Below are 114,557 nucleotides of genomic sequence, written 5' to 3'. Positions count from 1 at the left end.
CCGACGAACCCTCGCCCAAGCTCAATTTTCTGATGGAGCGGCTGCAGGTCTTGCTGGACGAGGCCCACAGCGCGCTCGTGTTTTCACAGTTCACCGGCTTTCTCGATCTCGTACAGGAAGCCTGCGTCCGGCACGAACTGCCGTACCACCGGCTCGATGGGTCCACCGCGGCAGCCGCACGCAAGGGCCGCGTGAAGGCCTTTCAAACCGGCGAGCGGCCGGGGGTGTTTCTGCTCAGCCTCAAGGCGGGAGGACAGGGCTTGAACCTGACCAAAGCGACCTACGTCTTTCATCTGGACCCCTGGTGGAATCCGGCGGTCGAGAACCAAGCCTCGGACCGCGCGCACCGGATCGGGCAACAGCGCGCCGTGTCAGTCGTGCGGATTCTGATGCGCCACAGCATCGAGGAAAAGATGATGGCGCTCAAACAACGCAAGCTGGAGCTCTACGACGCGGTCATGGGCGGCGCGGTCCGCCGCGCCGGGCAGGGCGTGCTGACGAAGGCCGACTTCGACTATCTTCTCGCGCCAAGCGGCTGGTGAGGGGAACCACAGATGGAGCCAGGCGCGAAGCCCCGTAGTTGAGAAGGAAGCTGATATCGGAGAGCCAGGGGTCAGAATATCGAGGTGGAGAATGACCTGTGGACGGCGTTCGCTTCCTCGAAGTGTGCTTGCAAGACCAGACCCCTAGTTACTAACCTCTAGTTACACGGTGGTCGTCAAGGCTTCGTCGCACGATGCCGTTGGCGAGCAGATCGTATAGTCCGGCCAGGGCACGACGGCCGGTCGCGGGGCCGGCCCGTCGAGCCACCTGACGACCATCAGGCTGCCCCGTTCTGCCCGTCAACCGCCTTCCTGCTCCGATTGTTGGCCGTCGGTGGATACGTCGTGTAGAGGACGCTGCGACTCTACGGCAACCGACCTGGCGATTCGGCTGGTGCGTCGAGGAGGAATCTTCTGGCGCTGCTCGGGCTCGCGCAAGCGCGCCAGGATGGCTCCGTCTTCCATCGCCAGTCGCAACGTTTGGTTGACGCCCCATCCCCTGGCGAGGTAGCCGTCGTCGCGCGCATTGAACTTGAGAATGTCGCGGCTGTCGCTGAGATACGCGAACACGTGTGGAAAGACGTTCACGTTCGTTCGGATGTCGATGGCATGCTGCGGCGAGCCATTATCCGGCCACCGGATCGCCAGCAGCGCCCCGAGATGGTCCAGAGTCAGCAGTTCATCGGGGACATCATCGAGGATGTCCTCCTTCGTGTAATTGAAGTTGCCGTAGCCCCACCCGCCATGGTCGGCATTCACGATAATCAGCGAGTTCGGATCATGCGTCAGGATCTGCTCAACAAAGTTCACGATTTCGTCATTGGCGAGTCGGACCCGTTCGGGAAACTCGTCGCGGAAACCCGCCAACTGCTCCGCCGTTTGTTCGCCCGCGACGCTGTGGCCCGGCCTGCTCCCGTGAATATAGGTGAAGTGAGGCGTCTCCTCCCGTGACATTGCCTCGATGTGCGCTCGAACCCTGTCTAGAAAGGCCGGGCGCGTCTGCTTGAGATCCTCGAGACTCTCTCCGATCCGGCCTGTTCCGGCTGATGGCGCCGCACCCCCAAACACCGGCAAGAGATTCAGGCTGGGTGCGAGCAGAATATCCCTGAACTCCCCCCAGCCCCCGCTGGGAACGCACGAGTCGACCAAACACCCATTCCAAAACAGGTAGTCCGTCTCATGGACATAATGGACCTGGTATCCATTGTTCCGAAAGATCTTCACGACGGGATTCTGCTCGCTTACGATAAATTGCCTGGCGTTCAGGAACTCAAAGTTGCCGATGCCCCCGCGATAATAATGGTGGTCCATGCCCAAGATGGAACTCATCGAGGCGAGGGTCGACATATAGTTGCTCAAAGCAGAGGGATAGATCGCAAACCCTTGTGCCTTCAGCCGCTCGTAGAACTCGCCCGGGTCAAGGCCGAATACCGTTTTCAGCCCTTCGGCATTGGGATAGGCATCCGGCACGATGTAATACACATTGGGCGTCCGGGCGAACCTGACTTTGGCATACAGGGCCTGACGTTCCCCGCTGTCCTCTTGATCGAACAGCACCATCGGGCCGGATTTCGAGGCGATCACCGAGTTGACGCCCATCACGACGTGCACCAGAACCATGGCCGCCAGCATTACGTTCAAACGCGCAAGCTGCACCCTCGGAGCCAACCACCCCACGGCCGATGCCATGAAGAACACCCCAATAAGAAAAACGGCCGCATTGTTTCCCGCCATCGGCATGAGCGTTCGTCTGAGCAGGTACGCCATCATCACCACCGCCAGAAAGACCAGACTCCTCAGGGCCGTGTGCGGCCTTTCACGATCATCGCCGCTGCAAACGACACGGGCGACCACGAGGTACCACAGGCTCAACGACAGGCCGCAGAGCGCGGAGACCGCCATGACGATGAGCGGAATCTTCGACGTCTCGACCATGAACCAGTTGTTGCTCACATAGAACACGATCGGCCAGAGGCCGGCCAATAGGGCAAACAGGTAGGGGCTTTCCAAGATCGTTCGGCGGTCCGGGAGCCACGCTCTCGGCATCGGAGGGCGAAAGCCCTCCCCTACGGATCGGCCCGGCCAACGTTCCCGACCTTGCGCGGCCTCCGCGCACGCGGTCCCGACGAGCCCTGAGAATCTCCCTTCGCTTGGCATGTAGGCGACGATCCTCAGCAGGGAGAAGAGGCTGTTGAAGGTCCAATACAGAAGAAGACCGGACGGGGCGGGGTACAGCAAGACGAGAAACACTGCCGCGAGCACCAGCGGCTGGATTTGTTCCACACGGTTGAGGGTTTTAGTATAGGCGAACGCGGCCGCCACATTCAGCCCCGTCATGACGAAGGGAAGCAGGTTCGCGCCCCACAGCAGACGGTCCGGCTCGCCCAGATCGTCCAGGATCAGGAAGGAGGCGCCCTGCAGCGGCTCATACCGACTCAGGAGTTGATAGGCGGCGATCCAGAAGGGCAACTGAAGGAAGAGGCCGATGCTGCTGCGCATCGCATAGATGGGGTGATAGTCCATCTGCCGATACAACGTCTGGATCATCGCGTGCCGTTCCGCGCCCGAAAAAGCCTGGCGAAACTCCTTCAATTTTGGCTTGAGAACCCTCTGGGCCTGGCGTTCAGCCTCCTGCCAGCGTTCGGCTAGCTGAAACAGCGGGAGAAGACTCACGTTGATGAGCAGACTGAGAAGGAAAATCGCAAGGCCATAGCTGCCGGTCGCGGCATAGAGCCATGACAGAATGACCTCCATGGCGCTTTCAATGGGGAGGATGAGTAGGTGGTACAGGACGTCCATGCCGCTTTCAAGTTGCGTCGGTTGCTCCAGGGGGAGGGACCGCGGGTGCCCGTAATCTTTCCATCTTGTCAAGACCGAATCATCCAGAGTCCGCCGTTGGGCTTCCGGCTCACCCCGGGGAAATCACACTCGTGTAACTGCGCCAGAGCAGGTGGTAGATGCTCACCCCTTCCGAACGTGGCGCTCTCAGAACGCAAGCTGCGGCTGTCCAGCGCAAAGCGCTGAACCTCGTCTTCCCCCCTACCAGGCGGGGACCTCTCACTGGAGTAGAATCACCACGCGCACGGGGCAATTCTTGCGTGTCGATCTGACCCGGAATATCTTCCTGGGTTCGGCAAGAATATCACTCTCGACGAATACGCAGGCTGGGGAAATCCCTGGTTGAATGAGACCGAGGTGCTCAGCGCGTTCGACATCGGGCGAGTGGACGCGCGCATCCAGGACCAGCTCGCTGGGTCAACCGAGAGCGGAGAATATGGCGGCTGAAGGGGGGAACTGAAGGTGCGGCGGTCCTGGCCGTCTCAACTTCCACAAGGAAACGGACACGCGGCTCTGTGGCGGCAGTGACTGCTGTTGACGACCTGAGGAAACGGGAACAGGTCAGACGGCCGATTGGGTAGGTTTGATTGGCCGTCAGGCCCTGTCACCTGCCGAGGCTCGGGAGGTGATCGAGGCATCGGAAGCGGACTATCCCCGCCGCCGGCCGATACCCGGTCACATGGCCCACTCGCTATTTGATCCTCGTCCAATTCTCCGGAGCAAAGATGCTATCCCGTACTTCAAAAATCGCCTTGATGTCATATTGTTTTTGTTTTCTGATAAACCCCCGGGGCCAACTCGCATAGGTGAAATAGAGCTTCCTCGGTCCCACGCTGTTGGCAATGGGATCGGGGCCTATGTCTCGGCATCCCTGTTCGGCGCCACAGACTATTGCTGGCACGTCGGCATTGGAAAGGAAGGTATCCGCCCGACGGAAATCCCCCTTCGCGTCAAAATCCTTCACGAGCAGGAGAGGCTGCACATGGCCGGGCACGTAGGCAAAGAATCCATCCAATTGCGGGAACACTTTCTCAAACCCAGGCGCAAACATGGGATTATCGATATGCCACCCGTGGTCGGACACCACCACAATCTTGGTCACGTCGTATATGCCGACTTCTCTCATCCAGGTTAAGAGCGCACCCACCGCTTTCAGAGCGCAGACCGATTCGGTGAGCATGGTGGCCGTTTCCGGCCTCAATTTACACTCGTGATTCAAGGCGTTCGGCCCATGAGGCAGATTCAACTGAATAAACTTAAAGGTTTTCGATGTGCTGTCGGCATGGCTCTCGCGGGCGAGCATGCGCAGAAAGCCCCAGCCCTCCATCACCTTGGTCGTATTCAAGATCGCACTCTTTTGTGCCAACGCATTGGCGCCAAGATAGTTCTCATTGTCGTAGATCCGGGATTTCAGAATAAACGGAGAAGCCTTGAGCAGGCTCACCATCGCGAGAAGAATCGGCACATGGGAGTCTCCTTGCAACAGAGGGGCCTCCGGCTCTTCCTTATCGCGGTAATAAACCCCGTAAGGCAGAGTCGAATCAATGCAATGGATCCGCTTGTCCGCTCCCTCACACTTATAAAAAGCCGGATTCACATAGGTGACCTGATAGCCCTTGGGGGCAAACGCGTCGACGTAGACGCCGTACGCCTCATTGATCGCGCTTCCCACGGTCTCATAATTCCGACTGTTTATTTCCTGGGCGCTATACTTCGGCCCTCCAGCCAAGACCGCGATCCCGGTCATGGTCTCAAAACCCGCTGACAACGTATTGGGATACCATGTGAATCCCTGAAACTCCCTCAATACATCCGGCACTTCGGCCATGATGGTCTTCAGCAGTCCGCCCGGAAATCCGTCGAGCATGAGAATTAAGACATTTCGCTCACGTGAAAACCCGATGATATCGGCGTGATCGGCGGGGAAGGCTTTGGCCGCGGCGGCGTTGTTCTCCGCGCCGTGCATATCCACCGCAGTGACTGCCAGGGAAGTCGCCAGCATCGCGCCGACCACATACGTCACTTCCTGTCGATATCGTATCGTCGCGTAGCTGGCCGCGCCAAACAGCACGAGCAAAGCGGCTATCTCGGCGACGATTTCATAGCTTGCCAGCACCAATCCTTCGGGGATATGCAGAATGAAATGGGTCATGAGTCCGGCACGCTTCAGCCCTATCGACGAGTAGACCATCACACTGACCGCTGAAAAGACGGACAACAGCGTCAGCCCGTTTCTCGCCGGCTTGTCCAGGAGCAGGTACAGAGCTGTGAGCGCGAGGAAGGCGGCCCCAAACAAGGCGAGCAAGGTACCGGCGACCTTGTAGACGCCGCCGACGAAATCCTCGTTTGACGACACGTAGAGACCTATCGGGTTGGCAATAAACACGACAAAGGCGCTCAGCGACGTACTGATGAGGTACAGCCAATGGCTTTCCGGCATGTTTCTCACGGCCGGCATGGCGCCACATAGCGGGGAAGCGAACAGCAAGAACGGGAGCAGCAGGAAAATGCCCCCGAGCGTCTTCGCCGGGTGCAAATTCGGATAGGCGTGGGAAAGCCACGCGCCATCAACAAGGACAATGGCTGCAAACGACAGCCAGACCAATGCCACGTTGAATGGTTGTCGCAAATCTCGCTTCGGCGCAGGACGGGTGTTCAGCGAGAATGCCAAGCAGAGATAGGCAAGAAGGACGATACTCGCGCCGATGCCCAGGATGATGGCCGGCCGGGTTCCATCATCGGACGCGAACCAGCCTGACAGCATGCCCGCATGAAGAGCGACGATAACAAGAAAGAGCACGAGGCTGTGCCCCAATGGGAGGTCAAGAAAGTGGATCCCCTTTCGACCGTGGTCGTCTGCTATTCGTCCGAGGCCGGATTGGCTCGTACTGTCGAGTTGATCCGTTCCGCCAACCTGGTTCACAACGAAGCCTGCTTGTGCTGAGGATAGCTTCCGTGATGGTGGGATAATCGGATCTGCTGGCGGGCGATCCTTTGTTGCGCGCGGCTGAGCCACGCAATACGGAGGAGAGAGAACAAACTATTGAACGTCCAATAGAGGAGAAGGCCGGCGGGGGAGCCATACAACAACACGAGAAACAGCACGGCGAGCAGCACGGGCTGGATCTGATCGGCTCGACTGAGGCTCTTCGTGTACACGAAAGCGGCAGCCAGGTTCAGCGCGGTCATGATGAACGGAAGCACATTCTCGCCCCAGAGCAGACCATCCGGTTTGCCGAGGTTGTCGAAGGCCAGGAAAGAGGCGCCATTCAATGGTTGATAGTGTGAAAGCAGTTGATACGCGGCGATCCAAAAGGGCAGTTGCAGGAACAGCCCGACGCTGCTTCGCATCGCATACATCGGGTGATAGCCCACCTGCCGGTACAGCGTCTGAACCATCGCGTGCCGCTCGGCCCCCGAAAAGGCCTCCCGAAACTCCCTCAGCTTGGGCTTGAGAAACTTCTGGACCTGGCGTTCGGCTTCCTGCCAACGTTCAGCCAGATGGAACAAGGGAAGCAGGCTTGCGTTGATGAGCAGACTGAGCAGAAAGATCGAAAGGCCGTAGCTGCCGGTCGCCGCATAGCTCGACGACAGGATCATGTGCATCACGGCTTCGATCGGGAGGATGAAAATCTGATACAGAATGTCCATGCCGCTACTGAATCGCTTCGGGCAAGAGAGCGCCCGCCATGCTGCGCCTAGCCTTTTGCCTTTGTCAACGACAGCATCGTCCAAAGCCCGTCGTTGGCCACGCCGCCCTTTTGGAGTTTGTACAGCCAGCGTCCCATCAGCGATGGTTCGTGGTCGAGACAGATGGAGGATTCAATGCCGTGGGCGAGCAAGGCGGCGGATGCCAGGTCGAACTGAGGCGCGGCCGCCGCCAGACAGTCGAGGAAGGAGTCAAACGCCGCGAGCGGAGTCCGCAGCCAGATCACGAGCTGCCCGCCCGGCTTCAGCACGCGGCCGGAATCGGCCAAGATCTTCATGTAGAGATTCGCCGGTCTCATAATCCCCGACTCAAACGTGTCGCTGGCAATCTGACGGTCCTCTTGAACGACCATCCATGGAGGCAGGACGAGCACGAGATCGTAACTCGTATCCGGCACCTTGGCCAACACATCCTGCACCTGCCATTCATCGCATTTCCGATACAACGGATGCCGTTGAATGCCGTCGATATGGGAATTGATGTCGGTAAAGAGGACCTTCTTGGCCTTCCTGGTAATGGCGCACAGACCGATCACGCCGCTGCCGCAGCCGAGATCAACGACGCTCTTGCCGGCCACGTCGATCGTTTCGGACAGCACCAGGTCCACGAGCTTATGCCCGACGATGCTCCCGATCGGATTGAAGACATGCTCATTGACCGTAAACGCGAACTGTTTCTTGCCTCGCCACAACAGGTCGAGCACGACCGTCTTGGAACTCATCACCTTATGTTTCTGGACGTAGTCCGACAGCACAGGCGCATGATCTTGATTTCTGCTGATCATTGAGACCGGCGGCTTGGACCAGGCCATGACTGAGTCCTCTTCCATGCTGAGGGGCCGACCACATCGAGAAGCGGATCATGCCCCGATGACGATCAGACTAGGCGACCGCTCGACTTCTGAAGTCGCTTCGAATACGCAGCAATTCGTTGACCGCGTCTTTGGCCGCGGAGCCGAAGTTGACCACCGACTCCTCGCGCAGGCGACGAATGGCCGGGCCTCGTTCCTTGTTCCCTACCTCCTGTTCGATGAGCGCCGGCAATCGCTGTACGTCGTCCGCGTCGATCCGCACCCCGACCCGATCGAGCACCGTCAGTTCCCAGGAGTCCCAGGGGAAATCGGAGGCCTCCTGCCCGACCTTGTTCACCTCGTACTTCAGCGTGATCACCGGTTTTTCGAACAGGAAGGCGAAATCGAACACGATTCCGGAGAGATCCGAGATCAGCACGTCGGCGGCGGCCATGGACTGGGTAGGGTCGGGATCGTCATCCCAGAGCAGGTTGGGACGATTCCTCACTTCCTCCCGGATGCTGTCGAGCAGGTCTTTTTCAGAAAGAAAGGTTTGTGGGTGAGGCCGCAGAATAATGGTCCATTGTTTGTCCAGGAGAGGCGCAAGGACCCGCGTTCCCAACCTTTTCAGGAGCCCGTTCTGCCCCCACGTCGGCGCCACGAGCACGGTGGTCCGGGTTTCGCTCCGTGGGACCGGGTCGAGCTCCCGCAACTGTCGTTGCATGTCGTCATAATAGAGACAGCCGACTTTACGGAGATCCTTCCGCGGGGTCCCTCGCAATTCTTCCAGTTTCCTGAGCGACCGGATCTGATGCTCTCCGCTCACGAACACCGAGTCGAAGTAGTCGAACGAATATTGTTTGTAGGTGCCGACATCGGTGGGCGCATGAATGAGATATACATAGTGCTTCACGCCCTTGGACCGCTTGATCTGCAAGACGTCGAGGCCCGGGGTGGTCATGGCGCAGACAGCGGCTTCCAGCATCGCCAGGTGTGCGTAGGCCTTGGTGCCGGCGCCGATATATTTGGCATGAACCAGTTCCGACGAGTACAAGAGTCCCGGATCTTGTTCATCGGAAGTCAAATACAAGCAGGATTCATTTCGCCCGACAAGTTCGTCGATGAGCGGGCGGAACGTGTTCCAGTACTGTCGCCCTTCCGAGTAGAACACGAGCCCCTGCCCGGCGGTCGCCTCTTGAACCGGCTTGCCGACCTTGTGAAAGAAACCTCGCAGGCCCTTGTAATACAGACCCTTCAAGAAAAACAGCAGGCTCGACAACAAGCCCACCAATCCCGCCACCAGCATGCTGCCGGATCCGGGATCCAGATAGGCCAGGACCGGAGTTGAAAGCACCGTGAGCAGAAACAGACCGGCCAGCATGATGACTCGCATGGACCAGCTCCTTGCGCTGTTATGAAGATGAACGGGATCAACGGCGTCCGGGAATCTGTAAGGAACCTGAATGAGTTTGTCAATCGCCCCTACGCGGGGGGAAGCCCTGAACAATTGGAGTATTTACCCCGTTGCGGGCCGCATGAGGTGCCTGCGCTGATCGAATTGAACCGCTTTTTTAGTCAACCGAGGAGTCTGAGAATTGCTGCGGATAGCGGGGTTTTCAGAAAAACCTCGGGCGGTCGAACCGGAGCACTTGATTAAGGAAAGCCGAGGCTTCCCAAGTAAAGAACCCCGCCCTTCCGGGCGGGGCTTTTCAGAAGAGGTCCAATTGCTCAACGCGGTGTCGTTTCGCCTCATGAAACCGAATGTACTTCTTGATCACCTCCGCCGTCACCTTATCCCCCACCGTCCGGACGAAATAGCCATCTTCCCAAAACTCCCCCCCCCACAGCTGCTTGCGCGCCTCAGGATATTCCCCCCGAATCTCCTTCGCACTGACCGCCTTGAACAGCCCTCCACTTTCCCAATCGAGTACCTCGGAGGGAAACTCAGAAACAGATGCACATGATCTTTGTCTACCTCGTCTACCTCCAATTCCTCAATCTCAAAACCATGATGCGCAGCGATCTCCTGAAACAAGTCTTTCACCCGTTGCCGAATCGCCCCCTGCAGGACCCACTTGCGATACTTCGGTGCCCATACCAGATGGTATCGGGTATCATACACACAGTGGCTGGCTCGCTTGACCGCCATGCCCTCCTGTAGCGAATCGGTGCTGCCTCCGGCAGCACGCATTTTTCATCCCCGCCCTACCGGGCGGGGCACTCAAATGCGATTTTTCGTAGACCAGCGCCTCGTTTACCACAACATTGGGCATCTGCACTCCGAAGACAGCCGGGCGGTGGCGCAAGCCTGGCAACAATTGGCGGCCAGCATCGTGACCGAACTACGCGAGAAGGATGAAGAACGGTTTCACCATGGATGACGTGATTTTCCTTTGGCCCCTGGGGCAAGATTTCCAATGAAGTTTGAGCCTTACACTGACGTGGCGCTGACGTGCGATTTGCCGAAGCATCGGCTCAAACGCGGCGATATCGTCAAACTGGTGGACCGTCACATTGCCGCGGATGGAACAGAAAGCTATTCTATCGAAGTCTTCAATGCTGTGGGCGACACCATCGCCGTCACCATCGTTCCAGCCTCCGCCCTCGAAGCCCTCCGCGAAGACGAAGTGTTCTGCGCCAGACCATTGAATCTGGCGTAATCTCCTTGCCTGCTCGCCGCCGCCTAGCGGCTGAAAAGATTCCCGGTTTCTTCTCTCCTATTCGAGCAACAGATGATAGGGATCGTTCATCAGACAATACCATGACAGAGCGAACCAATCCGTGTGATCGTGTGGCTCGGAATCGTCTCCCACGCCCCGCGATCTTGGTCGTCTCGCACGATGCGTTGTCGGACATTGCCTCAACTCGTGACAGGAGAGTGGCGCCGTGGATCTCGAGGCAGAGCGGACGGGCTATGGGGCAGGAATCTCGCCGGGCTAGTGTTTGATTGCAAGACCCGGCCCATAATCCGGAATCGCGATTGTTATGCCGCTCCGGATCTGGGCGACGACCCGTTGCGCACGAGCACGATCTTGCCTGTTATGCCTCCTATCCCGAGCAACTCGTGGGCCTGTCTCGCTTCGGCAAGAGGAAGTCGCTGCGCGATGAGCGGCTTGATCTTTCGCTGTTGAAGGAGATCGAACAGGGCGATCAAATCCTGTCGAAACAATGCCGGTCTGAGCCGTTTGAGCCACTGAATGCTGTAAGGCACCACCCGTTTCCGGCCCGGGAGAAGCCAGCCGCCCGCAATGTACAGCCCGAAGATGGCGATTGCACGAAATCGATGACGATGCCCGGAACGCCCTGAAGCCAAGCGGCCCCCACATAGCGAACCGGTCAGACCATAGGCCACGACCCTCCCGCCAGGGCGGAGAGCCTTGCGGGAACGCCAGATATGGGTGCCACCGATGCTATCAAAGACAACGTCCACGCCCTCGCTCGTGAGACGGTGAATTTCTTTCACGAAGTCGAGATGCTGGTAGTCAATCGGGATACCCCCGAGGTCGGAAACGACCGACCCTCCTTGCAATGAACAGGTCCCATATAGCTCCAGCCCGGCGAGGCGCCCAAGCTGCAAGAGTGCCGAGCCAACCCCGCCTGCCGCACCGTGAATCAACACGCGCTGGCCCGCTCTGACGCGAGCGGAACGATGTAGCATCTGGTAAGCCGTGACATAGTTCAATACGAGGCTGACAGCCTCGGCGGGTCCAACCCGGATGGTACTGGAACCAGTTCATGTAGCGGCAGGCAGACGAACTCCGCATACGCGCCGGTGATCGGCAGCGCGGCAACGATCTGGCCTGGTTCGATTCCAAAAACACCTCGGCCGAGCCGATCCACCACGCCGATCAGATCCCATCCTGGCGTGAAGGGCAGAGGAGGCGTCTCGGGGTGAACGCCCTCGCGCATCATGAGGTCGGGCAGGCAGACCCCCGCAGCCAGCACTCTCACCCGCACTTCCCCGTCCTTCGGCTCGGGACACTCTTCTTCAACCACCCGAAGTGCATCCGGCCCGCCGTAATGAGTGACGATGATGCGCGTATGTTTCAGGACCTATCCCTCGCTAGCCGGACGCTCGACGTTGGGCGGGGTAACGCGCCGGATCAATTGCCGGGCCGGCTGCAAAGACTTCAACCCACGCAAAGGCGGAACGCCGGTCCGGTCAATTACATCCGTTGTTCGGCCTTGAGAATTTACGATGTCCCCTTTTCTGGCCCCGCAGATCATGAGGATGATCGCCCGAGCCGCCGACAGCGCACCGCGCCCCCAGGTTGAGCTGGTCAGGCTGCCGATACCCCGGCGCGTGTACACGAACAGGCAGCTCACTTACGCGGCGGAATCCATTTTCGGCCTTCAACAGTGTACCGTTGGTCAGTAAGTCAATACTCATGCCTGACCCTGAATCCGGATGTGTGCTCACTGTGAAGTGTTCCGCCGCATCGCGTGGTTAGGTAGCGATCACCGCGACTGCTGCCTCTTGATAAGAGACTTGATTGGACGGCATGCGCCACCGCGGTGAATCATTACGTGGCAGTTCGCACAGACTATGGCTAGATCGCTTAGGGACCATCGAGATCCAGCTGATGCGGAAGCTGCAAGTGGTACCGTATGGTGAACGATGGCAAATCTGTGCCCGATCTCACCATAGGTCCGGAAGAAATCAAATCCGCAACCCGGAACTTGGCACTTGAGGCGCCCCTTCCCTTCGCGGAGTCCTTGCCGAATCTTAGCAGCTCGAAGTTTGGCTTCGCGGACGCGATGGAGGATAAAGAGGTGTCGTTGCCGTCCCTCGAACGCTATAAGCTCTGGATCAGAATCTATGGACTCCCTTCGGGAAGGGCGTTGAGGCCACCGCAGGGAGCGATAAATGGCCAAGAGTCCGGGATGCGTGCGCCCGGTGCTGAGCAACCGGCGAGCCCACCGACGCACACCTTGTCCGGAGGGCCAATTGGGAATCGTAGGGCGCTTGTTTACAGGGATGAGCCTCGCGAATCTTGTACGAACAGTTGTCCAGGGACTGGTTTCGGTTACTACAGCCTGCTTGTAGAGTCCGACCACTTTGTACGTATCACTCCCGTCATGGCGTGCCACGTACACGATGTCAGCCTGTCGCTCATGAAGTTCGCCGCTCCCAGCGGTGCAGTAATAATAGCCATCGTTGTGACGGACGAAGGCCTGGGCCTCTGAGTTGTCCTCTGGATGGTTTTTGAGATATGCGTGGTTTCCGGTTATTACTTCGGTTCCGTCGTATCGACGCGCCCATCCAACAAGAACGAATACTACTGGTCGAGGTGAGGAACTGGCGCTGGATTTCATAATGCGTCTCCGAACGGTGGTAGAAATCTACGGGCGGGTGCTCTCTCTGCCCAACTCTCTAGTGACCGGCTCGATCTCATACGATAAACGCGGATCTACTTCGGTCTGGATTATCTGCATCCCCGCTGGAAACGGCCACAATATCTGTCCCTTAATCGCTTTTGTCAAGATGCCACTTGTCGGGATAGATGGCGAAGCCGGGCGGTGTATCCAGAAATCGGCCCGCGGCCTATCCGGCCATGAACTCGCTACATACGGGGCCGGTTGGAAGTGGTTAGCGGGAAAGCGCCCGAAGGATCGAGGACCTGTGAAGATGCGGCGCGTAGGGTTGGTGAGAATTCCTGCGAGCAGGCTGCTGAAAATCCTTTCGAAAGCCGGAACAGCGAGCGCTCACGAACGATGCCAGAACTGCAGGCAGGATGTTCAAAAAGGCCGGTCTTCTCACCCGCCCAACCCCGGCGCGCCGAGACGCGCCCGTCCACGGGGCGGCCGCAGCAAGCGAAGGGCCGAGGCGCACTCTTTGCCGTACGTTCAGGTTCGGAGCGATGCGATCACCCGCCAGGCGGGTACCCGGCTGGCGGACTTTTTCAACATCCTGCTACACGTTGAAACGGAAGAAGACGATGTCGCCTTCCTTCATCACGTAGTCTTTCCCCTCCAGCCGGAAGAGGCCCTTCTCCTTGACCTTGGCCTCCGACCCGCAGGCGAGCAGATCATCGTAGTGGTAGACCTCGGCGCGGATGAAGCCTCGCTCCATGTCGGAGTGGATCTTACCCGCGGCCTGAGGAGCTTTGGTGCCTCGGAGAATCGGCCAGGCCCTGGATTCCTGTTCGCCGGCCGTGAAGAACGTGATCAGGTGCAGGAGGGTATAGGCTTCGCGCGTCAGGCGCACGAGGCCTGATTCCGCCAAGCCCATTTCTTTGAGGAAGTCGGCCCGCTCGCTTTCCGGCAGGGACGCCAGCTCCGCTTCCAGTTGGCCGCAGATCGTGACGACTCGCGCCCCCCGTTGGTCCGCGAACTCTCTCACCTTGGCGACCAACGCCTCGTCTGACCCAGTCCCTTCGGTCACGTTCGCGACGAACAGCACCGGCTTGGCCGCCAGCAGTTGGCACTCGGTCAGGATCGCCCGCTCATCCGCCGTGTAGGAGAGATTACCGAGCCACTCGCCCTTGGCCAGACGCTCCATCAACCGTCCCAGAAACTCCAGCTCCATGGCGGCCTTCTTGTCCCCGGACCGGACCTTCTTTTCAACCCGTTGTTTGCGCCGATCGAGCGTCTCCAGATCGGCCAGCATCAGTTCCGTTTCGATCGTCGCAATATCCCGCAACGGATCGACCTTGCCGCTGACGTGCACCACGTCCGTGCCTTGAAAGCAGCGGACGACATGGAGGAGCGCATCGACTTCGCGAATGTGTCCCAAAAATTGGTTGCCCAGGCCCTCCCCCTTGCTCGCCCCTTCGACCAGACCGGCGATGTCGCGGACCTCGAGGGTGCTGGGCGTAGTCTTTTTGGATTTGAAGATCTCGGTCAGCTTCACCAGGCGAGGATCGGGCACCGGCGCGATTCCGATATTCGGATCGACCGTGGCGAAGGGATAGTTGGCCGCCAGGGCCCCGCCTCCGACCAGCGCGTTGAAGACCGTGGTCTTGCCCACGTTCGGGAGTCCGATCATGCCGCAGCACAGTCCCATTGTTCAGGCCTCCGACGCTAACGGGTTGAACCGGTTCATGGCCGCCTCGATCCCTTCCGCCACCACACATTCCACCGCACGGATCGCGCGATCCAGGATGTCGGGCAACCGTTCGGTTTCTTCATCCGAAAACGGCTCCAGCACGTAGTCGGCCGAGTCCTGGCCCGGCGCCGGACGGCCGATGCCGATCTTGAGGCGGCAAAACTCCGGAGTGCCGAGCGATTGGAGAATCGACTTGAGTCCATTATGGCCTCCCGACCCGCCGGCGCGGCGGAGACGCAGCCGCCCGAACTCCATATCGAGGTCGTCATGGATCACAATCAGCCTGTCCGGAGAGATCTGGTAGTCGTTCAGCAAGGCACGGAGGGGCGGGCCGGACTCATTCATCCATCCCAGCGGACCGGCCAGCAGCACGCGGTTTGACCCGATCGACCCTTCGCCGACCATTCGGGCTCCCGCCTGCCGGAGCGGGATGCTCCAGGAAGCCGCGGCCCGCTTGAGGGCGAGCGCACCGACATTGTGCCGGGTCGTGGCATACCGGGTACCGGGGTTGCCAAGACCGACGACAATCCACAAGGCTATTTCTTGGCTTCTTTCTTTTCAGCCTTCGAGGCTTCCTTCTTCTCGGCCCCGGCTGCCGGAGCCGCGGCGGCGCCGGCCTTTTCACCGGCCGCCGGGGCGGCCCCTTCCTTTGCCGCCGCCGCTTCCTTGCCCTTGGCGATCACTTCCGGTTCCTTGCCTGGCTCTGCAGGCGGTCCGGTGGTGAGCAAGGCTTCGAGCTTGGCCTCGGAGATGGGCACCGCGACACTGACCACCATCTGATCCGGGTCATCCAAGAACCGCACGCCCTCGATTGCCTGCAGTTCCTTGACATGAATGCCTTGTCCGATATTCAACCCGGACGCATCGACCTGAATGGCATCCGGGATCTGCGAAGGCAAACATTCCACGTGGAGTTCGCGCAGATTATGGTGCAGCACGCCGCCTTCCTTCAATCCGGCCGGGGTCCCTCCGATGAGGCTCACCGGCACCTTGATCCGAATGGCCTTGTCCATGGACACCTCAAACAGGTCGGCGTGCAGGACTTCGCCGCTCACCGGATCGACCTGGAAATCGCGCAGCAGGGCCGTGCGCGTCTTGGCCCCGGAGACGCCCCCGTCGAGAGTCACGGAAATCAAGGCCGTGGTGGCTGCATGGGATTTCACGATCTTGACCAGCGAATCGGGCGACATGGTCAGCAGGAGACACTCGCCCTGCCCATAGAGGACGGCGGGGATCTTGCCGTTGCGCCGCAACTGTCTCGCCACCCCTTTTCCGCCCCGATCCCTGATACCTGCCGTCACCTCGAACTTCATGACCGTTCTCCTTTGCAACTTTTCGTACGATAATCCGTCGGTTTCTATGAGAACCGCCGCTCTCTGCGCGGCGCGCCCGTCGTTCTGCGGATGCTAGGCAAACAACGAACTGACCGACTCTTCCGAATGGATCCGCGCGATCGCTTCCCCAAGCAGGGGCGCAACCGACAATACGTGCAGCTTCGGGCAGGTCAGTTCCTTGCCCTTGAGCGGAATGGTGTTGGTCACCACCACCTCCGAGAGACAGGACTGTTGCAGCCGGTCGAGGGCCGGGCCGGACAGGACGGCGTGCGTACAGGCCGTCCACACCTGGCGCGCGCCCTTCTCCGCGCAGGCCTGCGCGCCCTGGACGATGGTGCCGGCGGTGTCGATCATGTCGTCGAGCAACAGCGCGCTGCGCCCTTCGACATCGCCGATGATGTTCATGATCTGGGCCTGGTTGGGCCCTTCCCGCCGCTTATCGATGATCGCCAAACTCGCCTGCATCCGCTTCGCGATGGCCCGGGCCCGCTCCACGCCGCCCGCGTCGGGCGACACGACCACAAGGTCCGCAATCTGTTTCTTCGTGATGTAATCCAGGAGGACCGGCGCCGCATACAAGTGATCCACGGGAATGTTGAAGAACCCTTGGATCTGTCCGGCATGCAGATCCATCGTCAGGACGCGATCGGTCCCGGCGGTCGTGATCAGATCGGCCACAAGCTTGGCGGAGATCGGAACGCGCGGCTGGTCCTTTCGATCCTGCCGGGCGTAGCCGAAATAGGGAATCACCGCGGTAATGCGCGAGGCCGAGGACCGCTTCAAGGCGTCGATCATGATCAACAGCTCCATGATGGAGTCGTTGACCGGCTGGCAGCAGGACTGGACGACAAACACGTCGGCGCCCCGTACGTTCTCCTCGATCTTGACCCGGATCTCCCCATCGCTGAACGAGGAGACGGTCGCCTCCCCCACAGGAATGCCCAAATATTGGCCCATCTCTTGGGCCAGTGCAGGGTTCGCCGTTCCGGAAAACAGTTTCAATTCACGGTGCATGGTGCCCTGGTAGCTCCTGGCCATGGCCCTGTCCTCCGTCAGTTCCGAATCAGTCCGGCGTTATCGTTGATCCGTAATCGTCAGAACCCGTCGGGTGGGACGCCTGGAAAACAGGCCACTCTAGCGAAGAGAAGGGAGGGCTGTCAATCTCCACGACCCGATCAAAATCACGGCCATGCTGTCAAGAAGGCCCGCGCGAAGGGGAGCCGACGGATACGGCCAGCGGCGTGGTTTCCGTCTCGGCCGCTACGGTCCGCCATCCCGGCTTCCCGGCAAACAGATTCCCGGCCCGAGTTGCCTCGGAGAAGGACTCAAAGATCCCGAAAACCGTTGCGCCGGTCCCGGACAGGAACGCCGATTCGGCTCCGTGGGAAAGCAACGTCTCTTTGATCTCTCGCAAAACCGGATGGTGAGGGAAGACCACGTCTTCAAAATCATTCCCCATCAGCGGTCGCAACGCATCCCAGGAGATCGACTGTCGCCGGTCCAACTCTGCCAAGTCCTTTCCCAGCGCCGGGGCCGACGCGCGGGCTGCGGCTAAGGTCTGATAGGCCCACTTGGTCTCGACGCCGAACCCGGGATTCACCAAGAGCACCGCCCGCCGGCCAGTCAGGTCCAGCGGACTGACCAGGTCACCCCGTCCGCCGACCTTGGCGCAGGGGGCGAAGAAAAAGAACGGGATGTCGCTGCCCAACGATGCGCCGACCTCGGCCATTTGCTGCGCGGACCATCCGAGATCAAGGAGGCGGTTCAGGCCCAAAATGGTCGCGGCCGCATCGCTACTCCCGCCGCCGAGCCCGGCTCCCATGGGTATTCGTTTGCGCAGATCGATGGTGAGACCGTGGTCAAGACGCGCGCGCTCCAGCACCAGCGCGGCCGCCCGGCAAACAAGATTGTCGGATCCCAAGGGCATGTCGGGCTGATCACAGGTCAACTCGATACGGCCAGGCTGCAATCCGACTCGCAGGACGACCTCGTCCTTCAGATCCACCGTCTGCATGACGGACCAGAGGTTGTGGTATCCGTCGGGGCGCCGGTCGAGGATTCTCAGGACCAGGTTGACCTTGGCCGGCGCCGCGACCGACACCTGGCGCGAGGAAGGTGGGAAGGTTTCCGAGGCTCCTGCGGAGATCGGCCCGAAGTCAGTCGCGCCCCCCTTTAATGGCATATTTCTCGAGCCGATACCGGAATGAGCGCGTGTTGAGCTGCAACAGGCGGGCGGCCTTTTTCTTGACCCAGCCCGATCGTTCCAGGGCCTTCATCAGCAAATCTTTTTCTATTTTACAGATGAGGCCTTCCAAATCCAACCCTTCGGGCGGAAGATCCGTGGGATAGGCCTGGGCCGCGGCCGGCTTGTGCAACCATGCCCGCACGTCGTCGGCCGTGATCGCCCCGCCGGTGGAGAAGGCCACGGCCCGTTCGATGAGATTCTCCAACTCCCGCACGTTGCCCCTGAATTCGTGCGAAACCAGCGCCTGCACGGCCTCAGGGGTGATCGCCGGACTCGGCTTGCCCGACTCCTTGGAGAACCTCTCCAGAAAATGCTGCACGAGCAGCGGAATGTCGCCGGTGCGCAGCCGCAAGGGCGGCAGGCGGATCGGAATCACGTCGAGCCGGTAATAGAGATCCTCGCGGAAACCTCCTTCGGCCACCGCCCGCTCCAGGTCGCGGTTGGTCGCCGCCACGATGCGCACGTCCACCTTGACATCCTGGGTTCCGCCGACCCGGCGGAACTCCCGTTCCTGGATCACGCGCAGGAGCTTGACCTGGGTCGCCATGGTCATGTCGCCGATCTCGTCCAGGAAGATCGTGCCTCCGTTGGCGATTTCGAAGAGGCCGGCCTTGTTCGCCATGGCGCCGGTGAACGACCCCTTCATGTGGCCGAACAACTCGCTTTCCAGCAGGGTTTCGGGCATGGCGCTGCAGTTCACGGCCACGAACGGCATCTGGCTTCTGGCGCTGTTGTAGTGGATCGCCCGGGCCACCAGTTCCTTCCCGGTCCCGCTCTCCCCGCAGATCAACACATTGCTCCGCGTGTCCGCCACCTTGCGGATGACATCGAACACCTGTTGCATCGCCTCGCTTTGTCCGATGATGCTGGAGAGCGAGGAATGGCTCGCCATTTCCCGTTTGAGCAACATGTTCTCGGCCGAGAGCCGCCGCTTTTCGAGCGCGTTCCGGATGATGAGTTGGACTTCATCGACCTGAAAGGGCTTCGTCAGATAGTCATAGGCGCCGAGTTTCATCGCCTCGACGGCCGTGTCGGGAGAGCCGAACGCGGTGACGACCAACACCACCGTGTCCGGAGAGGCGGACTTCACGGCCTTAAGGACTTCCATCCCGCCGACTCCGGGCATCTTGAGATCCGTAATGACCAGATCATAGATCTCCTTGTTGACCTGCGAGACGGCCTCTTCTCCGTCGGCCGCCAACGTGGTCGTATAGCCCGCCTTTTTCAGCATGATCCCCAACACGTCCCGCAAACTCGGCTCATCATCGACGACTAGGATTTTTTCCACGGTTCCCGTCCTTCGTGCCACAATCGCGGTCCGGCTCCCGCCGTCCGCGGTAAACAGACGACAAACTGCGAGCCTTGGCCCGCCTGACTTTCCACCCGGATCCACCCGCCGTGCTGGTCGACGATGCGATGCACCGCCGCCAGCCCCAACCCCGACCCGTGGCGCTTGGTCGTGAAGAACGGCAGAAAGATCTTGTCCAAATGCTCTTTCGCGATGCCGGCCCCCGTGTCCCGAAACGCGATCTCGACGACTTCTCCGCGTCGTTCTCCCGCGTCGATCCGCCGCCGTTCCGTCGTGATCCGCAAACGGCCCCCGCCCGGCATGGCGTCGAACGCGTTGACGGCCAGGTTCCAAAACACCTGCTTCATCTGATTGTGATCGACCTGCGCCATCGCCGGCCCCGACAGCAACCGCGTCTCGATGGACAGGTTGGGGCGCTTGTTGGCCTCGTGGCGGATCAGCTCCAGCGTATCCGTCAGGATCGCGTTGATGTCCTGCTCGGCCAGGTTCAGCGCGGGCGGCTTGGCATATTGCAGGAAGGCCGTGATGATGTCGTCCAACCGCCGCGCCTCGCGCACCGCGATGTCCATCAAATGCCGGTTGGCCTCATCGTGCGACTGCTCCCGGCTGAGCATTTGCATCGCGCCCGCCAGCGCGCCGAGCGGGTTCCGGATTTCATGGGCCATGCCGGCGGACATCTCTCCAAGCTTGGCGAGCCATTCCTTGCGCCGCATCTCTTCTTCAAGATCGCGGATCTCCGTCAGGTCTTTGAAGACGCCGACGAGACCCGTTTGCACTCCCCGTTCATGCAGCGGCGACACCGTCATGCCGAGCACCAGCCGGGCGCCGTTCGATCGCTTGCATTCCACCTCGAAACGCATCGGCTCCGCAAAGACGACCCCGTCGGCCTCATGATCCCCCGGCCGCCAGTTGAACACCTCCCGCCAGGATCGATGATGGATATCCGCCCACTCATAGCCGGTGATCTCGCGGGCCGCGCGATTGAAGGCTGTCAGACGGCCCTGCCCGTCCGTCGTGAACACCCCGCTGCTGATGCTCTGCACCACGCTTTCGTGGAACACCTGCAACCGGGCGAAGCCCTGCTCTTTCTCGTGCAGGGTTTCGTCGGCCCGGCGAAGCTGTTCCGCCAGCGCTCCGCTGAGCAGCCCGACGAGGAGCACGGCCAGGCCGTTGACGCCGAAGGTCCAAAGCGCTTCGTGCGCCGCCATCTTGGTGGGCCCCGTCCAATCCGATACCCTCCCGACCTCGCCCAACTGGCTGAACACCAAGACGGCGAAGAGCAGGACGGCGCTCGTCCCGGTGACTTGCGCCACCCGCTGGCCGGGTACGAGACTGGCCAAGCTGACGGTGATGACGTACAGGACCACGAACGGGCTCTCCACCCCGCCGGTTTTTGCGATCAACACCGTTTCAAGCAACAGATCGACGGCGATCTGGCTGTAGGACAGGCCGGCGATCCATCGCTCGCTCCGCAACCGGGGCAGGATCCAGAGATAGGGCACGGTGATCAGGTAGGAACAGCCGATGAGTCCGTAAGACATCCGGACGGGCTGCCCGCCGGACGTCTGCAGGCCAAGCGAAAACCCCAGGAGCAGCGTCACCACGATGACGCGAATTCCCATCAGCCACTGGAGTCGTGCGCGAAGGCTGTCCATGCACGGTGTCGGGACCGGTGCGCGAAGGCTCGGTCGGCCACCTATCCGATGGCCGACGCCATCTGGAAGATCGGCAAATACATGGCGATCACGATGAACCCGATGATGGTGCCGAGAAAGACCATCATGATGGGCTCCAGCAGCGAGGTGAGGGCCGCAACCGCCTGGTCCACTTCATCCTCGTAGAAATCGGCGATCTTGCCGAGCATGTTGTCGAGGGCGCCGGTGGATTCGCCGACCGCGATCATGTGCGTGACCATTTTCGGAAAGACATTGCTCTTGGACAGCGGCTCGGCGATGGTTTTCCCGCCGCTGATGCTGATCCGCGCGTCCATGATGGCGATTTCGATGATCTTGTTCCCGGCGGTCTTCGCGCAAATGGAGAGACCTTCCAACAGCGGCACCCCGCTCGTGATGAGGGTGCCCAGCGTCCGCGTGAACTTGGCGACGGCCGCCTTGCGAATCAGGTCGCCGAAAATCGGCGTCTTGAGCAACAGGCGGTCGATGGTCAACTTGCCGTTCGGCGTTTTGTAATAGCGTTTGAGCGCCACGATCGCCGCAATGGCTCCCGCGATCATGAAGAGAATGTAGCTTTTCATGAAGTTGCTGAGATCGATCACGATCTGGGTGGGCGCCGGCAGGCCCATCTTGCCGCCGGACATTTCCGCGAACATCTTGGCGAAGATCGGAATCACCCAGATCATCAGGATCGTGATGACGATGACCGCCACGCCGATGATGGCCGAAGGGTAGACCATGGCCGATTTGATCTGCCCCTTCAGCTTCATGGCCTTTTCGATGTGTTTGGCCAGACGGCCGAGGATCGTGTCGAGCAACCCGCCGACCTCTCCCGCATGGATCATGTTGACGTAGAGTTCGTCGAAGACTTTGGGATGCTTGCGGAGGGCGTCCGCCAACGTGCTGCCGCTTTCGACCGAGGTTTTCACCTCCGTCACGGCCTTGCCCAGCACCTTGTTTTCCGACTGCGTGCCGAGAATATCCAGGCATTGCACGAGGGGAAGGCCCGCGTTGATCATCGTGCCGAACTGCCGGGTGAACACGACGATGTCTTTGTCCTTGATGCCCGATCCGAAAGACAGCTTGCCGAGGCCTTCGCCGCCCTGCTTTTCTTCCAGACTGGTGACGATGACGTTCTGCTTGCGCAACTGGTCCACCGCCTCATCGCGGGTCTTTGCGGTGAGTTCCCCCTTTTTGACCGCTCCTTGCCGCGTCTTCCCGACATAGGCGAATGTAGCCATGGACGTCCTCGGGTGGGTGAACTGAACGATTCCGTCCTGCTCGCACAAGCGAGACGGACTCAGTAAAAACCTGGGTTGAGGTTCCTTCAGGCAGTCTAGTGGCGGGGCGAAACCCTGTCAAAGAAAACGCGTTTTTCGCCGCGTCGGAGGCGCGCGCCAACGGTCCGGCTCGGACCGGACGTCGCAGCTCCGCGCAGCGCCGCTTCAGATGTCTCGCGTGCTGACCCGCAGGAACCCGCGGTACAGGTAGTGGAGCCCGGACGCCAGCGTCACGGCGGCGGTCGCATAGAGCAGGGGGTCGAGCTGCGCCACGTCGCGGCTCGTGGCGCGAAACAGCAGGATCAGCACGAGGTAGGACAATTGAAACACCGTCGTGGCCTTGCCCAGCACGGTCGGCGTGATGTCGAGCGGCGACTCGGTCAACCGGGCGACCAAGGTTCCCACGATCAGAATAAAGTCGCGGCTGACCACCAGAATCACCACCCAGGATGGAATCAAGTGCAACGCCGACAGGGCGACAAAGCCGGACACCATGAGCAGCTTGTCCGCCAGCGGATCCAGAATCGCCCCGAGGCGAGTCCGTTGGTTGATGATCCGCGCCACCGTTCCATCCAACGCGTCCGTCAAGCCCGCTATTACCAGGACGAGCAGAGCCCGATCGACCTGTTCATAGACGAGAAAGCCGACAAAAACCGGAATGAGCAGGATTCGCAGCGTGGTCAGACTGTTGGGGATATTCATCCGCTTTCTACAAACCGGCGGGATGTGGCGCCTGCCGGTGTCCGCCGAAAACGCGGCATGATAGGAACGGCCTTCCGACCTTGTCAACCGCGGTTGCACGCCTCCCCACGCCCTCTTATAATGCACCGCGTTACAGAAGACCGCTGTGTCACACCGGAGGAGCACATGAGCACGCTTCCGCTCTCGTTGAAGAAGGAAGGCCTGGTCGAACGCCATCAGCTCGAAGGGACCGATCCGAGCGACCGCTACTTCAATCGTTCGATCGCCGTCAATCGGACCGGAGCCGGATACAAGGCCCAGGTCATGTATGAAGCGCTCGTCGTGGAGGGGCAAACCCACCGAACCGTGGCCGATGCCGTCAAGGACGTGGTTGACCGCTTGCGGAACCTGGGCTTTCGCCGGATGCGGACCCGCTTGAATTTCAGAGGCAAACGCTACCTGGCTGAAAAAGAAACCTGGATCGACTACGCAGACTGACTCACCAACCCGCGACGCACTCGTCCCAGATCACATCGTGAATCTTCGGCCGGAAGGTCTTGATGGCGTCGTTGTGTCTGGTCGGATGCACGCGATTCGACAACAGCACGACAACCAACTGCTCCACCGGATCGACCCAGATCGACGTTCCCGTGAAGCCCAAATGACCGAACGCCGCCTTCGAGAAATGACTGCCGGCGGACGACGCGCAGCCCGATGGCGTATCCCACCCCAGCGCCCAGGTTGAGGACGGGATCACCGTCTGCCGCGTGACGAAACGACGCACAAGCTCAGACGACCATCGGCTCGGCCGCCCGCTCCAGGCCTCCAACCAGGCCTGGGCCACGCAGGCCACAGCCTGGGCGGTGCCGAACAGCCCGGCGTGCCCTGCCACTCCGCCCAGCGCCGCCGCGTTCTCATCGTGCACCTCACCTTCGAGCAGCCGTCCTCGCCAGGGGTCTTCTTCGGTCGGCGCCGCCACGGACTCCGGTCCGAAGATCGTCGCGACGGTCTGCCCGCTTGGCACAAATGCGAGGGGCCAGGCTCCGATCGGACCATGCAACCGGTCTCGACACAATTCCGCCAGCGATTGTTGAGCGAGCCGTTCGACGATCCAGCCCAACAGCATGAACCCCAGGTCGCTGTAGAGGCTCCGCTCACCGGGAATACATTCCAACCGTTCGGATCGGATGAAACCCAAGACGCGTTCCTGCTTCGTGCGATCCCCGGCCACGGGTTCCAATGCCGCCGCGCCTTGACCCAACCATTGATAAAACGGCCGCCAGCCCGGCAGGCCGGAACTGTGCGTCAGCAAATGCCAGACCCTGGCCTCTCCGATCGCCGCACCGTGGAGTTCGGGAAGGTGCCGCGCGACCGGATCCTCCAGTTGCAGCATTTTGTCCTGAACCAGTTGCAGGATCGCGCTGGTCGTCGCGAGCGGTTTGGTGAGTGAGGCCAGGTCATACAGAGTGTGAGGAGTAACCGGCTTGCCGATTACAGAGGAGGCCGTGCGCCCGACCGCCGCTTCGCGCCAGACCTGCCCCCGGCGCCGCACATGGAGCACCGCGCCGGGAAACACTCCGACATCGATCGCGGCTAGCAGGGTCGCCCTGACCCGATCGAGAGATTCCATTTATCGTGACGGCCGATCGAACGTCATCACAGGGCAGGAAGCCGAGCAGTACCGCCCCAACCGGCCCCCCTACGGAATCGCCCCTTGAATGGATTGGGACGGTGCGGAAGGCTGGAAAACAGCCTGCACATCTTTACTTATTGGTGATACCGGGGGGACTCGCCGGTGAGCTTGTTGCTCGGCGCGGCCGGTTCGGAAGAATCCTCGTCTTCGTCTTCGATTTCCAGCATCCGCTCGAACGTGCGGATCGTCGCGCGCAACCGCTCGATCATCAGCAGTCGCTGCTTGCGGAGTTCCGAGATATCCCGCTGGGTTTCGGCGAGCTCGACCCGCGCTTCCCTCAGCAACTCGGAGGCTTTCAGTTCCGCCTCCTTCATGGCCAGTTCGGCGTCGCGCTGGGCCGCCCGCTTCACGTCATCCGCCAGCGATTGGGCGGAGAGCAGGGTGTTGGACAGGGTGGCCTCGTTCCGCTTCATATCGGCCAGTTGCTGCTCCATATAGGAGACCCGCTCCCGCAGCGTGGCATTTTCGCGATTGGCGGATTCGAGGGTTTGCGCCACCTCCTCCAGGAAGCGGTTGACCTCCTCCCTGTCGTATCCCCGCAGGCGCACCTGAAAGACCATCTGCTGAATTTCGAGCGGTGTCAGTTTCATGGATCTACCTCATACGCCGGTGATCAACGAAGTCGGACGGCCACATCATGCAGCGTGGCGACGAGTGCGTATTGTAGGAAGATAATCACGAAGATCGCAACCAGCGGAGAAATATCGATCCCCATGCGCCAGCCCAACAGGCGGCGAATGGGCGCCAGGACCGGCTCGGTGGCCCGTTCGAGAAACTGCACGATCGGATTCCAGGGATCGGGATTCACCCATGAGATCAAGGCGCGCGCGATGATGATCCACTGATACATCGTCAACACCCAGCTCAGAATCGTCGCGAGCCCCTGCAAGACGTTGCCGAGGACAAACATCAGGCCCCCAATTCCCGCGAACGGCGGGTCGCCGCCGAGACCGCATTGATCAACGCCGATCCGGCCTGCGCCCTGAGCAACGCATCGATCCCTCGCGCCGCAGGAGGGCAATCGGCGAGGACGGTTTCCTGCCAACGGGAAGGCGACGAACCGGACGCGAGCAGCAAAGAAGCTGCCCCAACGGCCGTCTGTGCGGCCAACCGCTGCGCCGACGCTCTCGGCAGCCCCATCTTGACCCCTCCGTCGGACAGCGCTTCCAGCGCCACACACACGTAGGCAGGCCCGCTGCCGCTCAATCCCGTCACCGCATCCAAGAGTTCTTCTTCAAGAACCACGGCGCGGCCCACCGATTCGAACAAACCGAGGGCCAGCCGTTCGTCATCCACCGTGGCGCTCTCGTGCGAGGCCAGTACGGACATGCCGGCTCCGACCAGGGCCGGCGCATTGGGCATCACGCGGATGAGCCGAACATCAGCCGGCACCCGTTCCCTGAGCCATGCGAGCCGGATGCCGGCCGCAATGGAGATCACCAAGTGGTGGTTCCAACAAGATCGAAGCTCCTCCAGCACGTCTGCCACAACTTGAGGCTTGACCGCCAGGATCACCGTTTCTGTGCCTGCGACCGCCTCCCGGTTGTCCGCCCCCACTCCCACGCCGAACCGGTCGTGGAGCACATCCCGGCGGCCTTGGCTGAGATCGGTCGCCGTGATCTGCTCCGGCGTCCACCTCCCGGCCGCCAGCAGCCCACCGATCAAGGCCTCGGCCATTTGGCCGCCGCCGATCACCGACAGGCGTCCGCTTCGGTTCGTGTTGCTCATGGGTGCTCCGATCTCGTCCCGAACAGGGCCGTGCCGATCCGCACAATCGTCGCCCCTTCTTCAATTGCCACGGCATAGTCATGGGACATGCCCATGGAAAGCTCCGCCATGCTCAGCCCGGGCAAGTCACGACGAGCCAGCGATTGAGCCAGTTCACGCAACCGTCGAAAATGAGGCCGGGCGCGTTCCGGATCATCCTCGGGCGGGGGAATCGTCATGAGTCCTTGAATACGCAGCCGCCGCATCGCCAGCAGCTCCGGCATGGCCCGCTCAAGCGCATGGGGCTCAAAACCTCCCTTGCTGGCTTCGCTCCCGATATTGACTTCGAGCAACACCGGCTGATCGATCCCGGCCTCCTCGCTCCGCCGCTGGATTTCTTCGGCCAGCTCCAAGTCTTCAACCGACTGGATCATCCTGAAGCGACCGACGACGGCCTTGACCTTTCGCCTTTGGAGCCGCCCGATGAAATGCCATTCAACAGGCAGGCCCTTGAGCGATTCGATTTTCGGCAGGGCCTCCTGGAGCCGATTTTCGCCGCAGAGGGCCAAGCCAGCCTGGATCGCCGTCCGGATTCTGGCTATGTCCACCGATTTCGTGGCGCCGAGCAGGCGGATCGTCGCAGGGGCTCGTCCGACCCGCAACGCCGCGGCTTCCATCGTCCGTCTGATCTGATGGAGATTGTCGGCGATGGATCGAGCACCAGATCCGGACTCAGCGGTGACCACGGCCTCTCTCTGGCGACTCCATCGGCCGGCTCTCGACCGCGGGACGCGCCCCTTTTCCGTCCCCCTCTTACCGTGCTGTGAGGGCGATTCCGCTGATCATCGTACCCCGGACGCTCCCTTCCCGTCGATACGAATAGAAGAGGTCCGGCTCGCAGATCGTGCAGTGGTCTGCGGCGGAAATCGATTCCACCCGCACGCCGGCCCCTTCGGCCTGGCGCCGGATCACCTGCCGCAAATCGAGTTTGGCTCGGTTGTCGCCGACCTCGCGCAGGACCAAGGACCAAGCGGGAAAAACCTCGCGAAGCCGGCTCAAGACCGGCTCATCGACTTCGTAGCAGCAGGAGGCGGCGGACGGTCCGATCGCTACCCTTATAACGTCAACTCGGCTTCCGTACTGCTCGCGCATGGCGCCGATCGTCTTGGGAACAATCTGCGCGAGGGTTCCGCGCCAGCCTGCATGGATGGCGGCGATGACGCGCCGGACCGGGTCGAACAGCAGCACCGGTACACAATCGGCCGTCTTGATCGTGAGACAGAGCCCCGGTTCGTCGGTGATCAGGGCATCCCACCCCTGCTCCAGCAGCTCGCGGCTCGGAACCAGTTCTCCGACCACCAGCACATCCGTCCCGTGAACCTGCCTGGCGGCCACGAACCGGCACTCGCCGGCGAGATCGGCCACAACACCGTCCGGCCTCGATTGAGCCTCCTGCGCCAAATACTGGCCCGTGCGCTCCACATCACGATTGCCGTGCTCTCCCGGAGGAAGCTGCGCGGCATGGCGCGTGCCGAAGAAATGATGCAGGCCGTCCCCGTTCGAGGCGAAGGAGGACAGGGTAATGATCGACGTGCGGTTCACCGCCTCATTGTGCCATGCCAGAGAACGCCCGCCAACCCAATCCCAATCCTAATCGGCCTGCTTCCGCAGGAACGTCGGCACATCCCACTCGTCATCCGGCAGCAACCCGACTCGCTCTTTAAGATCCCGCTGCTCGCTCAGCTTCCGGAGGAAGGCCGGGCGATCCAGATCCCGGGCCGGCTTCTCACTGACGCCGGCGGAGACCGCTGCCAGGATCTGCTGTCCCGCCCGGGCGGGACGCGCCGCCCGATCGGCCGCAACCGGATTCTTGGCTCCGTCCTCCCCATGCTCGAAGCCCGTCGCGATCACCGTCACCACCAGCTCATCTCCCATCTCCTGGTTGATGACCTGACCGACGATAATGTTGGCTTCCGCGTCGGCGGCCTCCTTGATGATCGAGGCGGCTTCGTCCACCTCGTGCAGAGAGAGATCGGCGCCGCCGGTGATATTCAGCAGCACGCCCCTGGCTCCCTCCACCGTCCCGTCTTCGAGCAGCGGGCTGTTGATCGCCTTATGGGCCGCTTCCACCGCACGATTAGCTCCGCGCGCCCGTCCCATCCCCATCACCGCCCGGCCTGTATGGGCCATGACGGTTCGCACGTCGGCAAAGTCCACGTTGACATGGCCGGTGGTCGTGATCACGTCGGCGATGCCTTGGATGGCCTGCCGCAGCACGTCGTCCGCCACCTTGAAGGCGTCCAAGAGCGGCGTCGCCTTGTCCACGATGGCCAGCAGCCGCTGATTCGGAATGATCAGCAGCGTATCCACGTGGCGGCGCAGGTCCCGCAGCCCTTCCTCCGCATGGCTCATCCGCCGATGCCCTTCGAACTGGAACGGTTTCGTGACGACGCCCACGGTCAGGATGCCCAGCTCGCGGGCGACGCTCGCCACGATGGGAGCCGCCCCGGTGCCGGTGCCGCCGCCCATGCCGGCCGTGACGAAGACCATGTCCGCGCCCTGCATGGCTTCGCGGATCTGGTCCTTGCTTTCCAATGCCGCGTCCTTGCCGATTTCCGGTCTCGCGCCGGCGCCCAGCCCGCGCGTCCGCTCCGGCCCCAACTGGATCTTGAAGGCCGCCTGCGACCGTTCCAGCGCCTGCACGTCCGTGTTGGCGGCGATGAACTCCACCCGGCTCAAGCCTGAGTGGATCATCGTGTTGACCGCATTGCAGCCGGCTCCGCCGACGCCGAAGACCTTGATGTGGACCGGGGACAGAAGATCTTCTTGAAATGAAAACATGTGGCTCCCTCCTCTCGGAAGCATCCCGGGCTTCCGCTCCCGCTGGTGGCTACGTTAAGAAGATGTCGGTCAGCTTCCCCACTAATCTGCTGAGCGCCCCCTTGATCGGCCCTCCGCTACCGATCCCGGCGAGTTCCTGCGCCTCCGCATGCTGGCGGGCATGCAGCAACAGTCCCACCCCGGTCGAATAGATTGGATTGCTGACGATGTCCCTGAGTCCCCCCACGCCGCCCGGTACCCCCCGCCGGGCCGGCAGGTTGAGCAATTTTTCCGCCGCGTCCAGCATGCCCTCCAGCAGGGACGTCCCGCCGGTCAACACGACGCCGGCGCCCAACATGCCTTCATAGCCCGCGCGCGCGATTTCGCGCCGGACCAGTTCGAACATCTCCTCGACCCGAGGCTCCAGGATGTCGGCGATGTCGCGCCGCGTGAACATGCGCGCCGGGCGCTCGCCGACCGACGGCACCTCGACCATCTGGTGTCCCTGGAGCAGATCCGCCCTGGCGATGCCGTATTGGAGCTTGATCTTTTCCGCTTCGCTCTGCGAGGTCAGCAGGCCGATCGCCAGATCCTTGGTGAGATTCTGGCCGCCGAGCGGCAGCACCGCCGTATGGCGGACGCTCCCGTCCAGGAAGATGGCCAGATCGGTCGTCCCGCCGCCGAAGTCCACCATGGCCACGCCCAGTTCCTTTTCCTCGGGACTCAACACCGCTTCGCTGGAGGCCAAGGGCTGAAGCACGATGTCCACGACATCGAGACCGGCTCGGTTGACTCCCTTGATGAGGTTCTGGGCGGACGTGACGGCGCCCGTGATGATGTGCACGTTGACTTCCAGCCTGGTCCCCAACAGTCCGACCGGATCGCGGATGCCGTCCTGATCGTCCACCATGAATTCACGCGGCAGGACATGGAGCACGCGCCGCTCTTGGGGGATCACCGCCATGGTCCTGGCGCTGTCCACCGCCCGCTGCACGTCCTCCCTTGTCACTTCCTGCTTCTTCAGCACGACCACGCCCTTACAGTTTTCGCCGGCGATATGGCCGCCCGCGATGCCGGTATAGACCGAATGGATCTCGACCCCCGCCATCAGCTCCGCGTCGTCCACGGCCTTCTTGATCGATTCCACCGTGCTCTCGATATTGACCACCACCCCTTTGCGGAGGCCGCGCGATGGGCTCGATCCCACCCCGATGATGTTCAGCGCGCCGGTTTCCGTAATCTCCGCCACAATCGCGCAGATCTTGGTGGTGCCGATATCAAGCCCCACTAGGATTTGTTCTCGTTTGGGCACGCCTTACCCCCTTTCTCGCACGATCACGCGCCCGGCGAACCGGAGATCCACATCGATCGGCGACGGATCGCCCACAAGGCGATGTTCGGTTGCCAGGTTCGGCCTGAGCCGAGCGTAGAGACCCCATTTTTCTTGGAAACCTGAATGGCCGAACGACAGGCGCGTCTCCTTCACCGTCGCAACCAGATTCGCCGGATTCGTCGCATCGATGACGATCCGCTCGCTTGTGGTCTCGGCGAGAATCCCGGCCAGCGTCACCGCCGCCTTGATCGTCCGGCGCTCGCGGCTCGCCCCCTGCGCAAGATGCCTCGGCTCGACCCCGACGCAGAGCGGCAGCGAAGGTTCATCGACACGGCCCAACCATTTGAGGATCTGTCCCTCTTCATCCACCAACACGTTGATGTCGGATCGTTGCACGACGGCGGCCGGCCGGCGTTCCATGATCGTCACCTGCAACTGATGAAAGGGCAGCCTGGTCAGTTCCGCATCCTTGATCCACGGATGCGTGCGCAGCCGTTCGACGAGTTTGTCCGGATCGATGTCATAGAGAACCGCCTGTTTGTCGAGCCGGAGTCTCGTCAGGACTTCGGCGCGCGTGACCTGTTGAAGACCGACAACCGTGACCTCCCGCACACGGAACAGCTCGGCCATCCAGGGGCCGGCATTGTGCCACAGGAGCGACCCGCCCCAGCCGGCCAGCACAAGAACCCCGAGCACCGCCGCCAACTTCGCCGTGCCAACGACGAACCGGACCAGCGAACGGGTTCCCGCCCTCAGCCGGCCCTCCTGACCGCGCAAGCCCCGCTTCAGGTTTTCCCGCGGGCCCGCCGGTCGTTTCTGTTTGCGCCTTCCAAACACAGGCTCTGCTCCGTTCCCGTCACGCCCGCTTGATGCGCGCGAGCGCCGACTCCAGAATCCGTTCCGTCAACCGGTCGTAGTCGATCCCCGCCTGCGCCGCCGCCATCGGCAACAGGCTCGTCTCGGTCATCCCCGGGACCGTGTTGACCTCCAGGACAGAGGGTTTTCCCTTGGGAGTGACGCGGAAGTCCACGCGCGCGGCCCCTTCGCAGCCGATCACCTCGTAGGATCGAACGGCCAGATCGCGCAGCAGGCGCGCGACCTTTCCTGAAAGTGGCGCCGGGCAGAGATATCGGGTCTGCCCCTTTTGGTACTTGGCTGAAAAATCATAGAACCCCTCCGGCGCGGCGATCTCCACGGCTGGCAAGGCTTGGAGGGTCGAGCCCGATCGAAGCACTCCGACCGTGATCTCATGGCCGGGGATGAAGGCTTCGACCACCGCCTCGTCGTCGTAGCGATGGGCCAGTTCCAACGCGTCCATCCATGCGGCCGGCTTGCGGACGATGCTGACCCCGATCGTGGACCCCTGAGTAGCCGGCTTCACGACCACGGGCCATTTCAACCCGCGCGGCAGCGGAGGCCGTTTCCCCTTGGCTTTGCCTTTGACGATTACCCCTCCCGGCGGAACAGGAATTCCCTGGGAAACCAATACGACCTTCGTCAATACCTTGTGCATGGCCACCGCGCTCGCGCGCACCCCGGAGCCCGTGTAGGGGATGCCCAAGGTTTCGAGCAGCCCCTGCATGGTGCCGTCTTCGCCGCCAGGTCCATGGAGGGCGATGAAGGCCAGCCCCACCTTCAACTCGTGCAAATCCCGCGCGATGTTCGGACCGACGTCGATGGCGACCGAATCGTAGCCGCGGCGGGCCAGCGCCTGGTGTACGGCCTGCCCGGTGCGCAGGGACACGTCCCGCTCGGCGGACCGGCCGCCCATGAGCACGCCGACTCGCGCGGTGGTCAACGGCATGAAGCCCTTCTCATATCAGACGATGGTTGAGGAAGCCTCATGAGGCTTCTCCCACGACCTTCAACTCGAGTTGCAGCTCCACTCCGCTGACTGCCTTGACGCGGTCCTGCACCAGCCGGATCAGCGCCAGCACATCCGATGCGGAGGCCCGGCCTGTGTTGACGATGAAGTTCGCATGTTTCGCGGAGACCTGCGCCCCTCCGACTTTTTCGCCCTTGAGGCCGGCCGCTTCGACCAATTGACCGGCCGTCCGAGGACCGGGGTTCTTGAACACGCAGCCGGCATTGGGCTCGGTCAGCGGCTGCGTGGCCTTCCGATAGCGCAGGTAGTCCTTCACCACACGTTCGATCTCCCCCTTCGAGGCCGGTTTCAACTGAAGCCTGGCTCCCACGACGATTCCCTCCGGCAAGAGCGCGCGCCGATACTCGAAGCCGATGTCCGCTCGGGCCAAATCGCGGAGGCTGCCGTCCGGGAACGCCATTCGCACGCCGGACAGCGCATCCTTCATCTCACCGAGCCTGGTGCCGGCATTCATCACGACACAGCCTCCGACGGTTCCGGGAATCCCCGCAGCCCACTCCAACCCGCTCAATCCCAGCGTGATGGCCCGCTTGATCAGAGTCGGCATGCCGACTCCAGCCTCCGCATAGAGCACATGGCCGGCTTCGACGCGAACGGCTTTGAGATGCGAGAGCCCGATCACGATGCCGCGAATCCCCCGGTCCTGAATCAGCACGTTGGTGCCGCCCAATACGAAGACCGGAATCCGCAACCGATGCGCCTGACGGAAGAGCCGCGCCGCGTCCTCCTCGTCCGCCGGCGTCACGAACACATCGGCCGGTCCTCCGATCTGGAACGACGTGAACGTGCTCAGCGGGAGATTGAACCGCGCCTCCCCTCGCACCCCGTCGAGCGCCTCTTTCAAAGCCGACCGCGACAGACCCTGCCCTGTCGACTTGCGTGAACGCGTCCTTCCAAAACCTTGTTTCATGAAAGTGTCTCACGACGGCAAACGATCCAAGATTCCCAGTCCGGCCTTCCAGATGTCGCCCGCCCCCAAAGTCAGCACCATATCGCCGGGTTGAAGGAGCGGCATGGTACGGTCCGGCAAGTCCTGCTTCACCGGCACATAGGTGACGTTCGGATGGCCGGCGGCCCGGATCGCCTCCGCCAACCGTTCGCCGCTGACTCCCTGGATCGGCTGTTCGCTCGCCGGATAGATGTCCGTGACCAGCAGCAGATCGGCATCGCCGAAGGCGCCCGCAAACTCGTTCAGCAAATCGCGCGTCCTCGTGTACCGATGCGGCTGGAACAGCACGACCAGGCGCCGGTTCCATCCCTGCTTGGCAGCCGCGAGCGTGGCCTTGATCTCGGTCGGGTGGTGCCCATAGTCGTCTACGACCATCACGCCCTGTTTTTCACCGCGCAGGTGGAAGCGCCGCTCGACGCCCGTGAAGGCGGCCAATCCCCGTCGGATCAAGTCCACCGGCACATCCAATTCGGCCCCGATCGCGATCGCTGCCAGCGCGTTCGACACGTTGTGAATCCCGGGGATGCACAACCGGAACGGCCCGAGATTCTTGGACCGGAAGTGGGCGCGAAATTCAGCCCCCCATTGTTTAAGCACGATATCGGTGGCCCGGTAATCGGGCGGGGCAAATCCCTCGTGCTCCTTGAGGCCGTAGGTTTGATAGCGCTTGACCACGCCGCCCAGCAGGCCGCGGAGCCGTTCGTCATCCAAACACAAGACCGCCAGTCCGTAGAACGGAATCCGGTTGATGAACTCCGAAAAGCTCCCGGTGAGCCGCTCCATCGATCCGTAGTGGTCAAGGTGCTCGCGATCGAGATTCGTCACGGCGACGATCGAGGGAGCGAGCCGCAGGAAGGACCCGTCGCTTTCGTCGGCCTCGGCCACCAGCAGCTCGCCGCGCCCGAGCCTCGCATGGCTGCCCAAGGCATTGACCTTGCCGCCGATCACCACCGTCGGATCGAGCCCGCCTTCGGCCAGCACGCTCGCCACCATCGAGGTCGTGGTGGTCTTGCCGTGCGCGCCCGCGATCGCGATGCCGTACTTGAGCCGCATCAATTCGGCCAGCATTTCGGCCCGCGGAATCACCGGAATCGGCTTGGCCTTAGCCGCCACGACCTCCGGATTGGACGGCGAGACCGCGGAAGAGACCACCACGACCTGCGCCTGGCCGATGTTCGATTCCTGGTGGCCGATGAAGATCCGCCCGCCGAGTTCCTCCAGCCGCCTGGTCGTGTCCGACGCGCTCAGGTCCGAACCGGTCACCTGGTACCCGAGCGTCAACAGGACTTCGGCGATCCCGCTCATCCCGGAGCCGCCGATCCCGACGAGGTGGATATGTTGGATTTTGCGAAACATTGACGTTCGGACTCCCCGTCTTACCTGCCGGCCGTTGCCCGGCTCGCGCGCCTCGACTCCATCACGATCCCGTGACTCCAACAGACTCATCGGCTTCATGAGACCTCCCTAGCAGCGACAGGCATTCCTCCACGATGCGCCCGGCGGCATCGACGCGCCGCAACGACAGGCTCCGGGCTCGCATGTCCTGCAGGCGCTGTGAATCGGTGAGGACGCTGCGAATGGTGGACGCCAACCGCTCTCCCGACAGTTCATACTGCGGCAGGACGATCGCGGCGCCTGCCGATTCCATCACCGCGGCGTTCTTCGCCTGATGGTTGTAGATGGCCTGGGGCAGCGGCACGAGAATGGCCGGACAGCCGCAGGCGGCCAATTCGGCGATCGTCATCGCGCCGGCCCGCGAGACGACCAAATCGGCCGACCGGAGCACCAACGGCATGTCGTAGAGAAACGGCCGGACGTCCGCGCGCACCTTGTGTTTTGCATAGCCCTGTGCGACGGATTCCCGGTCCTGCTCGCCGGTTTGGTGGGTGATCAACAGACGGTCCCGCAGGTCCGTCAGATAGGGGAGCGCATCGACCATCGCGCCGTTGATGGCCTTGGCGCCCTGACTGCCGCCGAAAATCACCAGATGCATACGCCCATCCTCACTTCCTTGTGTCCGCGCCTGAACCGGTTCCAGAAATTCCTGACGAAGGGGAGTCCCGACGACCCGCACCTTGACCCGTGGGAAAAATTCGGCCGCCGAGCCGAAGGCCAGAAACACCAACTGGACTAGCGGCCCCAACAGCTTGTTGGCCAATCCCGGATAGGAATTGGGCTCCAGGATCACCCGCGGCTTCCGCAAGAGCGCTGCCGCCAGCAGCACCGCCGGAGAGGTGTAGCCTCCCACCCCGATCACCAGATCGGCGCGCTGCGCTTTCAGCAACCGCATCGACTCCCAAATGCCCGCTGGAAGCGCCGCCAGCGCCTTCGCCGCGCCGAGTCGTCCCACGCCCATGAAGGGCTTGGCGGTGATCAATCGGAGCGGAAACCCTTCGCGCGGCACCACGCGGGATTCCAGTCCGCGGGTCGTCCCGACGAAGAGCGCGGAGGCGCCGGGCCTGACCCGCTGAAACTCCCTGGCAAGCGCGATCGCCGGATACAGATGCCCGCCGGTTCCCCCTGCCGCAATTACAATGTTCATTCACCGGCCCGTTCACCCGGTCGGTCACGTCACCCGTTGCGCTCCTGTCCCCCGTACCGGTCGCGCGAGATGCTCAATAGGATCCCGACTCCGATCAAACTGATGACCAACGACGATCCGCCGTAGCTCACGAAGGGCAGCGTCAATCCCTTGGTCGGCAACAACCCGGTGACGACGCCGGCATTGATGAGCGTTTGGGTCGCGATCAAGAGCGTAATCCCCATGCCCAGGAAATAGCCGAACGGCATGCGCGCACGCGCGGCGATCGAGAAGCCCCGGATCATGAAGGCCAGAAAGAGCATCATGAGGGCGGCGGTCCCGAAAAAGCCGAGTTCCTCACCTACCAGGGCCAGCACAAAATCCGTATGCGCTTCGGGTAGGAAGAACAGCTTCTGCTTGCCCTCCCCCAAGCCGACGCCGAACGGCCCTCCGCTGCCCAATGCGAGGAACGATTGCGTGACTTGAAACCCGGCGCCCGACGCGTCTTTTTCCGGGAAGAGAAAGGCCACCACTCGCTTCCACCGGTAGGGCGAGCTGACCACCAGCGCCAGGACCGCCGGGACGGCGCAGAGCACCAGCCCAAAGAGATGACTCAGCTTGGCCCCCGCCAGAAACAACAGGCTGAACATCACCAACCCGATGACGACCACGCTCCCCAAGTCAGGCTGGAGAAAGATGAGGCCGCAGACGGCGCCGACCAAAATGAGCGGCGGTAGGACCCCCTTCTGAAACGAGAGGAGCCGTTCTTGCTTGGCCGCCAGATAGGCCGCGAGGTAGATCACAGCCACCACCTTCGCGATTTCCGTCGGCTGAAGCAGGATGGGTCCGGCCCGCAACCAGCGCCGCGCGCCCTTGGCCAGCACCCCGATGGACGGGATCAGCACCAACAGCAACAGGCCGCCCGTGACCGCCAATAGGGGGACGGCGAGTTTCTTCCACACGGCATAGTCGATGCGCGAGGTGATATGCATGAGGGCCAATCCCAACACCAGCCACGCGAGCTGCCGCTTGAGGAAATACCAAGGGTCCTGAAACCGGTTGCCTGCCACCACAGCGCTCGCGCTGAAGACCATCACCAGCCCGACCAAGGAGAGGGCGAGCGTGATCACGACGAGCGTATGGTCCAACGCCACGAGCTTACGGGCCCGTTGGCTCGAACTCGGCCATGGAAGCACCAGGGTCCCCGCTGTTTTCCCGGCCATGAGTCTCCTGCCGATGGATCCGGCAACGTGCTACGGCAGCGCCGATACCGCCGCCTTGAATTGCCGTCCCCGATCCTGATAATCCGCGAACATGTCGAAACTGGCGCAGGCCGGAGACAGGAGCACGATGTCGCCCGCTTCCGCCTGTTCGGCCGCCAGCCGCACCGCCTCCTGCAACGACGCCGCCTGCTTGATTCGATCGTAGGGTTGAATGGCCGCCTTGATAAGCGGCGCCGCTTCCCCGATCAGCACGACACCCTTCACCTTGCGCGCAATCGGCTCTTTGAGCCGGGCGAGGTCTCCGCCCTTGTCCTTCCCTCCCGCGATCAACCAGATCGGCTGGTCCAGACTGTCCAGCGCCTTGACCGTGGCATCGACATTCGTGCCCTTGGAATCGTTCACGAACCGGACTCCGTTGCGCTCCCGGACGAGTTCCAGCGCATGTTCAAGTCCGGGAAAGGAGCGGAGGACCCGACGCATGGCGTCCAGATCACAGCTACACAACAGGCCGATCGTCGCGGCGGCCAGCACATTCTCCACGTTATGCGACCCCAAGAGCCGGATGTCCCGGCGGGACGCGATCGTCCGTCGCTGCCCGTCAAGCAGCACCACGAGGTCTTCGCCGTCGAGAAAGGCCCCGCCGGTTGAAGCCGGAGGTATGGTCTGGCGGCGGGTAAACCCCACGCAGCGGGCCCGAACGGTCCGGCCGATTGCCGCCACTCTGGGGTCGTCCAGGTTGATGACCGCATAGTCCGTCGCCGTCTGGTTCTCGAAGATCCGGCTCTTCGCCCGCACATAGTCGTTGATCGACTCGTACCGGTCCATGTGGTCGGTCGTGATATTCAGCAGCGCCGCGATCCAGGGTTGGAATCGCTCGATCGTTTCCAGTTGAAAGCTCGACACTTCCGCAACGATGACCTCGTAGGGCGATCGGCCGACGCCTCCCTGCTCCTCCGCGTCGAGGCTCGCCAGGGCCGCTTCGGAGACGGCCGTCCCCAGGTTGCCTCCCACGAACGCCTGTTTCCCGCTTTCCTGCAGAAACTTTCCGATCAGGGTCACGGTCGTGCTCTTGCCGTTGGTGCCGGTCACGGCAACGATGGGAGCCGACAAAAAGCGGGAGGCCAGCTCCAGCTCCCCGATCACCCGGATGCCGCGGCGGCGGACGGTGTCGAGCACGGGCGCGTGGGTCGGCACGCCGGGACTGATGACCACGAGATCGGCATGCTGAAAGGCGCGCTCGTACTGCGCCCCCAGGGCCAGCCCGACCCGTTCCACATCCAGCTTCCCCAGAACCCCTTGCAACTCCCGCTCATCCTTGCGATCCGCCACCGTGACGCGGGCCCCGATTCGCGCGAGCAACGTGGCCGCCGCCACCCCGCTCCTGGCCAATCCCACCACGATGACGGCCTTCCCGGCCAACTCCTCTCCCATGGGTGAATGGACCGGCATGGTCATCATCGCAGCTTCAATGTGCTGAGGCTCAGCAGCGCCAGGAGAATCGCGATGATCCACAGGCGGACCACCACCTTCGGTTCCTCCCAGCCCTTCATCTCGAAATGGTGATGGATCGGGGCCATGAGAAAGATCCGCTTGCCGCGCGACTTGAAGGACAGCACCTGAAAGATCACCGAAACGGCCTCGATCACGAACACGCCCCCAACCAGCAGGAGCAGCAACTCATGCTTGCTGATCACCGCCACGGTCCCGAGCGCGGCGCCCAAGGGCAGCGAGCCCACGTCGCCCATGAAGACCGTCGCCGGATAGGTGTTGAACCAGAGGAAGCCCAGGCTCGCCCCGAAGATCGCCGCGGTGAAGACCCCGACTTCCCCGGCCCCCTCGATATGGGGGATCAGCAGGTAGTCGGCGAACAGACGGTGCCCCGCTGCATAGGCCACGATCGTGTAGGCCATCGAGGCGATCATGACCGGCCCGACGGCCAACCCGTCCAGACCGTCCGTGAGATTGACCGCATTGGAACTGCCCACGATCACCAGCACGACGAACGGGATGTAGAGCCATCCCAGTTCCGGGGTGAAATTCTTGAAGAACGGCACGCTCAACTTGGTGGAGTACCCCGGGAGAAAGAAGTACAGAATCAGGCCGATCGCCAGCGCGATCGCCACCTGCCCCGCAAACTTTTGCGAGGCCGTTAAGCCCTTCGATTGAGCCTTGATGAACTTCAGATAGTCGTCCACAAATCCGATCAGTCCGAAGCCCAAGGTCGAGAGGATGACGAGCCAGACGTACTTGTTCGTGAGGTCGGCCCAGAGCAGGGTGGCCAGCACTACGGCAAAGATGATCAGCAGCCCGCCCATCGTCGGAGTGCCGCTCTTGGCCAGATGTCGCTTCGGCCCGTCGTCCCGCACCTGTTGCCCCAGCTTGATCTCCTGAAGTTTCTTGATCAGCCACGGGGCCAGGACGAAGGCGATCAGAAAGGCCGTGACCGAGGCGTAGATGATCCGAAAACTCAGGTATCGGAAGACATTGAGAATGGAGAACTCGGTGTGAAGAGGATACAACCAGTTGTAGAGCATACCGATTCAGCCCGCCCACTTCCGTGCGAGGAGGTTTGTTCAGCTAGGCGCCGGCGGCCATCCGGACCCGTCCCTGTAAGGCTTCCAGCACCCGTTCCAGTTTCATGCCGCGCGAGGCCTTGACCAGCACCGTATCACCAGGCTGGAGCAGATTCTTCAAGACCGCCGCCGCTTCCACCGCGTCATTGACCGCCAACACCTGATCCTGGGACATGCCGGCCCGTCTCGCGCCTGCGGCGATCCGCTGCCCCAGCAGTCCGCAGGTGATCAGCCGCTGAATGCCCAACTCGGCGGCCACGGCGCCCGCCTCCCGGTGCAACTCATCCGCGTTCGCGCCCAGCTCCAACATGTCGCCCACCACGGCGATCGTCCGCCCGCCTCGCCCCATCTCGGCCAGCAACCGCAGCGCCGCCTTCATCGAGGAGGGATTCGCGTTGTAACAGTCGTTGATCACCCGCGCGCCGCGCACCATCACGACTTGGGACCGCATCTGAGCCGGGCGAAATGCGGCTAAGCCTTTGCCGACCAACACCCCGCTCAGCCCCAGCGCATAGCCGACCGCCGCGGCGGCCAAGGCGTTCAGCACATTATGGTCGCCGTGGACCCGCAGCGCGATGACAGGAGCACGATGGCGTCCCGGCAAATGTAATTTGAATGTGGCGCCCAACTTGCCGTGGTGGTCGGCGTCCGTGGCCCGCACATCGGCCCGCTCGGAGAGTCCGAACGACACCACGCGGCAAGTCGCCCGCGCCGCCAGATAATCGAAATAGGGATCGTCGGCGTTCAGCACGACCACTCCATCGGCCGGCATCTGATCCAACAGCTCGGCCTTGGCTTGAGCCGACCCTTCCAGGTCGCCGAAGAATTCCAGATGGTCCGCGCCGATATTGGTGATGATCCCGACCGTGGGACGCACGATCTCGCACAGGCGCGTCGTCTGGCCGCGCGCATCCACCCCCATCTCGATCACCGCGGCCTTGTGCCGGGCGGTCAGTCGCAACAGGGTCTGCGGCACGCCGATTCGGTTGTTGAGGTTGCCTTCGGTCTTGAGGGTCGTCCAGCGCGCGGCCAGGACCGCGGCCACCATGTCCTTCGTGGTCGTTTTCCCGTTGCTCCCGGTCACCGCCACCACCGGAATGGCGAACCGGTTGCGATGGTGCGTGGCCAATTGCTGAAACGCGAGCAGCGAGTCCCGCACGCCTAAAATGATGGCCGGCCGACGCGCGGGGCCGCGCATGAGGGGATCGGCCGGCACTCGGTAGGAATCTTCGACCAACGCCGCCACCGCCCCCTTCCGGAAGGTCTCCGGAACGAAGGCATGGCCGTCGAACCGATCGCCCCGCAACGCGACAAAGCAGTCGCCGGGTCGCACGGTCCGGGAGTCGGTCCAGAGGCGCTTGATCGCTGCCTTCGGCGCCATTGACGGGTCACCAGCCAGAAGCCTGGCGCCGACAACCTCGAGCACTTCTTCTACGGTATAGAGGGACCCTGCCATCACCTGATCCATATCTGATACCCGCACCGTGCCGCGTACCGTCCAATGATGCCCACGCTCACACGGATTGCAGGCTGAGGATGGCCTCCCGGGCCACCTCGCGGTCGTCAAAGTGGTGCTTGGTCGTGCCGATGATCTGATAGTCTTCGTGCCCCTTGCCGGCGATCACCACCATGTCGCCCGGACGCGCCTCCCGCACCGCGGCCTTGATGGCTGCGCGACGGTCGGCGATCACGTGGCACCGCACCTGAGGCCGATGACGGAGCGCGTCCTTCACGCCGACCTCCACCTCCTGCAGGATGGCCTGCGGCTGTTCGGTTCGAGGGTTGTCGGAGGTCAGCACGACCACATCGCTGCGCTCCACCGCCGCCCGTCCCATCTTGGGGCGCTTCGTCCGATCCCGATCGCCCCCGCAGCCGAAGACCGTGATGATGCGTCCAGGCCTGAGCGCCTGCGCGGCGGACAACAGCCGCACCAACGCATCTTCGGTGTGGGCATAATCCACGACGACGGTAAACGGCTGGCCCGCCTCGACCCGCTCGAATCGCCCCGGCACGTTGCGGACGGAGGCGATCCCTTGGCAGACCAAATCCAGCGACAACCCTTCCTGCAAACCGACCCCCACTGCGGCCAGCGCGTTATACACATTGTGCTCGCCGACCAGCCGGCTTTCCACCTTGGCCCGCCCGTGCGGGGTCGCGACGGAAAAGGTCGTCCCCGATGCCGAGAGCCTCAGGTCCTCCGCGCGGAGATCGGCCGCCCCCTTGATCCCGTAGGTCCAGAGCGGGACGGCGGTTGCTTTCCGGATGCGCTCGCTCCAGGGATCGTCCAGGTTGACGATCGCCCGCTTGGACGGTTTTCGCTTCCCCTCGGCGAGTCCGGTAAAGAGCTTGAGCTTGGCCGAAAAGTAGTCGTCCATGTCCCGGTGAAAGTCGAGATGGTCCTGCGTGAGGTTGGTGAAGACCGCCACGTCATATTCGCAGCCGACCGTCCGATCCAGCGCCAGCGCATGCGAAGAGACTTCCATCACGGCTGTATCCATGCCGGCCGAGACCATCCGGCTCAACAACGCCTGGAACTCGAGGGCGCCCGGCGTCGTATGAGCGGCCGGCACCAGCTCCTCGCCGATCTGATAGGCCACGGTTCCGATCAATCCGACCTTTCGTTCGGCCGATTCGAGAACGGCTTTCGTCAAATAGGTAATCGTCGTCTTCCCGTTGGTGCCGGTCACGCCCACCATCCGAAGGCGTGACGAAGGATCGCCGTAGAAGCGGCTGCCGAGGAGCCCTAATGTCCTGCGCGAGTCCTTGACCAGGATGACTGGAACAGTCCCCTGCGCCTGCGGTTGTTGGACGACCAGGGCTGCGGCTCCCGCCTGAAGGACCTGCGGAAGGAACTGATGGCCGTCCACCCGCTCGCCTTTGACGGCGACGAATAGTGCCCCCGGCTTCACTTGGCGTGAATCGTCGGTAATCCCGGTCACGGACAGGGCAAGGTCGCCCCGCTGTTCTAGGATTTCCGATCGGATGACCGGCGAGTCGAGCATGTCGGCCAAGGTCACCTGCACACCATCGGCTTGGGTCGTTTCGATGTCCTACCCCACGGCCATCGCGAGATTGACCGCTGAATTCGGCGTCACGCCCAGGTACGGCAGCACCTGCTCGGCGATCCGGCGGAACGCCGGCGCCGCCACCGCGCCGCCCCAGGCATCCACTTGCGGTTCGTCCACCATGACGGCGATCACGATTTTCGGATCGTCGGCCGGGAGGTAGCCGACGAAGGACCCCACGACAAGCGTGGAAGAATAGGCTCCGGTCCGTGGGTCGATCTTCTGCGCGGTTCCGGTCTTGCCCGCGACGCGGATGCCCGAGAGCGCCGCCTTCGTCCCTGTACCGCTGGACACCACCTTCTCCAGCATCTCGCTCAAGGTCCTCGCCGTCTCCTGGGAGACGACCTGCCGACGTTGTTGGGGGCCCATCTCCGCCAACACCCGCCCCTTGGCGTCCCGCACCTCGGCGACGACATAGGGCTTCATCAGGACCCCGCCGTTCGCGATCGCCGAAACCGCGCTCGCCATTTGCAGCCCCGTCACCCCGATCTCCTGCCCCATGGCCATGGAGGCCAGGGTCCGCCTGCCCCACTCGCGGGGCGACTTCAGAAGGCCGGCGACTTCTCCCGGAAGATCCACGTCGGTGCGCTCGCCGAAGCCGAACCGCCTCAAATAGTCGTAGGTGCGGCGCTCGCCGAGCCGCATGGCTACTTTCGCCGCCCCGATATTGCTCGATTTCTGAATCACCTCTGAAAAGCTCATCCAGCCCATTTTCTCGTGGTCATGAATCACGGTGTTCGCCACCGTCATGTGACCGTTCTCGCCGTATAGCATGGTGGTCGGCGTGATCAACTGTTCCTCCAACGCCGCCGCCGCGATGAACATCTTCATGGTGCTGCCCGGCTCGAAGACGTCGGCGATCGCCCGGTTGCGCCATCGGTCCGGCGTCAGCGATTTCACGATATTGGGATCGAACCGCGGATTCACCGCCATGCCCAGGACGGCGCCGGTATGGGGATCCATAACGATGGCCATGCCGCCTTTGGCTCGCGTGCTGGTCACCGCTTCTTCGAGTTCCTTCTCCGCGATGTACTGCACGACCTCGTCGATCGTCAGGACCACGTGACGGCCGCCATCGGGACCCTGCTCCCGCAACCCCCGCGGGAACACCGTCCGCCCGAGCGCATCCCGCTCCAGCATCATGACCTGCTTGTCCCCGTGCAGATACCGGTCATAGCGACGCTCGATGCCCTCCAACCCTTCCCCGTCCATGCCGGCGAACCCGAGCACATGGGACAGCAACGGACCCTTGGGATAGAACCGCCGTCCCTCCATGACGACTCCGATTCCCTCAAGCGATAGGGCCTTCAATCGACGCCCCTGTTCCGGGTCCAATTTTCGGGCCAGCCAGACAAACGACCGGTCCTGACGCAGCTTCCTTTCCAACTCGGTCTGCCGCACATTCAATACCGGAGCGAGCCGCCTTGCCGCTCCCCGAAGATCTTCCAGCGCGGCGGGCACCCCGAATGCCGACGGCACTTCCACATTGATCGCCAGGACCTTTCCGTTCCGATCGTAAATCGTGCCCCGTGGCCCTTCCAGCGAAACCGATTTCCAATGTTGACGGTCCGCGCGCTGAGTCAGCTCCGCGGCCTGCAACACTTGGAGGTTGAGCAAGCGGATCAACACGACGGCAAAGCCAGCCAACAGCCCTACCAGGGTAGCCGTTCGACGGGCGGCGTAGGGAGGTCGCACTGGCTTCACCTAGCGCACCTCGCGCTTCGCGACGCGGACCTCTTGCACGGAAGGACCCTCAGGCTGCGGCTTGGGCTCCGCGCGATGCACGACGACGACCTGTCCGGGCTGGGCCGGCATCATCCCCAATTTCTCCTTCGCCAGTCGCGCGACGCGGTCCGGGGCGCTGAGCGAAGCCAGCTTCACGCTCAATTCGTCCCGTTCCCGCTCGAGCAGCACCTTCTGAGCCTTCAACTGCTCGACGCGGTAGCCGACCCGCACCACATCGACCCGTTCCCAGACATACCCAAGCAAGAAAAGGAGTACGCCGAGAATCAACAGGGGCCTCATATCATCCTCCATACCAAGCTTGCTAGACCCGGCGGCTCATCGGGCGACGCCCCTCTTCCTTGACGCCGCCGGAGAAACTCCTCCAGTGGTTTCATACCAAGCTTCGCTAGAACCGGCCGCCCCACTTGATTGCTCTTGGCGGCCCGAGAAAACACCTCCAAGGCTCTCCCCATCTTTTCCATACCAAGCTTGCTAGACCCGGCGGCTCATCGGGCGACGCCCTTCTTCCTTGACAGCCGCCGGAGAGATACCACCGGGAACCCTTTTTCTCTTTCTTTCCCTATGCGGCTCGCTCAAGGACGCGCAGCTTGGCGCTCCGCGCCCGCGGATTGCGTTCCAATTCCTGCGCCGTCGCGACTTGCGGCTTCTTGGTCAAAATTTTCACGTCCGGACTCGGGCCTGCCTCCCGCGCGCGAAAGGCCTGCTTGACGATTCGATCTTCCAGCGAATGAAACGAGATCACGCATAACCGCCCTCCGACGGTCAGGACATCGATCAATTGTGGAAGCGCCGCTTCGAGGACCTCAAGCTCGCGGTTCACTGCGATTCTGATCGCCTGAAACGTTCGCGTCGCAAAATGGATTCTCCCGTGCCGGGCGCGGACCGGAATCGCGCGCCGGATCACCTCGACAAGATCGAAGGTGGTGCGAAGTGGGGCTTCCTTTCTGGCGGCCACGAGAGCCCGCGCAATCCGCCTGGCATACCGTTCCTCGCCATAATGAAACATCACCCAGGCCAGATCGGACTCGCTCCAGCGGTTCACGATATCGGCCGCCGTCAGGGAACCGGTTTGATCCATCCTCATGTCGAGCGGCCCGTTCTCGGAGAAGCTGAAGCCCCGCTCCGGCCGAGACAGTTGCGGGGTCGAGACGCCCAAGTCCAGCACCGCTCCATCCACGTTCAAAATCCCTACTTGGGCAAGATGCTGCTTCACGTCGCGAAAATTTCCTTGGATCAATTGCACCCGGTTTCCGAAGGGACGGAGGCGATTCCGACTGGCCTCAAGGGCCAATGCATCTTGATCGATCCCAATCACCATAGAATCGCCAGGAGTCCGAGACAACAGCCGCTCTGCCAACCCGCCGTATCCCACCGTGCAATCGAGATAACGCCCGCCGCTCCTGGGTTGCAGCCATGTAATCACTTCATCCGCAAGGACCGGAGCATGCGATTCCTCTGCATTTACCAACTCACCATTTCCCACCACTTTCTCCCACTCGGTGGCGAAGTATACACCCATGGAATGGACAGTCAACAGATTTTTCAATGTTTCATCAAATTCTTACGATTGCCGCCCAGGCTGAGGATTCATAGGGCTAAAAGGCCCGAAATCGGACCATTACAGAGGATACTTTCGGCGACCGGAATGGAGGAAGTAGCAGGCCGGAGGGGGTCAATTTTAACGGGCTCGGAGTAGACCGAGCTGGTCCGGCTGGCAAGCTTCTCAACAGCCTGTCTAAGGATAGAGTTTGTAGAGCATGCGGGGGAACGGAATCGTCTCACGCACGTGCTCGAGCCCGCAGATCCAGGCCACGGCCCGTTCGATTCCCATCCCGAAGCCGGCGTGCGGCACGGAGCCGAAGCGGCGAAGGTCGAGGTACCAACGGAAAGCCTCTTCCGGCAGATGATGTTCCTTAATCCGATTCAGCAGCTTGTCATATTCATGGATGCGTTGTCCGCCGCCGATGATCTCGCCGTACCCTTCCGGCGCCAACACATCCATGCAGAGGGCCAGGTCCGAATGAGCCGGATCGCTTTGCATGTAAAAGGCCTTAAGTGCGGAGGGGTAGCGGTGCACGATCAGCGGCCGATCGGCCTCATTCGACAAGAGCGTTTCTTCGTCGCCCCCAAAGTCATCCCCCGGTTGAATGGGATTGCCTTTCTTCCGCAGCACCGCCACCGCCTCATGATAGGTCATGCGCGGGAAGGGCGGGCGAATCCGCTCCAGTTTGGCGATATCGCGCTCCAGCGCCTGAAGATCCGCACGCCGGTTTTCCAGCACCCGTTCGACGATGGCGCAGATGAACTCTTCGGCCAGATCCATGACGTCCGCCAGCTCTGCCCAGGCGACCTCCGGCTCCACCATCCAGAATTCCATCAAATGGCGGCGCGTCTTTGATTTCTCGGCGCGAAAGGTCGGACCAAAACAGTAGACCTTGCCGAAGGCCGCGGCCGTGGCCTCGCTGTAGAGTTGTCCGCTCTGAGTCAGATAGGCCGTCTCGTCGAAGTACTGGGTCTGGAACAGGGTGGTCGTGCCTTCGCAGGCGTTCGGGGTGAAGATCGGCGCATCCAGCAAGACGAATCCACGGTCGTCGAAAAAATTCCGGCAGGCACGAATGATTTCATGACGGATGCGCAGGATCGCATGTTGCCGATGGGAGCGCAGCCACAGGTGGCGATGCTCCATCAAGAATCCGGTCCCGTGTTCCTTGGGTTGAATCGGGAACGGCTCGGCCAGTTGCACCAATTCAATGGCGATCACTTCCAGCTCATATCCTCCCGGCGCCCGCTTTTCCGCGCGCACCTTACCCCGAACCTTCAGCGAGGACTCTTGCGTCAGCCGGGCCGACAGCGCGAACTGCTCATCCCCTACCGCCGCCTTGCTGACCACGGCTTGGAGATCGCCCGTTCCGTCCCGCAAGGTAAGAAAGTGGAGCTTGCCGCTGTCGCGGCGGCTCCGGAGCCAGCCTTGAACCGTCACCTCTTCTCCGGCATACCGGCCGATCTGTTCGATGTAGGCTGTCGTCATTCGCAGGCACTCCTCTGGTGATTGAGTTCGGTCCATCCTCGTTCCGTGGATTCTGCCACAGCCGACGTGGCGAACCGGACGGGATCCGTCGCCCGCCCTGATCGGCCTCTGCGGGAAATCTGATCAACCTTGACGGATCAGGGCTTCGACCGGACAATCATTCCATGATCGGTCAACGGCCAATTCGGTCCTTATGCTCAGCCGTCCAGGCGCCGATGATGGCTCGGCTGTTCGTCGGACCGACCATCCTCGTGATCATCGCGGCGCAGCCGGCGCACCCGGCGGGACAGAGCCAGCGTTCGACCGACAACCGGCCCACCGTGATCTACTGGTGCCCCGATAGACCGGAGGGCCAGCAAATCATCGCCAAACCCGAGACCGGATGCAATCCATTGGTTTCGCCGGATCGGAAGGCCGCCGGAACCTCAACACCGCCGGCCGCTCGCCCCGCGATCAAGATCGAGGACCTCGAAACAGTATCGTCCCGCTTCTTGAGCGACTACCGCGCCTTTCTCGCCTGCTGTGCCGGAGACGTGGGCCAACTGGGGCAGGTGATCGACTTGGAAGAGCGAGCGTCCCATCTGTTGAGCGAAATTCAGCGATCCGGGGCGCTCAATTTGACCACCTACACCACGCCTCAATTGATTAATGGGATGATCGTCCAAGTGGCGGCCGCGCGACGGAATCTACAGACGATCAAACAACGACTGGGCAAGATGGGAGATGCGCAGACCCAACTCGATCAACTCGACTACGAAGAAGCCGGAACCAGAGCCCGCGTCCTCGATCAGGAACGGGAAACCCTTCAACAAGAGTTCCGCCCCTCCGGCATACCGCCACGGGCCCGCACCGGCAACGAGATTTCCGACAGTTCCCTTCCCGCCCGCATCGGCCCCACGATCGAATCCTCCACCCTGCCGAACGCCTCCGGCTCCGAGATCGGCGGCGTCGTCTCTCCCTATAGCGATTCATCCGGCGTCCTTCGTCCCAAGGCCGGGCTCAACACGCAAGACAGCACACTCCCCATCAGACCTGGCCAGGACCTCCAAGACACCAGCCTCGACCCTCGCTACGGCAGTCAAATCGGCGGCGGCAACAGACCAGCTTCCTCATTGCCGTCCCGGGTGGGTGGAGAGATCGGCGACTCCGATCTTAATCGTTAACGGCACACCGCCCACCCTCTCATCATTCCCTCGCCACATTGCCGAAATCAGGTTTTGGATTTGACCGGCGGCATCGCATGCCAGCTTTCGCCCGCATCCTCGCTCCGATACATGCCGCTGCCATTCGTGCCGAGGTAAAACACCTTCGGATCGATCGGGCTCTGCACGAGCGAGCGCACATTCAACGTCGCCAGCCCCTGGTTCAACGTCTGCCAGGTGTCACCCCCATCCTCGCTGCGCAACACCCCAAATCGCCCGCCGATATAGAGGACGCCCTTCCTGGTCCGATCCAGCACCATCACGGGAATGATGGGATCGGCCAGCTTCTCGCCGATCCGTTTCCACGCCGCTCCCTTGTCCACCGATTTGTAGAGGCCGTTGAGCGTCGCGGCATAGACCGTGTCCGGCTCAAAACGATCCACCTCAATCATCGTCACTCCAAGCGCGCGGCTGGACTTCACCAGCTCCGGCGGCACAAGCCCCTCGTTGGCCTTTTCCCAAATCTCGGCCCCGGAAAAGCTGCGGTACACGCCGCCGCTCGTGCCCGCATACATGATGTTCGGCCTGGTGGGGTCCAAGCAGAGCGTGACGACCATCAGCACTTCCTTCATCCCCTCCATCCGTTTTCGCCAGGTCTCGCCGCCGTCCTTGGATTCGGAGACCCCCATCGTCGTCGCGACATAGAGGTGGTTGGCGTCCTGAGGGTCGAACACGAATTGGTTCACCACGGAGCTGATCGTCACGTCGTCCAGCCCGGCGCGTTTCGACACCCAGGTCTGCCCGCCGTTATGGCTCTTGAAGATCGCATCGCCCTTGGTGCCGGCATAGACCGTGGCCGAATAGGCGGGATCGATGGCCATCGCAATCACGCGCGAGTGCGTCATCCCTCGGGAGATGTTCTCCCAGGTCTGTCCGCCGTCGCGCGTCTTGTAGATGTAGTCGTTGGTGGCGACGTAGAGGATGTTCGGATTCTGGGGGTGGGCGGCGATGACGACAATGGCGTCGCTGCTTCCGCATCCCGCCAGCAGAAGCAGGAAGGTCAGCACAAGGCAGGAGGCGGCTGCCCAGGGCAGGCCGCGGGATAGGTCGCGCATCAGCGGTAGTTGGTAAACTGCAAATCGATGCCGAAATCTTTCTGCTTCAAGAACGCAATCGCCGCCTGCAGCTCGTCTTTGCTCTTGCTCACGATGCGGAGCTGTTCGCCTTGGATCTGAGCCTGCACCTTGAGCTTGGAGTCCTTCACGGATTTGGTGATCTCCTTGGCCTTGTCCGCGGCGATGCCGCTCTGAATCTTGACGACCTGGCGGACCGTCCCCCCCAATGCCTGCTCGATCGCGCCGTAGGTCAGAGCCTTGAGCGACACGCCCCGCTTCACGCACTTGGCCTTGATGATCTCGTTCACCGCGTTCAGCTTGTAGTCGTCGTCGGAGATCACCACCAATTCTTTTTCCTTTTCCTTGAGCGTGATCTCCGTTTTGGAGTCCTTGAAGTCGAACCGCTGTTTGATCTCCTTGGTCGCCTGATCGACGACGTTTTTCATCTCCTGCATGTTCACTTCCGATACGACATCGAATGAAAATTGATCCGCCATCGCCGCCCTCCATACCAAGCTTTGCTAGAACCGGCGCCTCTGTTTCGTCTTATCGAATATGACGGCGCCGGAGAGACTCCTCCCGTGCTTTTCTCTCGCCTTTCTCCTCCTGTAGTTCATCATTCGTCAATCGTCATTCGTCAAGCGTGACAAACCCGTATGCAATCGACCCATACCTTGTTCCGCGTGATTGACGTGTGTCGATTGACGCTTGACGATGCTGCTTCGCCCGCTCTAACAACAGCCCCCGCCACTCGGCAGTCGAAACCCGTTTCTCTCGTCCTGGTCGTGAATCGCCGTTTGCACGCGACCGGCCGATCCCGCACCGGCCGCGGCCGCCACCTCGCTGCTCGTGAAGGGCCGCTTCAAAATCACATAGCCGTACCACTGTCTCAAACTGTCGCCCAGGACAATCACGCCCAGGATCGCCACCGCCGCCACCAACACGGCATCCAGGTAGAGGGCAAAGGCCTGACTCCCGGCCCCCAGCGTCCCCGCCTTCGATAGGAACAGCCCAAACATCTCATAAGAGCCGGTTAATGTGATGGCCCCCACGAACAGCATCGGCGTCGCCGTCACCCAGAGGTAGCGCGACTTCCACATTTTGATCAAGACCGTGGTCCCAATGCAAAGGGCCAAGGTGCCGAGCAATTGATTGGCTGCGCCGAACATCGGCCAGATGGTGGAAATACTCCCGGTCCCGATCAGATAGCCCCAGCCCCCCACCACCAGACCGCTGCTCAGCCACACGCCGGGCCACCAGTTGATCCGCCGGAAGGGCTGGTAGAGCCGTCCGGCCATTTCCTGAATCAGGTAACGGGCCACGCGGGTGCCAGTATCGATCGTCGTCAGGATGAACAGGGCCTCGAATACCAACGCGAACTGATACCAATAGGCCATCAAGCCCGCCATGCCGGGGAGCGCCGCAAAGATCGAGGCCATCCCGACCGCCAGCGAAACGGCCCCGCCAGGCCGTCCGGTCACATCCACCTCCACCAACTGCGAGAGTTCCTGGACCCGCGACACGGGAAACCCCATCGCGGCCAATGATTCGGCCGGCAACATCGTGTTGATCGCAAGATAGTCGCCCGGAATCAGGACAGATGCGGCGATCAGCGCCATGACGCCGACGAAGCTTTCCAGCAACATCGCGCCGTAGCCGACCGTCGCCTGGGATTCCTGCTCGATCATCTTCGGCGTGGTGCCGGAGGAGACCAGCGCATGGAAACCGGAGACGGCCCCGCAGGCAATCGTAATAAAGAGGAATGGAAAGAGGGTTCCGGGGATGATCGGCCCGCCGCCGGAGGCAAAGGCCGTCACACGCGGCATCTCGATGGTCGGCGCCATCAGGATCACGCCAATGCCCAGGAGCAACACCACGCCCAGTTTCATAAATGTCGAGAGGTAGCCGCGCGGCACCAGCAACATCCAGCCCGGCAAGACCGAGGCCAAGAACCCATAGCCGGCCAGCAACCAGACGAGGCTCGGCCGCTCGAACTCAAACAGCCAGGCATAGGACGATTGCGCGACGACTCGGCCACACAGCACCGCCGTGATCAACAGCACTACGCCGAGCAGCGAGACTTCGGCGATCCGGCCGGGACGGAACCGCTGGAGATAAAACCCCATCAGGAAGCCGATGGGAATCGTCATCGCGATCGTGAAGGTGCCCCAGGCATTCCGATAGAGCGCATTGACGACCGCGAATCCCAGGCCGGCGAGCGCCACCACCACGATAAAGAGGACCGCGACCGCCGTGGCGGTCCCCGTGACCAGACCCAGTTCGTCGCGGGCGATTTCCGGAAGCGACCGGCCGTTGCGTCGCATCGATGCGACCAGGATGATGAAATCTTGCACAGCCCCCGCCAGCACCGCCCCGATGACCAACCAGAGAAAGCCCGGCAAGAAGCCGAACTGCGCCGCCAGGACCGGCCCGAGCAGCGGGCCGGCTCCGGCAATGGCCGCGAAGTGATGGCCAAACAGGACGGCCTTATTCGTGGGATGGTAATTGACCCCGTCGTTCAGGCGGATGGCAGGGGTGATCCGCCGATCGTCCAGCTCGACCACTCGCCGGGCGATCCACCGGCCGTAGAAGCGGAAGGCCAGCACATAGATGCAGGCCGCCGCGACAACGAGCCAGAGCCCGTTCACTTTTTCATGGGGATTGAGGAGGCCAGCCACATGGGCCAACGCAACAGCCCCAAGGATGCCGACCAGGCCCCAGATCAGGACCAGAAGGTGTTTCACGCGACGCATCCTAACAACCCGCCGGTTGCTTGTAAATCAAGCGTGGCCTCGCTATCCTGATCACCCATGACAACGGCAAACCACCGCTCATCACTTCCTCGCCTGACATCCTCTGTGGAACACCTGTTTTCGCAGGGACCCGCGTGCCAGTCCAAACGCTGATTGAATACTTGGAAGGAGGCGAAACAATCGACGACTTCCTGCAAGGGTTCCCGACAGTGACTCGTGACCAAGTGATTGCCTTCCTCGAAGAAGCCAAGGCATGCATGCTCGCCAAAGCCTCGTGAGAATCCTCTTCGACAAGTGCATCGACAGACGGCTCGCAAAAGACATAGAAGGCCATGAGGTGGTCACCGTTCCTGAGGCGGATGGGCGGGAATCAAGAATGGCGAGCTATTGGCACGAGCCCAAACGCAATTCGACGCCTTCGTAACGGTGGACCGCCATCTGGCCTTTCAGCAAAACATCCCGCGGTTCACCATCGCCGTCATCGTGCTGCAAGCTCCAACCAACCGATTAAAAGACCTTCGCCCACTTCTGCCGAGACTTCAGCAGGTACTTTTCACAACTCCGAAGGGTGAAGTCGCCTGGGTGAGTCTGTAACGGACAAGCTCACAGCACCGACTTGACACCTACATGAGCAGGTGGGCATCCCTCGCGTTCGCAGAGGCCATCACCGACTTTGGGCGCATACCGTTCGATGTCGCTAGAGTCGTCATTTGGCATGTCATTTGACGACAGAGGCGACGCATGCTAGCCTCCCCGCATGAATCCCCCGCCGGTTATCCCTCGCCTGTTGAGCCTGGAGCGCCTCCTGGAGAAGAAGTCTCACTTCCTCTTGGGTCCGCGCCAAACAGGAAAGAGCTTCCTGATCGCCCAGAGCTTCAAGGGGTCCCGGATCTACGACCTCCTGGATACGTCTGTCTACCTTGGGCTCAGTCAACGTCCGTAGCGCCTGGCCGAAGAGCTCACCCCGAAGGATCGCATCGTCGTCATCGACGAAATTCAACGGCTGCCGGCACTGCTCAACGAAGTCCATCGCCTCATTGAGCAACGGGGAATCCGATTTCTCCTTACCGGGTCGAGCGCCAGGAAGCTTCGCCAGGGCGGGGTGAACCTGCTGGGCGGGCGGGCCAGAACCAAATATTTACATCCCCTCACCTATCGAGAGTTGGGCGATCACTTCGACCTGGAGCAGTTTATTGCCCGCGGCGGGTTGCCCTCGATCTACTTTTCGGATGACCCTCCGGCGGATCTCGAAGCCTATGCCGGCTCCTACCTCCAGCAGGAGATCGTGGCGGAAGGGGCGACAAGAAACATTGCCGCCTTCAGCCGCCTCCTGAAGGTCGCGGCCTTTTGCAACGCCACGATCGTCAATTTCACGAATGTGGCCACGGATGCCCAAGTCCCTCGCACGACCGTGTACGAATACTTCGAAATCCTGAAAGACACCCTCGTCCTGTATGAACTCCCCGGGTGGCGCGAGACGAAAAAGCGCAAGCCCCTCGCCTCCTCGAAGTACTATTTCTTCGACATCGGCGTCGCGGCGGCCGTTCAAGGCCGCCGCTACCGACGCGGCACCCCGGAATTCGGCGAGGCGGTGGAAACGTATGTCATGCACGAACTGAAGAGTTACGCCGACTATGTCTCAGGGGAACCGTTGGCTTTCTGGAAGGCCAAATCGGGATTCGAGGTGGATTTCATCCTCGGCGACCACACGGCCATCGAGGTCAAGAGACGGGAGAATGTGTCGAGCAATGACCTGAAATCGCTTGTAGCCCTGGCGGAAGAACGGAAGCTGAAGCGCTACCTCTGCGTCAGTCTCGAAGCACGGAGGCGACAGGTCGGCGCGGTGACGATCCTGCCGGTGAAGGAATTTCTAAACAACTTATGGGACGGGGAATAGGGCTAAGCGTCCTTTGCTGCATCGGCAGCAAATCCGCCGAGGAAGGATGAGCAACCTGGGTATCCCTTGTGCTCGCAGAGGCCGTAGGATCAGAAGGGGTAGAAGGACACTTGTGCCAATCCCTTGCTCCCGGAGGCCGCACTTGAGAAAGCGCCGCCTCCACCGCCGCAGTTGGACCAACACAAGTGCCCTCCCAGGAGAAGAACAACCAGCGAGCTTGGAAGGAGCATCCTATTCCATTCGACGTCGCAGGTGGACCAACTCGGGTGTCAATTCAGGACGGAAACCAACGCCATCGAGGTTCCGCTTGGCGTTGCCGCTGCTCTACCAAAACCGACATCGGTTAGCCTGGGTTTTCTCTCGCCCTACTCCAAATGCCAATCTCTGAACTTGAGACTTTCATGGTCAAGGTCGACCCAATATTCCCGACAGAACCGGAAGATCCCCCGAGGGATTGGATTTTCGGCTAAAGGATTATGGAAGTAATACATCTCCGATCCTATTCGCTCAGGGACATTGCAGATATCCTTCGGTGAGTACAGAATGGCGCTCACCGGACGATACTCATCCTTCATGAAGAGGTCTGTCGATACTGATTGCTGGCTTTGCTTTCTGACTACTGCTCTCCGCTGATAACGGCTCCTCGAAGGCTGCACCCCAGTGGGATCAAACGAAACTTGCAGGTCCCCAAGAGCGATTGTTGCCTTAATGACATATGGAACTTGTGGCTCGCCACGATAATCCTTCGCCTCGCATCCATTGATTGCGATGATGAATCTGTCCTTGCTTTGGACAATCCCTTTAGACCGATACTCACCATACTTCCTCAACTTGTCTTGCAAGGCATTGGTGAAACGAAGGATGATCGCTTCTTCTGGAACATCCTGCGCAATCGGTGTCTCTCCAACTTCAAGCATCGGAACAGCATCTGGCCCAGTTCCCCTACTCGGTGCAACAGCTTCGACCCAGGTCCTCTGCCCTCCCGACATGAAGAATAGGTCTGGTCCTACCGGACCATCTTTCTGAGGAGAATGGCAACAAAAGTTCAACACATGCCACAAATACAACTCCCACGTACGCTGATGGAAATGTTTCTTGGCATCTTCCAGGAAGTGAGGATCAGCCGGGGGCCGATACTTGGCCCACAGTTGATCAATGAGTATCCTCACGTGAGCAAGATCACTAGCGTCTCGAACTGTTTCATAGGAGGCTGAGGCGGGACCTATTTGAAAAAATGAATCCATGCGGCACGCACCACATTTTTAGCAAACCGAGACTTTTCAGGGTCTTATTGAGATGACATGATTGCGTTCACTGCTCAGATCTCCAGACCTTCACAACTTGCCAGTGACTATACAACAAAATTGATTTTTGCCAATTTCCTCGTTCCCTTTCTCTAACAGCGACGCCCGTGATTGGTCCAACTGCGGCCGTCCCGACCCGTTGCACGTCGGACAACGCAACGGGTGCCCCGGCACCGCCCTTATGAATCTTCGAGTTATTTCTTTTCTCTGGCAAGGCAACTGGTAGGGGCTCTACTGCGCGCATGGAGCGAGCACATTCTGATCGTGCGGGCTCTGCGAGCACAGAGGCCCTGCCAGTTGCCTTGCCATCCTCCTTAGGTCTGCGCGTTCCGGGAGCACAGGACCAATACGGCCGCTGGTCCCCTCTTCATAATCCCCGTTTGATTCCCTTCTCACGCAAGTAGAAAATAGCCCCCATGCGCTGGCTGATTCGGCTCGCCGGTCTGGTCTTGCTGCTCGTCATGATCGGCGCAGGATATCAATCTGTCGGGACGGCGATCGACCAGGCGCGATATCCCCCTCCGGGCGATCTGATCAACGTCGGCGGACATCAGCTCCACCTCTACTGCCTCGGCGAGGGCAGTCCCACTGTCATCTTGGAGGCGGCGGGTCTCGGCTGGTCGCTCTATTGGAATCGCGTTCAACCGGATCTGGCGAAGGTCACGCGTGTCTGTTCCTATGATCGGGCCGGACTGGGCTGGAGCGAGTCCGGCCCCTCCCCGCGAACCGGGCAACGGATAGCCCGCGAACTCCATACGCTGCTCGCCCGCGCCGGCATCGCCGGTCCTTATGTCCTCGTCGGCCACTCGCTCGGCGGCTTCATCATCCGGCTCTATCGGCAGACTCATCCGGCGGATGTCGCAGGCATGGTGTTGGTCGATGCGGGCCACGAACGCCAATTCGAACAGGAGGAATTCCGCAAATTCGTCGCTCCCGGCAAGATCGCCTTCCCGATCGTCGGCGCGGTGACATCGCTGGGCGTCACCCGCCTCTTGATGGCATTCGACCTGTTGCCGCCGCTCTTCGCGCAGCAGGAAGATAAGATGGCGTCCGACATTCGGCCCATGCTGCGCGCCGGATGGGCGCAGACGCGCTACTTCGCGACGATGGCCGACGAGGCCGCGGCCTTGGAAGAGACCTGCCTCCAAGTCCGTCGTGCCGACCCGCTCGGCGATCTGCCGCTGACTATTCTGACCGCCACCGGACCGACCTGGTGGCCCGACATGCCGTCTGACCTCGACCAGGTCAAGTTCCGCCGCATGTGGCTCCAATGGCAGACCGATCTGACCAAGCTCTCGACCAACAGCCGGCACGTCTTCGCCGACCAGAGCAGCCACTTCATCAACTTCGACCAACCGGAGCTCGTCGTTGGCGCCGTCCGTGAGATGGTCGAGCGCCTTCCTCAAAAGCCTGCAGGGAATACGTGATCGCGGAAAAGGGCGCCGGAAACGGCAAGGGGGCGGGCCGCCTTCAGACGGCCCGCCCCCTTGCCCTGATCAGCCGATGAAACGGCCTCACGCCGCCTTGCGCACCGGGATGTCAGCCGGCGCTGACTGACGGTGGGATGACTCATGAGAGGTGGACACGGTGCTGGACCCGGAGACGGACTCCGAGGATAACAACCCCACTCCCGTCATCAGCACCGCCAGACACCCCATCAGGACAAGACCCGCATCAATGACCGAACTCATATCCATCATCGTGTTCACCTCCTTTCTCGAGAAACCCCAACGTCCCATGAAAGTCGCCGGCGCCTGCGCATAGACCGGCACATCGCAGCCTGTGCCGCGTGGGTGCCAACCCGACGACCGGAGGCGACCGGACATCGCGGCGGCCACGGAACAAGAAGGTTGCCCTGATGCCCTGCCTCGCTCGCCTCGCTGGGCCGACTTCAAAACAATCCGTGGGCCCACGGTCTAGCCGCTTGATCCAGTTCGTCGCGAACGTGCCCTTGGGCCGAAGGCCCCTCTGCTCCGGCCGGCCATAGTTTTTTCAGACAGGCCAATGACAGGGCTTCTTGCAACACCTTCGGATCTCCCTGCGCTTGGTTGCCGGCGCCAGTGGACCAGCTCTTCCACGTTTTGATCCGTTCTGTCCATTTCGCACCGTTCATCGTGCTCCCCTTCCCACTCGACTCAATACGGCTCCGGCCGCAATGCCGATGCCGGAGCGCGGCATAGGCGGACCCGTCGCGCCTTCCTCGTTCGGAAAGCGGAGCCGGTCGCCCCGACACGCCGAACCGCCGATCAGGCATATGGAGTTGATCGGCTTGTCTTGGTTGATCGGAAATCACCCTCTCGACTCGCCCCGCGGGTAAGAAGGCCTCACCGACGGTGGAAATCGATGAGGCCTCACGGAAGACCGGTCACCCAGAGGCGGGAGGGCGAGGGCGCATAAGAACCTGAGGTCACCCGTTCGGCACCTTGCGATCGAGTCACCGAACCGGGCGGCCCTTACTCGGCCGCGATCGCAATGCGCCTGGGCTTGGCCTCTTCCAGCTTGGGGAACGTGATCGTCAACAATCCGTTCTTATGAGAGGCTGACGCCTTGTTGTGATCGATAAAGGTCGGCAGCCGGAAACTCCGCACGAACTGATCGCCGGTGACTTCCCACACATGCACGGTCCGGCCCGGCGTCTCCTCGTCCTTCCGCTCGCCCTTCACGGTGAGCACCCGGTTTTCGACTTCGATCGACACGTCCTTGGCCTCCCACCCCGGCAGCGCCACCTGCACATAGAACCCGTGATCGTCCTCCCAGGCATTGCATGCCGGCGCCCAGGCAGTCCGTGCCATGCCGAAGGAGCGTACCGCTTCATCGAACATCCGGTCGATTTGCCGATCGAAGGATTCCTGACCGATCGACGACATCAATGCGGGCAGATACGTGGTCATAGCTCTCCTCCTCCTCTCACCAGAGAGGTCATCGATAGGTTAAGGTTGACGGTGATGGATTGGGGGCTAGGCCTGGGACGAGCCGGGGCCGCACCGGCCGCCGCTGCTCTTCCAGATTCCTACCCGGTCCCTCTCCATCTGGTCCAGCATCAGCATCGACCCGGTAAATAAATCGGTCCGCTTGGAAGTCAAGAGGGAGACCGCTCGTGGCCTGGTGAGCACTCTAAGATATTGAGAATTTGGCAATATTTCGCACATGGATTCCCACCGAACCTCAGACCACCGATTCTCCCAACCAGCATCAACGCGGCTGTTCACCTTGGGGGACAGCGGCCCGTCCATCCAACAGGGCCAGACAGAGGAGCCCGATGCCGATCCAGACGATCTCGCGGAACCGCCGCAACAACGCGAAGGTGATGCCGGCCACGTCGCTGTAGCCGAACGCAGTAACCAACAATAGGTTCCCGCCGTCCTGCGCTCCCAGGCTTCCGGGGATGAAGAAGGTGCCACCTTTGATAAAGGCCGACAGGGCGCCGATCGCCAACGAGGCGAGCGCCGTCACCGGCACCCCCAGGCAGACCAGCATCACGTACACCTCCAAGGCCTCGGCAAGCCAGCCGCCGAAATAGAGTCCGGTGGAGAGCAGAAAGTTCCGGCGGTCCTGACCATAGAAATTCAGGATCGTCCGGTCCAGCTCCTGGAGCTTGCTCTCCCGCGCTTCGAGATAGGCCACCCGAAGATTCGCGCGCCGCAGCAAGCCGAGCGCGCCGGTGAACAGGCCCCAGCGCTGCACCGCCACGAAGCCGGCGACGCCGAACGCCAGCACGCCGGCGCTGACGATGGACGCCATTACCATCTGCCCGGAGGACCCTTCCGATCCGAGTAACCAGAACGCAACCACCAACCCCAGCAGGATGAACAGCACCTGAGCAATCGTCATGAAGGTTTTGGCCAGCACGACCGACGCCAGGCCGTCGACGAGCGGCACCTGCGCACGTTTAAGCAGGTAGGCCTTGAGCGGCTCGCCGCCGATATAGGCGGTCGGGGTGGTCATGTTGACGACTTCGCCGGCCGTCCGGATGGCCAGCAGGCGCGGAAACGAGACGGCGCCGGCATAGGCCCCCATCGTCAGTTTCCAGCCGTAGGCCTCGAGCAGGTACATGACCAGTGACGGGATCAGCACCAGCAGAAGGCCGAACGGCCCGACCTGCGAAGCGGCATCCAGAATGCGAGCCGGCCCGATGTGCCAGACGAGGGCCGTCAGGGTGAGGGCCCCGACGGCGAGGAGGAGAATCTTAAGCCACACGAGGGGAGCGGGCCGAGAAGACCAGCCAGATGAGCACCAGACCGAAGAGGGTTGATCCGATCACCGCGAGGAGAAGGAACCAATCCAGCCGGCCGATCGCGGCAAAGAGCAGCACGACCATCGAAAAATCGCGCGTCGCGATGTTCTTGAGGAGAAAATCTGTCCATTTCCAACGGGCGGTCGAGGCCCCGGCCGGCGCCCCAGGATGCGCCGCCAGCCTCGTGACCAACCAGCAGGCCAGCGCGTTGAAGATCACCGCCACTGCGCCGAGCGCCAGGTACAGCCACGCCTGCTCGCTCGCGGCATGCGCTTGGTAGGCGCCGTAGGCGATGCCGGCAAAGACCGCCATGTGCACGACGTTGTCCAGCACGAGATCCAGCTTGGCGCCCAACGGCGACTCGGTGAAGGTCAGCCTCGCCACCTCGCCGTCGCAACAGTCGATCACGGCAGCCAACTGAAACAACAGCGCCCCCAGCAACCCGGCTGCGTATGTTCCCATCCCGAAGCAGGCCGCGCCGGCCAGCCCGATCAGGGTCGCCGCCACCGTGATGGCGTTGGGGCTCAGTTTCAGTTTCAAGAAGAGCTTGGTGAAGAACGGCGACAGTTTCCGGTTGAAGTATCGATCGACGATCCCTTCGAAATGACCCTTGAGGGAGCGATAGAGATCCCGCTCGACCGCCGAGGCGTCTCCGGCGTCATGAACGTCCCTGGCCCAGAGGTTCGCGTCCGGGGCCGCTTCAACGATCCGGATGCGCCGTTCCGCCGCAGCGAGCTCGACAAGCCGCGACAGGAGCGGGTCGCCCTCCGCCCGCTGCTCCTCTCCGGATTGCGCGAGCAGGGAATCCGCGAGCGGCTGGCCCTTGGAGAACAGGCCGGCCGGCAGGACCATCAACTCCGCCGCAAGGCGGCCGGTGAAACCCTCCTGCGCCCCCCGTTCCCCTCCCAACCCGATGGCCGCCAATCGAGCGAGCCGATCCCGCTTGGTCGGCACCGCGCGATCAACGCGACCGGCGCGATCCGATTGACCGGGCCCGATCCGACGACGGTCCTCCGGCTGCAACACGAGCGTGAGGTCCTCGATCGGCCCCTGGCCGCGCAACGTTTCGATGAGGTTTCGGGAGAATGCGGCTTGCGGCCCGATCACGAGACAGGCGCCCTTGGCGTCGGCCGCGAGCGTCTCCCACGTCCGCGGGTCGTCGAGGGGAAACTCCCTGACCGGAATCCAGCGGATTCCCGCCGTGATCGGCGGCCCGTCGCGCACGACGGCCTTGAGCGTCTCCGCTTCGTCTCCCGCCAACACGAAAATCTGGTTTACGCCGGCCCGCTGGAGGGTCAGGAGGCCGCGCTGAAAGATCGTCACGCCGGCGATCCTGGTGAGCGGGCTGATTCCGGTGTGCACCGAAACGGGCGTGGGCGTGAAGACGTTGCGCGCCGTCAGCAGGATCGCGGAGGTCAGCTCGCGGGTCTGGGCAAATCGTTGCAGCGCACTCTGACTCATCGTTCCGTACCCGAGGTCGGCCTGTCTGTCGGCACTCTAGCGCGACCGAATGGGTTAGTCCAGCTTCGGGAGGATTTCCCGTTCGGCGCGAGTTACGTCCTCCGGGAAATCGATCTCGGTCCAGGGCAACCCGCCTATTTTTTCATGGCCCACGCGGACCTGATCAAAAAATTCGAGCAGCCCGTCTTCATATTCCATGTCCCAGGCTCCCCGGTCAATATGAGCCCGCAGCGAGCCCACCAGGCGCTCCGCGTCCGGCCGGCCGACTTTGAGAAAGCCGACGCCTTCTCCGGCATAATCATAGACGGAGGGCATCCGTTTCGTCAGCGCGACCACCCGCCCGCCCCGCACCACCACCATGCACTCCTCCCCCCGCTGAACGACCGTCTCGTCCATCAGCAGGCAGTTCTGGTGGGGAGAGCGGATCAGCCGCTTCATGATCTCCCGATGATACAGCACGTCTGCATCCATCACCACCGCATCGTCGTCGAACTCCCCTCGCGCGAGCCACAGAGAGGAGATGCTCCCGCGGTGATACTGGTCGTTGACGAGGTAGGTCAGATCGACGCCGGCATAGGTCGTGCCGACCGCGTTTCGGATCATGTCCTGCTTGTAGCCGACCACCAGCGCGGCCCGCTGCACCCCCTGGGAAGCCAGGTGCTCCAGGTGCCGAACCAGGAGGCTTTTGCCGCCGAACTCGATCAGGCATTTGGGCCGGTGCTGCGTGAGGTCCCAGAGCCGCTTGCCGATGCCGGCGGCGAGGATGATGGCCTTCAACGAGACACCGCCGCCTGTTCCAGTACCTCTTGAAAGGCAGCCAAAAACCCTTCCAAATCCTGCGCCGACAAGGCCCCCATGTTGGCCACGCGGAAAATCTTGGACTCGAGCTGCCCCTGACCGGCATAGATCACGTAGCCCCGCTCTTTGAGGCGGTCGTGCAACAGCTCGTAGCTGAGGCCCTCCGGCAGGTAATAGGCGGTGAGCGTATTCGACTGAAACTCCGCCGGCACGACCGGCTTGAGGCCCAGCGTCTTCATCCGGTCGCGAATCAGTTTGGCGGCCCGCTTATACCGCTCGATCCGTTTTGCCACCCCTTCCTCCAACAGTTCGGATAAGGCCTCATCGAACGCGTAATAAACCTGCACGGCGGGGGTGAAGGGCACCGTCGCCCGCCCTTCCTCGTCCAAATAATGGGGCAGGTGCAGGTACCAGGATTTCCGGGGGTAGCTCCGCATCCGCTGCAAAAAGCCGCGCCGGATGAGAACGAACGACACGCCCGGGAACCCTTGGATGCACTTCCCCGAGGTCCCGGCCACCAGATAGATGTGGGAGCCGGCGATATCCAGCGGATCGCCGGCCAGGCTGCTGACGGCGTCCAGCATGAACACGCGGTTCTGGCTGTCCACCACGTCGGCGATTTCCTTCGCCGGATTGATCAGTCCCAGCGTCGTTTCATGATGCACCATCCCCACCAGGTGGACTTCCTGATGCTGGCGAAGGGCGAGCCGCACGACTTCAGGATCGGGGCGCTTCCCCCACTCGAGCTTCAAATCCGGGATGCCCATCCGGTGGGTGAGCGTCATCTGCGACATGCGCTCGCCGTAGACGCCGTTGTTGATGACCAGGGAGCGCTTCCCCTGCGGCAGGGACGACATCAACGCCGCCTCCACCGCCGAGGTCCCGGACCCCGTGATGACGGCCGCGGTGTAGTCCTGTTCCGCGCCGGGCACAAAGGCCTTCAACAGCTTGTCTTGAATGCGATGCAGCAGGTCGGCGAACTCGCGTTCGCGGTGGCAGATATCCGGCCGATGCAAGGCCTGCCGGACCCGTTCGGACACGTTGACTGGACCGGGATTGAGTAGAATCATTGGACCTCGTGAAGCGTTATTCGTGAATCGTGAACCGAATCAAGAACGGCCAACCCGTTCCGCCGCATTTTTTCCGCACAACGATTCACGTTTCACGAATAACGATGTACGTCGTACGTTACTCGATGGCTTTCTTGAACCGTTGCGTAATGACGGGCGGGTCGTGCATGACCCGCCCGACGTCCTCCACCCATTCGTTGACCTTCACCAACAAGAAGCTGGGCCCGTCCTTGGCGAGCATCTCCTTGAACTCGTACACCAGATCTTCGCGCTCGATCACCCGCTCGACGTTGACATAGCCCGCGGCCTTGGCCACCTGATCCAGCCGGACCACCCGCGAATAGGTCGGCTGGTTGCCCGTGCTGCCGTAGACTTCATTGTCGAACACGACATGGAGGAAATTCTTGGGCTTGGTCGCGCCCACCGTCGCGAGCGTCCCCATGCCCATCAGGACGTTGCCGTCGCCGTCGAACACAACGACCTTCTTCTGAGGCTTCGAGAGCGCCACGCCCAGCCCGATGGCCGCCGCCACGCCCATCGATCCGATCATATAGAAATGCGTGGGCCGGTCGGCGATCTTGAACGCCTCCCGCGAGGGGAAGCCGTTACAGATGATGACGGGCTGATCGGTCAGCAGCCCCAGCAAGGCCTCCATCGCCCGCGCCCGGCTCTGCATCGTCCCTTCTTCAGGTTTCATGTCACTGTCTCCCCATCAGTACTCGTCAAGCGTCAATCGCCATTCGCCAAACGTCAACCGTAGACCTTCTGCTTTTGTTACACTCCGATGCAATTGACGATTGACGGGTGACGAATGACGGTTTCACCCGCTCACGGATGCAAACTCTTGATCACGCCCTTCTTGATGATCAGGGCCAGGGGAATTCGCTGCTTCATGAACGTCTCGGCCGTCCAGCGGAGATCTTCTTTGATGGTGCCGGCCGACAGCGTGCGGTGGGGAATCTTCATCAAATCCAACAACTGCGGCATCGTTTGCCCCATCACGAGATGCTCCGGGGCATCCTTCCCCTGAAAGCCGCGCCACGACACGATCAACACGCAGGGCTGCTGATAAATAAGATTCAACGAGATCAGCGTATTGAGCGAGGTCCCGAGCCCGGAATTCTGCATCAGGACCGCCGGGACCTTCCCCGCCATATAGGCCCCCGCCGCCATCGCCAGGGCTTCGTCCTCCCGCGTGGCCGGCACGTACAGGCGCCGCTCCATCAAGGTTTCGATGATCCCGCCGAGAATGGAGTCCGGCACGCCGGTGAAAAAGTCGATCCCGATTTCTTGGAGCGCCTCGACGAAGACATCGCTCTCGATCATCTGATTGCCGTCGCTCATATCCCCTCGCCGTCGGTAAAGAAACCGGATTATAGCCAAGCCCTTTCACGATTCTCAATCGTTAAGCGCGCCGGCCCATCACAGACTTTCCATGCGCCATGGCGGTCCGTTGCGCCGATCGGGCCGACCGTGCTAGCGTTCGCCATGCCACAGGCTCCGCGCACATGGGTCCGGGGAACGGTGGCTCTCGCGGGCTTCATCCTGCTCGCCGGCCAGCCCGCCGCCGCCTCGGAGATGACCAACGACCCCGGCAGCTTTCTCGGCATCCGGTGGGGCGATTCGCTGGCCAGCCGATTGGATCTGCAACAGACCTATTCGGGCAAGGACGTCGCGGATTATCAACTCACGAACGGTCCCGCCAAGTTGGGAGCCATCCCGGTCGGCAGCATCACGTTGACCACCTGGCAAGATCAGTTCGCCCGTGCGACCATCCGCTACCGGGGAGACGACACTCATAAACAGGTGATGGCCTACCTGCAGGAGCAATATGGCGCCCTGGACAGGACTCCGGGGCAGATGATCCGCGGACTCAACCAGCAATTCAATTGGAGAGGGCCGCAGACGGAGATCAACGTCACCTACGAAGCGCAGAGCGGGCGCGGGTTCGTCTTCATCGAAAGCCGCGTCCTGTCTCCCCGATTCAACGATGCGTTGACCGATTCGGCCGAGTAACCCGCCTGTCGAAGGAGGTCGGCGTGCTGCACCGCAACGTCCATCCGCGATCGTCCCGCCTATGGTGCATGGGCGCGGGCGTGGGCGCGGCGCTGGCCGCCTGGCTTTCCTGCTCCACCGCGCATGCGGTCCCCATGACCAACGACCCTCGTGATTTCGAGGGCATCCCCTGGGGCGCCGAGTTGAAGGAATCGGACGATTTCCAAGCCGTCGATCGCTCGCCCCGCATGGTGACCTACGAAAGGAAACCCGGGCCGCCTCCGTTCGGCGGGCAAATCGTCGAGTCGATGAAGTTCGTCGCCATCGACGGAAAATTCGCCCGCGTCACCATCCGGTATCAGAGCCTGGAGGCGCACAGGGGCATCGTCGCCTATCTCGAAGCGCGGTTCGGCGCATTGGACCGGACGCCGGGACAGATCGCGAACATCTCGATCCAGACGCTCAACTGGAAGGGGCCGGAGACCGACATCATGCTGACCTATAACCCGCAGACCCAGCAGGGCATCATCTTTTACGAAAGCCAGAGCTTGGCCCAACGGTTCTATCCCGTCGAGCGGGGAAGCGACTCCGCGCCCCGCAATTGACGGCCTCGAGGTCGACCGGCTTGCGTCCCCGCGAGCTGTCATGGATATTGACAATGCCCCGCGTCTTCCGTAATAGTGCAGCTCCATGCACCCCGCAGCGAAACTACGCGCTCTGCTCAAACAACCCGGCATCATCAAGGCCGTCGGCGCTCAAGACGCGCTGAGCGCCAAATTGATCGAACGCGCCGGCTTCGACGCCATCTGGGCCAGCGGCTTCGCGATCTCCGCGTCCTTGAAATGCATTCCCGACGCGAGCTTCATCACGTCGAGCGAACAGCTTGAGGTGGAGCGCAACATCGCCGAGGCCGTCTCGATTCCGATCATCGCCGACTGCGACACGGGCTACGGCAACGCCTTGAACGTGATGCGCACGGTGAACGACCGGGAGCGGGCGGGCGTCGCCGCCATCTGCATCGAAGACAACGTCTATCCCAAACGTTGCAGTTTCTACGCGGGGGTCCGGCGGGAACTCATCCCGATCGAAGAACATTGCGGAAAGATTCAGGCCGCCAAGGCCGCCCAGACGGTCCCGGAATTCGTCGTCATTGCGAGAACCGAAGCGCTCATTGCGGGGTGGGGACAGGATGAGGCCTTGAAGCGCGCACAAGCCTACGCCGACGCCGGCGCCGACGCCGTGCTGATCCATTCCAAATCCCCCACGTTCGACGAGCTCCGGACGGTCGCGAAACGCTGGTCGGGGAAGGTCCCGCTCGTGGTGGTCCCGACGATCTTCGACGGCGTCACGGCGGCGGAGTTGGAAGAGGCGGGGTTCAAGATCGTGATCTATGCGAATCAGATGGTGCGGGCCAGCATCAGGGCCATGTGCGACGCGCTTGACGTGATCAAGCAGGACACGCGCCCGGGCTCGGTCAACGACCGAATCGTCAAGCTGAAGGAAGTCTACGAGATCGTCGGCGTCCCGCAAATGGAGGAAGACGAAAAGAAGTTCCTCCCGGTGGGCAGCGAAAAGATCACGGCGATCATCCCCGCGGCCGGGTTCGAGAAACACCTGCTGCCGCTGATCGAGGACCGGCCCAAGTGCCTGCTGGACATCAAGGGCAAGACGATCCTGGAGCGGCAGGTCGCAGCCTTGAACGACTGCGACATCAAGGAGATCGCGCTGATCCGGGGCTACAAAAAAGAAGCGATCGCGCTCCCGAACATCCGTTACTACGACAACGACCGTTACGAGGAAACGGGGGAGCTTTTCTCGCTCTTCTGCGCCGAGCACGAAATGCGCGGGCGGACCATCGTCCTGTACGGCGACATCATCTTCGACCGGGCGATCCTGGAAAAGTTGCTCAAGAGCCCCGCGGATATTTCGCTGGTGGTGGACTTGGCCTGGTACGATCACCAACAGCAGGGGGCCAGGGCGCCGCACCTCAATCCCGACCTCGTGACGTTCGAGCAGGCGCCAGGCCGCAGCTACCTGTCGCGCTTCGTGATGCCGGAAGAAGACCACCGGATCGTCAAAATCGGACAGCATGTGTCGCATGAACAGGCCCATGCGGAGTTTATCGGCATGGCGATGTTTTCGGAGAAGGGCGTTCAGGCGATGACCGGTTTGTACCGCGGCCTGTTGGCATCCCGCGCCGACCGGCCGTTCCATGAAGCGCCGAGTCTGGCCAAAGCCTCCTTCACGGATATGATTCAGGAACTCATCGACGCGGGCCACAGTGTCCAGGCCGTGCCGATCTTCAAAGGCTGGATGGAGGTCGATTCCTTCGAGGAGTACCAGAAGGCCTGGGCCAACCTGCGCCAGTAGCAACAGGCTGTTGAAAAGGCCCGCCCTCGCCGCTTATTTCCGATTCGCCAGCAGCATCCTCTTCACGCCGCGGCCAATTCTTCCTCCAGGCTATCGAGCATAGATCCCGGTCAGGGTCGCCTTGCCCAATCGGTTCGCGTTGATCATGAACCCGACCAGCGCCGCGGTGGCATCGGCCGGCACATCCAGCTTGTCGACCTTGAGCGCGTGGACCGTGAAGATGTACCGGTGCTTGCCATGCCCAACCGGCGGGCAGGGACCTCCGTATCCGACCGTCCCGAAATCCGTCCTGCCTTGGACGGCGCCGGGCGGGAGTTGCGGCGAGTCGGCGCTGCCCGCACCGGTCTTCAGCTCCGTGACATCGGCTGGAATGTTGTAGACCACCCAATGCCACCAGCCGCTCCCGGTCGGCGCGTCCGGATCATAGGCCGTGATCGCGAAACTCTTGGTCCCCTCCGGAGCCCCGGTCCAGCTTAAGGCGGGTGAAAGATTCCCTCCCTCGCAGCCGAATCCCCTGTAGACATGTTTCAGGCTGATCTTCGTGTTCGGCACGATGTCGAGGCTGGTCAGCGTGAACCCGCTTTTCTCTTTCTCTTTACCCTTCCCCTTCTCTTTGGCAAAAGCCGAAACCGGCAACAGAAGCACGCAGGCCAACAGACCGATGAGCATCCTGCTCGACATAGGCATCTCCTTGTGTGATCTTACGACCTGAAATGTGAACGGGATCGCTTGTGACGCTCCACATGATGGCCGACGTAAAACTACAGACTGTCTCCGCAACTGTCAATGCCGGTCTGACGATCACGGGGCCGGAGAAAGGGCTCCCGTCATCGGTGCATCCCGCAGTTTCGATGGCGCTCCCCCCTTTCCGCCAAATCTTGTCGCGGGACAGGACCGCGTGCTAGGCTTTCAGGTGAGTGAGCACTCACTTACCGTGACCAGGACCGCCACCAGACCTCGCAAGGCACCGGCTCGCGACAACGGCAACGGCCGTGCGTCGGCGCAAGACCGGCAGGCCAGTCTGATCGGCGCGGCAGCCTCCCTGTTCGCCGCCAAAGGCTTCAGCGGAACCACTACTAAGGATATTGCCAGGGCGGCGGGGGTCAGCGAAGCGCTCCTCTTCAAACATTTTCCCACCAAGCGGGCGCTCTACAGCGCGATCCTCGCCGAGAAGGCCCAGTATTCGGAATTGCGCGCCGCGCTGGAGCAGGCCGTGGCGGACCGGGACGACGAGCGCCTCTTCACCCTGCTGGCCGGTTTTCGCATCCGCAAGGGGGCGGACCCTACGATGTTGCGCCTGCTCCTGTTCAGCGCCCTGGAAGGCCACGAACTGTCTTCCATGTTTTTCCGGCAACAGTACCGCGTGTTCTACGATCTCCTCGCCGGATACATCAGCCGGCGGATTGCCGACGGCGCCTTCCGTGCCGTCGACCCCCAACTAACCGCCCGGGCCTTCTTCGGCATCATCGTGCATCACCGGTTCCTGCACGATATCCTCGGCATCCCGCTGCACCTGACGCATGAAGAGGTCGTGCGGGAATATGTCTTGTTGTTTCTGAGCGGTCTCGCGCGCGACAGGCCCGCGCGTGAAAAGAGCACCGCTGAAAGGAATGCCGTTCCCTCCCCATGAGCCGCCTCACGCGCCATCCCATCGTCGTGCTCGGGGTGATCATCTTCGTCACGGTCCTGGGCCTGGTCGTGTTCAGGCTCAGCACCGGGGCCAAGCCGGACCCGCGCAAGGGCCGGACCATCACGGTGGGGACGACCACCCCGACCAGAGGCGCCGTCGATCTCCGACTGAGTTATACCGCGGACATCACTCCGAACCAGACCGTACAGATCTTCTCCCGCGTCGACGGGTATATCGCCAAGCTGCATGTGGACAAGGGCGACTTCGTCAAAGCCAACCAGTTGCTGATCGAGATCGACCATACGGATTACGTCCATGCTGTCAACCAAGCCAAGGCCAACCTGGCCGCCGCGCGCGCCAAGGTGACCCAGCAGCGGGCTTCGGTGCACAATGCGAAGCTGACTCTGGACCGCATGAATGCGCTCATTAGGGATCAATTCGTGTCTCAGCAGGACTTGGACACGGCCCAGGTCAATTACGACGCCGCCATTGCGCTGATGGAATCGTTGGAGGCGCAGGTCAAACAGATGGAGGTGGCCTTGCAGCAGGCGGAGACCAACCTGGCCTATTCCTATATCCGCGCGCCCTTTGCCGGCTATGTGGCCGAACGGAACCTCGACCCGGGCGCCTACGTGACCGGCTCGACCGCCAGTACCTCGACCATGTCGCGGGGCATCCTCAGCCTGCATGAGATCGCCACGGTCCGCACGATGATCGAGGTCGTCGAGAAGGACGTGCCGTTGATCAAGATCGGCCAGCCGGCCGAAGTCAGGGCGGAGGCCTACCCCGACCGGGTCTTCCACGGCACCGTGACCCGCGTGGTCCAGGCGCTGAACCGCAACACCCGCACGATGACAGTGGAGGTGGACCTGCCCAACCCCGACCTCGCCCTCAAGGGCGGGATGTTCGCGCGGGTGGAGGTGATCGTGGGGCAGCATGCCGATGCGATCCAGATCCCGCTCGACGCGGTCACTAGGTTGGAGGAGTTGCAATATGTCTACGTCGTCCAGGGCAGCAAGGCCCATCGGATCACGGTCGAGTTGGGCGCCCGGAACGGCAACCGGATCGAAATTACCAAGGGCCTGGCCGGCGACGAAGAGGTCATCGTCTCGGGGAAGGATCTCGTCCACGAGGACACGCCGGTGCAGGCGCAACCGCTTGAGGACGTCAATCGTCAATCGCTAACTCGTCAATCGTGAACGCGCCCTCGAAACGGATTCGGCTGGATCAAAATCGCTTGACGCCTGACGCATGACGAATCACGACTTGCAGCTATGTGGCTGACCCTCCTCGCCCTCCGCAACCGCATCGGCTTCCTGATGCTCTCGCTGGCCATGGTCGTGCTCGGCGCCGTGTCGCTTCAGCGCCTCCCGGTCGATCTGTTCCCGAACATCCAGGTGCCGGTCGTGTTCGTGGGCGTGGTCTATAAAGGTGCGCCGCCGATCGACATCGAAAAGAGCGTCGTCTACCAGATTGAAAAGGCGGTCAGCTCCGCCTCCAACGTCGAGCACGTGGAGTCCTTCGCCAAGTATGGGATCGGCGCCGTGCAGGTCTGGTTCAACTGGGGCGCCGACATTAACGTCGGCCAGATGGAGGTCATGCAGCGGATCACCCAGATCCTGAACCAGTTGCCGCCTGGCGTGCTGCAACCCTTCGTCGTCAAGTTCGACGTCTCCAACATTCCCGTGGCGTTCGTGACGGTCTCCAGCGACAACCTCGACGAGCGCGCGCTCTACGACCTGGCGTTCAACACCATCGCGCCACAGATCGAGCAGATCAACAACGTCGCGGCGGCGACGGTCGAAGGGGGCAAGATCCGCCAGCTTAACATCAACCTCGACCCCGGCCTCCTCCACGCGCGCGGCCTCTCGATCTTGGACGTCGTCAACGCGGTCAAGGCGTCGAATTTGATCCTGCCCTCGGGCGATCTCAAAGCTGGCAACCTTGATTACAACGTCTTCACCAACAACCAGTTCAAGTCGGCGGAGCCGATCAACGACGTGATCGTCAAGCTCGATCCTCGCGGCAATCCCGTGCGGGTGCGGGACCTGGGGACCGTCACCGACTCTTCCGACATTCAAACCAATGTCGTCCGGACCGACGGGAACCGCGCCGTGTACCTCCGCGTCAACAAGCAGCCGATCGCCAACACGGTCGAGGTCGTGGACAGCCTCCGCGCCCAGTTGACCAAGATGATCGGCATTCCCCCCGGGGTGCAACTCGGGATCTCCTTCGACCAATCCGTCTACATCCGCCAATCCATCGCGAACCTGGCCGAGCAGGCGCTGCACGGCTCGGTCTTGGCGGCGGCCGTCATCCTGGTCTTCCTGCGCAACCTGACGGCGACCCTCATTGTGTCGGTGGCGATTCCCCTCTCGATCATGGTGACGTTCGTCGTCATGTACTTCTCGGGCCAGACCCTGAACATCTTCACGCTGGGCGGGTTGGCTCTGGGGATCGGCCGGCTGGTGGACGACTCGATCGTGGAGTTGGAAAACATCCAACGGCATTTGAACCAGACCCCGAACCGCTGGATGGCGATCCTCGAAGCCGCCCGCGAAGTGGCCATGCCGATCTTCGCCTCGACCGTCACGACCGTCGTGGTCTTCCTCCCGATCTTCTTCGTGGTCGGGATCGCCAAGCTGCTGCTCGTGCCCCTGACCGTCACCATTGCAATCTCGCTGTTCACCTCCTTCTTCGTCTCCCGGACCATCACGCCCGCCCTCTGCTACAAATTCCTGAAGCCTGAAGGCCCCGGAGCCGGAGGGCCCGCTGGCTCATGGGTACGCTTCAAGGACTGGTCCCGGCGCAAGTATGAGTCGCTGGACGCCGGTTACCAGGCCAGTCTGACGTGGGTCCTCCGCCACAGGACGCCGGTTCTGCTGGCGGTCGTCGCGTTCTTCTGCGCGTCCCTATTGTTGGTGCCCCTCATCGGCTCGGAATTCATCTCGGTGACGGATGAAAGCCAGTTCCGCATCGTCGTGCGCGCGCCGGTCGGCCAACGGGTGGAAAAGACGGAACAGCAGGTCGCGGAAATCGAGCGGGTCCTCCGCGAGCAGATCCGGCCCGGCGAACTGGAGACGATCGTATCGAGCACGGGCATCCTCCAACAGGGGCGCGCCTCCCTCTTCAACCCCAATACCGGCCCCCATACCTCCTTGATCCAGGTCTATCTCGTCCCGCCGGACCGCCGCGCCCGCTCGCAGGTCCAGATCATGAACGACGTCCGTCCGAAGGTGCTGAAGCTCTTTCCCGGCGTCGCGATGTTCTTCGACCCGGGCGGAATCGTCAAACGCGTGACCAGCTTCGGCTCGCAGAAGGCGGTGGATGTCGAGGTCTACGGCTACGAATTCGACAAGGCTCGAAAGGTCATCAAGCAGGTCGAGTCGATCATGCACGAGATCGGCGACGGGCGGTGGCTGGCGGACATCGAAGTCAGCCGGGAAGAGAACTACCCGGAACTGGATATCGACGTGGATCGGGAAAAGGCGGCGTTGCTCGGCATCAGCGAGGCCGACGTGGCCAATACCGTGCTCTATTCCTTGAACGGCAACGGCCAGACGGACCCGATCATCTTCACCGACCCGGAGACCGGCAACGAGTACTACATCAGCGCCTGGCTGGACGAGCGGTTCCGCGCAGACCTCGCCGATCTGGAGAACCTGCTGCTGACCACCAAGGCAGGGGAACCCGTGCTGCTCAAGAACCTTGCCTCGATCCGGTTCAACTCCGGCCCGGTGAAGATCGAGCGCAAGTACTTCCAGCGGGTCATCCACATCACCGCCAACCCGATCCATCAGGACCTGGGAGCCATCGCGCAGGCCTTGGAAGAGAAATTCGTCGAGCTGCAACTGCCGCCCGGCTTTACCGTGAGATTGGCGGGCCAGATTCAGCAGCAGCGCGAAACCTTCGCGGGCCTGTGGTTCGCGTCGATCCTGGCGCTCCTGCTCGTGTACATGGTCATGGCCGCGCAGTTCAAATCGCTGATCGACCCGTTCATCATCATGTTCTCGGTGCCGATGGGGTTTCCCGGCGTGATCCTCATGCTGTTCCTCACCAAGACCACGATCTCCACGACTTCGTTCATGGGCGTGATCATGATGCTTGGGATCGTGGTTTCCAACGGCGTCCTGCTGGTGGACTACACGAACGTGCTCCGCCGGCGAGGGACGGCCCTGCGCGAGGCCGTGGTCTGCGCCGCCCGCACCAGGCTGCGGCCGATCCTGATGACGTCGCTCGCCACGGTCTTCGGGCTGCTGCCGATGGCGCTCGTATGGGGCACGGGCGGCGAAACCAACGCGCCGCTGGCCCGTTCCGTGATCGGCGGCCTCAGCGTCTCGACGGTCCTGACGTTGTTCTTGATTCCGCTGCTTTATTTGATCTTGGAAGAACGGTTCCCCCGCCGGATGCGGGAAGAGCCCGGAGAGGAAACGGATGCCGGAGGAACAGCCAGGCGGCCGGATCAACAGCCGATTCCGCAGCCGTCGCCGGCCGGGGACATCCAGTGAATCAACGGCCGGAGACCGGCGGATATCCGATGGCTCACGATGTCTTGACGGAGGGGAACAGGGCTTTCAATTGAAGGGCCAATCCGATGTCGCCGCTGACGCTCAGCCGGCCGCTCATGGCCATCGCCTGGCCGGATAAGTTTCCGTTCAACAATCCCAGGGCATCGGCGCCGCTCATGGCCAAGGTCACGTGCGGATCCGGGTGGCTCCCTTCCGCCACGGAACAGGTCCCGTCGTCAATCATCAGATAATAGCGGCCGCCGCCCGGGTCGCTGAGATCAAATTGATAGACGGCCGTGACGCCTTCCGCCGCCTCGGCATCGAGCTTGCCGGGGAGTTGGTTCAGAATATCCCGGATGGTTTGCGGCACAATGGCTCGGCACTTTACGCGAGACCCGCCGCTCTGTCCAGCGCGATGTTGAACCGGCTTCGTTGACAAACTTCCGGACGCTCAGGGACAATACAGCCCATGTCGCAAGCCCCCACGCAACAGCCTCAAGCCTCCCCCTCCACCGACGCCTCGCTGCCCGACCGGCTCTGCACCTGGTGCAAGGTGCCGATGCGCAAGCGCCTGGTCGCGGGCGGCAAGTTCCTCCACTACACCTGCCCGAAATGCGTCTTCCAACATACCGTCGCGTGGTCGCAACCGGAACCTGGAAGCCATCCTCCCCAGACAGGAACAGGGCACTAACCCGCATCCGGCTCCCCGTCGTACCACTTCTCGCGGTAGATGGGGCATAGGCCCTTGGCGTTCAGCGCCGCCGTCACCTCCTTGATCATGCCCCCGTTGCCGCAGAGATATACGGCCAGGTTGGCCACCGACTGAATCTGCTCGGTGACGAGGCCGGTGACCCGCCCGACCGATCCGGTCCAGCCCGGTTCGGGCTTGGAGAGGGTCGTCACGAACCGGAAGTGGCTATAGGTCTTGGAGAGATCGGCCAACTCCTGCTGATAGTACAGATCCCGCTGGCTCCGCAATCCCCAGAAGAGCGTGATGGCGCGGGGGCTCCCCTGCTCCAACTTCGTCCAGATCATCGCGCGCAGCGGCGCGATGCCCGTGCCCGTGGCGACAAACAAGAGGTCGCGCGTGCCGTCGTCCTTCAGGCGGAAGGTGCCGGCCGGGCCCTTGAAATGCACCCGATCTCCTCCCTTCAACGAGAACAGATAGGTCGACCCTGGGCCATGGTCGACACGGTTGAACACCAAGGTGATGCGATCGGGCCGGCTGGGCGGAGACGCGATCGAATAGGCCCTCGTGACCGGCCTGGGCTTGCCCTCGACCGCGATATCAAAGGAGATGAACTGACCCGGCTGAAAGTCGATGGCGGTCGGTTCCAGCAACCGCAACTCGATCTCCCGCACGTCATGCGTGAGGTTGGTGATGCGATCCACTTCTGCGACAAACGTTTGCATATGCAACACACTCCATAAGATTCCTCACCGTACCATCGGCACCGCCTCCGACGCCACCGCCGCCGGCTCGCCCCATCGTCCGGCGAAGACCAGCCGGCTGAGCGGTTCGCGCTCGCGAGGCGCCAGCTCGCGCAGGCGCTGCCGGTCCGGCAACGTCGCAGGGTCCCCTTGATAGCCGATCGCGATGGCTGTCACCGGCTCGAAGCCGTCGGGAATGCCGAACTCGGTCCTCGCCTTGTCCGGGAAAAATCCCGCCATTTGATGGATCACGAGACCCAGCGCCGTGGCTTGGATCGCCATGCCGGCCACGGCCTGTCCGACGTCATAGAGGGCATGCCGGTTGGGCTCGCCGTCATCCGAGAAGGTCAGCCTCGCCACCGACAGCATGAGCACGGGAGCCCGTCTCGCCCACGCCTGGTTCGATTCCTTCAGACAACCCAGCAACCGCGCAAGGTCATCCGGGTGCTCACGGGTCGCCAGGATAAAGCGCCACGGCTGCTCGTTGTTCGAGGAGGCGGCCCAGCGCGCCGCTTCGAAAAGACTGCCGACTTTCTCTGGCTCCACGGGACGGTCGGCAAAGGCGCGGGGACTCCACCGTCTCCGAATCAGCTCATGAACGGGGAACGTGGTCTCCGCCGGTTTCGCCGGCAACATCGAAACTGTCTCCTCTCCGCCTACCATGGCTCATGCTCCCTATCGTGCAAAGACCTCCGCGAGGTCCCCGACCGTGCAAACGGTGCCCAGGAGGATCGGATGGCCGAACCGCCGGTTGTGCCGGTTCTCCTTGATCCGCTCCAGCGCCAGAATCAGATTGTGAAAGTCGTCCAGCCTTGCCGTCTCGAAATAGGTGATGAAGTCCAGATCGTCGAGCCCGCTCGCATGGTAGAGCTTCCGCTTCACGGTCTTGAGGTATGGCGTCGTGACCTGCGCATGTTCCTGCATCATCTCCAATCGCGCCGCCTGCGGCTGGTTCCACCAATCCGCGTCTTTTCTGATCGGCACCACGATTGCGTAGGGTTTCGGTCCCGGATCGGGGGGCGTCTTCATCGCCGCCTTGAGGTCGTCGGAGAAACCGGGCACATAGTTCGCCGGCTTGGTGATCCCGTGAAATGTGTAGACGTTATGGAGATACCGCCCGAGCGACGTGGCCAGGAAATCCAGCACCAGGTGTTGATGGCGGGCAAGATCGGTCGAGTGCAGGCGCAGCATCAGATCGGCCCGGTCGGACAGGCCCCGCAAAAGATACAGATCCGCGACCACCTGCTCGCCATGCTTGTCGAGCACCCCCTTGATCTCCTCGCCGACCTTCGCCCGCGCCTCACGGTCCAGCCGCCACCAGGCATCATCAACCGCAAAGACCGCGAAGGTGCCGAACACCCCCGGGTCTGACAGAAGCTTCTCCCGATCCGCCGCCTGCGCCGTGGCCGATAGACCGACGAGAAACACCAGCAGGAGCGAGAGCCCTGTCGCCTGAAGCATCCGCATACAATTCCCCCTTATCTCTTTCCGTTGAGCAGCCGCCGGATCTCCTCCATCCGGTTCCGGTTCACGCCGAAATCGCTGTAGCCGGTCCTGGAGGCCGAACGGAAGTGGATCGTTTTCGTTTCGTCGTCGAACAGGAACTCCACGTCGTCCACGAAACGAAAGATCCGACTCGTAAATTCCACGTGCAGATAGATCTCGTCTTCCTTGACGATCCGCGCCCCTCGTTGAGCGACAATCACCTCTTTCAGCCGGCGCCTGGCTTCATCGAGGCTGCCGCGGTAGCGATAGGGCTCGATCCGGTGGCGATCCGACGTGCTGAGTGTGCTGACGCAGTTGGGGCTGCTCGGACAGGGAGCTAGCCGTTGAAGCGCCCGGCTTGATTCATTCGTTCCGGCCATATTGTTGACCTCGTCCGACAGACCCGCTCCTATTCTTGGTTTAGCCATACGGCTGAACCGGCATCCGGCTTAGTTTCCTGTCATTCGATCTCCACATGCAAGCCAGAAAATCAGGCCGCGGCCACTATCGCGCACCCGATGCTTTGATTCATTCGCTGCAGAATCAGGCCACCGGAGGGACCACACAGGGACTATTTCATGGAGTAACCCTGGAGCGCACCGCCACCGGCGAGAAGAAAATAGCCTACATTATAGAAAACATGCAGCGCTATTGGAGGATACACGGAGTCATAGCGCTCTCGGAGAATACCAAAGGCCAGAGAAGGAGCAAGTACGAGGATGGACCAAACCAGTAAATGGCTCGCCATATGGGCCAATGAGAACGCCACGGACGTTACCAGATTGGCGAGGCTCAAATATCCCAACCTTTTCTGTCCCCACGCGGTATGAAGCAAGCAACCCTGGATGACACCACGGAACAGCAGTTCCTCAATCACAGGCTGCCAGAAGACGAGCGAGAGTAAGGCAGGTGACCATACTTGGAACCAAGGCAGAGGTTGAAGCTGGACGAATCCTGCCATGAGAGTCCATACGACCGGACCCAAGGCCAGGAATAACCAGAAGAGAGAGTCCCGGTAGAAGGTGGCGTTGGTGTGAAGACCTAGTAACGCAGACGCCTGCCTAGAGGGATGAATCATCAGATTGTCAAAAGACAGCGGGCTGCACCCCAACCGTTCGGGTTGAGGTACAGCCCACACTCTAGCACTTCTTGAGCCCCCGGTCAGTTCAGTTTCTCGTGCGCCTCGCTCTCCATAACCAGGCTGCCAAGGCCGCGATCAACAATGCTGGCAATAAGGCGTCTCCGGTCCCTCCTGGCATAAGCACGCAACCACCCCCGCCGCCATCGCTCGGCGGCGGAGCGATATTAAAGGTCGCGGTTACCGTCGAGTTCGTCGTGAGCGAACATGCTCCAGCTCCGCCGCAACTTCCGCTCCACCCCGCGAAGACAGACCCGGGACTGGGCGCCGCACTAAGTATCACCGTACCACCCTGGGGGAACTGCCCATTGCAGGTCACGCCACAATCGATTCCGGATGGATTCGAGGTCACCGTGCCGGTTCCGGTGCCCACCTTGTTGACCGTGACCGTGAAATTTGCCACAACGCTGGCCAAGGCAGCACGGGCGTTGATCCGCCCACCGGTTGAGACCTTTCCACTCAGTGCTGCCTTGCGATCCACTGTGTTGAGGATCGCATTCTTCAGTTGCGTCACGGTCAAATTCGGGTTGGCCGAGAGTAACAATCCGGCCAGTCCTGCCACGTGCGGGGTGGCCATCGAAGTACCCTGTAGGAACTGGTAGTCCGTTGAACCGGAAGGCGCTCCTGCAACACAGGCGATGCGGACATTGTCCACATACACGCCGTCAAAGACGACGCTCTCATCCGAGACGAATCGAAGGCGAAATCGTGAACTGACCACACCATCCGCGATATCACCCCAGGTGAATCCAACAAATTGGGCATTGGTACTTCCCGATACTGCATTGATGGTCTGCCAGGTCGTTCCGCTGTTTCGAGACGTCTCCACTAGAACACCGTCAAGGTCCGGCTCCGTTTGTAGGCGGACACGGCTATCAAACCGACACCCTCGCTGTCCCGCGGTGCTGAACACAGGCCCGATGACGAACGAATTGGTGTTGTTTAGATAGTTGCCCGCAGGACTGTCTGCCAAGCTGTTTGGGGAGCTGAACGAGGCAGCACTCGTGAAGCCCCAGGTATTATTGGTTCCCCCAGAGGTATAGCCGAGCGCGGTTGGGTTGGAATCAAAGCTATGGAAGAGCACGTTCGTAACGTTTGACGTGGGCTTCGTGCTGTTGATTCTGACTCCCGGCGCTGCCACCTGGACCGTGGTGGACCCGAAATTAGAAAAGCTCGCCAATTGATCATTCTGGTCCGTAGCCGCTACGGCGATCACGTTTGCCAGGGCGGCCTTCTGCTGCCCGCCACACACGGAGGGAGCGCTGAAATTTGCGGGGAAGCTGGGGACGCTGTCATTGTCCTCTCCGTCATTGCCTGCCGCTGCAACAAAGAGCACCCCTGCAGCATTCGCGGCACTAACTGCATCATATTCAGCAAGACTGCAATCAGGTCCACCGTAACTCGCATTGATCACCCGCGCACCTTTGGCGACGGCGTACTGAACCGCGCTCACAATGGCGAAGGTGGGTAGACCACCCACTCCCCCAGCTTTCAAGGCCATCAATCTCGCGGTCCACATGACCCCCGTCACTCCGGTTCCATTGTTCCCTGCTCCCGCGATGGTTCCCGCGACATGAGTACCATGCCCTGGGTTCCCATCAGGATTATTGAAGTCAACAGGGTCCATCGGGTCGCTGTCGTTCATAGAGAAGTCCCAGCCCCTAACGTCGTCCACCAGCCCATTTCCATCGTCATCGACTCCATTCCCAGGGATTTCTCCTGGGTTTGTCCAGATATTCGGACCGAGGTCTGGATGATCATAAGCAATACCCGAATCGATGACGGCGACAGTCACATTCGGGCTTCCCGTGTTGATATCCCAGGCTTCCGGCGCGTCGATGTCCGCATCTGCCGTTCCGGCTGTTCCATTCACATCTTGACCGGTGTTGTGAAGGCCCCATAACGTGCCGAACTGAGCGTCGTTGGGCATCGCCTTCAACCAATGCAGATAGTTTGGTTCGGCATATTCGACAGCGGGATGACTTCGGTACTTCGAGACAGCTTCCTCAACTGACAGGGCTCCTTCCAATTTGTACTGGTGAATTACCCCGGCATTCACCGATAGCACGCTGACTTCTTGGGCACCCACATCCATATTCAAGGACTTGATAGCCGACGAGGACGCCTCGTCCCGGAACTTAACAAGCACTTCTCCGGGCACAAATTTCGCCGGTTGGTGTGCTTCGCCTGATAAGGCCGTCATCCCATCCAAAGGTTTCTTCTGCCCCGCCTGGATCACCTCACCCCCCAGAATAAGCCCGAATAACAACGCCAGAATACTAGCCAGCCCCAGCACGACCCACCAATGCTTTGCTGGGCTCTCCGGCAGCTTACTTCTGCATTTCATGGAGATAATTGGGCTCCGCATACTCGACCTCCTGGTATGAAGTGAGCTGCTTGATCGTAGATTCCACCGACCGGTCGTCCAAGATCCTGACGTGAAAGAGGCGTCCTTTTTGGATCTCGGCGATCATTTCCAGGTGATTGTCTTTCAGCAGGAACGCAATCTGTTCTTGCGAGATCCCAACCTTGAATTTCACCAATACTTCCTGCGGGACGAACCGCGGCGCCGAAGATCTGGGCGAGTTTCCCGAGGTACTCATCGTGATAGGGTCTCGGCTCGTCGCGTCACAGGAGGCGGAGAGGCAGACGCCCGACACACACATCATGAACGTGACGAGCTGTACCGCACTGCGAGATGGAACAGCTAGACATGCCATCGCCACCTCCTGGAATGTGGCCAATCATGCGCTCCCAGCCAAATGGCAGGGGTAGTACTTATAGAGCTACGGCCCTAATGCGTAAATACCTCTTTCGTGCGGGTGCACCTCAGAGCGCCCGCTTGTAAATCGACTCCGTCCACGAGAAGCACAAGGAGAAGCACAAGAGCAACGTGTTCTCAAAATAGGACCATTTATGCCGCTAACCACTCCCTATTGGCGAGTCTCGCCGTCTGCTGACAATGTATGGTCATGGGCGTCATGAATACTCAAACGCCCTTCTGTACAGGTAAGTTCTAGCCTTTTGACCTTACACTTGACGAAGGGCGCACTGCGCTCCTTGAAATACGTCCATAAGGATCAGCATCATCCATGGTCCGGCAGGGGCCCATAGCGCCTTCGGTCCGCACAAGATTGTTGGGAGTGATGATGGGATGGACTTCCGCAGAAATGCGGACCGGCTAATCAGGCATTTTAAACAGGCTAGCGACGACCATCGACAAGAGGTCAGTCAGTTTGGCTGCGCTACAAGTGTGGAGTACGGCCACTCGCGAAGTTGCTTATGCGCGGCCTAGAAACGAAGCGGTGGCATGACGAATCCAAACGAAGGATCTGGCTGGTGCATGCCTTCTGCGGATAGAACCCTATTCCTCAACCAGTTTTGCCATGACATCACTCTGCTGCTTGATCACGCCTCAACAGCGACGCGCCGAGCGGACCATAAGGCGGCGGGCCAACATGCGAGACAGGCGGTCGCGTTGATCGAGCGGGCCGTGAGAAAGGACTACCTGCGCCAGGACGACGCGGCGCAGATCTTGGCGAAGATCCGGCGCGCCTGGCCGGAGTCGTCGATCTGACACTCAGCCCTTCAGAACGAAGCGCCCACGGCCGTGTCTGGACCGTACCTTGGCAGGGGCTCACCGTCTCACCGGTGAGCGGCAAGCAGCAACCCGTCTCTCGCCGTCTGGAGCAACGATTCCTGCGAATTGAACGGGGCTTCGCCCGGAGCCTGGCCCAACCGGACATAGGTCCCGTCCGGTCTTAATTCCCGCGCGTTCGCCGTATCCCGCCAATTGACCTCGAAAATCTGATGCAGGATATCCTCCCGCATGCGGCGGTCGCGAATCGGGAACAGGACCTCGACCCGCCGATCCAGGTTTCTGGGCATGAGGTCCGCGCTGCCGAGGAACAGTTCGTCCTCGCCCCCATGGCGGAAATAGAACAACCGCGAATGTTCCAGAAACCGGCCGACGATCGAACGGACCCTGATCGTCCCGCTGACCCCCGACAGGCCGGGCCGCAGGCAGCAGATGCCGCGCACCAGCAGGTCGATCGTCACCCCCGCTTGCGACGCCTCATAGAGTTTGCGAATGCAGGCCGGATCGACCAGCGCGTTCATCTTGAAGGCCAGATAGCCGTCGCCGTGCCGCTTGTGCCGCAGGATCTCCCGATCGATGCGGGCCAGAATCTCTCCGCGCAGGCCATAAGGGGCGACCAACAGCTTGTGATAGGCGGCCTTGCGGGAGTAGCCGGTCAGCGCGTTGAAGAGGTCCGTCGCATCCTCGCCCATCTCGTGATCGCAGGTGAGAAAGCTGAAATCGGTATAGATCCGGCTCGTCGCAGGGTTGTAGTTGCCGGTTCCCAGATGCAGGTACCGCCGGATGCGATCGGCATCCCGCCGGACGACCATGCAGAGCTTCGCATGCGTTTTCAGCCCGAGCACTCCGTACACCACATGCACCCCCTCGTCTTCAAGCCGCCTCGCCCACTCGATGTTGTTCTCTTCGTCGAAGCGCGCCTTTAATTCCAGCAGCACCGCCACCTGCTTTCCGTTCTGTCTGGCCTCCACCAGGGCCTCGACGATCGGCGAATTGACGCCGACCCGGTAGAGGGTTTGCTTGATCGCCAGCACCCGCGGATCGGCCGCCGCCTGTCGCACGAACTCCACAATCGGCAGGAAACTCTGGTAGGGGTGATACAGCAGCAGATCGCGCCGCCGGATGATCTGAAACACGTCCCGTTTTCCAAAGAAGTCCGCCGAGGCCGGTTGAAACGGCGGGAACTTCAAATCCGGGCGGTCGACCTTGGTCAGTTCCATGAGCTGAGCCAGGCCGAGCCGGAACTCGTAGGTCTGGACCTGATAAGGAGCCAACTGCAGGTTGCGGACCAACAGGTCTCGAATCGAATCCGGGGTCTGCCCGGCGATCTCCAGCCGCACGACCGAGCCGAAATGGCGCAGATCCACCTGTTCCTCGATTGTCGCCAGCAGGTCAGCCGCCTCATCTTCTTCCAGGTCCAAGTCTGCATCCCTGGTTACACGAAAGGGATACCAGGCCTGAATCGCCAGCCCGTGAAAGAGCAGATCCAGGTTGGCTGCGATGAGATCCTCCAGCCAGACGAACTGCGCCGCGCCCTGATCGACCGCCGCCTCCTCCGCGACCGGAACGGGGACCAAGCGAGGGAACAGGTCCGGCACCTTGATCCTGGCGAAGCAGGTGCCCTTTTCGGGATCGCGCGCCACCACAGCCAAATTGAGGCTCAGGTTGGAGATATGGGGAAAGGGATGGGCAGGATCGAAGGCCAGCGGGGTGAGCGTCGGAAAGATTTCCTTGGTGAAATACTCGCGCAGCGCCAGCCGCTGGTGCTGGGATAGCTCGTTGAACTCGAGGAGCTGGATGCCGGCTTGGCTGAGGGCCGGCCGGAGGTCTCTCTCCCAGGTCTGGACCACGCGGCCCAGTTGATGCTGCAATACCCGGCCGATGGCCGCCAGTTGATCGGCCGGGGTCATCCCGTCGGGAGGGGTGTCGAGCACGCCCCCCGAGAGCTGCTCCCGCAGGCCCGATACCCGGATCATGAAAAATTCGTCGAGGTTGTTGAAATAGATCGCGAGAAACTTCGCTCGTTCCAGCAGCGGATGCTCGACCCGTTCCGCTTCTTCCAGCACGCGACTGTTGAATTCGAGCCAGCTCAGCTCCCGGTTGAGATACAAAGCCGGGGCGGCAAGATCGACGGACGGCTTACCGGTCGCTGAAAGGATTGGAGAGGTGTCCTCGGACATCGCGCAATCCTGTTCCTCCCCCGCATTATTCCTGAACGCTTCTGCTGCAATCGCGCATTCGCCGCTGCGACAGAGCCAACATGAGAAGTCGAAGGCAAAATGCCTCTCCGCCGCGATGTGATCGAACGCGGCGGCTCAAGCGAAGCTTGGTATGGCGGTCGTGCTCGCCGCTTAGTCCCTCGACGTACTGTTTCAAGTACGCCTTGGTCCTTCGCGGCTGTGCTTGGGGGTACCCATTGCGCTTTTCCATGCAATGGGTCCAACGCTTGGCGACTGCCGGGTACCCGTTGCTCTTCGCGATGCAACAGGTGTAACGCGGCGAACCGTCATGAATAATGCGGGCTACCGGCCTGCACGGCAAGGGGGAAGCCCCCCTTGTTGTGGCAGACCGATCAGTGGTTCGTCAAGAATGCAGACCGCGCGAAGCGCCCATCGAGGGTCGATTCAATAGGTGATCGTGGTCAACCGCGAGAGATCCGTCGGCCGGGCCTCGACGCGAATGGTCACCCGCCCCAGCACGCGCCCGTCCTCCGTTTCCACGTCTACGCGCCACTCTCCCGCATCCAACCCTTGCTTGAAACTGTAGGCCCGGTAGCCCCCTTCCCGTCCTCCGGATATCCTGATCGGAATGCGATCGGCATGGACAGAGGGCCTTCCGCGGCCGGCGCGATAATACCAATGATGGTAGACGGTCGTGTCCAAGTTCACCGGCGCAAAGACGGCCGTGAAGCAGTAGACCGGCTCGCCGGCGGGGAAGTCCGTGTCCGAGCGCTTCAGGAGCTCAAACCATCCCTTCTCAAAGGTCAATTCGAACCGGTCGCCCGCTCTCCGCACCTCGTGGTAGATGCCCCCGAATTTCATCGCCAGCGGGACCGGCGGGATCCAATTGAGGAAATAGAATCCGATGAGCAGCGCGATCACGGCGCCCGCGGGGGCGAGGGTGTTGACGGTGTGTTGCCTCGTCCAGGCGGGATTGTCCTCGGCGATCAACTGGACCACGCGAAAGACCGTCGCGGCGCTTAGCCCGGCTCCCGCCAGAAAGACCGCCCGGTTCATCCATCCCGTCACCACCGGAAGGAAGAAGGTGAAAAAGCTGAAGCAGACCAGCGCATAGAGTGTGACCAGCAGGCTCAGGTTGGTCAGCCGGTCTTTCAGGAATTCGTTCGCGACGAGGAGCCCGACCAACAGGAACAGGAAGATCGCGCTCGAGGTGAGCGACGCGCTCCGGAAATAGAAGATTGCGTAGGCGCTGAAGAGGCCGCCGAAGAGAAACTGCGTGGCCATCGGATAATAGGGCTGTGCGCGGCCGAGCCAGCGGATCCATCCCGGCTGTGATTCCCAGAACTCCTGTTCTCCGGTCCGGAATTCCTCCCGCCCGGTCAGGATGATCAGGACGCCGAGGAGGACCAGATAGAGGAGCAGGAGAAGATTGTCCTGGAGGCGGTCGATGCGGGTGAGGGTGAGCGTGTCATAGCCCACCCCGGCGAAGAAGAACAGCGGCGGGAGAAGAGGATTGGAAAACGTGGCACGGAGTCGGGCGACCATACTTGGCTGTATGGTACGGATAACCGGGATGAAGTCCAGCCGGTTCTGGAAATACGCTCCCGGGCCGGCGCCTGTCCCCTAAGCCGGCAGGGACTCCATGACATCGCCGATCTGGAGCGATTCGGCGTGCAGCAACCGCATAGCACAGGGAGGCCAACGGATAGAATCTGCGACCCCATTGCGGAGCATACGAGGCAGGCACGCAGCCATGACGCCGGCGGCGATCAGGTTCTTGTAGTGAGATTGGCGCTGGCCGTCATTGCGAAGATGGCGCCTCGATGGTGCGAGGCGCGCGCCCCGCAGATACGTGTCTGTTCACATCAGCACGGCTCCGTATCAATGGACAGGTCATTGCCTCGAAGACTTCAGGGCGCTCAGCGGCTGTACCTTCTGAAAAAGGCAGTCGTTGATCACCTGATTGCCCCGAGGTGAATAATGCCCTCCGATCTCTGCCGGATTGAACAGCTCGGATACATGGGCCTCTTCGACACACTTGCGCAGGTCATGATGGGGAAGACCGGCCTCTCTCAGAATCTTGAGCCCGATCGGCTCCCACCAGGGAACAGGGACCTCTTCCTCAGTCGGAAGATAGACAATCACTGGAACCGCACCATCCTTGGTCACCACTTTCACGAACTCCTCAAAGATCTTCCGATTAATCCGGGCCGATTCGCGGTCAGTAACCTGGGGCCTTTCCGGTTCATGGAGGGGGTAGAGCGAGATCAGGAGCCTGAAGAGATAGGAGTGATAGAAGTATCTCCAATTGGGGCGGTCCCACTCTGTTTCCCTGTAACTCACGTCATATTCGATGAACGGAAGGTCTCGAATTGAGGACTTGGCCAGCATTTGGCGAAGGTTTGGCAGCGGCCGATTCAGCACCTCCAACTCTCCGTTCTGGAGGACAAACCGAGGCTTCGCGAACGGCATCCCCCCGTCCGGAAACGTGAGGAAACTGTAGATAGCCATCGTACGGGTCACGTCATGATTAATAAAGGCAAGGATGACCAGATCAGGATGCCAGGCATGGACATCCTTCAAGTATCGAAGGTACATTTGATCCACGCCGTACCCTCCAACTCCGAAGTTCAAGACTTGACAGCTGGAACCTAGCCTCCGTTGCATCAGGTAGGCCCACGTGTCTTCATACCGGACAATCTCGCCGAAAGTGTAGGAGTCTCCCACCAGGGCGATACGACAGTTGGCCCCCCCCTGAAACGACTCGCCAACCCGAGCACTTCGAAGCCCCTCCATACTGCTAAAATACAACCCATCCTCACTGCGACGATTCGGGCCCACGGTAAAGCCCAGTATCTCATCGAACACCTCAAAGGTCGGTTGAGTTTTGGCCTTCTGCAGTAAGGCAGAGTAGGTTTCTTTGAATCGCGCCCACTGTTTTGGATAGAGCAGTTTTCCGCCGAGATTCTCTCCAAGATTATTCGGCACGGCTAGGATTCGGAGGCTGACCTCCGAGACCAGAAGAACCGTGACGACCACTACGACATTCATCGCGATCGCGAGGATCCATTTCCTCGATCCTGCTCGGGCTGCGTGCCGACATTGTCGAATCACCAGGATGATCAACGCTCCGATCACGAACGCCAGCATCAGGCTGACGAGACCGGGACGGGACACGAGGAATAGGAACAGGCTTGACTTGCCTTCTGCACGGTACAAACTCATCACCAAGATCACCACGAACACTTCTATGAGATATAGTCCCGCCGTGATGACCCATTCCCCCGACCATCTTCCAATACTGGCCTTGTTTTCTCGTGATCCCATTGGTTCTCTCGTGATCTCTTTGGATCGCCGTTTCAGGGTTGAGCCGACTGGAGTAAGCCCGTTGCATCCCAAAAATACGGTAACGGGGTGCCCTGACAAAGCGGAAAACATTTTTGAGGCATCCTGTCACGGAAAGGGCGGGAGCGGCGCATAGGTCACCGGCAGGCCGATCAACCGCTCGATCCAGGCCGGCATCTGCGATTCGGGGAGCGGCGCCCGGTTGAGCCGAACTTCGACCTGATAAGTCCCGCGGCAGCCGACCAATCCCACGATCGCCGAGGCATCGTCCCCGGCGGGCAACAGCTCCTGCGTCTGAAACTCGCACAGCGTCGCATAGAGGCGCCCGTCCGGCTGGATGGCTTCCAGAATCTCCGGGACTTCATCCAACGGGCAATGGACGGAACAGCGGTAACAGGCCCGGGCGCCCGGCGCCACATCCGCAAACTCCGCGAGGGCCTCTTCGGAAAAGCCCGTGAGGTAGTTTCGGACCGTGACCAGTTCGCTGCCGCAGGTGGCGGCCAGCTTGCTGGCCGGCACGAGGAACTCAAAGGGGTCGGAGGAATTGTATTCGAATTGGCAGGGACCGAACGCGTCCGGCCAGGAGCAAAAGAACGGCACGGTCGCGTCGATCGGTTGCAACGCGACCATGTCCTTGTCCCGCACCGCGTCGATCGGAAGATCGAGGATCTGGATCGCCGCCTGGAAGGCGCGCTGCCGTTCGTCCAGCCACAGCGCCCGCTCGTGATCAGCGCGGCTTTCGCCCGGCGTGATCACCTCGGTGGTCTTCAGCCGGACCCTGATGAAGGAATGGGCGTGGCGGAAACCCAACCAGAGCATCCCCCGCTGGTCGTGGCGGGTCAGCACCTCGGCCGTCCGCCAGGGATGGCTGATGGAACAATAGGTCCCGACAGCCTGGTGCCGCTGATACACCGTGTGGTAGCCCCCGGCAAGGAGGAAAAAATCCCCCTGCCAGTGGTCCCGGACATGCACGAGCGTGACATCCTCGGTCGCCCAAGGATCGAGCTTATCGAAATCGTCGGGCCCCTCGACGGTCCACTCTTCGATATAGCCGATGATGTCCTTGGCCGGCACCGCCGGCTTCAAACCCAGCTTCGCCAGCCGATCGCCGAGGTGAAGGATGTCCTCGAACACCAGTCCGGCCGCCGATTCCCATCGTCGCTCGCGCATGGTTCCCTTGCCTTCCGCGGGCGCCGCGACGCACGGCCTCGCGCGCTACTCCCGGAGACGCCACGCGCGGTTCTCGATGCGCGTGTCCATCATCAGTTTGTGATAGCTGTCTTTCAGCACGGAGTTCACGAGATCCTGCAATTTGGTCTGGGTGAAGAACCACACGGTATCCGAGGCGGCCCCGTCGAGCGTAATGCTCGCCACGCTGCCGTCCACATTGTTCTGCGCCCGCACGACGATGCTGCTCTTGACCTCCATCTTGGTCGAGAGGAAGCGGCTCTTGGCCGTCGCCCACAACTCCCGGATGGTCCCGCTGACAAGAATGTCGGTCTTCCCCTCCGCCGGGGTCAGCCCCGCCGTTTGGAATCCAACCTGCCAGCCCTTATAGCGCAGATAGTCGGCCAAGGTCCGCGCCACCGCTTCGCTGGTCTTGCCCCCCGGCACGTTGAAATACGTGGCGCCTCCGGTCAGATGCGTGCGGATGCCCAGGCGCGTTTGATCCGGACGCTGATCCTGCAACGGCTCCACGACGATCTTGACCGTTTCATCCGGCGCCACTTCCTGCGCCATCGGCTTGACGGTCAAGTCCAAATTGATCACTTCCCCCTTGCCGGCGCATCCGCCCAAGCAGAAGATGCTCACGACCAAGACCCACAGCCCCGCACGGCGTCCCGCCTCTCCAGTCATACCATCCTCCATACCACCCTTCGGTTGAACCGCTAGCCTCCTGACACGATTGCCGTGAAAGATTTCGCGCGATCGAAGAACGGCGCGTAGTCTAGCGGAGTTCGCGGAGCGAGACAAATCGGTACGGCACACGCCCCTACCGGGTCATTCGCGGACGAGCGGCAGGAGGCGCCGGAACGCCTCGCGGCCCGTTTCCGCCACGCGGCCTTCCCGGATCGCTGGATCGTCCAACGGGACGAATCGGGCGATCTTGATCGCGGGGCGCCGCTCCAACACCGCCGCGGCCTGAGCCCTGCTCGCGGACAGAAGCGGCATCGTATAGCCCTCGCCGCGCTTCCATTCCCAGAGCGTCGGCGCGAGCGACAGTTCGAGATCCCGCCCGGCCAATTCCTGATACCGGTCGATGAGGCGCTTCTTGAACGAGGGCAGCATCTGCCCGCCGAGCAGCCAGGCGAACGCGACATGGTGTCCCCACCACACCAGCGTCCGAAACGTGAAGGTCTCGTCGCCGGCAAAGTGCTTGGGGTAGTCGAGATACTGATAGGGGCAGGTTTCCAGGTGCTCTCCCTTCACGAACTGGGACTTGGCCGGATCGAACCCGGGAGGCGAGAGCAGTCGAGCCGACGCAAGCTCGTCCCGAAGCAGCGCATGGAGCTGCTCCAGCGTCGCGCGGATCTTCCGGCTGATCCGTTCCTTGGCCGTGAAAAACGCCCGATCCGCCAACAGCCCGACTTCGGCTTGGTCGAAGCCGAGGGGTTCCTGCATCGGTTCACCATTTTGCGACAGGGCCCGGCAGGCCCCCGAGGCCGCGCCCGGGCGATCCGGCCTCCATCCCGCGCCTTCATCCGGCCGGCGTCCTGCCGCTTACCGTTGATGCGTTTCGAAGGTGTGGACCCGTAACTCGTAGACGCGGCGGCATTCACTGCACCGCAGGCCCACCAGATCTTCCATCACGTCCAACAGGCGGACCGACAGTGACGGCGCATGTTGCGCCGCACAGTCCGCAAGCAGCGCCGCCGCCGGCCTGCCGCTCCCTTCCGCCGGCGGCTCACCCGACTCCGTGGGCACGGCGGACATCCGCGCCAGGACCGACCGCAGGCTGACACGATGCGTGAGGTGGCAGGAGGTGCAGCCGAACAACAGGCGCTCGCCGCCCTCGAACCGTTTGACGTTGAGGCAGAGCGGATGCACGGCGAAACATTGCTGAATGAACGCCCCGCTCTGATAGATGGGTGCCATGGCGAGTCGATCGGCACAGGCACGGCACAGACTGCCGAGCTAGAATCGGACGGCGACCAGCAACAACAGCAGGCCGACCCCGACGACATAGGGGATCACGCAGGAGTACAGCACCGCCTTGCGCGCCTGGACTTCGGACCCGGGAACGTCGCGGGACCGCTGCTCCCGATACACGAATTCATACGCCAGGATGATCAACGTGATCGTCAACACAAACACGCGGCTTGTTCGGGGCCACGTGTAATAGCCGCTCAAGACAAAATCGGCGGTAAACAGGCCGCTCCAGCAACAGATGAGGGGCGCCAGCGCCAGCCGCACGACCGTGGCAAACCGCTCCGGCCATGCAGACGATCCGCCCGGCGCGTCAGGCGACATCGGAAAGGAAAGGCTCACGCGGCCTGGTCGCCCGGCTTGGGCGTGGAAGAGGGTTCGGATGAGGCGCAACGTTTGCAGACGCGGGGCCGCCGCTTCAGGAACTTGAATCTCCCGCTGGCGAGACAACTGTAGTGGACGAATTCGTCGCAGACCGTGCAGCGGGACCAGCCGCCGCGGAACAGCGTTTGGTCGCGATACAGACCCTGCTGGCAAATTTTGCAGCGGCGCGGTTCGATGCTCAACAAGAGCGGTTCCCAGTCGCCGCCGGCCATGCGAATGCTCATGGGGCGCAGTATAGCCAACCACACTTTTGAATGACAAGTGCCGCGGGATCAACGAGCGAGAAATGAAGCATGATCGGACTCGCCGCCTGTTGATCTCGTTTGACAGGTGCGCCGCTCCCTGTTACCCTCGCGCGCGTTGCGGGCGAAAGGGGCACGGACGGCGGATTTCCCGAGAACCAACCGGTTGGTTCTCGGCAGACCGCCATGAAGAGACCGCTCTGAGCAATCAACCCCGGTTCGGAACCAGCCCACCGTAGACAGACGGCATCGGGCGGTCGCCATCCATCGATCAATTCGCTCAATGGACATCCGTCGCTATCTCGAACAGCAGCGAGACCTCGTCGATCGCTTTCTGGAGTCGGTCCACCCATCTGCACAGACGCAACCGATCACCTTGCATGAAAGCATGCGATACAGCCTGTTCGCCGGCGGAAAACGGATTCGTCCGATCCTGACTCTGGCCGCCGCCGAGTCGCTCGGCTATCGCGCGCCCGCCATCCTCCCGATTGCCGCGTCATTGGAGCTCATCCATACCTATTCCTTGATCCACGACGACCTGCCCTCCATGGACAACGATGATTTCCGGAGAGGCAAGCCGACCAACCATAAGGTGTTCGGCGAGGCCATGGCGATCCTCGCCGGCGACGCGCTCCTGACCTTGGCGTTTGAACTCTGTAGCGCGCCGGCTTACGGAGATGGGTTGGAGAGTTCCCGCCGGGTCCAATTGATCTACGAGCTGGCCGTCGGGTCCGGGCACCTCGGCATGGTCGGCGGACAGGTCCTGGATATCCAAGCCGAAAACCAGGACATCGACCTGCCGACCTTGCAAACCATTCACCGGCACAAGACCGGGATGTTGATCCGCGCCGCCGTGCGGATGGGCGCGATTGCCGCCGGCGCGTCGGCCGGCCAACTGGCCGACCTGACATCCTATGCCGAACAGATCGGGCTTGCGTTTCAGATCGCCGACGACGTGTTGGACGTGACCGGCACCAAGGAGGAACTCGGCAAAAGCCCGAACGCGGATGCACAGCGAGGAAAGAAAACGTACCCGACGTTCTATGGCGTGGACGGCGCGCGGAAGCTTGCGGACGAGTGCGTCGAGCGAGCCATCCACCATCTGACCTCGTTCGGCGAGACGGCCGACCCACTGCGGGACCTCGCCCGGTACATCGTCGCCCGCAAGAATTAGTGCTGAGTGCTCAGTGCTGGGTGCTGAGTTGAAAACGACGCTGCTGACCACCGCCCTTCTTTTTGTGGACCGCTACGGTCCGCCTGTCCGTTTCACGACTCCTAATTTTCCGACTCAGCCCTCAGCCCTCAGCACTCTGTACTTTCCATGACTACGCTGGTCACAGGCGCCACCGGCTTTGTCGGAGCGGCTGTCGTCCGAGCCCTGGCTGCCGCCAACCGGGACGTGCGCGTCCTCGCCCGGCCCGACAGCGATTTACGCAACCTCCAGGGGCTTCCGGTTTCGCGCGCGATCGGCGATCTGCGCGACCGTTCGTCGTTGCGCCAGGCCCTGACCGGCTGCCGGCAGGTCTACCATGTCGCCGCCCATTACGCCCTGTGGGCGAAAGAGCCGTCCGTGTTTTACGACATCAACGTGCAGGGGACCGTCAACCTCATGGAAGCGGCCCGCGAAGCCGGGATCGAGCGGATGGTCTATACGAGCACGATCGGCGCGATCGGCCTGCCGCCCGACAGCGGCGTTGGCACGGAAGAGACCCCGGTCTCCCTGTCGCAGATGGCCGGGGACTACAAGCGATCAAAATATCTTGCCGAACAGGAGGTGCTGAAATTCGCGCGGGCCGGGTTCCCCGTCGTGATCGTCAACCCCAGCGCGCCGGTCGGCGCGGGGGATGTGAAGCCCACGCCCACCGGACAGATGATCGTCGATTTCATGAAGGGCCGCATGTTCGCCTATATCGAAACCGGCATGAACCTGATCGACGTGGACGACGTGGCGGCCGGCCACCTGGCCGCGATGGAACGAGGCCGGATCGGCGAACGCTATATCCTGGGGAACAAGAACTTGACCCTGAAGGAGATCTTCGCAATCCTCAGCCGGCTCACCGGCGTGCCCATGCCGCGCGTGAAGCTCCCGCGTGGATTGATTCTTCCCTTGGCCCATCTGAATCGCTGGCTGGCCGATTACGTCATCCATCGGCCACCACGCATTCCGCTGGAGGGGGTGAAGATGGCCAGGTACACAATGCATTATGATTGTTCCAAGGCCGTGCGAGAACTCGGCCTCCCGCAGCCCCCGGTCGAGATCGCGCTGGAGAAGGCCGTGCGCTGGTTCCGCGACCATGGATATGCGTAAGCAGGAACGTCAGTCGTCAACCGCCAAGCGTCAGTCGTGTCAGGCACAGAAGGACCCGAAGGTTCTCTGCGATTGACGAATGACGATTGACGAAATAACGCTGGCATCGACATCGTGGACACGCTCATTCTCCTTGGCAAGACCGTCCTGCTCCGTCCTTACGTCTTTCTATTCCTGGCGGCGTTTCTGTTCACGGCCTCCCGCCTGCTCGGATGGCCGCGCACCTGGTTTTTCTTCGTCAACACCTGGCTCACTGCCCTGTTGTGCGAGCTGTCGTCCACGAGGACGGGCATCCCGTTCGGATGGTACTTTTACACCGGTTCGACCGTGGGCCGGGAGTTGTACCTGTGGGACGTGCCGTTCATGGACTCGCTCTCGTTTACGTTTTTGCTGTTCGCCAGCTATTGCCTGGCCCTCTGGTTTGTGCTGCCGGCTCGGTCACCGCAGGACGATGCCCGTTCGAAACGACTGCCCCTCCTCCCGGCTTTGACCTCCGATGCCACCGTCCGCCGCTCCTGGCCGGTGCTCGGGCTCGCCAGCCTCCTGTTCGCCTTGATCGACGTGGTCATCGACCCGGTGGCGCTGCGGGGAGACCGGTGGTTTCTCGGCAAGATTTATTTCTATCCGGAAGCCGGCGTCTATTTCGGGATTCCGCTCGCCAACTTTTTCGGCTGGGCTTTCGTGGGCATCATCGCGCTCGGCATCTATCGCGTGATCGACCGCCACTTGCCGGATGATCGCGAGGCGGCTCCATCGGCCTCGACGACGGTTGATGTCTTGTTGGGTTGCGGCTTGTACTATGGCGTGCTCTTGTTTAATCTGAGCGTGACGTTCTGGATCGGCGAAACGCTCTTGGGGTTGGTGGGGCTGTTGCTTTATATTCCCGTCACGACCTTGGCCCTGCTCCGCCTGTTCGGCCGGCTGGAGGTGCGCGTTCCTCACAAGCAAACGGCGACGTGACGGCGGACGCGCCGTGTTACGGCGAGCGGAGAGTGGCGATCCCCCTCAAGTCCCGTTATACTGAACAGGTTTGGTCGGTGCCGCGCGCGGAACATGCTCGATGCGTATGCCAGGTTTTATTCTGAATCCCCTCAAGACGCTCTGGTATCTCCTGTTGATCGTGTTGGCCGTGGGACTGGCCGGCGCGGGCTGGATGGCCTACGACCACTTCTCCAGCGGATTCAGCGCGAAGGGGCAGCCCAGCGCGATCGAAATCTGGGCGGCGCGCACCGCCCGCTACTGGGCCATCCCCAAGGAATGGCGGGAGGCGCAGAATCCCGTGCCGCTGTCGCCCGTCGCGCTGGGAGAGGGGCGGGCGCATTTCGCCGACCATTGCGCGAGCTGCCATGCCAACGACGGCAGCGGCCAGACGAAGATTGGGAAGAACGTCTACCCGCCCGCGCCGGACCTTCGCCTGCCGGACACGCAGGACCTGTCGGACGGCATCCTCTTCTACACCATCCATTACGGCGTGCGGTTCACGGCCATGCCTGGTTGGGGCGAAGGCGATCCCCGGAACGATCTGGACAGTTGGAAGCTCGTGCACTTCATCCGCCACCTGCCTCAGATCACCCCGGAGGAACTGGACGAGATGAAGCAGCTCAACCCCAAGAGCAAGCACCAAATCGAGGAAGAAGCGGAGTTTGAACAGTTCCTCCAGGGCCAGGAGCCGGCAAGCCAGCCGTCGCATAGTCATTAACACGACCGAAGGAGCATGCCGTGATCACACTTCGTCTGTTGGCATTGATGGCGTTTCTGCTCGCCGCCCATGTCCCGAACCTCGCCGCCCACGGCCCCGGCCAACATGTGCTGGGGACTGTCACCGGCATCACCGGCACGCAACTCGACGTCACCACGCAAAAGGGCGAGAAACTCTCGATCCTGTTGAACGAGAAGACCCAATTCCGACCGCGCGGAGCCAGCACCAGCGGGCCGCTTCCGAAAATCGGCGATCGGGTCGTGGTGGAAACCACAAAGGAAGGAGAACGCCTGGTCGCCACCGAGGTGCTGTTCTCCAACAAGCCGGCTCCCGCCAAGCCGGCCAAGTAGAACAGACGGCGCCGTGGGCCGTGCCACGGGTGATGATGCAGAGGACCCCATGACCGGATGGCTCACCCGAATTCTCGTGACGGGCATTGCGGTGTTTCTGGCGATCAGCATCGTGCCCGGCATCGAGGTCCAGTCCTGGTCCGCCGGCCTGGCGGCGGTCTTGGTTTTGACGATCCTGAACGCGCTCGTGCGGCCGATCCTCTACGTCATGTCGCTCCCGCTCATCCTGCTCACGTTCGGCCTGTTTATGGTCATCATCAACGCCGTGTTGCTGGAGCTGGTGGCCTACCTGGTAAAAGGCTTCATCGTGACCGGCCTCTGGCCCGCCATGCTCGGATCCCTCGTCATCAGCATCGTCACCACGATCCTGACCGCCATGACCTCGACCCAGATTTACAGCGCGCGCTTGGACGACCGGCACGAGCGACGTCCACCGCGCATCATCAATTGAATTCCCTCGCCCGCGCTGCTAGAATCACCCACTTTGCGCCCCCGCACATAACCGATGACGACCTCCATCTCGACGAATCGCTGATGACGACCTCCGCCGTCGAAAACGCCCTGACGACGAAACAGACCCAGTTGCAGAGGGTGCTCACCACTGCGCTGAATGACCTCACCCTCGATGCGGCCCTGGCCGCCATCTTCCACCGGGAAGGCGGTCCCCTGACCGCGCACGGCTCGAAAGGGTTGACGCCACGGGAGGTGCATACGATTCTTCGCACCCTGTCGAGCAGCCTGCGGACGCTTGTGACCACTCCCTCCCAAGAGCAGGAGGGCGGAACCGGCGCGCGACTGAAATTGATCACCCCCTCTTCGCGCAACCTGCTGGTGGTCCCGCTCCGGTACCGCCAACGCACCTACGGCGCGCTGGTGTTGGGGCGGCGGGATCAGGCGCCGCTCCAGCGCAAAGAACGAGCCATGATCGAGAGCGCCTGCGAGGCCATTACGAAGGCCCTCGAAAAGGAGCAGCTCTTTGACGGCTCCGTGATCCTGAGCCGCCCGCTGGTCTCGCCGGAGCCGATTTCGGCCCAGCGGGACACGCTTGACACCCTGAGCAGTACCCCCTCGTACGCCACGCCCGAAGTTCAGGACCAGGCCCTGGCGATTTTGTCCGAATGCGCCCAGATCCTTCCCTACGACCGGGCCTGGGTCGCCCATTACGATCCACTGGCCGGTTCCGTGGAAGTCATCACCGTGGCCGGCGAGCAGAAGAGCGACGGAAAGCGGGACCTCAAGGCGGGGTTGCGCCTGGCCCTTGAGGCCTCGGCGTCGGGATGGGCGGTCCGACACCGCAAACCGCGGGTGGACCATGATTTGGCCTCGACCCAAGGCCGGTTCGCCGATCACAAGCATCTCTATAAGGACCGGTTCCTCTCTTCATTCGTCCTGCCGTTCTTCGTGCGCGGCCAGGTGGGCGGGACCCTGACGCTCGCTTCCAAGGAGGCCTCTCGGTACAGTCCCGCCGACGCTTCGGCGATCGAGCCGATCATTCTGAAATTGGTCGACCTGTTCCAGAAGCCCCTGACGCCGGCCGCGCCGCCCGCGGCCGCCGCCGATTCCGGCTCTTCGGAACCGGCCCGCGTCCAGCCGGTGGAATCGTTGGAGCCGGCGATCCGCAAGCAGGAGCGCCAGGCTGCCATCGGGGAGTTCAGCGCCTTTCTGGCCACCGAGCTGCGCGAGCCGCTCGCCTCCATCCGCGCCCAGCTCGAAGAGGTCACGGGCGAAGGCATTCTCGACTTCGATCCGCAAACGCGCGTCGAAAAGGCCATGCGCGACCTGATTCGGATCGAAGCACTGCTGAACGAGATCCTCGACTTCGCGAAGCCGCTGGAACTCAACCGCCGGCTCTGCCGCGTCCCGGAGATCATCGAAAACGCGCTGGCCGTCGTCTCGACCGAGCTGGAGGTGACCCGCATTCAGGTCACCAAGGATTACGCCGCCCATCTGGCGCCGGTCCGCTGCGACGAGGCGAAGATGCAGCAGGTGTTGCTCAGCATTTTCAAGAACTCGATCGAAGCCATGTCGCCGGGCGGCCAGCTCCATATCGGGCTGAGCCAGCACCGGGCCGGCCGCCATCACGAAGTGCAGATCGTGATCAAGAACGATGGGGCCCCGATTCCGCCGGAACACCTGAGCAAGGTTTTCGAGCCCTTCTTCAGCACCAAACGGAGCGGTACCGGCCTGGGGCTCGCCAGCGTCAAAAAGATCGTGGAGGAGCACGGCGGACACATCAGCCTGGCCAGCGGCGAAGGACAGGGCACGACCACGACGATCCGGCTGCCGGCCATGGTGCGGAGACCCCCCTTCCGCCACCGAGGCCGAGGCCGCCGGAGCCCGCGACATTAGCCGTTCCTTCGCATCGATGGGATCACCGTCCTGCTGTCCGCGGGTGGCTATCCACAGCCTGTCTTTTCCACTCTTGACAGGCCTTCTTCAGCCCGTTATGATGCCGCCGCTTTCTCGCGACTTTTTATGAACCCGACCAGGTTTCTTCACTCTTTCATTCTTTCAAAGGAGTTGAGGCCATGAAAATCCTACTCGGTGTCGGTGCCATGGTTTCAGGCGTGCTGTTTGCTCTCTCCACCGCAATGGCGAACCCCGCGTTGCTGCCCAAGCATCCCGGCTACCCGATGAAGAACGACGGGAGCCCGGTGACCGGCCAACCGACGGCCAATGATCCGGGACAGAAAGATGGTCATGGCGATGCCGCCATTCTCCAATCGTCTGAATCCATCAAGCATGCCGAGCAGAAGCTGATGGATCTGAACAACAACCGGATCGTGAAGAAGGAAGGCGCCGGCCGCCTGCCGCAGGTGCAGGGACCACAGATCAAGGTGGAGCCGCCTGTGACCTCCGCCACCAAGGCCGACGCGAGCTTGGGCGCGAAGTAATCCTCGCAGACCATAGCAAGCACAAAGGGGACCGGTCGCAAGGCCGGTCCCCTTTTCATTTGCGCCGACCTGCCGACAATCGTCCAAAATCTTCCCGGCCAAATCAGATCCACTAACCGGACCCTCGCGAACTCAGCCTGTCCTCACAGGTGCCTCACCCTCCGGGGATGAGCGCGTCCTCCGCCCAGAAATCGCAGCCTGCTCCGCAGTCCGTGGTCGCGTCAGAGGCCCCGTCCGTGCTGTGATTCGGCACCCCCATCGGCCGTTCGGTCCCAATCCCCAATTCAAGCAGGGCGGCCGGGGTGATCTCCTCGGCGGGCCTCACGCCAAGGGCGAAATTGTAAATCTCGTCGGCGGCGACATCGTTAATGCCATGGGCCCGATCGGCCAACATCTTCAGAAAACGGTCCGTCTCCTTTTTCACCGCCTGCCGGTCCTGACGGGCCAACCCTTCTTGAATGACGGTCAGTTTCTCGAAGTATGGGTCGAAGTTCGACGAGGGGTAGGTCGCCTTCTCGAAACTCACCATGCCCCAGATCTCATCGACCCATGTCCTGTCCGCCGCCGTTGCCGTTCCCAAGGTCGCCCACAGGAGCGCGCTCAGAACGAGCAGCAGCACTCCCACTTGTCGTTGAATGTCCCTCATGGCCGCCTCCTTTCGCTTGTTCACCCATACTCGACTCCTTGTGTCATATCGGAGAAGCACGAGGGAACACCATCACTCAGCGGGTAGATTTGTCCTCCACCGCATGGGTGATGGAACAATGGTAGCCATTGTCTTTGGGAACAAGACGAGAATGCCCGAGCTACGTTGAGAGAAGATCTGATCGGCAGGAGGGTCTATCCAGCGCCGGCTCTTGCCATTTGCCGTGGAATCACTCCATCGCCGTCAAGCCGGAACCGCCAGGGCTTGTTCGCCCAGGTTCCGGCATAGTCCACGCCGATCCGGGGATAGGTCTTGATGGAGGTTCGCCGCACCGGCTGGGCCCGATCTTCAAACCACAGGGCCTCGCCTTTCGTCAGGTCCCACCGGTTGAGCGACCGATCGATTGAAAACGAGCGCGTCAGCCGGCCTGGCCCGTCGATCAGTCGCCCTTCCACCTCCACCGCCCGCAGCAGGACCGCAGCCGGAACATCCACAGCCTCCGTCACGACGTTCAGGCAGTGATACATTCCATAAATGAGATAGACATACGCCACGCCGGCCTGGCCGAACATCACATCCGTCCGCGCCGTTCGCCCCTTCGAGGCGTGACAGGCCAAGTCCTTCGGACCGATATAGGCTTCCACCTCCACGATCCGTCCGGCCAGCAGCTCCGGACCCCGTTGCCGGACGAGATACTTGCCGATCAGGTCCCGAGCGACCCGCAAGGTCGGCCGGTCGAAAAACCTCTGTCCTAAAATGGCGCCCTGCATCGCCCCCTCGATCCCTGACCGACTGCCAACGGCGGGTTAAAAGTACCATGCGAGGCCGCCCATCACAAATCGGGGATTCCCCGGCACGAAGTGGATATCGTTGACCCCAGCGGCCTCGTTCCGGAGCCGGGACTCGAAGAAGAACGTCGCCTGCTCCCATTTCGTATTAAGCAGATTTTGGATGAACAAGAAGGCCTCCAGGCGGCCGTGGGACAGCTTGATCGGCAACTGATAGCGTTCGGACAGATCAAAGTCGATCCAGGACGGCGCCTTGACGCTCCGATCTTCAATGAGCGGCCGCTCGCCCAAGTAGGTGGCCTGCAATTGCGACGTGAGCCCCTCCGGCCATTTCAACAGCAAGGCCCCGTAGGCCGTAAACTCCGGAGCCAGAGGAATCGCATCGCCGTTGCGGAACTCGGCCTTCGTCCACGTAAAGCTGCCGTTAAAATACAGCGGTCCGTAGACCTGTCCGCGCGCCGCCACTTCCACTCCGCGCCGGCGGGTGGCGCCGCGTACTTCTGTGGTCCCCTCATCTCCCACGAATACCAGTTCCTGTTTGAGGTCCAAAGCCCACAGGGTGGCAATCAGCTCCACGCCCTCAGACCCCCAGGGTTTGGAACGGATGCCGGCTTCGTAGGTGCGCGCCCTGGCGATGGGCGCGGATCCCGGCACAATGGCCGATCGTGCGTCGTTGCTGTGAAAGCCATCTCCGTAGTTCAGGAAGAACTCGGTTGCGGCCCAGGGTCCCAAGATCACATTGGCCTTGGGCAAGAGTACGCCGGACGTGGTTCGGCCGGCCGGCTGTTCGGCACAATCAAGACAGCGATTTCGCACGTCGAACGTAAAGATCTCGCTGCGCAGTCCTCCCGCCAATCGCATCCATGAGAGCGGCTGTACCTCCGCCTTGATATAGGGGGCATAGGAGGCCTCTTGAATCTCACTGTCGAGGGTCGTGCCGAGGATGGTCCGCTTGACTTGCGGCCCCAATCGAGCATGGATGTCGTCCACTCGCGCTTGGACGCCCAGCGTGACGGCTCCTGGCGCTCCCAGCGCCGAAACCACCTGGCGGTAACCGACATGGCCGCCGTACACCAGCCGTGTATCGGACTGTTGGAACCCGTCCCCATTTGCGGGATCGTTCAGAAAGAAGGTGAAATTCGTATAGAGATCGAACTTGTAATACTGTCCGTAGGCATCGGCGAAGAACCGTCCGCCGGAGGTCGTATCGTAATGGTAGTTGAGCCGTCCGGTGGAGCGGAGGGTCCTGCCGCCTTCCGACGGATCGATGGATCCAAATCGATCCAACGACCCGTCCGTCACCGCGCGCAACGGGATCTCGCCCGAGCCGTTCCATTGCGCCTTATGGAAGGTGCCGGTCAGGCTCAATTCGGAACGCGTGGTCGGGTTGAACGTCGCCTTTCCGAGCAGATTGCCTCGAAAGTACCGGTTGTCGTTGATGAACGGCCCATTTGTGTAATACCCCTCGGCCGCAAACAACGTCTTCACCTTGTCGACCGTCGGCGACAGCATGAGCAGATACCGTTGCGTGTCGAACTGTCCGCCCGCGGCCTGGATGACCCCCTCCTTGACCGCCTCCCTCGTCCTGAAATTCACGGCGCCCGCCGTCGCAAAGTCCCCGAATTCGGTGTGATAACCGCCTTTATACACATCCAACCCTTCGATGGTTTCGGGAATGATGAAGTTCAGATCGGTATAGCCCTGGCCATGGGCGTGCGAGCGGAAATTGATCGGCATCCCATCCGCAAAGAAGGCCACGTCGGTCCCATGGTCGGCATCGAACCCGCGGAGGAAATATTGATCCGCCTTGCCGGCGCCGCCGGAATGTTCCACCGCAATAAAGCCGGGAATCAGGCGCAGGACCTGGGCCGGACGCCCTTGAGGCTGGAGCAGGTATTCCTTGTCGGGGATGAACTGCTGGGAGGAGGCTGCGACCGGACGATCGGCCTCCACCACGACTTCCGACACTTCGAGTTCCGGACTATCCGGGTCATGGCCCCAGGCCCTGCCCGTGACAATCGCGAGGACCAATCCCACCAGCAGCAACAGGCATCTCGCGTTCATCGCAACCTGGTCCCGGTCGTGGTCCGCACCAATTGACCGTGCTTGACTCCCTTGGTGCCGATGAGGACGTCGGCCACATGTCTGATCTCGCGGCCCTTGCCCCGTAGGACCAACACTTCCAGGCAGTGGTCGCGGTCAAGATGGACGTGCAGGCTGGACACGATCAGATGCTGCGAGTCATGTTGCACGCTCGTGAGTTTATCGGTGAGGTCACGGACGTGGTGATCGTAGACGATGGTCACGGTGGCGACGGCCTCGCGCCCGTCGCTCCATTCCTCCTCGACCAGATTGGCGCGGATCAGGTCGCGCAGCGCCTCCGACCGTGTCGCATAGCCCTTCCGGTCGATCAATCGGTCGAATTCAGCCAGCAACGTACGGTCCAGGGATACGCCGAAGCGGGAAAGTTGCGTCATGGCATGCCTCTTTGTGCGTGTTACGATCGTACGATTCGTGACACCGCGACTGTAACAAACCCTTCCCTCTCGGTCAATTGCGCAAGCTGTAGCTGACCGGCACCTTGACCGCCACCGCTTGCCGCTGCAAGGGCTCGCGCATCGTGATCGGACAGACCCGGCGCAGGAGGTCGATCGCATTGCGATCGAGCACCTCGTGCCCCGAACTTTGCACGACGGAGACGTCGAGCAGCTCGCCGGCCTCGCTGATGACCGCGCGAACGACCACACGTCCTTCGTATCGATTCAGCCTTGCTTCGATCGGGTATTGCTTCAGATCGAGAATCCGCCCTCGAATCGACTTCACCAGCCAGCCGTAATCCACGTCTCTGGTGGAACGTCCCACAAGCGCGTTCGAGCCGTTGGTTGAATTTACGAGAGGACGCGTTGGTTCGGATGCCAGGTTGGCCGCCGGCCGCAGGCCTTCGGAACCCGGCTCAGGCGATCCTGTTCCCTGCGGCGCAGGAACACGATCTCGGATTTCCTCTATGGCGCTTGCGTCATGGCGGACCATATCCGGCATGGAGGACGTTTGCTCCTCGGCCGTCTGGCGAAGAGACGCCGTCATCTCGGGCTGCCCGGATTCAGGAACGGTCGAGAGCGCCGGGACCGTTGGCTCGGATACGTCAGTCGAGGGTCCAGGAGAAGCCGGCTGGTCCTGCGCCGGTGATTCCGCGGTGACGGGTCTTACGACCGCAGTAGTTTCAGCTTCCGGCTTGGTTGAGACGGTCGAGTCTGTCGACTTTGGCTGCCGCACCTTATCGGCCATGGCCACCCTTCGCTCAGCCGGTGTCGCCCTGGCACCTTGTTCCACGCCCTCGGGTTGGCTCTCAGCACGCCGAGACACGAATGATGGCCGCGTGGTCTGGATTATCGGAGAGGGCAAATCCGGCGGTTCCGACGCGGGCTGAGCAGAAATGTGTGTGGTGGCGTCAGCCAGCGGCGATTGATCGGCATCGGCCGGTCCCCTCTTCTCCGAACCATCGGAGTCAACCAACAGGACCTGCCAGGCAACGACCTCCGGCCGTGGCAGAGTGGGAAACGCGCGTGGCCCGAGCATGACTGCAACCCCGATCACCAACAGATGAGCTGTCAGCGAGGCGCCCCAACTGTATGCGAAGGCCTTCCGCGACCGCCCTGTGTCCTCTCCGAACGAAAGCAGACCAGGCAGGCGCATCTTGAACCTCTTCATCCTCCGCGCCGTCAAAAATTCAGGATTTGCCAATCGAAGGCGCGCTCGACCAGCCAACAGAGGGCCAAGGCCGCGACCGCGCAGGAACCGGCGGCGACGACCCCGCGCCGATAGAGCCGCAAGCCGCGGAGGCCGTAGGCGATCGGGAGGAACAGGCCGACGATCAGCAGTTGTCCTGCTTCCACGCCGAGATTGAACCCGGCCAGCGCCGCCACAGTCGCGTTGGGCGGAAGGCCCAGATCGGCCAGGGCGCCGGCGAATCCGAACCCGTGCAACAGACCAAAGCCTAGGGCCACGACCCATCGACGTTCGGCCACGAGGGGCGCGATGTTGTTGAGAGCCGCCAGCACAACGGAGGCGGCGATCGCGGACTCGACCAGACGAGCAGGCAACCGAACCAGGTCCAACACGGCCAGACTCAGCGTGATCGAATGGGCCACCGTGAAGGCCGTGACGACGGCCGCGGTTTGAATCAGCGCCGGGCGAAAGGCCGGCACCGCTTCCCAGACCCCGCCGCGACGGCGCAACACGGACGGGAGGAGCAGGGCCATCAGAAACAGGAGATGATCGATCCCGCTCCAGATGTGATGCACTCCCTCATGCGCATACGACAGCAACGCGCCCCATGGACGACTGGCGCCGACCATCACGCTGTATTGCGGATGCTCGGGCGAAAATATGACGCTAGTGACGCCCTCACTGCTGATGATCTGGGCCAACCCGCGATGTTGAGGATCGAGATCGAACAAGAGATTGTAGTGGACTTCCATCCGAAGCGTTGGGTGCGGGCAATCGAGAGAAAACTTCAACACGGCATAAATTCCGTCCGTGTGCTGATCCAAGAGATCGGCCGTCGGCCGGCTGGCACAGACCACTTCTCCCATACTCACGGCAAGTCGAGGCAGAACGTAGTCGCGAATCACCGACAGGCGGAATCGCACCTCGCCCCAGGTCAATTGGCCGTCGTCGTCGGCATCCAGGCCGATCGCATAGTCCAGATCGCGCAGGGCGATATCCCAGCGGCCGTCGATGCGATCCGACTCGACCGAGAGCGTGAGATAACTGTCGCTGGGTTTGTGCGCGAGCGCCGGCAAGGCCGACGCGCAGATCCACAAGACCAGCACGACGATCTGAACGACAATCCGCCTCACGCGTTACCTCTTGATCCGGCGCATGAGGTCGTGCAGGCGCACGTCCTCCAGGTGATTGGCCTCGATCCAATCCATCACCGCGCGGGCGGCCGGTCGGTCTTTCGCAGCGACGGCCGCTTCCAGCAAGATTCTGGCGTCGGCCGGCTCCTTCTGGATCGCCCAATTCTCCCGGGCCACACGCACTGCTGCGGCGGCATCCTCCAACAACCGTAATGTGAAGCGGGCCTCTTCGCGCAGGTGAATGCGATCACCGCGGCGCCCGGCCGCCTCGAACCGCGCCCGCAAGGCCTCCCGATCCGCTGTCGCGTCGGGATGACCTGCCATCTGTTCCGCCAGAGCCAACCGGAGAAGCAGCGCATCGGCCTTACGCTCATGTCTGAGCAATTGGATGACTTCTTCCGCGCGGCCTCGGTCGAGCAGAAAATCTCCATAGGCCGCCAAGAGGTAGGAATCATGGAGGCCGATGCGCAGGGCCGCTCGGTAATGGCCTTCCGCCTCGGCCGCAGCTCCTCGTCGCTCAGCCATTTCGGCCAGCAACGTCGCCACCCATTGGCGTTCCGCAGGATTCATGACGCCTCCGCGGCGGGAAAGCCGATGAAGCAAGTCGTAACTGGGCTCCGCCTGGCCGGTGAGGCTTCCGACCGAGGCGAGGCAGGCGCCGGCCACGACCTCTCCGGCCAACCGAATCAACGGCGTACAGTGCCGTCGCGCCTGCCCATAGTCGCCTCGGACCTGATGGAGCAGCGCCGCCGTCAGCCAGCCCTGCGCGGACTGGGGTTTCCGGCTCAGGACCAGGTGAAGGTCCTCCAGCGCCTCGTCGAAGCGATGCAGGCTCTGCCGGATCGTCGCCCTCAACAGCAACGCCTCCGCAGGCGGCTGCTCCCGCCCCAGCCACGGAACGAGGACGGCTTCTGCATAGCCGAGGTATCGGGGGTCGGCTTCGCTCCGGCTCTGTTCGATGTAGCGCGCGGCCAGCCTGGTTGACGACTCAAGATCGCCCGGCTTCCGGGCGACCGCCTCCCGAAGCCGTCGCAATTCTTGCCAGGCTGGATCAAGGGGCCGCTCTCTGACCCGTTCCAACACTTGCTTGTCGTCCGATGGAAGAAACGGGGCGGCGCTGCCTGTCCATGGGACCAGGGGGATCAGGAGCAGCACCGCAACCGGGAACACCATCCTCGACACGAATCTCCGCATCTCTCGCCATCCTCTCCTGCGAGGGCGGAGGGGCCCATGGTCCTCCCCGCCCGTCCGATACGTCACAGTGCGGCCGGTTCGGCCTCCTCCGGCTGAGAGGGTGCAAGCCGGTCCACGTCGGCCGGCTCGGTATCCTCCGGCGACGTGGAGGCGATCTGAGACACCATCGCCGTGAACGAGTCCGATGACCCGCCGGTCGTTCCGCCAGCCTGGCCTCCGGGCACACCGCCGTCATCGCCGCTGCATCCGGCCAGAACCAACAGGCAGCCGACCGCCAAGCCTCTGAATGGGAGTCGAATCATGTTGTCCCCCTTTCGATTTATCAATGTCGGCCTACTGAATTGGCGCACCGGGGATGGGCGTCGTCAGATACGGGAATGTGTCGCCAAAGAACGAGGCGTTCACCAGGGCCCCGTCGGTGAGCGGCGCTTCGCCGGCGGGCGCCTGGCTCTGGTTGCCGAACAGGCCGGCGGAAATCAGCTTCCCCATGGCCACTCTCAACTCGATGTCGACCACATCATCGCCGGGACGACGCCCGTTCGGAAACCCCGCCAGGTCTCCCCCAATCACCCCCAGATTGTTCTGAGCGGCCTTCGGGGTGGGAGCGATGCCGGTATTGAGGCGCATCATTTCGGAGGCCACCACGTTGGCCGGCTGGTTGAGATTGCCGGTCGCCGGGGTGTTGATCCCGGTCAGAAACGCCGCGACCAGATCCGCCCTTGGAAAGAGCGTCGGGGCCGGCGCGCTTGGAAACAGGGCCTGAATCAGGAACGGAAAGGAGGGATTGGTGACGTAATCGGCAAACTGCGCGTCATCCTCCGGCTTGGAACCGTTGAACCGGTTCTTGTCCTTGAGCCCGATCACGATTTCATTGACGAGCGGCATCGCAAGCCGGGAGACCTGCGTCCAGGCCCCGCCCTCCAACGCCGGACGGTCGAAGGTGGCGGCAGGCCGCAGCAGGCGCGCTTGCCGCAGGCTCGCCGTCGTCCAGCCGCCGATGACCTTCTCGCTCCCGTTCGTCACACAGGCGATCGGGACTTCCAAAACCAACGAGGTGATGTTCGCATCGTCGATGATGTTGCGCCGGCCGTCTGGCGGGCCAAGCGGATTCAGATTGACCAGATCGAAGATCTCGCCCAGGTTCACGACAAAGGATTCCTTCCTTTGCCCGACGAACACTTTGCCGGGCGTCCCGCAGCCGGGTATCGTGATGGTGTGGATGAAGCTGTTCGCGTAGTGGTCATAGTTCGGGATGGACTTGCTGCCGATGTTGTCGAGCGGCTTGCTGAAGGTCGTCGAGCCGGTGCCGGCGTTGACGACCGGCTGCCGGTTCCCGGTCCGACGATTCCCCCTTACGAGGTCGATGGTGTAGGTCTCGATAATGTTCTGGGCCTGCATGTTGCCGGAGGAGATCGGCCCGATATTGATCAACGGCACCGAGATGTTCTTGGTCTGACCGCTCGGCCCGACCGGCACGGACAAGTCTTGCAGGCTGTTCTTGAACCGGAATTGAAAGGTCAGGTCTTCCCTCGCGTCGCCATTGTTGTCGATGTGGATCTCGTAGAGCGCTTCCGGGTCCAATTGAAAGTAGTTGGGTCCCCCATACGGGGCCTGTAGGGGCAGGTAGTTGGCGATGAGCGTCACATAATCCTGCCGGCCCGGCTCATAGCTCCGGAACATGTAGAAATCCGTTCCGTCCACCTTCGGCAGTTCGGTAATGAACGGCGCTTCGCGGTGGCTCGATGCCATGGCGACGCCCGCCGCAAGAGCGACCATCCCGATGCATAGGGCGGCGCCGCGCAGGGCCGTCCGCCATGCTCTGTTCTCCATCTGATCCCAGTGACGGCTGCTGATGTGTCTCATGACAGGCTTCTCCTTCCGTGGCGTTCGGCCGGCCGATCACATGGCCGACCGCTGTTGGAAATACTCGTCGTACTTGTGGACGAAATCTTTCTGAGCCTGCGGCTGGTGACAGGCGCGGCATTTCCCGAAATTCTCCATGAGCTTCTTCCCGTCCGGTCCGTAGGCGGCATAGAGCCATAATCCGTTCTTGAGATGCTCCGGTTGATCTTGTCCCCAACCTTCGTTCTTCCCCATCACGAAGACCTTCGCGAGATCCGCCTTGATCAACCTGCCGTCCGGGTCCTTGACCGGTTGGTCTCCGTCCATCTTGGCCTTGTAGATCTCCATCACCATGACGGTGCCGTTGGGGAACGGCTCTCCCTGTCTGGTCCTCGATCCCGTGGGATTGATGTAGAGTTCCCGCACCTGCTTCACGTCCAGCTTCTGGACGAAGGACAGGAACTTGGGCCAGGATTGGTAACCCATCGGCAAGGCCAGATCCCCATCCTTCGGTCCCATGGCCGAGGAGGAGACGATGTCCCCCTTCATGGGACCGAGCGCGCCGAGCAGTTCCTTTTTCTCGCGGTCGCCGACCTTGTACTTGTTGAGGCTGGCCACCAGATCCTCGACCAGGGCATCGAATTCCCCGCCGGTGATCTGCATCCCGGCATGGGCGGTCTTCATGTCGCGCCCGCGGTACTTGCACGGTCCGCCGGACGCTTCGCAGATTTGATCGACCAACATGGTTTTGAGGCGAGGGATGTTCGCGTTGGCAAATTTCCCGTTGATCCGGTTGTCAGCCGCCACGCGGCCGACAAAATCGTCCACCACCGCCGTAATCGCCGGCTTGCCTCCCAACCGTTCGTAGAGCGATGCGTCCGCCATCCTCCCGCCCGGCGATGACTCCATCGTGTTGCAGCCTGCGGTGGCGATCCCCAGCAGCCCGATGACCATCCACATGGCGAATCCCGTCTTCATGGTTGCTCCCTCCTGTTGATGGATTGAATTGCGCGAGTGAAACGCTCCGATTCCCCGGTGCGCTCGGCCGGCTCTCGTTCGCCTCTACGGGAGATGCGGGGTGTTTGGATTTCACATTTCAAATTTCGAATTTCAAATTTTAAATTTCGGATGGTAAGGGCGGCCGGTTGAAGGGAACGGCTCCCGGTGCTACCCTTTGGGTCCCGCCCTACGGGATTCTCTGGCAGGACGGAATGGGGATCAGCGATGAATCCAATAGTTCCTCTCACCTCGTAGAGATGGGAGGAGAGCAGACGGATGGTCGGCGTGCTGGCTGAGCAATCGGCGCAAGAGCGGGAATGGCTCGACCTCATCGCCAGGACGGCGCAGGGCGACCAGACTGCGTTCGGCAGGCTCTACGATCAATCCAGCCCGCAGGTCTATGGACTGATCCTGCGCATGGTCGAAAACACCCACACGGCCGAAGAGGTCATGTTGGACGTCTTCACGCAGGTCTGGAAGCAGGCCCATACCTATGATCGCCAACGCGGCACAGTGGCCGGCTGGCTCATGACCCTCGCCCGCACCCGCGCGATCGACCGTATCAGGGCCGGACGCACCGAGCGCGCCCTGCATGCCTCGATGGAGGAAGCCGAGTGGCTTCCATCGGATCAGGCGACGCCCGAGGCGCAGTCCGCCGAAGGGCAACAGCGAAGGATTGTGCAACAGGCGCTGGAGGCCCTATCCGCGGAACAGCGGCAGCCGATTCTCATGGCCTACTTCGGCGGGTACAGTCAGAGCGAGATCGCGGAACGGCTCGGCATTCCTCTTGGAACCATCAAAACGCGCATGCGATTGGGCATGATCAAATTGCGCGATCTTCTCGCTCCCCATGGAGAAGGACTCGTGTCATGACACCAGCGCGACCGGATGATCGACAGGACCAGGCCCCGTTGCATGCGCTGAACGCTCTCGACGGGCAGGAGCAGATTGAATTCGAGCGGCTTCTCGAGGATGAAGGGGCCGACGCGCAAGCGGCCAGGGCCGAAGTGGCGGAGTTCCGGCAGACGGCCGCCCGTTTGGCAGCCTTGGCGCCGCCTGTCCCGCCTCCGGCTGATCTCAAAGCCAAGCTGATGGCCCGCATCGAAACCGAACCGCAGCGGCCGGCCTCCGCCGGAGCCGAGTTCACCTTCATCAGGGCCTCGGAAGGGACCTGGCTGGAAGTCTCGGCCGGCATGAAGATGAAGGTGCTTTACAATGACCCGGTCACGCGGCGGACAACGGCGCTGGTCCGGTTCGCTCCGGGCTATCGGCATGCCCCGCACAGGCATGCGGCGGTGGAAGAACTGTTCGTGCTGGAGGGTGGCTGTGTTTGCGAAGGACAGGCGCTGTTCCCCGGCGATTATCACCGGTCGGCGGCCGGCAGCCGGCACCATGAAACGTCCACCGATGACGGATGCCTCCTGCTCATTACCTTCTCGCCGTTCAACGAAACGCTTGGAACGACGCCTTCCCGCCTGTACTCCGCGGCTGCGTCCCTGGTCTTCAACCTCGCCTCCTTCTTCACCAGGCTGTCGCGGTTCTTCTCGCGCCGAACCTAGCAGTCCCGTTTTCCGAAGACCGCCACGGATTGCGCGGCTGGGCTTTTTGGCCAACGGAGGACAATTTTTCCAGCAACTCTTCGAACCTCGTCGGATCATAGCCCATCATAAAGGCCACGACCGAGAACAGGCCAGCCAGGCGGATGAATTGGTCCATGGTCGGGTTTTCAAATGGATTCGAGATCACCAGGAAGATGCCCGAGATAATGGCGAGATAGACCACGAATCCCCGCATCATCGACACGATCGGGGACTCTCCCATGAATCTGATCCGCCGCTCCAGTCGCGAAGCCCGCGCCGCATCTCCGCCGGCTTGAGCCTGCTGCATCTCGTGCTGCAAGAGATTGCGATCGTTCAGCACGCTGGCGCACCCGCCCAGAAAACCGGCCAGCACGCTGAGCAACGCCACGTTGGTCGGGGTGAACAGCAGCGCCGCCAACAGCACATGCTCGGCCGACACCGGCTGGTTGGCCTTCAACGCACCCTCGATCGCCTTCCGATAGGGTTTCGAATCCAGCAGCAGGCCGGCGGCAAATAACGACAGCCAGACCATCATGCCCAGAACCCCGAGCCCCGTCGCCAATCGTTTATTCATGAGCCTCTCCTTACGCCGGAACTTCAGCACGAATCATGTGTCTCCGTCGGAATGAATAGGAGGCAAGTTGGGTACCGGTTCGCCCGCGCCACCGGCCAAACCATGGATTAAGCCCCCAGAGCCGCAGCTCCGACTGTCTTCGGAATATCGGGCTCCGGATGAACGACCATGCCGTATCCGAAGAGATACAGGAGGTATCGAATCGGATACGAGGATCGAGGTGAGGCGTTCCCTACTCGCTCCGGATCGGACCGCAAGCATCGTCCTCGCCAGGCCCGCAGAACCGACGCCATTTTCCATTTGCTCTCGTCAAGCCGGACCGACTACGATAGCCACCTCCTCGCCCCTCACGATGCGACTCCGCATGGACCGGCAGACGATCACGCGCCGCCCAACCAGCCCGCTGTTCCGAGACCGAAGCCGAAACCGGCATCCAGCATGCCCGCCGCCGCTCACCTAACTCCCTCTCCACGTCGAATCACCCATCCCGTGGTTCACATCGGCATGATGCCGCCCGCAGAATCACTCGACCTCGTTCCTCTGCCCATGGCGCTCGATCGCGCGTGACCGGCGCCCAGGAATCCTGGGGCGTCAAGGTCACCGGCAAGAACCGGCTCGAGCATGCGGCGAGCGCGCGTGGAACGCTTCACGCAAGGGATCGGATGCGCAGGGGGAATCCGCTGCCTGCCGGGCCGTAATGAAGGGAAGCGCGTGAGCGCAAGCCGCCGGCCCGTGCCGGCCCTCGACCCTATTCGCTCTGGATCGGGACGTAGAGCACCGTCCCCTGCCGGTTGATGAGGAGGAGGGTCAAGTCGGTGGGGCGAATCGGCTCGACGACCTGTTGGTAGGAGGCCAGATTGGGCACCGGCTGGCGATTGACTTCGAGGATGATGTCGCCCGGCTGCATGCCGGAGGCTTCGGCGAGACTGCCCTCTTCGAGGTCGGTCACGACGATTCCCGAGTTGCTCGGCACCCCCATTTGCTTGGCCATCATCGGAGTCAGTTCATCGACCATGAGCCCGGCCAGGGGATGGGTGCGCTGGCTTTCCAAGTCCGGCGGCTCGGTCCTCCTCGCCCGCTCCCGCGGCGCTTCCTGCACCACCAACTCCGCATGGAACAAGCGCCCGTCGCGCACGATCTCGACCTTGTGCCGGCTGCCGATCGGCGCCGCCGCGATCAGGTTGCGCAGGTGCCCGCCGTCGAGAATCTCCCGGCCGTCGAACCGCACCACGACGTCTCCGCGACGGAGGCCCGCCCGTTCCGCCGACCCCTTGGCCTGCAAGTCCGTAATGATGGCGCCCTTCACGTCCGGAAGCTTGAACACTTTGCTGAGCAGCGGGGTCACATCTTGCGTCGAGGCGCCCAGAAATCCCCGCACCACCCGCCCCGTCTTCAGCAGGCTTTGCATGACCGCCCGCGCCATGTTGCTCGGCACGGCAAATCCGACCCCGACGCTCCCGCCGGTGGGGCTGGCGATGGCGGTGTTGATCCCGACCAGCTCGCCCCAGATGTTCACCAGCGCGCCGCCCGAATTACCCGGGTTGATCGGCGCATCCGTCTGGATGAAGTCTTCGTAATCCGCCACCCCGACATCGGCGCGGCCGACCGCGCTGACGATGCCGAACGTCACGGTCCGGCTCAACCCCAGCGGGTTCCCGATGGCCAACACGAAATCCCCGACCGACAACTTGCTCGAATCTCCCCAGGGAATGGTCGGAAGATTGGAGGCCTGGATCTTCACGACGGCCACGTCCGTCCTCGGATCGGTGGCCACGACCCGGCCTTTGAACTGGCGGCGGTCGGTCAACAGCACTTCCACATCGACCGCATCGGCCACCACATGGTTATTCGTGATAATGTACCCGTCCGACGACACGATGACGCCTGAGCCTTGCCCATATTGCCGGCGGAGCGGCGGCTGGTCGCGGAACAGACCGAAGGGCAGGTTCTCGTCGCTCAGGGCTTGATCCGGCACGAACACGGTGGAGGCAATGCTGACGACGGCGGGCGTGACCTTCGAGGCGGTTGTTTTGATCTGGGTTTGCAGGTCGCTCGCGGAGGCGAGGCCGTTGCTCCGTTCGGCCGCCGGAACTTCGGAACTCTGCCCCCCGGCGGCAAGCAGACACAGGAGGATCAGCGCAGCCCGCCGGTGTCGCATCCTGTTTCGCATCTATTTAAAGAGGGATCCGCCGCAACCGGAGCGCATTGCCGATGACCGACACCGAACTGAAGGTCATGGCCGCGCTGGCGAGCATGGGACTCAGCAATTGTCCCCAGACTGGATAGAGGACCCCGGCCGCGATCGGGACGCCGATCGTATTATATAGGAAGGCGAACACCAGATTCTGGCGGATGTTCCGCATGGTCGCCCGGCTCAGCCGCCGGGCCCGCACAAGCCCGCGAAGGTCCCCCTTGATCAAAGTCATGCCCGCGCTCTCCATGGCCACGGCGGTGCCGGTTCCCATCGCGATCCCGACATCGGCCTGAGCCAGCGCCGGCGCGTCGTTGACGCCGTCCCCGGCCATGGCCACGATCCGCCCTTCCGACTGCAACTGCTTGACGATGGCGCCCTTGTGATCAGGGAGCACCTCCGCGCGCACCTCCGTGATCCCCAGCCGGGCGGCAACAGCCTGGGCGGTGGTGCGATTGTCGCCGGTCACCATGATCAATCGCAACCCGTCTTCCTTGAGCAGGCGAACGGCTTCGGGCGTCGTTTCCTTAATCGGGTCCGCCACGCCGATCAATCCCGCTGCCTGGCCCTCCACCGAGACAAACACGACCGTTTGTCCGTCCTGCCGCAACCGTTCTCCCTCCCCCGCCAAGGCCTGCAACTCCGCCGCCGGCACCCCCATGTCGTCCTTGAGGAACGAAACCGTGCCGACCGCCACCTGTTTGCCCTCGACGGCCCCCTTGACCCCCTTGCCCATGACCGCTTGGAACTGTTTCGCCGCGTTGCGCTTCACTCCCTGCTCATCCGCCGCCGCCACAATCGCCGAAGCCAACGGATGTTCGCTGGCCTGCTCCAGGCTGGCCACGAGCTTGAGCAATTCCTGCTGATCCCAGGGAGGGACGAACCGGAAACTTTTCAGCCTCGGCCTTCCCTCGGTCAAGGTGCCGGTCTTGTCGAAAATCAGCGTATCAACTTTCTCCAACCGCTCCAACGCCTCCGCATGTTTGACCAGGACGCCGGCAGTCGCCCCCCGGCCCGTCCCGACCATGATGGACATGGGCGTGGCCAACCCCAGCGCGCAGGGACAGGCAATGATCAACACCGCCACCGCGTTCAGCAGCGCATAAGCCATGCGGGGTTCCGGCCCCCAGGCCCACCAGGCGAGGCCGGCCAGTACAGCGACCGCCACGACCGCCGGGACGAAGTAGCCTGAGACCACATCGGCCAATCGTTGAATCGGCGCCCGGCTCCGCTGCGCCTCGCTGACCATCGCCACGATGCGGGCGAGCAGCGTCTCCGAGCCGACTCGTTCGGCCTTCATCACGAAGGAGCCGGTCCCATTGAGCGTACCGGCCGTCACCCGTGAGCCGGCCGCCTTCTCCACCGGCAGCGATTCCCCGGTCAGCATCGATTCATCGACCGCGCTGCTTCCCTC

General features: G+C 61.9%; 111 protein-coding genes and 1 pseudogene (2 of these 112 running past the window's edge). 26 read left to right on the top strand and 86 right to left on the bottom strand.

All coding sequences use genetic code 11. The annotated features are described in order from the left end of the window. Positions 1–542, top strand: the end of a protein-coding gene (locus QWI75_RS05110; protein ID WP_289267617.1) for a DEAD/DEAH box helicase. It extends 3,010 nt beyond the left edge of the window; only the last 542 of its 3,552 coding nucleotides appear in the window; its start codon lies beyond the left edge, outside the window; it ends in the stop codon at positions 540–542. Between the two features lie 300 nt (positions 543–842). Here QWI75_RS05110 and QWI75_RS05105 read toward each other — a convergent pair whose 3' ends face one another. The 7 genes and pseudogenes from QWI75_RS05105 to tnpA form a co-directional block, all read right to left on the bottom strand. Continuing rightward, complete coding sequence (locus QWI75_RS05105) at positions 843–3,413, bottom strand: YidC/Oxa1 family membrane protein insertase (protein ID WP_289267616.1); 2,571 nt, start codon at positions 3,411–3,413, stop codon at positions 843–845. Positions 3,414–4,071: 658 nt separating this feature from the next. Continuing rightward, entirely contained in the window at positions 4,072–6,303 is a 2,232-nt protein-coding gene (locus tag QWI75_RS05100; RefSeq protein ID WP_289267615.1) for a hypothetical protein, read from the bottom strand. Beyond that, complete coding sequence (locus QWI75_RS05095) at positions 6,300–7,031, bottom strand: YidC/Oxa1 family membrane protein insertase (protein ID WP_289267614.1); 732 nt, start codon at positions 7,029–7,031, stop codon at positions 6,300–6,302. The genes QWI75_RS05100 and QWI75_RS05095 overlap by 4 nt, the downstream gene beginning before the upstream one ends. Before the next feature lie 47 nt (positions 7,032–7,078). Further along, positions 7,079–7,900, bottom strand: a complete 822-nt coding sequence (locus QWI75_RS05090) for a methyltransferase (RefSeq protein WP_289267613.1) — start codon at positions 7,898–7,900, stop codon at positions 7,079–7,081. 70 nt (positions 7,901–7,970) lie between these two features. Continuing rightward, positions 7,971–9,272: a CDP-glycerol glycerophosphotransferase family protein gene (locus tag QWI75_RS05085; RefSeq protein WP_289267612.1), complete on the bottom strand. Its 1,302-nt coding sequence runs from the start codon at positions 9,270–9,272 to the stop codon at positions 7,971–7,973. Between the two features lie 316 nt (positions 9,273–9,588). After that, entirely contained in the window at positions 9,589–9,786 is a 198-nt protein-coding gene (locus QWI75_RS22680) for a transposase (RefSeq protein WP_370693619.1), read from the bottom strand. 17 nt (positions 9,787–9,803) lie between these two features. Then, positions 9,804–10,028 (bottom strand): annotated as a pseudogene (gene tnpA / locus QWI75_RS22675) (IS200/IS605 family transposase); the annotation flags it as partial. Between the two features lie 76 nt (positions 10,029–10,104). On the opposite strand from tnpA, the gene QWI75_RS05080 reads away from it, so the two are divergent. Both QWI75_RS05080 and QWI75_RS05075 read left to right on the top strand, forming a co-directional pair. Then, a complete protein-coding gene (locus tag QWI75_RS05080; RefSeq protein ID WP_289267611.1) occupies positions 10,105–10,260 on the top strand; it encodes a hypothetical protein in 156 nt (51 codons plus the stop codon). A gap of 36 nt (positions 10,261–10,296) precedes the next feature. Beyond that, a complete protein-coding gene (locus QWI75_RS05075; RefSeq protein WP_289267610.1) occupies positions 10,297–10,539 on the top strand; it encodes a DUF4926 domain-containing protein in 243 nt (80 codons plus the stop codon). Positions 10,540–10,862: 323 nt separating this feature from the next. On the opposite strand, the gene QWI75_RS05070 is transcribed toward QWI75_RS05075, so the two are convergent. The 12 genes from QWI75_RS05070 to QWI75_RS05020 all read right to left on the bottom strand — a co-directional run bounded on the left by QWI75_RS05070 (position 10,863) and on the right by QWI75_RS05020 (position 23,470). After that, on the bottom strand, positions 10,863–11,537 hold the full coding sequence (locus QWI75_RS05070; RefSeq protein ID WP_289267609.1) for a zinc-binding dehydrogenase: 675 nt from the start codon (positions 11,535–11,537) through the stop codon (positions 10,863–10,865). A gap of 20 nt (positions 11,538–11,557) precedes the next feature. Further along, positions 11,558–11,875: an alcohol dehydrogenase catalytic domain-containing protein gene (locus tag QWI75_RS05065; RefSeq protein ID WP_289267608.1), complete on the bottom strand. Its 318-nt coding sequence runs from the start codon at positions 11,873–11,875 to the stop codon at positions 11,558–11,560. 462 nt (positions 11,876–12,337) lie between these two features. Next, positions 12,338–13,195 carry an HNH endonuclease gene (locus tag QWI75_RS22670; protein WP_370693549.1) on the bottom strand — a complete coding sequence of 286 codons (858 nt, stop codon included), beginning with the start codon at positions 13,193–13,195 and terminating at the stop codon, positions 12,338–12,340. 598 nt (positions 13,196–13,793) lie between these two features. Continuing rightward, a complete protein-coding gene (ychF, locus tag QWI75_RS05060) occupies positions 13,794–14,885 on the bottom strand; it encodes a redox-regulated ATPase YchF (RefSeq protein WP_289267607.1) in 1,092 nt (363 codons plus the stop codon). 3 nt (positions 14,886–14,888) lie between these two features. Next, complete coding sequence (gene pth / locus QWI75_RS05055; protein ID WP_289267606.1) at positions 14,889–15,461, bottom strand: aminoacyl-tRNA hydrolase; 573 nt, start codon at positions 15,459–15,461, stop codon at positions 14,889–14,891. Positions 15,462–15,463: 2 nt separating this feature from the next. Continuing rightward, entirely contained in the window at positions 15,464–16,240 is a 777-nt protein-coding gene (locus QWI75_RS05050) for a 50S ribosomal protein L25 (RefSeq protein ID WP_289267605.1), read from the bottom strand. 93 nt (positions 16,241–16,333) lie between these two features. Then, the gene (locus tag QWI75_RS05045; RefSeq protein WP_306417603.1) at positions 16,334–17,275 is read right to left on the bottom strand and encodes a ribose-phosphate diphosphokinase; all 942 of its coding nucleotides are present in this window, start codon (positions 17,273–17,275) and stop codon (positions 16,334–16,336) included. Between the two features lie 181 nt (positions 17,276–17,456). Next, positions 17,457–18,443, bottom strand: coding sequence for a 4-(cytidine 5'-diphospho)-2-C-methyl-D-erythritol kinase (ispE, locus tag QWI75_RS05040; protein ID WP_289267603.1), 987 nt, complete (start codon positions 18,441–18,443; stop codon positions 17,457–17,459). Beyond that, positions 18,418–19,794, bottom strand: coding sequence for a sigma-54-dependent transcriptional regulator (locus QWI75_RS05035; RefSeq protein WP_289267602.1), 1,377 nt, complete (start codon positions 19,792–19,794; stop codon positions 18,418–18,420). The genes ispE and QWI75_RS05035 overlap by 26 nt, the downstream gene beginning before the upstream one ends. Next, positions 19,779–21,470, bottom strand: a complete 1,692-nt coding sequence (locus tag QWI75_RS05030) for a two-component system sensor histidine kinase NtrB (protein ID WP_289267601.1) — start codon at positions 21,468–21,470, stop codon at positions 19,779–19,781. Before QWI75_RS05030 ends, QWI75_RS05035 begins: the two co-directional genes overlap by 16 nt. 41 nt (positions 21,471–21,511) lie before the next feature. Further along, the gene (locus QWI75_RS05025; RefSeq protein WP_289267600.1) at positions 21,512–22,729 is read right to left on the bottom strand and encodes a type II secretion system F family protein; all 1,218 of its coding nucleotides are present in this window, start codon (positions 22,727–22,729) and stop codon (positions 21,512–21,514) included. Between the two features lie 204 nt (positions 22,730–22,933). After that, complete coding sequence (locus tag QWI75_RS05020; protein WP_289267599.1) at positions 22,934–23,470, bottom strand: CDP-alcohol phosphatidyltransferase family protein; 537 nt, start codon at positions 23,468–23,470, stop codon at positions 22,934–22,936. A gap of 165 nt (positions 23,471–23,635) precedes the next feature. Here QWI75_RS05020 and QWI75_RS05015 point away from each other — a divergent pair, with 165 nt between their 5' ends. Continuing rightward, a complete protein-coding gene (locus QWI75_RS05015) occupies positions 23,636–23,947 on the top strand; it encodes a hypothetical protein (protein WP_289267598.1) in 312 nt (103 codons plus the stop codon). Position 23,948: 1 nt separating this feature from the next. Here the strand turns inward: QWI75_RS05015 and QWI75_RS05010 are convergent, their stop codons facing one another. The 22 genes from QWI75_RS05010 to asnS all read right to left on the bottom strand — a co-directional run bounded on the left by QWI75_RS05010 (position 23,949) and on the right by asnS (position 47,992). Beyond that, entirely contained in the window at positions 23,949–25,079 is a 1,131-nt protein-coding gene (locus QWI75_RS05010; protein WP_289267597.1) for a serine hydrolase domain-containing protein, read from the bottom strand. 137 nt (positions 25,080–25,216) lie between these two features. Further along, complete coding sequence (locus QWI75_RS05005; RefSeq protein WP_289267596.1) at positions 25,217–25,732, bottom strand: DivIVA domain-containing protein; 516 nt, start codon at positions 25,730–25,732, stop codon at positions 25,217–25,219. A gap of 23 nt (positions 25,733–25,755) precedes the next feature. Continuing rightward, positions 25,756–26,052 (bottom strand): YggT family protein, encoded by a 297-nt coding sequence (locus QWI75_RS05000; RefSeq protein ID WP_289267595.1) that lies wholly within the window; start codon positions 26,050–26,052, stop codon positions 25,756–25,758. Then, the gene (proC, locus tag QWI75_RS04995) at positions 26,052–26,870 is read right to left on the bottom strand and encodes a pyrroline-5-carboxylate reductase (protein ID WP_289267594.1); all 819 of its coding nucleotides are present in this window, start codon (positions 26,868–26,870) and stop codon (positions 26,052–26,054) included. The genes QWI75_RS05000 and proC overlap by 1 nt, the downstream gene beginning before the upstream one ends. Then, entirely contained in the window at positions 26,867–27,595 is a 729-nt protein-coding gene (locus QWI75_RS04990; protein WP_289267593.1) for a YggS family pyridoxal phosphate-dependent enzyme, read from the bottom strand. Before QWI75_RS04990 ends, proC begins: the two co-directional genes overlap by 4 nt. A gap of 67 nt (positions 27,596–27,662) precedes the next feature. Continuing rightward, entirely contained in the window at positions 27,663–28,451 is a 789-nt protein-coding gene (gene pgeF, locus QWI75_RS04985; RefSeq protein WP_289267592.1) for a peptidoglycan editing factor PgeF, read from the bottom strand. Between the two features lie 48 nt (positions 28,452–28,499). Next, the gene (ftsZ, locus tag QWI75_RS04980) at positions 28,500–29,690 is read right to left on the bottom strand and encodes a cell division protein FtsZ (protein WP_289267591.1); all 1,191 of its coding nucleotides are present in this window, start codon (positions 29,688–29,690) and stop codon (positions 28,500–28,502) included. 49 nt (positions 29,691–29,739) lie between these two features. Then, the gene (ftsA, locus tag QWI75_RS04975; protein WP_289267590.1) at positions 29,740–30,981 is read right to left on the bottom strand and encodes a cell division protein FtsA; all 1,242 of its coding nucleotides are present in this window, start codon (positions 30,979–30,981) and stop codon (positions 29,740–29,742) included. A 3-nt stretch (positions 30,982–30,984) separates the two neighbouring features. Continuing rightward, the gene (locus QWI75_RS04970; RefSeq protein ID WP_289267589.1) at positions 30,985–31,839 is read right to left on the bottom strand and encodes a cell division protein FtsQ/DivIB; all 855 of its coding nucleotides are present in this window, start codon (positions 31,837–31,839) and stop codon (positions 30,985–30,987) included. Between the two features lie 19 nt (positions 31,840–31,858). After that, a complete protein-coding gene (locus QWI75_RS04965; RefSeq protein WP_289267588.1) occupies positions 31,859–32,806 on the bottom strand; it encodes a D-alanine--D-alanine ligase in 948 nt (315 codons plus the stop codon). A gap of 37 nt (positions 32,807–32,843) precedes the next feature. Then, the gene (gene murB / locus QWI75_RS04960) at positions 32,844–33,797 is read right to left on the bottom strand and encodes a UDP-N-acetylmuramate dehydrogenase (RefSeq protein ID WP_289267587.1); all 954 of its coding nucleotides are present in this window, start codon (positions 33,795–33,797) and stop codon (positions 32,844–32,846) included. A 9-nt stretch (positions 33,798–33,806) separates the two neighbouring features. Then, on the bottom strand, positions 33,807–35,192 hold the full coding sequence (gene murC, locus QWI75_RS04955) for a UDP-N-acetylmuramate--L-alanine ligase (RefSeq protein WP_370693618.1): 1,386 nt from the start codon (positions 35,190–35,192) through the stop codon (positions 33,807–33,809). A 61-nt stretch (positions 35,193–35,253) separates the two neighbouring features. Then, positions 35,254–36,378, bottom strand: coding sequence for an undecaprenyldiphospho-muramoylpentapeptide beta-N-acetylglucosaminyltransferase (murG, locus tag QWI75_RS04950; protein WP_289267585.1), 1,125 nt, complete (start codon positions 36,376–36,378; stop codon positions 35,254–35,256). Positions 36,379–36,407: 29 nt separating this feature from the next. Next, entirely contained in the window at positions 36,408–37,580 is a 1,173-nt protein-coding gene (gene ftsW, locus QWI75_RS04945) for a putative lipid II flippase FtsW (RefSeq protein WP_289267584.1), read from the bottom strand. Positions 37,581–37,610: 30 nt separating this feature from the next. Next, positions 37,611–39,038, bottom strand: a complete 1,428-nt coding sequence (gene murD, locus QWI75_RS04940) for a UDP-N-acetylmuramoyl-L-alanine--D-glutamate ligase (RefSeq protein WP_289267583.1) — start codon at positions 39,036–39,038, stop codon at positions 37,611–37,613. Continuing rightward, a complete protein-coding gene (mraY, locus tag QWI75_RS04935) occupies positions 39,035–40,114 on the bottom strand; it encodes a phospho-N-acetylmuramoyl-pentapeptide-transferase (RefSeq protein ID WP_289267582.1) in 1,080 nt (359 codons plus the stop codon). Before mraY ends, murD begins: the two co-directional genes overlap by 4 nt. A gap of 43 nt (positions 40,115–40,157) precedes the next feature. Further along, the gene (locus tag QWI75_RS04930; protein WP_289267581.1) at positions 40,158–41,609 is read right to left on the bottom strand and encodes a UDP-N-acetylmuramoyl-tripeptide--D-alanyl-D-alanine ligase; all 1,452 of its coding nucleotides are present in this window, start codon (positions 41,607–41,609) and stop codon (positions 40,158–40,160) included. A gap of 58 nt (positions 41,610–41,667) precedes the next feature. Continuing rightward, on the bottom strand, positions 41,668–43,170 hold the full coding sequence (locus QWI75_RS04925) for a UDP-N-acetylmuramoyl-L-alanyl-D-glutamate--2,6-diaminopimelate ligase (RefSeq protein WP_289267580.1): 1,503 nt from the start codon (positions 43,168–43,170) through the stop codon (positions 41,668–41,670). 33 nt (positions 43,171–43,203) lie between these two features. Beyond that, positions 43,204–44,922, bottom strand: coding sequence for a peptidoglycan D,D-transpeptidase FtsI family protein (locus QWI75_RS04920; RefSeq protein WP_289267579.1), 1,719 nt, complete (start codon positions 44,920–44,922; stop codon positions 43,204–43,206). Then, a complete protein-coding gene (locus QWI75_RS04915) occupies positions 44,923–45,243 on the bottom strand; it encodes a cell division protein FtsL (RefSeq protein ID WP_289267578.1) in 321 nt (106 codons plus the stop codon). A 280-nt stretch (positions 45,244–45,523) separates the two neighbouring features. Continuing rightward, positions 45,524–46,483 carry a 16S rRNA (cytosine(1402)-N(4))-methyltransferase RsmH gene (gene rsmH, locus QWI75_RS04910; protein ID WP_289267577.1) on the bottom strand — a complete coding sequence of 320 codons (960 nt, stop codon included), beginning with the start codon at positions 46,481–46,483 and terminating at the stop codon, positions 45,524–45,526. A gap of 216 nt (positions 46,484–46,699) precedes the next feature. Then, on the bottom strand, positions 46,700–47,992 hold the full coding sequence (gene asnS / locus QWI75_RS04905) for an asparagine--tRNA ligase (protein WP_289267576.1): 1,293 nt from the start codon (positions 47,990–47,992) through the stop codon (positions 46,700–46,702). A 215-nt stretch (positions 47,993–48,207) separates the two neighbouring features. Here asnS and QWI75_RS04900 point away from each other — a divergent pair, with 215 nt between their 5' ends. Next, on the top strand, positions 48,208–49,155 hold the full coding sequence (locus QWI75_RS04900; protein WP_289267575.1) for a hypothetical protein: 948 nt from the start codon (positions 48,208–48,210) through the stop codon (positions 49,153–49,155). A gap of 47 nt (positions 49,156–49,202) precedes the next feature. Here the strand turns inward: QWI75_RS04900 and QWI75_RS04895 are convergent, their stop codons facing one another. The 3 genes from QWI75_RS04895 to QWI75_RS04885 form a co-directional block, all read right to left on the bottom strand. Beyond that, positions 49,203–50,249, bottom strand: a complete 1,047-nt coding sequence (locus QWI75_RS04895) for a WD40/YVTN/BNR-like repeat-containing protein (RefSeq protein ID WP_289267574.1) — start codon at positions 50,247–50,249, stop codon at positions 49,203–49,205. Next, on the bottom strand, positions 50,249–50,746 hold the full coding sequence (locus QWI75_RS04890) for a YajQ family cyclic di-GMP-binding protein (RefSeq protein ID WP_289267573.1): 498 nt from the start codon (positions 50,744–50,746) through the stop codon (positions 50,249–50,251). The genes QWI75_RS04895 and QWI75_RS04890 overlap by 1 nt, the downstream gene beginning before the upstream one ends. A 234-nt stretch (positions 50,747–50,980) precedes the next feature. Continuing rightward, a complete protein-coding gene (locus QWI75_RS04885; RefSeq protein WP_289267572.1) occupies positions 50,981–52,993 on the bottom strand; it encodes a carbon starvation CstA family protein in 2,013 nt (670 codons plus the stop codon). A 59-nt stretch (positions 52,994–53,052) separates the two neighbouring features. On the opposite strand from QWI75_RS04885, the gene QWI75_RS22665 reads away from it, so the two are divergent. After that, positions 53,053–53,280, top strand: a complete 228-nt coding sequence (locus tag QWI75_RS22665) for a DUF433 domain-containing protein (protein WP_370693617.1) — start codon at positions 53,053–53,055, stop codon at positions 53,278–53,280. 440 nt (positions 53,281–53,720) lie between these two features. On the opposite strand, the gene QWI75_RS04880 is transcribed toward QWI75_RS22665, so the two are convergent. Beyond that, a complete protein-coding gene (locus tag QWI75_RS04880; RefSeq protein ID WP_289267571.1) occupies positions 53,721–54,032 on the bottom strand; it encodes a hypothetical protein in 312 nt (103 codons plus the stop codon). Between QWI75_RS04880 and QWI75_RS04875 the strand changes: the two genes are divergently transcribed. Beyond that, positions 53,949–54,899, top strand: a complete 951-nt coding sequence (locus tag QWI75_RS04875; protein ID WP_306417602.1) for an ATP-binding protein — start codon at positions 53,949–53,951, stop codon at positions 54,897–54,899. The two genes, QWI75_RS04880 and QWI75_RS04875, sit on opposite strands and share 84 nt — an antisense overlap. A gap of 365 nt (positions 54,900–55,264) precedes the next feature. Here QWI75_RS04875 and QWI75_RS04870 read toward each other — a convergent pair whose 3' ends face one another. Next, a complete protein-coding gene (locus tag QWI75_RS04870) occupies positions 55,265–56,143 on the bottom strand; it encodes a hypothetical protein (protein WP_289267570.1) in 879 nt (292 codons plus the stop codon). A gap of 476 nt (positions 56,144–56,619) precedes the next feature. On the opposite strand from QWI75_RS04870, the gene QWI75_RS04865 reads away from it, so the two are divergent. Continuing rightward, the gene (locus tag QWI75_RS04865) at positions 56,620–57,630 is read left to right on the top strand and encodes an alpha/beta fold hydrolase (protein ID WP_289267569.1); all 1,011 of its coding nucleotides are present in this window, start codon (positions 56,620–56,622) and stop codon (positions 57,628–57,630) included. Between the two features lie 87 nt (positions 57,631–57,717). Here the strand turns inward: QWI75_RS04865 and QWI75_RS04860 are convergent, their stop codons facing one another. From QWI75_RS04860 to QWI75_RS04820, 9 genes are all read right to left on the bottom strand, one after another. Beyond that, positions 57,718–57,903, bottom strand: coding sequence for a hypothetical protein (locus QWI75_RS04860; RefSeq protein ID WP_289267568.1), 186 nt, complete (start codon positions 57,901–57,903; stop codon positions 57,718–57,720). A gap of 191 nt (positions 57,904–58,094) precedes the next feature. Next, positions 58,095–58,316 carry a hypothetical protein gene (locus QWI75_RS04855; RefSeq protein WP_289267567.1) on the bottom strand — a complete coding sequence of 74 codons (222 nt, stop codon included), beginning with the start codon at positions 58,314–58,316 and terminating at the stop codon, positions 58,095–58,097. 340 nt (positions 58,317–58,656) lie between these two features. Beyond that, positions 58,657–59,094 (bottom strand): Hsp20/alpha crystallin family protein, encoded by a 438-nt coding sequence (locus tag QWI75_RS04850; protein ID WP_289267566.1) that lies wholly within the window; start codon positions 59,092–59,094, stop codon positions 58,657–58,659. 301 nt (positions 59,095–59,395) lie between these two features. Then, on the bottom strand, positions 59,396–60,400 hold the full coding sequence (locus QWI75_RS04845) for a lysylphosphatidylglycerol synthase transmembrane domain-containing protein (RefSeq protein ID WP_289267565.1): 1,005 nt from the start codon (positions 60,398–60,400) through the stop codon (positions 59,396–59,398). Continuing rightward, entirely contained in the window at positions 60,390–61,898 is a 1,509-nt protein-coding gene (locus QWI75_RS04840) for a CDP-alcohol phosphatidyltransferase family protein (RefSeq protein WP_289267564.1), read from the bottom strand. The genes QWI75_RS04845 and QWI75_RS04840 overlap by 11 nt, the downstream gene beginning before the upstream one ends. 54 nt (positions 61,899–61,952) lie before the next feature. Further along, complete coding sequence (locus QWI75_RS04835; protein WP_289267563.1) at positions 61,953–62,675, bottom strand: phosphocholine cytidylyltransferase family protein; 723 nt, start codon at positions 62,673–62,675, stop codon at positions 61,953–61,955. Continuing rightward, a complete protein-coding gene (locus tag QWI75_RS04830) occupies positions 62,672–63,766 on the bottom strand; it encodes a pyridoxal-phosphate-dependent aminotransferase family protein (protein WP_289267562.1) in 1,095 nt (364 codons plus the stop codon). Before QWI75_RS04830 ends, QWI75_RS04835 begins: the two co-directional genes overlap by 4 nt. 118 nt (positions 63,767–63,884) lie before the next feature. Continuing rightward, entirely contained in the window at positions 63,885–64,463 is a 579-nt protein-coding gene (locus QWI75_RS04825; RefSeq protein WP_289267561.1) for a thiamine pyrophosphate-dependent enzyme, read from the bottom strand. Between the two features lie 131 nt (positions 64,464–64,594). Continuing rightward, positions 64,595–65,110, bottom strand: a complete 516-nt coding sequence (locus QWI75_RS04820; protein ID WP_289267560.1) for a thiamine pyrophosphate-binding protein — start codon at positions 65,108–65,110, stop codon at positions 64,595–64,597. Between the two features lie 144 nt (positions 65,111–65,254). Between QWI75_RS04820 and QWI75_RS04815 the strand changes: the two genes are divergently transcribed. The 3 genes from QWI75_RS04815 (at position 65,255) to QWI75_RS04805 (ending at position 68,131) form a co-directional block, all read left to right on the top strand. Next, positions 65,255–65,782 carry a hypothetical protein gene (locus QWI75_RS04815; protein WP_289267559.1) on the top strand — a complete coding sequence of 176 codons (528 nt, stop codon included), beginning with the start codon at positions 65,255–65,257 and terminating at the stop codon, positions 65,780–65,782. A 23-nt stretch (positions 65,783–65,805) separates the two neighbouring features. Continuing rightward, a complete protein-coding gene (locus QWI75_RS04810) occupies positions 65,806–66,366 on the top strand; it encodes a hypothetical protein (protein WP_289267558.1) in 561 nt (186 codons plus the stop codon). 85 nt (positions 66,367–66,451) lie between these two features. After that, entirely contained in the window at positions 66,452–68,131 is a 1,680-nt protein-coding gene (locus tag QWI75_RS04805) for an isocitrate lyase/phosphoenolpyruvate mutase family protein (protein ID WP_289267557.1), read from the top strand. Positions 68,132–68,221: 90 nt separating this feature from the next. Here QWI75_RS04805 and QWI75_RS04800 read toward each other — a convergent pair whose 3' ends face one another. Next, positions 68,222–68,812, bottom strand: coding sequence for a YbhB/YbcL family Raf kinase inhibitor-like protein (locus tag QWI75_RS04800; RefSeq protein WP_289267556.1), 591 nt, complete (start codon positions 68,810–68,812; stop codon positions 68,222–68,224). 253 nt (positions 68,813–69,065) lie between these two features. On the opposite strand from QWI75_RS04800, the gene QWI75_RS04795 reads away from it, so the two are divergent. The 3 genes from QWI75_RS04795 (at position 69,066) to QWI75_RS04785 (ending at position 74,269) form a co-directional block, all read left to right on the top strand. After that, entirely contained in the window at positions 69,066–69,761 is a 696-nt protein-coding gene (locus QWI75_RS04795) for a TetR/AcrR family transcriptional regulator (RefSeq protein WP_289267555.1), read from the top strand. After that, the gene (locus tag QWI75_RS04790; protein WP_289267554.1) at positions 69,758–70,960 is read left to right on the top strand and encodes an efflux RND transporter periplasmic adaptor subunit; all 1,203 of its coding nucleotides are present in this window, start codon (positions 69,758–69,760) and stop codon (positions 70,958–70,960) included. Before QWI75_RS04795 ends, QWI75_RS04790 begins: the two co-directional genes overlap by 4 nt. A 75-nt stretch (positions 70,961–71,035) precedes the next feature. Further along, positions 71,036–74,269 carry an efflux RND transporter permease subunit gene (locus QWI75_RS04785; RefSeq protein WP_289267553.1) on the top strand — a complete coding sequence of 1,078 codons (3,234 nt, stop codon included), beginning with the start codon at positions 71,036–71,038 and terminating at the stop codon, positions 74,267–74,269. A 34-nt stretch (positions 74,270–74,303) separates the two neighbouring features. Here QWI75_RS04785 and QWI75_RS04780 read toward each other — a convergent pair whose 3' ends face one another. After that, positions 74,304–74,639 (bottom strand): SCP2 sterol-binding domain-containing protein, encoded by a 336-nt coding sequence (locus tag QWI75_RS04780; RefSeq protein ID WP_289267552.1) that lies wholly within the window; start codon positions 74,637–74,639, stop codon positions 74,304–74,306. A gap of 99 nt (positions 74,640–74,738) precedes the next feature. Between QWI75_RS04780 and QWI75_RS04775 the strand changes: the two genes are divergently transcribed. Further along, a complete protein-coding gene (locus tag QWI75_RS04775) occupies positions 74,739–74,960 on the top strand; it encodes a hypothetical protein (protein ID WP_289267551.1) in 222 nt (73 codons plus the stop codon). Here QWI75_RS04775 and QWI75_RS04770 read toward each other — a convergent pair. From QWI75_RS04770 to QWI75_RS04740, 7 genes are all read right to left on the bottom strand, one after another. Beyond that, the gene (locus QWI75_RS04770) at positions 74,957–75,682 is read right to left on the bottom strand and encodes an FAD-binding oxidoreductase (protein ID WP_289267550.1); all 726 of its coding nucleotides are present in this window, start codon (positions 75,680–75,682) and stop codon (positions 74,957–74,959) included. The genes QWI75_RS04775 and QWI75_RS04770 overlap by 4 nt on opposite strands. Positions 75,683–75,706: 24 nt before the next feature. Next, complete coding sequence (locus QWI75_RS04765; protein ID WP_289267549.1) at positions 75,707–76,336, bottom strand: nitroreductase family protein; 630 nt, start codon at positions 76,334–76,336, stop codon at positions 75,707–75,709. A 39-nt stretch (positions 76,337–76,375) separates the two neighbouring features. After that, positions 76,376–77,167, bottom strand: a complete 792-nt coding sequence (locus QWI75_RS04760) for a chlorite dismutase family protein (RefSeq protein WP_289267548.1) — start codon at positions 77,165–77,167, stop codon at positions 76,376–76,378. An 11-nt stretch (positions 77,168–77,178) separates the two neighbouring features. After that, a complete protein-coding gene (locus tag QWI75_RS04755; RefSeq protein ID WP_289267547.1) occupies positions 77,179–77,565 on the bottom strand; it encodes a DUF1499 domain-containing protein in 387 nt (128 codons plus the stop codon). Positions 77,566–77,756: 191 nt separating this feature from the next. Continuing rightward, a complete protein-coding gene (mrtJ, locus tag QWI75_RS04750; RefSeq protein WP_289267546.1) occupies positions 77,757–78,146 on the bottom strand; it encodes a JDVT-CTERM system glutamic-type intramembrane protease MrtJ in 390 nt (129 codons plus the stop codon). Between the two features lie 205 nt (positions 78,147–78,351). Further along, a complete protein-coding gene (locus QWI75_RS04745; protein ID WP_289267545.1) occupies positions 78,352–80,619 on the bottom strand; it encodes a S8 family serine peptidase in 2,268 nt (755 codons plus the stop codon). Positions 80,620–80,653: 34 nt separating this feature from the next. Further along, a complete protein-coding gene (locus tag QWI75_RS04740; RefSeq protein ID WP_441946976.1) occupies positions 80,654–80,926 on the bottom strand; it encodes a S8 family serine peptidase in 273 nt (90 codons plus the stop codon). 740 nt (positions 80,927–81,666) lie between these two features. Here QWI75_RS04740 and QWI75_RS04735 point away from each other — a divergent pair. Next, positions 81,667–81,900, top strand: a complete 234-nt coding sequence (locus QWI75_RS04735) for a hypothetical protein (RefSeq protein ID WP_289267543.1) — start codon at positions 81,667–81,669, stop codon at positions 81,898–81,900. Positions 81,901–81,968: 68 nt separating this feature from the next. On the opposite strand, the gene ppk1 is transcribed toward QWI75_RS04735, so the two are convergent. The 9 genes from ppk1 to QWI75_RS04690 all read right to left on the bottom strand — a co-directional run bounded on the left by ppk1 (position 81,969) and on the right by QWI75_RS04690 (position 91,201). After that, the gene (gene ppk1, locus QWI75_RS04730; RefSeq protein ID WP_289267542.1) at positions 81,969–84,101 is read right to left on the bottom strand and encodes a polyphosphate kinase 1; all 2,133 of its coding nucleotides are present in this window, start codon (positions 84,099–84,101) and stop codon (positions 81,969–81,971) included. A 444-nt stretch (positions 84,102–84,545) separates the two neighbouring features. Beyond that, complete coding sequence (locus QWI75_RS04725) at positions 84,546–85,646, bottom strand: DUF2914 domain-containing protein (RefSeq protein WP_289267541.1); 1,101 nt, start codon at positions 85,644–85,646, stop codon at positions 84,546–84,548. A gap of 348 nt (positions 85,647–85,994) precedes the next feature. After that, a complete protein-coding gene (locus QWI75_RS04720; protein ID WP_289267540.1) occupies positions 85,995–87,428 on the bottom strand; it encodes an SGNH/GDSL hydrolase family protein in 1,434 nt (477 codons plus the stop codon). Positions 87,429–87,554: 126 nt separating this feature from the next. Further along, positions 87,555–88,616, bottom strand: coding sequence for a hypothetical protein (locus QWI75_RS04715; RefSeq protein WP_289267539.1), 1,062 nt, complete (start codon positions 88,614–88,616; stop codon positions 87,555–87,557). A 45-nt stretch (positions 88,617–88,661) separates the two neighbouring features. Next, a complete protein-coding gene (locus tag QWI75_RS04710) occupies positions 88,662–89,303 on the bottom strand; it encodes a hypothetical protein (RefSeq protein ID WP_289267538.1) in 642 nt (213 codons plus the stop codon). 144 nt (positions 89,304–89,447) lie between these two features. Next, positions 89,448–90,068, bottom strand: coding sequence for a hypothetical protein (locus QWI75_RS04705; RefSeq protein ID WP_289267537.1), 621 nt, complete (start codon positions 90,066–90,068; stop codon positions 89,448–89,450). 99 nt (positions 90,069–90,167) lie between these two features. Further along, a complete protein-coding gene (locus QWI75_RS04700) occupies positions 90,168–90,542 on the bottom strand; it encodes a hypothetical protein (protein WP_289267536.1) in 375 nt (124 codons plus the stop codon). A 39-nt stretch (positions 90,543–90,581) separates the two neighbouring features. Then, positions 90,582–90,935, bottom strand: coding sequence for a hypothetical protein (locus QWI75_RS04695; protein WP_289267535.1), 354 nt, complete (start codon positions 90,933–90,935; stop codon positions 90,582–90,584). Further along, positions 90,932–91,201, bottom strand: a complete 270-nt coding sequence (locus tag QWI75_RS04690) for a hypothetical protein (protein WP_289267534.1) — start codon at positions 91,199–91,201, stop codon at positions 90,932–90,934. The genes QWI75_RS04695 and QWI75_RS04690 overlap by 4 nt, the downstream gene beginning before the upstream one ends. A gap of 301 nt (positions 91,202–91,502) precedes the next feature. Here QWI75_RS04690 and QWI75_RS04685 point away from each other — a divergent pair, with 301 nt between their 5' ends. The 8 genes from QWI75_RS04685 to QWI75_RS04650 all read left to right on the top strand — a co-directional run bounded on the left by QWI75_RS04685 (position 91,503) and on the right by QWI75_RS04650 (position 98,470). Further along, positions 91,503–92,393: a polyprenyl synthetase family protein gene (locus tag QWI75_RS04685; protein ID WP_289267533.1), complete on the top strand. Its 891-nt coding sequence runs from the start codon at positions 91,503–91,505 to the stop codon at positions 92,391–92,393. A gap of 147 nt (positions 92,394–92,540) precedes the next feature. After that, positions 92,541–93,527 (top strand): hopanoid-associated sugar epimerase, encoded by a 987-nt coding sequence (gene hpnA, locus QWI75_RS04680; RefSeq protein WP_289267532.1) that lies wholly within the window; start codon positions 92,541–92,543, stop codon positions 93,525–93,527. 114 nt (positions 93,528–93,641) lie between these two features. After that, on the top strand, positions 93,642–94,487 hold the full coding sequence (locus QWI75_RS04675) for a carotenoid biosynthesis protein (RefSeq protein WP_289267531.1): 846 nt from the start codon (positions 93,642–93,644) through the stop codon (positions 94,485–94,487). A gap of 100 nt (positions 94,488–94,587) precedes the next feature. Continuing rightward, positions 94,588–95,226, top strand: coding sequence for a c-type cytochrome (locus QWI75_RS04670; protein WP_289267530.1), 639 nt, complete (start codon positions 94,588–94,590; stop codon positions 95,224–95,226). A 20-nt stretch (positions 95,227–95,246) separates the two neighbouring features. Next, entirely contained in the window at positions 95,247–95,576 is a 330-nt protein-coding gene (locus QWI75_RS04665) for a hypothetical protein (protein ID WP_289267529.1), read from the top strand. A gap of 49 nt (positions 95,577–95,625) precedes the next feature. Beyond that, a complete protein-coding gene (locus QWI75_RS04660) occupies positions 95,626–96,027 on the top strand; it encodes a phage holin family protein (RefSeq protein WP_289267528.1) in 402 nt (133 codons plus the stop codon). An 83-nt stretch (positions 96,028–96,110) separates the two neighbouring features. After that, positions 96,111–97,925 carry an ATP-binding protein gene (locus QWI75_RS04655; protein ID WP_289267527.1) on the top strand — a complete coding sequence of 605 codons (1,815 nt, stop codon included), beginning with the start codon at positions 96,111–96,113 and terminating at the stop codon, positions 97,923–97,925. Between the two features lie 179 nt (positions 97,926–98,104). After that, on the top strand, positions 98,105–98,470 hold the full coding sequence (locus QWI75_RS04650; protein WP_289267526.1) for a hypothetical protein: 366 nt from the start codon (positions 98,105–98,107) through the stop codon (positions 98,468–98,470). A gap of 154 nt (positions 98,471–98,624) precedes the next feature. Here the strand turns inward: QWI75_RS04650 and QWI75_RS04645 are convergent, their stop codons facing one another. The 10 genes from QWI75_RS04645 to QWI75_RS04600 all read right to left on the bottom strand — a co-directional run bounded on the left by QWI75_RS04645 (position 98,625) and on the right by QWI75_RS04600 (position 108,777). Then, entirely contained in the window at positions 98,625–99,116 is a 492-nt protein-coding gene (locus QWI75_RS04645) for a hypothetical protein (protein ID WP_289267525.1), read from the bottom strand. Positions 99,117–99,310: 194 nt separating this feature from the next. After that, positions 99,311–99,886, bottom strand: a complete 576-nt coding sequence (locus QWI75_RS04640) for a DNA-3-methyladenine glycosylase (RefSeq protein WP_289267524.1) — start codon at positions 99,884–99,886, stop codon at positions 99,311–99,313. Between the two features lie 36 nt (positions 99,887–99,922). Then, positions 99,923–101,968 (bottom strand): TonB-dependent receptor, encoded by a 2,046-nt coding sequence (locus QWI75_RS04635; protein ID WP_289267523.1) that lies wholly within the window; start codon positions 101,966–101,968, stop codon positions 99,923–99,925. Beyond that, complete coding sequence (gene nikR, locus QWI75_RS04630) at positions 101,965–102,381, bottom strand: nickel-responsive transcriptional regulator NikR (protein WP_289267522.1); 417 nt, start codon at positions 102,379–102,381, stop codon at positions 101,965–101,967. Before nikR ends, QWI75_RS04635 begins: the two co-directional genes overlap by 4 nt. Before the next feature lie 73 nt (positions 102,382–102,454). Next, positions 102,455–102,766 carry an energy transducer TonB gene (locus tag QWI75_RS04625; protein ID WP_289267521.1) on the bottom strand — a complete coding sequence of 104 codons (312 nt, stop codon included), beginning with the start codon at positions 102,764–102,766 and terminating at the stop codon, positions 102,455–102,457. Positions 102,767–103,623: 857 nt separating this feature from the next. Further along, entirely contained in the window at positions 103,624–104,763 is a 1,140-nt protein-coding gene (locus tag QWI75_RS04620) for a HupE/UreJ family protein (RefSeq protein WP_289267520.1), read from the bottom strand. Between the two features lie 3 nt (positions 104,764–104,766). Next, on the bottom strand, positions 104,767–105,957 hold the full coding sequence (locus QWI75_RS04615) for a tetratricopeptide repeat protein (RefSeq protein WP_289267519.1): 1,191 nt from the start codon (positions 105,955–105,957) through the stop codon (positions 104,767–104,769). 62 nt (positions 105,958–106,019) lie between these two features. Beyond that, a complete protein-coding gene (locus tag QWI75_RS04610; RefSeq protein WP_289267518.1) occupies positions 106,020–106,259 on the bottom strand; it encodes a hypothetical protein in 240 nt (79 codons plus the stop codon). Between the two features lie 31 nt (positions 106,260–106,290). Then, entirely contained in the window at positions 106,291–107,787 is a 1,497-nt protein-coding gene (locus QWI75_RS04605) for a DUF4331 domain-containing protein (RefSeq protein WP_370693616.1), read from the bottom strand. Between the two features lie 69 nt (positions 107,788–107,856). After that, complete coding sequence (locus QWI75_RS04600; protein ID WP_289267516.1) at positions 107,857–108,777, bottom strand: cytochrome P460 family protein; 921 nt, start codon at positions 108,775–108,777, stop codon at positions 107,857–107,859. A gap of 297 nt (positions 108,778–109,074) precedes the next feature. Here QWI75_RS04600 and QWI75_RS04595 point away from each other — a divergent pair, with 297 nt between their 5' ends. Next, positions 109,075–109,671 carry a sigma-70 family RNA polymerase sigma factor gene (locus tag QWI75_RS04595; protein ID WP_289267515.1) on the top strand — a complete coding sequence of 199 codons (597 nt, stop codon included), beginning with the start codon at positions 109,075–109,077 and terminating at the stop codon, positions 109,669–109,671. Further along, positions 109,668–110,357, top strand: a complete 690-nt coding sequence (locus QWI75_RS04590; protein ID WP_289267514.1) for a cupin domain-containing protein — start codon at positions 109,668–109,670, stop codon at positions 110,355–110,357. Before QWI75_RS04595 ends, QWI75_RS04590 begins: the two co-directional genes overlap by 4 nt. Here QWI75_RS04590 and QWI75_RS04585 read toward each other — a convergent pair. The 3 genes from QWI75_RS04585 to QWI75_RS04575 form a co-directional block, all read right to left on the bottom strand. Further along, the gene (locus tag QWI75_RS04585; RefSeq protein WP_289267513.1) at positions 110,320–110,952 is read right to left on the bottom strand and encodes a hypothetical protein; all 633 of its coding nucleotides are present in this window, start codon (positions 110,950–110,952) and stop codon (positions 110,320–110,322) included. The two genes, QWI75_RS04590 and QWI75_RS04585, sit on opposite strands and share 38 nt — an antisense overlap. 748 nt (positions 110,953–111,700) lie before the next feature. Beyond that, the gene (locus tag QWI75_RS04580) at positions 111,701–113,122 is read right to left on the bottom strand and encodes a Do family serine endopeptidase (protein WP_289267512.1); all 1,422 of its coding nucleotides are present in this window, start codon (positions 113,120–113,122) and stop codon (positions 111,701–111,703) included. A 4-nt stretch (positions 113,123–113,126) separates the two neighbouring features. Next, a protein-coding gene (locus QWI75_RS04575) for a heavy metal translocating P-type ATPase (RefSeq protein ID WP_289267511.1) crosses the window boundary here: on the bottom strand, positions 113,127–114,557 show its 3' portion. The gene runs 1,239 nt beyond the window's last position; the window shows 1,431 of its 2,670 coding nt (coding positions 1,240–2,670); its start codon lies off the right edge, out of view — the gene reads right to left on this strand; it ends in the stop codon at positions 113,127–113,129.

Origin of the sequence: Nitrospira tepida (assembly GCF_947241125.1) — a bacterium.
Lineage (GTDB): Bacteria > Nitrospirota > Nitrospiria > Nitrospirales > Nitrospiraceae > Nitrospira_G > Nitrospira_G tepida.
The sequence above is the reverse complement of the archived record's forward strand: the minus strand, read 5'-3'. Positions and strand labels throughout refer to the sequence as shown.

Bases quoted from the DNA above. Each gene is read 5' to 3' on its own strand.
- QWI75_RS05000 (WP_289267595.1), bottom strand. From the start codon at position 26,052: ATGTTTGTCCTCGGCAACGTCTTGCAGGGGCTCGCGACGATTCTGAGC.
- QWI75_RS04600 (WP_289267516.1), bottom strand. From the start codon at position 108,777: ATGAAGACGGGATTCGCCATGTGGATGGTCATCGGGCTGCTGGGGATC.
- QWI75_RS04825 (WP_289267561.1), bottom strand. From the start codon at position 64,463: ATGAAACCTGAAGAAGGGACGATGCAGAGCCGGGCGCGGGCGATGGAG.
- murC (WP_370693618.1), bottom strand. From the start codon at position 35,192: ATGTTTCGCAAAATCCAACATATCCACCTCGTCGGGATCGGCGGCTCC.
- QWI75_RS05090 (WP_289267613.1), bottom strand. From the start codon at position 7,900: ATGGCCTGGTCCAAGCCGCCGGTCTCAATGATCAGCAGAAATCAAGAT.
- mrtJ (WP_289267546.1), bottom strand. From the start codon at position 78,146: ATGGCAGGATTCGTCCAGCTTCAACCTCTGCCTTGGTTCCAAGTATGG.
- QWI75_RS04890 (WP_289267573.1), bottom strand. From the start codon at position 50,746: ATGGCGGATCAATTTTCATTCGATGTCGTATCGGAAGTGAACATGCAG.
- ftsZ (WP_289267591.1), bottom strand. From the start codon at position 29,690: ATGTTTTCATTTCAAGAAGATCTTCTGTCCCCGGTCCACATCAAGGTC.
- QWI75_RS04635 (WP_289267523.1), bottom strand. From the start codon at position 101,968: ATGAACGCGAGATGCCTGTTGCTGCTGGTGGGATTGGTCCTCGCGATT.
- QWI75_RS04685 (WP_289267533.1), top strand. From the start codon at position 91,503: ATGGACATCCGTCGCTATCTCGAACAGCAGCGAGACCTCGTCGATCGC.
- QWI75_RS04840 (WP_289267564.1), bottom strand. From the start codon at position 61,898: ATGAGTCAGAGTGCGCTGCAACGATTTGCCCAGACCCGCGAGCTGACC.
- QWI75_RS04895 (WP_289267574.1), bottom strand. From the start codon at position 50,249: ATGCGCGACCTATCCCGCGGCCTGCCCTGGGCAGCCGCCTCCTGCCTT.
- ispE (WP_289267603.1), bottom strand. From the start codon at position 18,443: ATGCCATTAAAGGGGGGCGCGACTGACTTCGGGCCGATCTCCGCAGGA.
- QWI75_RS04850 (WP_289267566.1), bottom strand. From the start codon at position 59,094: ATGACCACGTATCTGCCCGCATTGATGTCGTCGATCGGTCAGGAATCC.
- QWI75_RS22670 (WP_370693549.1), bottom strand. From the start codon at position 13,195: ATGAAATCCAGCGCCAGTTCCTCACCTCGACCAGTAGTATTCGTTCTT.
- ppk1 (WP_289267542.1), bottom strand. From the start codon at position 84,101: ATGTCCGAGGACACCTCTCCAATCCTTTCAGCGACCGGTAAGCCGTCC.
- QWI75_RS04765 (WP_289267549.1), bottom strand. From the start codon at position 76,336: ATGTTGCCGGCGAAACCGGCGGAGACCACGTTCCCCGTTCATGAGCTG.
- QWI75_RS05045 (WP_306417603.1), bottom strand. From the start codon at position 17,275: ATGCACCGTGAATTGAAACTGTTTTCCGGAACGGCGAACCCTGCACTG.
- QWI75_RS04710 (WP_289267538.1), bottom strand. From the start codon at position 89,303: ATGACTGGAGAGGCGGGACGCCGTGCGGGGCTGTGGGTCTTGGTCGTG.
- QWI75_RS05050 (WP_289267605.1), bottom strand. From the start codon at position 16,240: ATGAAGTTCGAGGTGACGGCAGGTATCAGGGATCGGGGCGGAAAAGGG.
- QWI75_RS04735 (WP_289267543.1), top strand. From the start codon at position 81,667: ATGCCTTCTGCGGATAGAACCCTATTCCTCAACCAGTTTTGCCATGAC.
- ftsW (WP_289267584.1), bottom strand. From the start codon at position 37,580: ATGGCCGGGAAAACAGCGGGGACCCTGGTGCTTCCATGGCCGAGTTCG.
- QWI75_RS04880 (WP_289267571.1), bottom strand. From the start codon at position 54,032: ATGGACTTCGTTGAGCAGTGCCGGCAGCCGTTGAATTTCGTCGATGAC.
- nikR (WP_289267522.1), bottom strand. From the start codon at position 102,381: ATGACGCAACTTTCCCGCTTCGGCGTATCCCTGGACCGTACGTTGCTG.
- QWI75_RS04610 (WP_289267518.1), bottom strand. From the start codon at position 106,259: ATGATTCGACTCCCATTCAGAGGCTTGGCGGTCGGCTGCCTGTTGGTT.
- QWI75_RS04900 (WP_289267575.1), top strand. From the start codon at position 48,208: ATGATGGCTCGGCTGTTCGTCGGACCGACCATCCTCGTGATCATCGCG.
- QWI75_RS04640 (WP_289267524.1), bottom strand. From the start codon at position 99,886: ATGCAGGGCGCCATTTTAGGACAGAGGTTTTTCGACCGGCCGACCTTG.
- QWI75_RS04755 (WP_289267547.1), bottom strand. From the start codon at position 77,565: ATGGCCGGAACGAATGAATCAAGCCGGGCGCTTCAACGGCTAGCTCCC.
- QWI75_RS04800 (WP_289267556.1), bottom strand. From the start codon at position 68,812: ATGTCGAGCAGGATGCTCATCGGTCTGTTGGCCTGCGTGCTTCTGTTG.
- QWI75_RS04725 (WP_289267541.1), bottom strand. From the start codon at position 85,646: ATGGTCGCCCGACTCCGTGCCACGTTTTCCAATCCTCTTCTCCCGCCG.
- QWI75_RS04965 (WP_289267588.1), bottom strand. From the start codon at position 32,806: ATGCCGTTGACCACCGCGCGAGTCGGCGTGCTCATGGGCGGCCGGTCC.
- QWI75_RS04650 (WP_289267526.1), top strand. From the start codon at position 98,105: ATGAAAATCCTACTCGGTGTCGGTGCCATGGTTTCAGGCGTGCTGTTT.
- murB (WP_289267587.1), bottom strand. From the start codon at position 33,797: ATGAAACAAGGTTTTGGAAGGACGCGTTCACGCAAGTCGACAGGGCAG.
- QWI75_RS04820 (WP_289267560.1), bottom strand. From the start codon at position 65,110: ATGAGCGACGGCAATCAGATGATCGAGAGCGATGTCTTCGTCGAGGCG.
- QWI75_RS04660 (WP_289267528.1), top strand. From the start codon at position 95,626: ATGACCGGATGGCTCACCCGAATTCTCGTGACGGGCATTGCGGTGTTT.
- QWI75_RS05080 (WP_289267611.1), top strand. From the start codon at position 10,105: ATGCGATTTTTCGTAGACCAGCGCCTCGTTTACCACAACATTGGGCAT.
- QWI75_RS04855 (WP_289267567.1), bottom strand. From the start codon at position 58,316: ATGAACGGTGCGAAATGGACAGAACGGATCAAAACGTGGAAGAGCTGG.
- QWI75_RS05070 (WP_289267609.1), bottom strand. From the start codon at position 11,537: ATGCTACATCGTTCCGCTCGCGTCAGAGCGGGCCAGCGCGTGTTGATT.
- murD (WP_289267583.1), bottom strand. From the start codon at position 39,038: ATGATGACCATGCCGGTCCATTCACCCATGGGAGAGGAGTTGGCCGGG.
- QWI75_RS05015 (WP_289267598.1), top strand. From the start codon at position 23,636: ATGAGCACGCTTCCGCTCTCGTTGAAGAAGGAAGGCCTGGTCGAACGC.
- QWI75_RS04655 (WP_289267527.1), top strand. From the start codon at position 96,111: ATGACGACCTCCGCCGTCGAAAACGCCCTGACGACGAAACAGACCCAG.
- QWI75_RS04720 (WP_289267540.1), bottom strand. From the start codon at position 87,428: ATGGGATCACGAGAAAACAAGGCCAGTATTGGAAGATGGTCGGGGGAA.
- QWI75_RS05075 (WP_289267610.1), top strand. From the start codon at position 10,297: ATGAAGTTTGAGCCTTACACTGACGTGGCGCTGACGTGCGATTTGCCG.
- QWI75_RS05005 (WP_289267596.1), bottom strand. From the start codon at position 25,732: ATGAAACTGACACCGCTCGAAATTCAGCAGATGGTCTTTCAGGTGCGC.
- QWI75_RS04585 (WP_289267513.1), bottom strand. From the start codon at position 110,952: ATGAATAAACGATTGGCGACGGGGCTCGGGGTTCTGGGCATGATGGTC.
- QWI75_RS05085 (WP_289267612.1), bottom strand. From the start codon at position 9,272: ATGCGAGTCATCATGCTGGCCGGTCTGTTTCTGCTCACGGTGCTTTCA.
- QWI75_RS04830 (WP_289267562.1), bottom strand. From the start codon at position 63,766: ATGATTCTACTCAATCCCGGTCCAGTCAACGTGTCCGAACGGGTCCGG.
- QWI75_RS04815 (WP_289267559.1), top strand. From the start codon at position 65,255: ATGCCACAGGCTCCGCGCACATGGGTCCGGGGAACGGTGGCTCTCGCG.
- proC (WP_289267594.1), bottom strand. From the start codon at position 26,870: ATGAGCAACACGAACCGAAGCGGACGCCTGTCGGTGATCGGCGGCGGC.
- mraY (WP_289267582.1), bottom strand. From the start codon at position 40,114: ATGCTCTACAACTGGTTGTATCCTCTTCACACCGAGTTCTCCATTCTC.
- QWI75_RS04775 (WP_289267551.1), top strand. From the start codon at position 74,739: ATGTCGCAAGCCCCCACGCAACAGCCTCAAGCCTCCCCCTCCACCGAC.
- QWI75_RS04805 (WP_289267557.1), top strand. From the start codon at position 66,452: ATGCACCCCGCAGCGAAACTACGCGCTCTGCTCAAACAACCCGGCATC.
- QWI75_RS04785 (WP_289267553.1), top strand. From the start codon at position 71,036: ATGTGGCTGACCCTCCTCGCCCTCCGCAACCGCATCGGCTTCCTGATG.
- QWI75_RS04690 (WP_289267534.1), bottom strand. From the start codon at position 91,201: ATGAGCATTCGCATGGCCGGCGGCGACTGGGAACCGCTCTTGTTGAGC.
- QWI75_RS05020 (WP_289267599.1), bottom strand. From the start codon at position 23,470: ATGAATATCCCCAACAGTCTGACCACGCTGCGAATCCTGCTCATTCCG.
- QWI75_RS04615 (WP_289267519.1), bottom strand. From the start codon at position 105,957: ATGCGGAGATTCGTGTCGAGGATGGTGTTCCCGGTTGCGGTGCTGCTC.
- QWI75_RS04670 (WP_289267530.1), top strand. From the start codon at position 94,588: ATGCGTATGCCAGGTTTTATTCTGAATCCCCTCAAGACGCTCTGGTAT.
- QWI75_RS04580 (WP_289267512.1), bottom strand. From the start codon at position 113,122: ATGCGAAACAGGATGCGACACCGGCGGGCTGCGCTGATCCTCCTGTGT.
- QWI75_RS04740 (WP_441946976.1), bottom strand. From the start codon at position 80,926: ATGAGTACCTCGGGAAACTCGCCCAGATCTTCGGCGCCGCGGTTCGTC.
- QWI75_RS04645 (WP_289267525.1), bottom strand. From the start codon at position 99,116: ATGAGGGACATTCAACGACAAGTGGGAGTGCTGCTGCTCGTTCTGAGC.
- QWI75_RS04915 (WP_289267578.1), bottom strand. From the start codon at position 45,243: ATGAGGCCCCTGTTGATTCTCGGCGTACTCCTTTTCTTGCTTGGGTAT.
- hpnA (WP_289267532.1), top strand. From the start codon at position 92,541: ATGACTACGCTGGTCACAGGCGCCACCGGCTTTGTCGGAGCGGCTGTC.
- QWI75_RS04930 (WP_289267581.1), bottom strand. From the start codon at position 41,609: ATGGCAGGGTCCCTCTATACCGTAGAAGAAGTGCTCGAGGTTGTCGGC.
- QWI75_RS04590 (WP_289267514.1), top strand. From the start codon at position 109,668: ATGACACCAGCGCGACCGGATGATCGACAGGACCAGGCCCCGTTGCAT.
- QWI75_RS05095 (WP_289267614.1), bottom strand. From the start codon at position 7,031: ATGGACATTCTGTATCAGATTTTCATCCTCCCGATCGAAGCCGTGATG.
- QWI75_RS04605 (WP_370693616.1), bottom strand. From the start codon at position 107,787: ATGGAGAACAGAGCATGGCGGACGGCCCTGCGCGGCGCCGCCCTATGC.
- QWI75_RS04700 (WP_289267536.1), bottom strand. From the start codon at position 90,542: ATGGCACCCATCTATCAGAGCGGGGCGTTCATTCAGCAATGTTTCGCC.
- QWI75_RS04705 (WP_289267537.1), bottom strand. From the start codon at position 90,068: ATGCAGGAACCCCTCGGCTTCGACCAAGCCGAAGTCGGGCTGTTGGCG.
- QWI75_RS04790 (WP_289267554.1), top strand. From the start codon at position 69,758: ATGAGCCGCCTCACGCGCCATCCCATCGTCGTGCTCGGGGTGATCATC.
- QWI75_RS04770 (WP_289267550.1), bottom strand. From the start codon at position 75,682: ATGCAAACGTTTGTCGCAGAAGTGGATCGCATCACCAACCTCACGCAT.
- ychF (WP_289267607.1), bottom strand. From the start codon at position 14,885: ATGGGACTGTGCTGCGGCATGATCGGACTCCCGAACGTGGGCAAGACC.
- QWI75_RS04595 (WP_289267515.1), top strand. From the start codon at position 109,075: ATGGTCGGCGTGCTGGCTGAGCAATCGGCGCAAGAGCGGGAATGGCTC.
- QWI75_RS04865 (WP_289267569.1), top strand. From the start codon at position 56,620: ATGCGCTGGCTGATTCGGCTCGCCGGTCTGGTCTTGCTGCTCGTCATG.
- rsmH (WP_289267577.1), bottom strand. From the start codon at position 46,483: ATGGGTGTATACTTCGCCACCGAGTGGGAGAAAGTGGTGGGAAATGGT.
- QWI75_RS04860 (WP_289267568.1), bottom strand. From the start codon at position 57,903: ATGATGGATATGAGTTCGGTCATTGATGCGGGTCTTGTCCTGATGGGG.
- QWI75_RS05025 (WP_289267600.1), bottom strand. From the start codon at position 22,729: ATGGCTACATTCGCCTATGTCGGGAAGACGCGGCAAGGAGCGGTCAAA.
- QWI75_RS05010 (WP_289267597.1), bottom strand. From the start codon at position 25,079: ATGGAATCTCTCGATCGGGTCAGGGCGACCCTGCTAGCCGCGATCGAT.
- QWI75_RS04760 (WP_289267548.1), bottom strand. From the start codon at position 77,167: ATGCGGATGCTTCAGGCGACAGGGCTCTCGCTCCTGCTGGTGTTTCTC.
- QWI75_RS05030 (WP_289267601.1), bottom strand. From the start codon at position 21,470: ATGGACAGCCTTCGCGCACGACTCCAGTGGCTGATGGGAATTCGCGTC.
- asnS (WP_289267576.1), bottom strand. From the start codon at position 47,992: ATGACGACAGCCTACATCGAACAGATCGGCCGGTATGCCGGAGAAGAG.
- murG (WP_289267585.1), bottom strand. From the start codon at position 36,378: ATGAACATTGTAATTGCGGCAGGGGGAACCGGCGGGCATCTGTATCCG.
- QWI75_RS04870 (WP_289267570.1), bottom strand. From the start codon at position 56,143: ATGGATTCATTTTTTCAAATAGGTCCCGCCTCAGCCTCCTATGAAACA.
- QWI75_RS04715 (WP_289267539.1), bottom strand. From the start codon at position 88,616: ATGCGCGAGCGACGATGGGAATCGGCGGCCGGACTGGTGTTCGAGGAC.